The organism is Mycobacterium sp. 852002-10029_SCH5224772 (assembly GCF_001667315.1).
In the GTDB taxonomy this organism is placed as follows: Bacteria; Actinomycetota; Actinomycetes; order Mycobacteriales; family Mycobacteriaceae; genus Mycobacterium.
The window spans coordinates 57,672-172,161 of sequence record NZ_LZHT01000106.1 but is presented as its reverse complement, the minus strand read 5'-3'; the positions used below and the strand labels follow the sequence as shown (position 1 = coordinate 172,161).

The following is a 114,490-nucleotide window of genomic DNA, read 5'->3' as shown; positions in this document are numbered from 1 at the left end:
TGGCGGTGCTGCGATTCAGCGGTGACCGCAGCCCCAAGGCGGTCAGCGCCCGCACCGGCGAGCTGTTGACGATATTGCGGGACAAGGGGATTCAACCGACCAGCGATCCCGAGGCCTGGTTCTACGACCCACCGTGGACGGTGCCGATGCGACGTCGCAACGAGATCACCGTCGCCGTCGATCCGGCCTGCGTGCCCGACTAGCCGGCACGGCACGGTTACGGTTTGACGTGATGAATCCTCGCGACAACCCGCACGTGGATGCCGGGCTGCTGACCGGCGTCTCGGAAACGGCGCTTCTCACCCTTTACGGACGGGCATACCAGGCCGGGCACCCGGACCCGATCATCGACGACCCGACGGCCGTCAGTCTCGTCGAGGCCATCGACTTCGACTTCGAAAAATTCGGCCGCAAGGGCCAGGAGATGGCGCTGCGCTCGCTGGCCGTCGACCAGTGCGCGATCGACTACCTGACCACGCACCCCCGGGCGACCGTCGTCGCGCTTGCCGAAGGCTTCCAAACGTCCTTCTGGCGCCTGAACCGTGCACTGCCCGACCCGCAATTCACGTGGGTCTCGGTGGACTTGCCGCCGGTCGTCGAACTTCGACAGCGCCTGCTGCCGCATTCGGCGCGCATCACCCACCTCGCGCAATCCGCGCTCGACTACGGCTGGATCGACAAGGTCGACGCCGACCACGGCGTGTTCATCACCGCCGAGGGCCTGTTGATGTACCTGCAGCCCAGCGAGGCGCTGGGGCTGATCGCCCAGTGCGCCAAGAGCTTCCCCGGCGGCCAGATGTTCTTCGACCTACCGCCGACGATCGTCAAGCGCATCGCGCGGAACGGGCTGCGTTCGTCCAAGCGCTACCGGGTGCCGCCGATGCCGTTCAGCCTCTCGGGGCGTCAACTGGCGAAATGGGCGCAGACCACGCCCGGCATCCGCGCCGTGCACGACGTGCCGATGCCCAAGGGGCGGGGCGTGTTCTTCGAAACCCTGTACCCCGCGTTGTGGCAGTTCCCGCCGATGAAGCCCTACCGCGGGATCTACGCCCTCCTCGAATTCGGTTGAGCCTCAGCCGACCTTGACCACCAGCTTGCGAGCAGGGCTTCATCGTGCTGGATCACTTCGGGGGGTCGTTGATCCACATCCGGTTCGTGGGGTCGAGCGAAATCCAGTCGACGCGCACGAGCGCCTGGCCATCGCCGAGCTCGGGGATCGCCTCCTCGCTCAGTTCGAAAGTCTTCGGGCCGCTGCGTCCGGTGGGTCGTTCGCGAAGCAGGAAGCGACGGTTTCGTCCTGGCATTAGCGCGCACCGCACCCTCAGCGCACGCGGGCGTTCTACCCTGCACAAGAAGGCCGCTCGACAGGAGGTGCGCTCGATGAAAATGATGGCGCGAGTTGTCCTGGTATCGATCGCCGCGATCGCGGTGGCCGCTTCCGTCCAGCCCGGGCCCGCGGACGCCGATCCGCCGCCCACCCAGGTGATCGCGGTGATGGCCGTCGGGCCCGGCGGCGAAGCGATCAACGGCTATCACGTGTTGTCCGGACCGGACAACGTCGGGCAAGCCAGCGACTGCTCGGAGCCGTCACCGTCGGCGGCGGCCGACAACGTCTACTACTGTTCGCCGAGTGCGGCCGGGGCCGGCACCTGCTGGCCGTCCACGCCGGGATCGCTGCTGTGCGTGGACAATCCGTGGGACAGGCAGCTCCACCGAGTGAGGTTCGACGGTCAGCTTCCGCCCGTGCACGCGACCGTCAATCCGGACCCGTTCGCGCTCACCCTCGACGACGGCACCCGATGCCTGCTGCGCAACGGCGGCGCGTGGGGTGGGCGGCCCGATGGCTATGTCGGCGTCTACGGATGCGGCGGCCCCGGCAGCGACCTCGCCGTGCTGTGGCTGCCCAGCCAGGGCGCTGGATCCTGCATCGACCGCTCCTCGGCGGCGTGGACCGTCAAGGTCGGTCGCCTCGGCGCACCGGACGCCGTCCTTCCGCCGCCTGCGACCCGCGCCGTGACCGAAGCCTGGCTTGCCGGGGGCAGGGCTAGTCAGTAGGGCGGCGCCGGGGCTGCTATAACGCAACGTATGGCAGGCGACGCACACACCATCACCCATGTTTCCGACACCGCCCGGTGGACGGCTTTGCACCGGGCGACGGAATCCGCCCGCCCCGATGCGCTGTTCCGCGACCCACTCGCGGAACGCCTCGCCGGTGCACACGGTCGCGCGATCGTCGACAACGTTCGCTGGACGGATCGCAGCGGTTTTTGGCTGGTCGCGCGGACCAAGCTCATCGACGACGCCATCGCCGACGCGCTCGCGAACGGCTGCGACCGGGTGCTGAACCTGGCCGCCGGCCTGGACACCCGGCCCTACCGCTTAGACCTCCCACCCGATCTCACCTGGGTCGAGGCCGATCTACCCAAGCTGCTCACGGAGAAGACGCGAGCACTTGCCGACCAGAGCCCGCGCTGCCGGCTGACTCGCACAGCGGTCGACCTCGCCGACCCGCGCGCCCGAGACGCTTTCTTCAACGACGCGCTCGACGGCGCGACGAAGGCCTTCGTGCTGACCGAGGGGCTGTCGATGTACTTGGAGGCCTCCGATATCGCGGCTCTTTCGGGTGCGATCAAGCGACCCGAGGTCGCCTGGTGGATGCTCGATTTCGCCTTCCCCGGCCTGGAGAAGCGGATCAACAAGAACGTCGCCGGGATCTCGGAAAACGCACCGTTTAAGTTCGCACCCGAGAACGGGTTGGCCTTCTTCGAAGACCTCGGCTGGCGGACCGTCGAAGCGGAGTCGGTGCTCGTGGCCGCTCACCGGCTGCATCGTTTACCGATATGGATGCGCCCTCTTGCCTGGCTGCCCAAACCGGATCTACGACGTCCGGGCGGCAAATCGTCGAGTGCGGTCGCCCTGCTTACCCACTGAGCCGCATCCCTCTACCAGACGCGGATCCAGTCGATGAGCATGTCGGCGGGGTAAGTGCCCGAGCCGGGGTCGCCCCCGCCGGAGCCGGCCACCGCTAGGTTGAACACCGGATAAGCGGTGTAGCCCGCGCCGTTGAACGGCCAATCCGGCAGGGAACTGGCCGGAACGTCGAAGTAGGGTTGCGCGCCGTCGGCATAGTCTTTCCAGAACCGGATGCCGGCCTCATCCCACTGGCATCGCCACGTGTGCCATCCGTTGTCCACCGCGATGTTGTGGGTCTTCCATTCGCCGCCGTTGGCCTTGGCGTGGACGGTGGTGGCCGAGGGCCAGTTCCCGTTGCCGTACCACTCCATGACGTCGATTTCGCCCTGGTCGTCATTGCCTAGCCAGTAGGCGGGCCAGGCGCCGGCGGTCAGGCAGTTCAGCTTGATCCGGGCTTCCCAGATGTGGCCGACCCCGCCACGCCAAAGGCTCTGAACCTTGCCGCTGTAGTAAGTGGGGCCGTCCTTGGCAGCGCGCAGGACCAGATTGGACTTGCCGTCGAGAAACACGTTCCGGCGATCATCGCGGTACTGGCCGATGTTCTCGGGCCGCTCCCAAAAGGTCGGATCCTTGATCGTCTCGCGCGCCTTCGCCACCGCCCATTTCGAGCCGTCGGGCGCCGAGCCGGCCGGACCATCGAATTCGTCGGCGAAGACGTAGGTGCCGGACTGGCCGCTCGGCGCGGCAGGCGCCGGTATCCGCCCGGCGGGTTCATCCCGTCCGGCCGGGTAGGCCCAGGTTTTCGGGGCGGGCAGCGCGGCCGCCAGCACGCCGATCCCGGTCGTCAAAATCATGCGGCGGCGATCGATCTGCGGCATAAGCAAGGGACCCTAGCAGCCAACCGTGCACGATGTTAAAACGGGAATTGTCGGAGGCCGCGGCTATGGTTCGAAACGCGGCCGGGCCACCACCGGCGGCAGCGCGGCAGTGGCACCCGAACGACGTTTTAGGAATTCACGGCCAATTCTCATCTTGACGGATGGTTTGGTCTCAGGATTCGGCGGGCATTCTGGAATCACGATCCGATAACCACTGTTCTAGCTTTTCCGGGTGGTCTGAGAGGAGTGACGATCGTGGCGCATACCCAAGAAGGCACGGTTATCTTCCTTCAGTCCCATCCGGTATGGGCCGCCGCCCAGCGTCGTGAACGCGAACGTAGTGAAGCGATGCGTCGCCACCCCTCGTTTCGCGCCCGTCAGCGCGCCGCGGCCTCGGGAAGCGCGGTCATTCCGCTGATCCGCAACTTCAAGGCTTACTCGAGCAGTAACACCCCGGCCTGATCCTTTTTTTGATACTCCGGGGCATTCGCACCACTCACTGATCCTCCTAGCCGGCGGCCGGCGGCCTCGCCATCACCACCGGCTTGAATCCGTATGCCGGAAGACTGCGCCCGCCCAGGCCGCCACCCCCTGGCCCAAACGGTGTCATCGGCAGTGCGTGTACGCCGCTGGCGGCGGCAGGCGCCGCGCCGCCGACGCCGTTCAGGGCCGCTACCGCGGGGCTGGTCACCGCCGTCACCGGGACCCAGCTCGGCGGCACCGATAACGCGCCCAACGGAAGCGCGCGTCCCAGTCCGGCCACCGCGGCCGCGGCATTTCCGCCGGCGCCCGCGGCGGCGGATCCCAGCGCATTAGCTCCCCCCTCGACCGCTTTGGCAGCCGAGGCGGCGGCGGGCGCCAGGCCTTTCATGAATGTCGTCACGGAAACAATGGCGTTGGTGGCCTGCGCGGTTGCCGTCGCCGTCGGCATGAATGGACCGAGATACTTGCTGTACATTGCGACCATATCGTCGATCATCGTGTATTCCGAAATATAGTCGTCGACCGATTTGAGCGTCGTGGGCGCCGCCAGTGTCTGCAAAGTGTCAGGAGTCCCGGAGTTGACGCTCGCCAACGCGTTTTGCGCGGTGCCCTGTGCCGAATTTTCCTCGGCGGCGGCGACTGCGGCAGCCTGTTGAGCCGTCCCCAACTGGTTGGCCACGTCCGCCGGTTCCTCGAATTCGGCCAACTGCGCCGCTGTCGCCGAGGAACCCGCATACGCGTACATCGCCGCCGCGTCCTGAGCCCACATCTCGAAGTAGTCCGCCTCGGTGGCCGCAATCAGCGCCGTGTTCTGCCCCAGGATGTTCGTCGCCGTCAACGACGCGAGCAGCGCACGGTTGGCGGCGATCGTCGGGGGAGGGACCGTCATCGCGAAAACGGCCTCGTAGGCGGCGGCAGCGAATGTCGCCTGGCCGGCCGCCGACTCGGCATGCACAGCGCTGCTGTTCAGCCACGCCACATACGGGGCCGCGGCCGCAACCAGCGACGTCGATGCGGGGCCCAGCCATGCACCGCTGGTCAGCCCGGAAATCACGGACTGGTGACCCGCCGCGGCGTGGTGCAGCGCCGCGGCCAGCGACGCCCACGCCGTCCCGGCACCAAGCAGCGGGCCCGACCCTGGGCCGGCATAGATGCGCGCCGAATTGACTTCGGGCGGCAGCAATCCATAGTCCACTTTCCTAGTCCCCCAGTACCCGTGAGCGCTCAGCCCGCCGACGCCGCGTTGGCCGCCTCGGTCGCCGCATACGAGCCGGCGCTGGCGGACAACATCAGCGCCAACAGGTCCCCAATCGCGGCTGCGCGTGCACTCAGTTCCTGGAACCGCTGGGCATGGGCGGCGAACCGCGCCGCCGTCAGGACTGACACCTCATCCGCCGCCGCCGGAACGACCGCGACCGTCGGGCCTGCCGCGGCCGTGTTCTCAGTGTTCAGCGCGGTGCCGATCGACTGGAGATGTGCGGCCGCGGCCGACAGCTTGTCTGGAGTAGCAAATACGAATGACATCCGATTTTCCCTTCGTGACCCTGGACTGGATCGAATACGTCGACGTGTCCGGCTGTCCCGAGACGCTATTCATCGGGCAGTGGCGAACTCAACGCGTCCGGTGCCGCTAAAAGGGCCCTGAACTTTACTTTTCGTGCACGCTCTCATTGATTTTAATTGCCCTACCGTGGTTCGATAAACCGTTTCCGTCCAATTTGTGAATTTGCTATAGAAATATATGTGAGAAGCGAGAAAGCATATGTTGCTGCTGAACATATGTGTTCTATTTCAGTTTGGGCTCGAATATTGACGGCGTGACTTTCGGCGCTTCACAGCGAACGGCGCATCCCGATGCCCCCGTCCTGGGTGCGGGATTGACAACTCATCCCCGTACGGTGACCAGGCCGTCGGCGGCCAAGGCCCGCAACGCTTCTCGCACCGGGGTGCGGGACAGGTCGAACATCTCGCCGATGCGCTGTTCGACCAACCGCGAGCCGGGCTCGAACTCACCTTCAGCGACGGCGCGCCTGATCAGCCGGTACGCGAGCTCCGAGCGGCCGTCCATTTCACTCACGTCAGTCACGCCCGGACGTCGCGGCGCCGATGTCGAGCACTCCGCCCCCTTCGGGATCGGCGACCTCGACGGTCGGGTCGTCGACGTCGTCGAATTCCAGCCGCAATGCCCGGGACATGATCGCGTGCATCACGTACATGGTTGTGGTGTAAGTGAATTCGAGGATCTCGGCGTCGGTAAAGACCTCCCGCAACTGATCCATCAACCGTTCGGGCACCCGGCCGTGGTGTCCCGCAAGGCAATCCGTGTAGGCCAGCAACAGCCGCTCGGTCCGGTCGAAACAGTCGACGGTCTGCCAGGACGGTATGGCCGCGATCTTCTCCTCGGACAATCCCGCCGAGCGGCACGCCTTGCAATGTTGCGAGAAGACGAACTGGCTGCCGACCACCCAGCCCGCCCGGATCTGGCCCAGCTCACGATGATCGGCGCGGATGGACACCTCTTCGCGGTACAGGCGGAATCCGCGCACGGCGTGACGCAGGGCGGCGGGGGACTGAGCCATCACCGTCCACCAGTTGCCGGGGGTACCGCCGACGGCACCGGGCTCGGCCACCGGATCGCGGTCGCCGAACATGAAGTCGTACATCTTGAGCGTGAATTCGTCGCTGACTTCGCTCCGCGGGATCGGCTTCAGACGCGGCATTGCGTCTCCTCTCAGCTGGCGACACACCTCGGGCAGCACGGCGGTCTGCGTTGGATCGTGCTCAATCTTAGGTTCCGCCGCTGCGTCAATACAGCGCAGCAAGCGGGATGGCCGAGAGTCCGTGCAGCCTCGGATCAGGGCGCGGACCGGCAGATCCGAGCGGAAAGGCCTGCGTCGTCGCAGCGATCAGAGCTTGCCCGCGACGAAGTCGGCGGCCTGGTTGGCCATCCCTGCGTCGATGTAGGCGCCGGCGAGGTGCTGCGGCCAGTTCTGCTTCCAGGTGTTCGGGTCGGCCGGGTTGCAGATCGGGTCGGCGCCGTGGCACAACTCGATGGTGCGGTCGTTGTAGGTCGGGTTGAAGTTGGTGATCGGTCCCGCCCATTGGCTGCCGTTGCCGAACAATGCGACCGCCGCGATGTGCTGATCGACGCCGGGCGGCAGCGGGCTGTCGAAACCGAACGCGCCGATGGGCGCGGCGAGCACGACGTCGGTCACCGCCGCGCCAAGCGAGTAGCCGCCCAGCACCAGCCGGGTATCCGGGCAATTGTTGACCATGTCCTGGACGTGGTGGCTCATGTCGTTGGCGCCCTGAGCGACCTCGGTGTCGGCGGGGTATCGCACGGCATAGGCATCGACGGTCCTCGACACCTTGGACCGCAGTGCACTGATGAACGCATTGCCCAGCACGCCCGGTCCGGGTGATTCATTGCGGCCGCGGGCGAACACGACCTGCACGGGCGGACAGCTCGCTGCGGCCGCCGATGGCGGCGCGGCCGGCGTCCCGGGCGGCAGTACCGCGGCAGCCAACATCAGGGCCGTCGCGGTTGTGACCGCGGCGAGGCCGACAGCACCGAATTTACGGATAAGCAAGGCGCGCACGCCCATGATGGTAAAGCGATCTCGCTGTGCCCGCTGGGCAGCCGGCGAACGAACTCGTGTGATCGCTCAGCGCGAACATCGACCGCGGTGACGGCCGCGTCGATCCAGACGATAGGTTCAGCTGATGGATCACGTCGACGCGAATGCGCCCGAGCGCTTATTCGCACTGGCCGAGCAGGTGCAAGGTTTCATGCCGGCCGACGAAGGGCGCGCGCTGTACGACGCGGCGCTGCGGTATCTCGATGGCGGTACCGGCGTCGAGATCGGCACGTACTGTGGCAAATCCACCCTGTTGCTGGGTGCGGCGGCGCAACAGACCGCGAGCGTGCTGTACACGATCGACCACCACCACGGGTCCGAGGAGCATCAGGTCGGCTGGGAGTACCACGACGCCTCGCTGGTGGATGAGGTCACGGGCTTGTTCGACACCCTGCCCACGTTCCGCCGCACCCTCGATACCGCCCAGTTGGACGAACACGTCGTCACCATTGTCGGCAGGTCGCCGCTGGTGGCGCGGGCGTGGCGGGCGCCGCTGCAGTTCCTGTTCATCGACGGCGGGCACAGCGAGGACGCCGCCAACCGGGACTTCGACGGATGGGCCAAGTGGGTTGCCCCCGGTGGCGCGCTGGTCATCCACGACGTGTACCCCGACCCCAAGGACGGTGGGCGGCCGCCGTATCACATCTACTGCCGCGCAATCGATTCCGGCCAGTTCCGGGAGGTATCGGCCACCGGTTCGCTGCGGGTGCTCGAACGCGTTGGCGGCCAGCCGGGGGAGCAGGTTTCGCGGTAAGGCTCCGGTTAGCGGCCCGGCCCGGTCGCGACGCATTCGCAGTCGAAGTCGGTCTGCAGGCCCACCGGGAGCACGTCGCCCCGGAAGATCCCCGCGCCGGCGGTCGCGTTCGACAGGGCGTCCGCCGCCAGGATCATCGCGGCGCCGGTCCACGTGGTGCGTTCCTCGGGCCACCGCTTCCCGTCCGCGAAAACCAGGCCGGTCCAATAGGATCCGTCGTCCTCGCGAAGGTGCTGCATGGCGGCGAACTGGCGGTGAGCGTCGGACCGCTGGCCGAGGGCGTCCAGCGCCATCACCAGCTCGCAGGTTTCGGCGCCGGTCACCCAGGGGCGATCGCCGACGCACCGGATGCCCAGGCCGTCGACCACGAAGTCATCCCAGCGCTGCTTGATGCGCGCGGCCGCCGCCGGACCTCGCAAGGCACTGCCGAGGATGGGGTAGTACCAGTCCATCGAGTAGCGGTCTTTTTCGGTGAACGCCTCCGGGTGGTCGGTGAGGGCATGGCCCAGGCGGCCCAGCGCCAATTCCCACTCCGGCTGGGGGTCCCCGACGAAAGCCGCCAGCGCGAGCGCGCAGCGGATGCTGTGATACACGCTCGAGCACCCGGTCAGCAGCGCTTCCGGCAACAGACCTGCTTCGCTTCGGGCCCAACCGATCTCGCCATTGCCGACCTGCATGTCGATGACGAAATCGATCGCCTTGTGCACCACCGGCCACATCTGGGCCGCGAACGACTCGTCACCCGTGACCAGTATGTGGTGCCACACGCCCGCGGCGATGTAGGCGCAGAAGTTGCTGTCGCTGTTGGCGTCTTCGATCACGCCCGCCCGGAACTGGATGGGCCAGGAGCCGTCCGGCCGCTGGGTGCGGCGGCTCCAGTCGAAAGCCGCCCGCGCCGACTCGAGCAGCCCGGCGGTGGTGAGTGCCATCGCGCACTCCACGTGATCCCAGGGGTCGGTGTGTCCGCCTTCGAACCAGGGGATGGCTCCCGAGGTTTCCTGTGCGGCGACAATGGACAGCGCGGTCTGTCGGCATTGCTCGGGAGTGAGTACCCCCGCGACCGCGGGCAGGTTAGACCGATGCAACTGAATATCCTGCAGTCGCTTGGCTTTCCGCCTCCTGCTGCTTGACGAAGTACATCGCCACGCTCTTGCCCACCAGCGGGTTGAGCACCGACTCCGCGAGCTGGGTGATCTTGGGTCGCTGCATCAGATCCCAGACCAGAAGTTTGTGGTAGGCGGTCACCGCACGATGGTCGGTATTGGAAACGCCCACAGCGCATTTCAGCCACCAGAACGGGGAGTGCAGTGCATGCGCATGGTGGGCGTGAGTCAATTTCATTCGGCCATCGAGGATCTTGCCGCGCAATTCGCTGGCCCGGTAGACGCGCACATGGCCGCCCTCGTTGGCGTGATATTCGTCGGACAGCAACCAGCACACCCGTTCGGGCAGCCAGCGGGGCACGCTGACCGCCAGCGTGCCACCGACTTTGAGCACCCTGATCAGTTCGGCGATGGCGACGTCGTCTTGCGGTATGTGCTCCAGGATCTCCGAGGCGATGACGCAGTCGAAGGTCTGATCGGCGTAGGGCAATGTGAGCGCATCGCCGGCCACCACCTTCGCCGATGCTCCGGCCGGCGCCTCGCCGTTCTCGGCCATCGCGCGCAAAATGGTGTCAACCGACCGTAATTCGGCCTCATCGCGGTCAAAGGCCACAATGTCGGCACCACGCCGATACGCTTCGAACGCGTGCCGGCCGGCACCGCAACCCACATCGATGACCTTGCTCGACGGGCCGATCCCCAGCCGGTCGAAATCGACGGTCAGCATGGCGCCGCGCCTCGCGCGTTGCGGGCGATCGCCCGCTCGTAGACCCGGACGGTTTGGGCGGCCACAGCTTCCCAGCTGAACACGTCGACCGCGCGTGTACGCCCCGCCTTGCCGAGGTTGCGGCGCTTTTCCGGAGAATCCAGGAGCTCACCGAGCGCGCGGGTCAGGGCGTCGACGTCGCCGGGCGGCACCAGCTCGGCGCAAGCGCCGTCCGTCCCAAGGACTTCCGGCAGTGCGCCCACCCGGCTGGCGACGATCGGGGTGCCGCTGGCCATGGCTTCCACGGCCGGCAGCGAAAACCCCTCGTAGAGCGACGGGATGCAGGCCACCTCCGCGGACGCGAACAGCGCCGCGAGCTCGGCATCGGAAAGCCCACTGGTGATGTGCACGATGTCGGAGATGCCGAGTTCGGCGATGAGCTTGTGGGTCGGGCCGTTGGGTTCGACCTTGGCGACGAGCCGCAACTCGAGATCCCGTACGGCGCGCAGCCTGGCGACCGCTTGCAGCAGGTTACGGACGCCCTTCAGCGGGGTGTCGGCGCTGGCGATCGCGATGATTCGGCCCGGCTCCCGCGGGCCGGATCCCGGTTTGAACAGCTCGGTGTTCACCCCCAGCGGCACCACGTGCAGCTGGTCCGGCGCGACACCGAAGTCGCTGATGATGTCGGCGGCCGACGACGACGAGACCGTCAACAGGTCGGGGATGTGGCGGGCGACCTCCTGCTGCATGTCCAAGAACCCATACCAACGGCGCACCAACGGCTTTCGCCACCATCGCGCCGCGGCCAGATCCAGTACCCGATCGCGGGTGATCGGGTGGTGCACGGTGGCCACCACCGGCAGTCCCGCGCCGGCGATGCTGAGCAGCCCGGTGCCCAGGCTCTGGTTGTCGTGGACGACGTCGAAATCGGCTGTCCGCGCGGCCAATAACCGGGCGGCTCGCATGGTGAACGTCCGCGGTTCGGGAAAGCCCGCGGTCCACGTGGTGAGCAATTCCAAAAGGTCGATGGAGCCGCGGATTTCGCTCGGCCGCGGCACCCGGAACGGGTCGGGCTCCCGATAGAGATCCAGGCTCGGCACTTCGGTGAGCCGGACTCGGGGGTCGAGCAGGTCGGGATAGGGCTGCCCGGAAAACACCTCGACCCCGTGACCGAGTTCCACCAGACCGTGGCTGAGATGGCGCACATAGACGCCCTGTCCGCCGCAATGGGTCTTACTACGGTAGGACAGCAGGGCAATTCGCATACTCAACTCTTCTTTGCTGGAAAATGACCGCGGAAAGGCGCCGAATCCATCGCGGTCAACGGGCTCCCGAACTCCGTGACAGCAAACTGGACATGTGTCCAGACTATAGTTCGATCACCTAAGCGAGCGCAACGAGCCCGAAACCCGCCGCCCCGCGCGGAGACGGCCCCCGGGATGTGCGACACGCAAGGATCATGCCACTGGACGGCGGCCACCAGCTTTCCGACCGGTGGGTTCCGGGCGTTGACCGGCGAGAATGAGCGGCTTGAGGGCTTTGTTACCATCACGCGGTGCGGGATTCGGCTGCACCGGCGGGACAGGCGACGCGATCTGTATCCAGACGCGATGCCCTGAAATACGCGTTCGTCCCCGCGCTGCTGAGCCTGGGTGCGACGGCCGCGATTGCCGAGGGACCGACATCGGCGGCCACCGGTCTGACGCTGATCGATTTCGCCGAGAAGAGGATCGCGCCCGACGAGATCAAAGCCGCCGGATACGACGGGGTGATCAACTACGTGTCGGAGCCGAGGCCGGGCGCGAACTTCGAGGCGAAGCCCATCACCCGCCAATACGCGGACTCGCTGCGCGCGGCGGGCCTTCAGATCGTCAGCAACTTCCAATATGGCAAGCCTGGTTGGCCCGACCCATCCGACTGCACCCGCGGGCACGACGGCGGCGTGGCCGACGCCCAGACGGCCATGCGGCTGCACGCCGCGGCCGGGGGACCGGATTCGGCGCCGATCTTCTTCAGCATCGACGACGATATCGACGACAGCATCTGGAATAGCGTTGGCGTCGACTGGTTTCGGGGGATCAACTCGGTGCTGGGCGTCGGCCGTACCGGCATCTACGGGCATGCCAGGGCGTGCGGGTGGGCGATCCGGGACGGCGTCATCGGGAATTCCGGCACGCCGGGCCGCCGGTGGGCGTGGCAGACGCGATCGTGGTCGCACGGGGAGCGCGAACCCGCTGCGGTGCTCTACCAGGCGGTGGTCAACAGCCCGTCGAACCCGGGCCCGCTGCTCGGCGGGATCAACGTGGACGTCGACGACGTCCTCGCGCCCGACTACGGGCAATGGGATTTGGCTCGCTGATCTGACGCCGATCCAGTGCACAGGCACCACGCTCGATGCAGGCTCCGCCGACGGCACACGTGTGAAAGAACGACACCCCGCGGGCCGTCGGCTCACGGGGTGTCGTTCGCTATCCGGGATTTACTTGAGGTCGAACCGGTCGTTGTTCATGACCTTCACCCACGCCGCGACGAAGTCCTCCACGAACTTTCCGTGGGCGTCGTCCTGGGCGTAGATCTCGACCAGTCCGCGCAGCACCGAGTTGGAGCCGAAGACAAGGTCATTCGCGGTCGCGGTCCACTTCAGCGCGCCGGAGGCCCGGTCATGCCCTTCGTAGACGTTCTCCGCGGTCTCCGACGCCTTCCATTCGGTGCCCATGTCGAGCAGGTTGACGAAGAAGTCGTTGGTCAACGCGCCCGGCTTGTCGGTGAACACGCCGTGCTTGCTGCCGCCGTGGTTGGCGCCGAGGACACGCAGGCCCCCGACAAGCACGGTCAGCTCCGGACCGGTCACGCCGAGCAAGCGCGCCCGTTCCAGCAGCAACTGCTCGAGCGGCGCCTTCTCGCCGGGGCGCATGTAGTTGCGGAACCCGTCGGCCCGCGGTTCGAGCACCGCGAACGACTCCACGTCGGTGTTCTCCTGCGTGGCGTCAGTACGCCCGGGCGCGAAGTGCACCGAGATCTCGTAGCCGCCGTCCTTGGCCGCCTTCTCGACGGCCGCCGAACCCGCCAGCACGATCAGGTCGGCCAGCGAGATCTTCTTGCCGCCGGAGGCCGAGGCGTTGAAATCCCGCTGGATCTTTTCGAGAACCGGCAACACCTTGTCCAGCTCCGAGGGCTCGTTGGCCTCCCAATTGCGCTGCGGCTCGAGCCGTAGCCGTCCGCCGTTCGCTCCGCCGCGCTTGTCGGTGTTGCGATAGCTGGCCGCCGCCGACCAGGCCGTCTTGATCAATTGCTGAACCGACAGGCCCGAGCCGAGCACCTTGGTCTTCAGCTCCGCGACGTCCTGGTCGTCGACCAGCTCGTGGTCGACGGCGGGGACGGGGTCCTGCCAAAGCTGCGGTTCGGCGATCCACGGCCCCAGGTAGCGGGTGATCGGGCCCATGTCGCGGTGCAGCAGCTTGTACCACGCCTTGGCGAACGCGTCGGCGAGCTCCTCGGGGTGGTCCAGCCAACGGCGGGTGATGTCCGCATAGATCGGGCTCTCCCGCAACGCGATGTCGGTGACCAGCATGGTCGGGGCGCGGCCCGGACCATCGAATGGATCGGGGATGGTGCCGGCACCCGCCCCGTCCTTGGCGGTGAACTGCCACGCCCCGGCGGGGCTCTTGGTCAGCTCCCATTCGTAGCCGTACAGCGTTTCCAGGAAGCTGTTGTCCCACTTCGTCGGGGTGGGCGTCCACACGACCTCCAGGCCGCTGGTGATGGCGTCCTTGCCCGAACCGCTGCCGTAGGAGCTCTTCCAGCCGAGCCCCTGCTGCTCGATCGGGGCGGCCTCCGGCTCCGGGCCGACCAGGTCGGCGTCGCCGGCGCCGTGGGTCTTGCCGAAACTGTGACCACCGACGATGAGCGCGGCCGTCTCCTCGTCGTTCATCGCCATCCGGCCGAAGGTCTCGCGGATGTCGATCGCCGCGGCGATCGGGTCCGGCTTGCCCTCCGGGCCTTCCGGGTTGACGTAGATCAGACCCATGGTGGTCGCGCCGTAGGGCTCCGCGAGATCGCGCTTACCCGAGTAGCGCTTGTCGGTGCCCAACCACTCGTCCTCTTCACCGAAGAGGATCTCTTCGGGCTCCCACACGTCCTCGCGGCCGAAGGCGAAGCCGAAGGTCTTGAACCCCATCGATTCCAGGGCCACGTTGCCGGCCAAGACGATCAGGTCCGCCCAGGAGAGCTTGTTGCCGTACTTCTTTTTGATCGGCCACAGCAACCGGCGGGCCTTGTCCAGGCTCGCATTGTCCGGCCAACTGTTCAGTGGGGCGAACCGCTGCATGCCCTGTCCGCCGCCGCCACGGCCGTCGTGGATGCGGTAGGTGCCCGCGGCATGCCAGCTCATCCGGATGAACAGGCCGCCGTAGTGGCCGTAGTCCGCCGGCCACCAGTCCTGCGACGTGGTCATCAACGAGATCATGTCGGCCTTGAGCGCGTCGACGTCGAGTTTGGCGAATTCCGCGGCGTAGTCGAAGCCCTCGCCGAGCGGGTTGGATTGGGGCGAGTGCGGGTGCAGTGTCGAGACGTCGACCTGGTTGGGCCACCAGTCCTGGTTGGTCCGTGGCGCATTCGACTTCGGCTGCGGGGAAGGGATTGCTGGGTTTTCGCTTTCGCTGTTGCTAGCCGTCCCGCTGTCTGGTTGGGGTGGGCGGCTGCCGGATGTATCAGATGACACAGCATTCCTTTCGAGGGTGGATGAATCGGGCTGCGATCACGGGCTGTGATCTAGAAGCCTGCAGTCGAGCAATCGGCGCACAGGCCCCAGTAGATGACTTCGGCCTCGTCGAGAACGAAGCCATCAAGAACGTTGTCGTCGTCCGACGGCGTCAGGCAGGGTGCGTCGCCGACGGCGCAGTCGATGTCGCCGATGATCCCGCAGGACCGGCAGACGACGTGGTGGTGGTTGTCGCCGACCCGCGACTCGTAGCGGGCGACCATTCCCAACGGCTGGATGCGCCGGACCAGACCGACCGTGGTCAACGCGTTGAGGACGTCGTAGACGGCTTGGCGGGAGACATCGGGCAGGCCCATCCGGACCGCCGAGAAGATTGTCTCGGTGTCGGCGTGCGGATTGGCGTCCACGACTTCCAGCACGGCAAGCCTGGGGCGGGTCACCCGCAGATCGGCCATCCGCAACCTCTCCGCGTAATCGGCCGTCGATGACACCGCACCAATATGACGCACTTATCTGGAACGAGTCAAGAGTTTCTTGTGAAATGGGGCACAATTCTGGGTGACGAATGGGCTGGGTCACTTCGCGGCCGCGTGACGCGGCCTTCACGCGGGCTTGAGTGCGCTGCCTTTGCGCCACTGGTCCCAGCTGAGCGTCCAATCGCCGTTCTGGTCCAGCGCCAGCGGTGGCCCGCCGCTGTTGCGGACCTCGACGACGTCACCGGGCACCGAGAAGTCGTAGAACCATTTCGCGTTGTCGGCGTTGAGGTTCAAGCACCCGTGAGACGTGTCGCGATGGCCCTGCGCCCACACCGTGGCTTCGAGCTCATGCAGGTAGATGCCGTCAGAGCTGATCTTGGTCGCGTAGTTGATGGTTTCGCGATACCCGAGCCTGGAATTCTTGGGCAACCCGAACGTTGAGGAGTCCATGACAACCGGGTTGCCCTTGTCGAGCACCGTGTAGACCCCGGGCGGGGTCCACAGCGAGATCTTGCGCCCGCCGACGTCCTCGGTGCCGCCCATTCCCATGCTGGTGGGCATCGTGCGCACCAACGTTCCGTTGTCGAAGACGCTGATTTGCTTGGTGGCGTCGTCGGCGATGGAGACATGCGCGTCACCGATCCGGAACGAGACCCGGCTGTCGTCTTGCCCGAATAGCCCGTCACCCAACGCGATTCCGTAGATTTGCGCCTCGGCGGAGATCTCCGTACCCGGGGCGTAGTAATGCTCCGGCCGCCAGTGTGCGTTTTGGCCGTCGACCCAGAACCATGACCCCTCGACCTTCGGAGTGGTGGTCACGGCCAGGTGCCGCTCGGCGGCGGCCCGGTCGGCGATCTGCTCGTCGAAGTGCGCGACGATGACCGTTCCGACGCCGTAGGTGCCGCCGTCACGTAGTGCGGACTCCGCCGTGGTGGTGAACGACACCTTGGTCTGGTTGGACGGCTGCAACGTGGTGAATGTCGAGACTTGTTTGGCCGCAACGCCATTGGTTCCGCGGCTGGTGACCGTCAGCGTGTAGGTGCGCCCGTATCCCAACGGGACGGTGGGCTTCCAGACCAGGTTGTCCGGGGTCATGACGCCCTGGACCGAATTACCGGCCTCGTTGACCATGTCGACGCCGGCCAGGGTGCCCGCCTCGGCTTTGACCATCACCGGGGCGACGGGGTCGACGTCACGAGCATTGGGGCCGGGGGTGAACGTCACTTGCGCCGGCCCGGGCGCCGTCGCGGCGGTTCCGGCGTGGCGATCCGGCGATGCGAGCTGGATCGCGCCGACCACCCCGACGACAACGAACACGGCCAGCAGGAGCCGGCGAGACCAACTGATTGTCATGTTGTGCACCTGATAACCCGCGGCGCGCTCCCCGTAAACGTGACGTGCCCTGCGTCGAACGTGCATTCTGGGCAAAGAAATCGTCAAATCCTCGCCGTGAGTACACGCTCGGCGCAAAGGTTCAGACCGTCGCCCGGCCCGCGAGAGATCATGGCTTCATGGCTGACGAGGAACTCGACATTCTCTATTGCGTGCCGCCCAAGGAGTTCACCGCGGAACGCGCCAGGTTGGCCGCCGCGGCCAACAAGCGCGGTGACGAGGCCGCCGCCAAACGGATTTCGGCGGCCAACAAACCGACAACGGCGGCGTGGATCGTCAACCGACTGACCCTGCGGCGCAAGGACACCCGCAAGCGCCTGGCGGACCTCGGTGAGCGGTTGCGAGGCGCACATGCCGACATGGACGGAGCACGCATCCGCGACCTCTCGGCCGAGCAACACAAACTGATCGACGAACTCACCTCCGAGGCGCTGCAAGCCGCCGACGCGAAACAGGCGTCGGCGAGCGTGCGCGAAGGGCTGACCAGCACACTGCAAGCCGCCATCGCCGACCCGCAGGTGAGGGCACGGCTGGGCCGGTTGACCCGCCCGGAGCAATGGTCGGGTTTCGGCGCCTTCGGTGAGGCGGCGCCGGACTCGGCGCGCAAGAAAGCGCCGAGCGGGCGCAGCGAGAAGCTGCGCGCGGCCGTCGCCGCCGCCGAACAGGCCAAAGCCGAAGCCGATGACCTGTTGTCCGAGCGGGAAGGCCAACGCGATGAGGCGCGGCAGCGCCGCGACGAGGCAGCAACGGCGCTGCGGGCCGCCGAGCGGGAACTCGGCAGCGCCGAACACCACTACAACAGGGCCAAGGAAGCCAGCCGAGCCGCCACGGATTCACTTAAGGAGGCAAAAGCCCGGTTGAAGCCGGGGTGAACCCCGCGCGGCGTTTCCTCGTGCCGGGTTGGGGTATCAGCACAGCCGTGACTTCTTTGTGGATGACTGACCGAACCGAACGGCCTTGGGCTGCAAGCCCGCTTGACCAGGGCCCCGCATCCGCCGACGTGATCGTCGTGGGCGCCGGCATCACCGGCCTGATGACGGCGGTGCTGTTGGCCCGCGCCGGCAAGGACGTGCTGGTGCTCGAGGCGCGCACGGTGGGCGCCTGCGCGACCGGGAACACGACCGCCAAAATCAGCCTGCTGCAAGGAAGCCAGCTCTCGAAGGTGCTGCCGCGGCACGGCAAGGATGTGGCGCGCGCCTATGTCGATGGCAATCGCGAGGGCCAGGAATGGGTGCTGGGCCACTGCGAGACGCACGGGGTGGCGGTGCAGCGCGAGGACGCCTACACCTACGCCCAGTCGGTTCGCGGTGTCCCGTCGGCGCGCGCCGAACTCAAGGCATGTCAGGCGGCCGGCCTGCCGGCGCTGTGGGAAGACGATGCCGACGTGCCGTTCGAGTATCACGGCGGTGTGCGCTTGGCCGACCAGGCGCAGTTCGACCCGATGTCGTTCCTCGACTCGTTGGCCGTCGAACTGCTCAACCGCGGCGGGCGGCTGGTCGAGCACACCCGGGTGCGGCGGGTCTCCTCGCGCGGCAAGGGGGTACACGTGCATGTCAACGACGCCGCCCAGCGGGACATCGAACTTCAGGCCGGCCAACTGGTGCTTGCCACCGGCATCCCGATCCTGGATCGCGGCGGGTACTTCGCGCGGGTCAAACCCAGCCGGTCCTACTGCCTGGCCTTCAAGGTTCCCGGCAACATCACCCGGCCGATGATGATCTCCACCGACTCGCCGACACGTTCGGTGCGCTACGCGCCGGTCGCGGACGGGGAGAGGCTGATCGTGGGCGGGGCCGGCCACACCGTGGGTCGCGAAAAGAGCCCGTCGGCTGCGCTGGACGAGCTGTCGACCTGGACGCGCAAGCACTATCCGGGTGCTGTGCAGACCCATTTTTGGTCCGCACAGGACTACACACCCATCGACCATCTGCCGTATGTGGGCCCCATCCTGCCGAACAACGAAAACATTTTCGTCGCAACGGGTTTCAACAAATGGGGCATGACCAACGGCGCCGCGGCGGCGTTGGCCTTGTCGAGCCGGATACTGGGCGGGCGCATGGATTGGGCCCGCGCGTTCGCCAGCTGGAGTCCGCACGAGCTGACCGGGTTGGCGACGGCCCTGCAAGCCAACCTCGAGGTCGGCTTCAACTTGACCAAGGGCTGGATCACCCCGGTAGCGCGCATCGGCCGTCGCAGCCCCGTCGACGGGGAAGGTGGCGTGGTGAGCGGTCCGCCGTGGCATCTGGAAGCCCGCTGCCGCGTCGACGGCGTCGAGCACCGCGTCTCACCGGTGTGCCCGCACCTCGGGGGAATCGTGAACTGGAACGACGCCGACAAGGCGTGGGAATGTCCGCTGCATGGGTCGCGCTTCGCGCCCGACGGCACCTTGTTGGAAGGGCCGGCTACTCGCGACCTGACCGCATAGGCCCGCTCGGCGCCAGACGAGCTCAGGCCGTCTTCTGAAAGACGAGCCAGCGCAGCTCGATCGGGGAGTCGTCACGCTCGACGTCGAACACATCGATGCCGTTGGCCCACCCCTCGAACCAGGCCGTGGGCGGCCACGCGTCGGCGGGCAGCCGCGCCTTCTCGTATTCGTAGGCGGAGTCGTCGGCAACGGGCGAGAGAGGCAGACCGGCCGCCGCGCCGCTCACCTCTTCTCGGGTGAAGATCATGCTGTTGCACTGTTGACTGAGTTGCACCGCGGCGTCGTCGGGCACGTAGCCGTCGTGGGCCAGGAAGGTATTGAAGACCAAGCGCCCCCCGGGGGCCAGACACTGCGCGGCGAGTTCGAACATGCCGCGCAACTCGTGCGGAGTCCGGAAGTCGGGCACCACCTCCGAGAGCACCATCAGGTGGTACTCCGCGTGTGCACCCTCCAGCGCCGTGAACACATCGCTTTGGATGACGTTCACGGGCAGCGATTCGCTGTCGGCTTCGGCGCGCATGGCTTCGGCGAACTTCGGGGTCATCTCCACCGCATCGACCCGATGGCCGCGCCGGGCCAGGGCCAGGGCGTTGCGCCCGGTTCCCGCACCGACGTCGAGCACCCGATGGGTGGTGGGGTCGGGCGCCTCCGCCGCCAGATCCAGCACACGCGCGTCCGGCTCAGTACCGAACAGCGGCGGCGGGCGCACGCCAACCCACTGCTCGTAGTCGGCCTCGATCGTCCGCCAGTCGGCGTGCACTCGGAAGTTCACACCGCCCGACCCGAACGGGGCGTGGTAGGAGATGACCACATCCGACCGGGGGGAGGCCTTGAAGGACTTCGCCAACTCGACTTCCAGCGCGGCCCGCAGCTGTGCGGACTGTTCGGGGGTGTACCAGACGCCCAGCGTGGCGCAGATGTTGCCGCACAACTGGACGTACTCGTCGATCAGATCCGGCACGGCCGGCACCCTGATGTGGCCCTCGGCCGACGATCGGCGATACACCCGCCTGATGAGCGCCTCGCGCAGCATCGACGGATCGAACGATCCACTCGGCGGTTCGTCCACCAGAACCTTTTACATGACCGACCGGCTTTGCACCACCGCCCGGCCCGGCTTGCGCCGACCCGCCCGGCTGCGCCGTGCGGGCGGCGTCCTCGAGGAGGTCGGCGGCGAAGACAACGCTCCGGGGTGGATTGGTCGTGCGGGGGCGGCCTCGCGGGCTCGGCCGAGGTAGCGCGGATCAAGCTCGCGGTGCGGGTTCTCGCGACCCAGTGAGTCCAGGAATAGGGGCCGAGAACGCGCCGAACCCTTGTGAGTTTCCTGTGTCATGTGCCGGTAACCTATCGTTAACCCATCGCAACAATTTCGCTGTATTCGTTAACGTTGGGCCATACCTGCAAACGTGTGAGACCGGTCCCTCAGCAGTCGGGACGGTCTCATTAGGTCGCCTTCCTTCGTGGTACCGGCACTGCCCGAAGGATTGCGATTTGTTTGCTGTTCGGCTGGCTACCCCCATACGACGCGCACCGGAGCCGTCACTGCCCTCGCGGCCATGAGAGCGATCGGAGGAGAACGTGGACTTCGCAGTACTACCGCCGGAGATTAACTCCGCGCGGATGTACGCCGGTCCGGGCTCGGGACCGATGCTGGCCGCCGCCATGGCATGGGACGAATTGGCCGCCGCGCTGCAGTCGACGGCGGACTCGTACCAGGCGGAGATCACCGCCCTGACCTCCGGTCCGTGGGTCGGCCCGTCGGCGGCGGCCATGACCGCGGCGATCGCCCCCTATCTCGAGTGGATGCGGACCACCGGAGCCCAGGCCGAAGAAGCCGCCACCAAGGCCCGTGCGGCGGCCTTCGCCTACGAGACGGCCTTCGCGGAGACGGTGCCGCCCCCGGTGATCACGGCCAACCGCACCCTGCTGGCATCCCTCGTCGCGACCAACTTCCTCGGGCAGAACACGCCGGCGATCGCCACGACCGAGACCGACTATGCCGAGATGTGGGCACGTGACACCGCGGCGATGTTCGGCTACGCGGGTTCCACGGCCTCGGCGACCACGCTGACACCGTTCGCCCAGCCGGAACAGACCACCAGCTCCGATGCCGGTCAGTCCCAAGCCGTGGCCCAAGCCACCGGCACCGCCGCCGGGAGCACGCGCAATGCCGTTACGCAGCAATCACTCTCGGCGGTGCCCAACATGCTGACCAGGGCTTCGATGGCACCGAATGCGTTGGGCGCCCCCGACCCGTCCGCGCTGAACGCGCTGGACCTGGAGGCCGACCTCATCACGATTTTCCTGGACGCGCCGGGCAGCCTGGTCGGGATGGGCGTCGACGCACCCACGGCGACGATTGCCCTTCCCTTCGACATCGCCGGTGCGCTGACCGGTTTCCACACCGATGACATCGTCAGCGGTTGGGCCGGGGTGCAGTCCTGGCCGGGAAAGGGCGCGGTGCCGCCGTCGCCGTTCCCGGTCATCACGAACCCGGCGGGTGGATTCGGATCGTTGGCGTCAGCCGGGCTGGGTGAGGCCAACGCCGTTGGCAGCCTGTCGGTGCCGCCCGGGTGGACGACCGCCGCTCCGGCGATACGCCCGACCGCCTTGGCATTGCCGGCCACCAGCGTCGGCGCCGCCGCGGAGGCCGCGGCCGCGGCCGCGCCCAGTGGCGCCGGGAGCCTGTTCGGCGAGATGGCGGTGGCGAGCATGGCCGGGCGCGCGATGGCCGGCACCGGCGGCGCCCTGGGTAGAGAGCGCAGCAGGGCCGAGACGGCCAAGACGACGCGCGACCCGAAGAAGGAGAAGACGGACGAGTCGTCAACCGCCCCTCAGGTTTTGCCGGGTGGACCGATCACGAGCATCGCCGCCGAGCTGCGCGAGCTGGCATCGCTGCGCGACGCCGGAATATTGACCCAGCAGGAATTCGAAGAGCAGAAAAGGCGCCTGCTTCCCGGCTGACCCTCAGGCAGTCTCGTTACCGCGACGCCCGTCCGATCAGTGGTGACACGCTGCGGTTTCGGGCACAGTGGTCAGTGACGCTCGAATGAAGGTGCCTATGGACGAGTCGACGGCCGGCAACGGCCCCGGTGCCGTGCGGATGCGGGTGAAGGCGTTGCTCCGTTACCCGGTGAAGTCGATGCTCGGCGAAACATTGGATGCCCTGTCGGTCGACGAGGGCGGCGCCGAGGGCGACCGGCGGCTGGCACTCGTGGACGGCGAAACCGGACATGTGGCCAGCGCGAAGAATCCACGGCTTTGGCGTGATCTGTTGACGTGCACGGCCCACGCGGACGCCGACGGCGTGAGCATCAGGTTGCCTGATGGGACGAAGGTGGCCTTCGATGACCCCGGTGTCGACGAGCTGATCTCCCGGCTCACCGGACGACAGGTCCAACTCGTGGCGCAGCGCCCCGACGGGGCAACGCTGGTTCGGCCCGATCCGGAGAAGTTGCTCGAACTCGGTCTCGATGCCGAGGTCGACGGCCGCATTCTGCGGATCGCGCAGGCCACCCCGGGCGACTCGTTCACCGACGAAGCTCCACTGCATGCGATCACGACGGCAACCCTCGAGCACATCGGTGTGGAGGCGCTGCGCTACCGGCCGAATCTGGTGATCGCGACGCCGCCGGGCTTCCCGCCGTACGCCGAAAACGACTGGGTGGGAAGCGAGATCACCGTCGGGGAGGCGCGGTTGCGCGTGCTGACGGCCACGTCGCGGTGTGTGGTTCCCACCCTGGAGCACGGCCCGCTGCCGCGGGCTCCTCAAGCGCTACGCATACCCGCGGTCGAAAACCGTCTGAAGACAGGCGGTCACGCAGCTCAGCCGTGCGCGGGGGCCTACCTCGCGGTGGTGACCAAAGGCGTTATCCGCGTGGGGGATCCGGTCAGTATCGCGACCTAGTCGAGGTCGCCGGCGTCCTCAATTGTCCGAGTGCGGGGTGGGGCTTTGCGCCGACTCCCACTTCGCCTCGAGAGACCTCTGCACCGCGGTGCCGGCGGCCAGGTCGAGTTGGAAGGTCTCCCCGCCGTCGCTTTCCAGCGTGACGAGATATCCCGCGTCGGTGGGGTCTTTGAACACGACTTTGTAGGGCCGTGCACCGGAGCCGCGGTCAACGGCGATGATGTCGCCAGGGGTGACGTCGTCGATGAGGTCGTTACCGGACGCTTTGGACATACCGTCGACCGTAGCCGATGTACGACCGCGGCCGCCGAGGCCCGGTCAGGGCCGCAGGAAGGCCTTGATGGCGCGCCGCTCATCCATGGCCCGGTAGGCCTCGGCGACGTGTTCGAGGGGCAGGTGCAGGTCGAACACCTTGCCCGGTTTGATCCGTCCGTCGAGCACCGACTCGATCAGTGCGGGCAGGAAGTGCCGAACCGGGGCGGGACCACCGCGGAGCCCGACCTGGGTTCTGAAGAGTTGCTCGCCGGTGATGCTGACATCGTGGGGGACACCCACGAACCCGACGAAGGCGCCGGGGCGGGCGGATTGGATGGCTTGTTGCATGGATTGCCCGGTGCCCACGCACTCCAGCACGGCGGCGGCGCCGACGCCGTCGGTGATGTCCTTGATGACGGCGACGCCGTCGTCGCCGCGTTCGGTGACGATGTCGGTGGCGCCGAACTCGCGCGCCAGCTTTTGCCGGGGCTCGTGGCGGCTCATCGCGATGATCCGTTCGGCGCCCTTTTCGCGAGCGGCCAGCACCGCGCACAGTCCCACCGCACCGTCACCCACGACGGCCACCGTCATGCCGGGAGCGACATTGGCCGCTTCGGCGGCGAACCACCCGGTGCCCATCACGTCCGACAGGGTCAGTAGGTCCGGAATCGATTCCTGGTCGGGTTGGTCGGGCAGTGCGACCAGGCTGCCGTCTGCCATCGGGATGCGCACCAACTCCGCTTGGCAGCCGCTCATCAGCACCCCGTTCACGCACGAGGTCTGAATTCCGTTGCGGCAGTTGGGACAGATGCCGTCGGATGCGAAAAAGGATCCGATGACGAACTGGCCGGGCTTGACCGAGGTGACCTCGCTGCCAACGGCTTCGACGACACCGCAGTATTCGTGACCGAACGGCTTGGGCTTGGGAACGGGATTGATGCCGCGGTAATCCCACAGGTCCGAACCGCATACGCACGTGGCGGTGGTGCGGATGATCGCGTCGGTGGGGGCGACGATCTCGGGATCCGGAATGTCCTCGAATCGGACATCGCCGGCGCCGTAAATGACCGCTCCTCGCATGATGCCGTCCCTCTCCAGGTGGTGGCAGACCACCTACCCCAAATCGATGGGTTTGAACCGCGCCCGACGTGCGCGCGGGATCAACAGATCAGGGATGGCCGGCGGCGGGCCGGTCAGGGTTCAGGCGCGTGGCGCAGCTTGGTTGATCTTGTCGGCCGCGAACGTCGCGGCCTGGGCGGTCATCCCGGCGTCAATGTAGGAGACGTGCGCCATGATGTTGCCGCCGCCCGAGCAGATCGGGTCGTCGGGGGCGCAGAGGCTGATGGTCTTGGCGCCGTAGGCCGCGTTGATCGTCGGGAGCGGTTGGCCGCCCCACAGCATGGTGGAGAAGCCGCTGGATGGCTCGCCGAACAGGGCGACGGCGGAGACATGGTCGGCCGCCGAGGCGGGCAACGAGTTGGTGGCCAGATCGATCACCGTCGAGCCCTGCGAGTACCCACCGAGCACGATCCGCGAGTTCGGGCAGCTGGCTACGGTGTCCTGGATGTGGGCGGCCGCGTCATTGGCGCCGGCGTTCGCGCTGTTGTGGTAGTCGTCGTTGGCCGGATAGTTGACGGCATAGACGTCGACGGATCGTCCGCCGAGCTGCGACGTGAGTGAGTCGACGAAAGCCTGGCCGATGTTGCCGAGGCCGGGCTCCTGGTGGGTGCCGCGTGCGAAGACCACCGAGACGTCCGAGCATGGATCGGCGGCGGCGGTAGGAGCACCGATGGGTGCACTGAGCAGTGCCCACGCCGTCACGACCGAGATACCAACGAAGCGAGCAAGTCTGCGTGCATTCATCCCCGAATCCTGACACATGCTCGGCCACGACGGTGGCGGTGGCCGGTTCTGCGTCGTGCGTGACACGTCAGCGGCCACGCCACTGCGGCTTACGCTTCTCGCCCCACGCCCGGATACCCTCGGCCACGTCTTCGGTCGCGCCCGCCACCTTGCGCATGGTCTCGCCGAAGCGCACCGACTCGATCCAGCCCATGTCCGCGGTCCGCCAGGCCACCTCCTTTGTCGCCCGCTGAGCCAACGGAGCGGCCTCGGTGAGCGTACGGGCCCAGGCCTGCGCTTCGGCCTGCAGTTGGTCGGGCTCGACGAGCTTCCAGACCAGGCCGACCTCTTTGGCCCGCTCGGCGCTCATCGGCTTGCCCGTCAACAGCAATTCCATGGCGTTGGCCCAGCCCACCCGCTGCGGCAGCCGGATCGCCCCGACGATGGTGGGCACCCCGATAGAGACTTCGGGGAAACAGAATGTGGCCTCGGTGCTGGCGATGACGAAGTCACAGAACAACACCCCGGTCACGCCGTATCCGATGCAGGGGCCGTGCACGGCGGCGATGGTCGGCTTGAACAGTTCCATCCCTGACTCGAAAGAGTTGATCGTCGGTTTCTCCCAGAAGGTGCCGCCGAAGGTACCGACCGAGCCTTCGCCGTCCTTGAGATCGCCGCCGGCGCAGAACACACTGCCATTGGCGGTCAGGATCCCGACCCAGGCGTCCAGGTCGTCGCGGAAACGATCCCAGGCCGCGTTGAGGTCCTGGCGAAGCGCGCCGTTGATGGCGTTGCGCGCCTCGGGGCGATTCAGAGTGATGGTGGCAACGTGATCGTGCAGCTCATAGGTGACCAGACTCATGGGTGCAGACTATTGCGCCGCACACAACGGTTTGGCCATAAGCCGGAGGTAAACCGTCCTCATGGTGTGCGGGAGGGGCGTGAGTCGTCGAGACCTTCAAGACGCCCAACGGCTTTCGTGGGCAACCGCCTGACGTCATCGAAGCGCACGCTGACACGTTCGAAGGCCTTGACGCGTTCGGCCTTGACCTTCTTGGTGTAGGTCTTGCGGTCGGCCGGCGTGAGGTCCGCGTCGTCGCTGAACGCGCTGAGCAATGCGCGCGGGTACAGCTTTTCCACCAAGACCACGTTGACCTCGGCGCACATCACCAGGGCCACCGACGCGAGGAACAGAAAGGCCAACACCCCCAACACCAGTGCGAACACGCTGTTGGTGGCGCTGGCCCGCTTCACGGTGTGCGCGACATAGCCGGCGCCGAACCACTGCAGCATTTGCCAAATGAAGGCCGCGGCAACCGCCCCGGGCAACACCTGCCGATACGTCAGCGCTCGCGCCGTCGTCACGCGAAAAGCCACCAGGCAGATCAACGCATTGATCGCCATAGCGGCAAGCGCGAGGCCGATCGTGCCAAAAATGCCGAGACCCCCGGTAGCGTGACCGGCCGCCGCCAATACGGTGGCCGCGAGGGCCGCCGAGCCGAGCACCAACAGCAACAGCAAGCTGCGCAGACGAGACCGAATCGGGTTGGGGCGCTTGTGCTTCGGCACCGCCCACACCGAATCCATCGCGTTCTGCAATGCCTGCCCCACACCGAGGCCGCCGTAGAGGGCTCCCAGCAGGCCCACGATCACGCCCACCGTCCCTCCGCTGAGTCCCTCCGGGTGATGCAGTTGGTCGCCGAGCACCGGGAACTGGCTCAGCGTGCTGCGCAGCACCTGCGCCTGCAGATCGGGCCGGCCGGCCAGCACCACTCCCAGTCCCGTGGTCAACAGCAACAGCAGCGGAAACAGCGACACCAGTGCGTAGTAGGTAATCAGGGCAGCGAGGTAACCGCCTTGATCGTCGTTGTATTTGTAGACGACGGCGACGATCACGCCGACGGTTCGATTCCGTCGCTGCAGCTCGTCTAGCCAACCGACCATCGCCGATCACGTCCCCCGCACAAGCGCACATCCCATTCGATGCGTTCGCCGGGTCATACCCGGATTCGGCTGTCGTCAATCGTGCTGGTCGCCTCGGTGCGTGAGGCGCTGCCCGCGGGGGTGCCTATTCTGTGCGGGGTGGCCGAACCGTCTGCAGCGCAGTTGCGCAACCAGCTCGACGGCCTGACCTTGCGCGACGCCGCCCGCATCGGCAGACGCCTGAAGAACCTCCGCGCCGCCACGCCCGAAAAGCTGCGACGGCTCGCCGACGAGGTCGCGGCGGCGCAGCCGATCGTCGCGGCCCGGCGGGCCGCCGTCCCGGCGATCACCTATCCGGACCTGCCGGTCAGCGAACGGCGGCAGGAAATCGCCGACGCGATCCGCGCGAATCAGGTGGTGGTGATCGCCGGGGAGACCGGGTCGGGCAAAACCACCCAGCTGCCCAAAATCTGTCTGGAGGCGGGCCGTGGCATCCGCGGCACCATCGGGCACACCCAACCCCGCCGGCTGGCCGCGCGCACTGTCGCGCAGCGCATCGCCGACGAGCTGGGCGGCCCGCTCGGCGAGACCGTGGGCTATACGGTGCGGTTCACCGACCGGGTCAGCGACCGCACCCTGATCAAGCTGATGACCGACGGCATCCTGCTCGCCGAGATCCAGCGCGACCGACGCCTGTTGCGCTACGACACCCTGATCCTCGACGAGGCCCATGAGCGCAGTCTGAACATCGATTTCCTGCTCGGCTATCTGCGCGAGTTGCTGCCGCGCCGGCCCGACCTGAAGGTGATCATCACGTCGGCGACCATCGAGCCGCAGCGCTTCGCCGCGCACTTCGAGAGCGCGCCGATCATCGAGGTGTCCGGGCGGACCTATCCGGTCGAGGTCCGCTACCGACCGCTGGAAGTCGCCGTGCAGCCGAGGTCCCAACAGGATTCCGGCGATCCCGACGACCCGGACCACGAAATCGTGCGCACCGAGACCCGCGACGAGATCGAGGCGATCATCGACGCCGTCGCCGAACTCGAGGCCGAGCCGCCCGGGGACGTCCTCGTCTTCCTCTCGGGTGAGCGCGAGATCCGCGACACCGCAGAAGCTTTGACCGGTCTCGAACACACCGAGGTGCTTCCGCTGTATGCCCGGCTACCCACCGCCGAGCAACAAAAGGTGTTCGCGCCGCACACCGGGCGCCGGGTCGTGCTGGCGACCAACGTCGCCGAGACGTCGTTGACCGTGCCGGGGATCCGTTACGTCATCGACCCGGGCAACGCCCGGATTTCACGCTACAGCCGCCGTTTGAAGGTGCAGCGTTTGCCGATCGAGCCCATCTCACAGGCCTCGGCCGCGCAGCGGGCCGGCCGATGCGGCCGCGTCGCGCCCGGCGTGTGCATCCGGCTGTACTCCGAGGAGGACTTCACGGCCCGGCCGCGCTACACCGAGCCCGAGATCCTGCGGACCAGCCTCGCTGCCGTGCTGCTGCAGATGGCGGCGCTGCGGCTCGGCGACATCGATGAGTTCCCCTTTCTCGATCCGCCGGACCGGCGCAGCATCCGTGACGGCGTGCAGCTGCTGCAGGAGCTCGGCGCGTTCGACGCGCAGGGCGCGATCACCGAACTCGGCCGCCGCCTGGCCCGGCTGCCCGTCGACCCGAGGCTGGGCCGGATGATCCTGCAGTCCGAGACCGAAGGGTGCGTGCGGGAGACGCTGGTGCTGGCCGCGGCGCTCACCATCCCGGACCCGCGGGAACGGCCGCGCGACCGCGAGGAGGCCGCCCGCGAAAAGCATGCCCGTTTCACCGACGAGCACTCCGACTTCATGTCGTACCTCAACCTGTGGCGCTATCTCCGCGAGCAGCGGAAGTCCTTATCCGGCAGCGCGTTTCGACGGATATGCCGCTCTGAATTCCTGCACTATCTGCGCATCCGCGAGTGGCAGGACCTGGTCGGGCAGCTGCGCAGCATCTCCCGCGACCTGGGCATCGCTGAACACACCGAATCCGACGAGCCGGCCGATCCGGCCCGCGTACACGCTGCGCTGCTCGCCGGGTTGCTGTCGCATGTGGGCATGCGACGCGAGGACACGCGCGAGTACCTGGGCGCGCGTAACGCGAACTTCGTGTTGGCGCCCGGCTCGGCGCTCGCCAAACGGCCGCCGCGCTGGGTCGTCGTGGCGGAGCTGGTCGAGACCAGCCGGCTGTACGGGCGGACGGGCGCGCGGATCCAGCCGGAGGCCGTCGAACGGGTGGCCGGCGACCTGGTGCAGCGCACCTACAGCGAGCCGCATTGGGACGCCCTGCGCGGCGAGGTGATGGCCTACGAGCGGGTGACGCTGTATGGCCTGCCGCTGGTGGCGCGCCGCCGCGTCGGGTACGCCCGCATCGAGCCGGTGGTGGCCCGGGAACTGTTCATCCGGCACGCGCTGGTCGAAGGGGAGTGGCAGACCCGTCATCACTTCTTCCGCGACAACGCCCGGCTGCGGGCCGAACTCGAAGAGCTCGAGGAACGTGCCCGCCGCCGCGATCTGTTGGTCGGCGACGACGACGTCTACCTGCTCTACGACGCCCGCATCCCCGCCGACGTGGTCTCGGCGCGGCATTTCGATGCGTGGTGGAAACGGCAGCGCCACAAGACCCCCGACCTGCTGACCTTCAATCGGGCGGACCTGCTGCGCGCCATCGAGACTTCTGCCGACGCCGATCGGCCCACCACCTGGCGGACGGGCGATGCCGCGCTGCCCCTGACCTACCGGTTCGAGCCGGGTGCCGCCGACGACGGGGTTACGGTGCACGTACCGATCGATGTGCTCGCGCGTCTGGGGGGTGACGAGTTCGCGTGGCAGGTGCCGGCGCTGCGCGAGGAGCTGGTCACCGCGCTCATCCGCGCACTGCCGAAAGACCTGCGCCGCAACTTCGTTCCCGTCCCCGACGCGGCCCGCGCGGTGTTGGCCGCGATCGACCCGGCCGGCGAGCCGTTGCTGCCGGCGTTGCAGCGCGAACTGCGCCGTCGCACCGGCGTTTTGGTGCCCGTCGACGCGTTCGATCTGGCCAAGTTGCCGGCGCACCTGCGGGTGACGTTCGCGGTGGAGTCCGCCGACGGTGACGAGGTTGCCCGCGGCAAGGATCTGCGGGTACTGCAGGAACGACTCACGACGCCGGCCCGCCAAGCGGTCGCCCACGCGGTCGCGGGCGAGCTGGAACGCGCGGGATTGCGCGGCTGGCCCGACGACCTCGACCAACTGCCGCGCGTCATCGAACGCGCGGTCGAGGGACGAACCGTGCGGGGCTTTCCCGCCTTCGTCGACACCGGCGGCGCCGTCGACCTACGCGTGTTCGCAACCTCGGACGAACAAAACCGCGCGATGGGACGTGGGATCCGGCGACTGGTGCGCCTCGGTGTCGCGTCGCCGGTGAAAGCTATTGGGCGTCAACTTGATCCACGCACCCGCCTGACACTGGGCGCCAACCCGGACGGTGACCTGTCCGCGCTGCTGGAGGACTGCGCCGACGCCGCGGCCGACGCGCTGATACCAGCGCCGGTGTGGACACGAGGCGAGTTCGTGGCGCTGCAGGAGCGGCTGGGAAAAGCCTTGGCGCCCACCACCATCGACATCGTGGGCCGGGTCGAAAATGTGCTGGCCGCCGCCCAGGAGGTGCAGCTGCTGTTGCCTGCCACGCCGTCGCCGGCGCAGGCCGACGCGATCGCCGATGTGCGCGCCCAGCTGGACCGGCTCATGCCACCCGGCTTCGTCACCGCCACTGGGCGCGCGCACCTCGCCGATCTCACCCGCTACCTGCTCGCGATCCGTCGCCGCCTGGACGGGCTGGCGCACGGCGCTCAGGCCGACCGGGAGCGGATGGATCGCGTGCACGCCGTGCAGGACGCCTACGACGAACTGCTCGGGGGGCTGCCACCCGCGGTGAAGACGGTCGCCGACGTCCACGATATCGCCCGGCAGATCGAGGAACTCAGGGTGAGCCTGTGGGCCCAACAGCTCGGCACGCCACGCCCGGTCAGCGAGCAGCGGATCTACCGCGCCATCGAGGCCGTGCGCGCCCGTTCCTGAATGTTTTTCCCCGCCACTTTCAACCTATAGCGCAGAGGGGGGCTTGCCGCAAGGCCAGGGTGGTGACGCAAAATCGCTGTCCGAAACCGAAATTCGGAGAGCTCGGGGGTGGCGGAGTGGATGTTTCGCGGTGGTCAGAGGAGTCGTGCGGTGAGGTCGAGCACGAGGTGCTCATCGCGGGCGGCGGCCCGACGGGGCTAATGCTGGCCGGCGAATTGGGTTTGGCGGGAGTCGACGTCGCCATCATCGAGCGGCGCGCCAACCAGGACCTGATCGGTTCGCGCGCCGGCGGTCTGCACGCCCGCACCATCGAAGTTCTCGATCAGCGCGGCATCGCCGACCGGTTCTTGTCCCAGGGGCAGGTGGCGCAGGTCGCGGGGTTCGCCCAGATTCGGCTGGACATCAGCGACTTTCCCACCCGCCACCCGTACGGACTGGCGCTGTGGCAGAACCAGATCGAACGCATTCTGGGCGAGTGGATCCGCGAGCTCGGCGTGCGAATCTATCGCGGCCGAGAGGTGGTCGCGCTCACCCAAGACGGCAGTGGCGTCGACGTCCGTCTGTCCGATGGCCGGGTGATGCGTGCGGGGTATCTCGTCGGGTGCGACGGCGGACGCAGCACGGTGCGCAAAGCGGCCGGCATCGAATTTCCGGGGTGGGACGCCACGACAAGCTATCTGCTCGCCGAGGCAGACATGGACTACGAAGATGACCAACCGCCGCCATGGGGTATCCGCCGGGACGCGCTTGGCGTCCACGCCTTGTCCGCCACCGAGGGCGGGCCGGCGCGGATCATGGTCACCGAACAGCGCCTTCGGACCGCAGGAAAACCCACGTTGCGGGATTTGAGCCGCGCGCTCGTCTCGGTCTACGGGACGGATTACGGAATCCACAGTCCCCGTTGGGTTTCCCGGTTCACCGATGCCGCTCGGCAGGCCGCGTCCTATCGCGACAGGCGGGTGCTGGTGGCGGGTGACGCCGCGCATGTCCATCATCCGGTGGGCGGGCAGGGGCTCAACACCGGTGTCCAGCATGCGGTGAATCTGGGGTGGAAGCTGGCCCAAGTGGTCGACAAGACGTCGCCCGACAGCCTCCTCGACACCTACCACACCGAACGGCACCCGATTGCCCAGCGGGTGCTGCGCAACTCGATCGCCCAGCTGGCTCTTCTCCGCTCCGACGACGGCAGCGAGGCCGCGCGCGACATCATGTGCGAGCTGCTGGGCATGGATGAGCCCCGGAAACGGTTCGCCGCGACGATGTCCGGCTTGGGCATCCGGTACGACCTCGGGGACGGGCACCCGCTGCTGGGGCGCCGGATGCCCGATCTGGACCTGATCACCGTTGACGGCTCGGTGCGGGTGTTCACCCTGCTGCGCGGCGGCCGGCCCGTGCTGCTCAATTTCGGCGAGGCTGGGGGCATCGACATCGCCTCCTGGGCGGAACGGGTGCGGGTCGTCGACGCGAAACACGACGCGAAACACGATGGAGATTGGGAACTTCCGGTACTGGGTGCGGTGAGCGCGCCGGACGCGGTGTTGGTTCGGCCGGACGGGTATGTCGCTTGGGCCGGCGGGGGAGCAGACCCGGCGCTGCGCAACGCCCTGAGCACCTGGTTCGGGCCGCCGGCTGGTGGAAAAAGAGCCGAAAAGTAGGTGACTTGTATTGCCCGGCGCACGGTGTATCCTGCGTGTTCCCTGATCATGAGCAGGAAGCACGCACCGTGGACATGGCAAGCGACCAATCGTCGACACCGCCGCTGAACTGGGCCGAAGCCCAACCCCTGCTGAGGCCGGTGCTGCGGCCGCAAAGCTACGCCAATCACCTCGTCAACACCGGGGCGCAGCCCTGGGTCCGGCCGGTGTTCCCCCACATCAACGAGATGGTCGTCGTCGACCTGCCCACGGTGCGGGCCATGGTGACGCCGGCGGAAACCGGCGCGTGGGGCATCACCGGCGATCAGGCGTTCGCGGTGGCCCGGGAGAATCTGTCCGCGCGTCAGCAGACGTTCACCCCGGGCGAGAAGTACCTGTTGAAGGACGCCGACGGCGCCAGCTACGTCGACTCGATGGTCGTGGCCGCCGGGTGGCTGGGTTCGCTGGCAGTGCCGGGCGGTGCGCGGCCCCTGGTGTTCTTCCCCGGGGACGGGGCGTTGGTCCTGGGCACCGACGCGCTCGACCAGGTGGCAGAACTCTTCGAGGCCGCCGAACAGCTGTACCTCGAGGCCGAACAGCCGGTCTCGCCGCAGGGCTACACAATTGAGGGCGCCGTGATCGTGCCGTTCGATCAGGCCGGCCCGCATCCCCTGCGCAGCTTTGGCCTGGCTGCTCGAAGCCTTTTGGCCGCAAGGGAATACCAACATCAGACCGAATATCTGCGGGAACATTACGAGCGCGAACGATTCCCGCAATACGTCGGTGAGGCACAGGTGATCGACACTCCGTGGGGGCGGCGCACCACAACCGTGTGGGGCGAAGGCCCGGCCTGGGAACTGCCCCACACCGATTACGTGACGTTTCTGGCCGGCGACCCCTCACATGTGTCGGACAGGTTCACCGTGCCGTTCGCCACGGCCGTCGACGTGGTCGGCATCCTTCCCGTCTCGGGGATCACTCCGGTTCGATACCGCGCCAACGCATGGCCGGCACCGGAAACACTGGCGACGCTGAAAGCTCACGCCATCGACCTACCGAGTGGATGACTCGCTAGTCCGGCGGCTCGTTGCCGGAGCCTCGGACGGCGGCATGCTCCCGGTCGCTGGGCTTGCCGGGGACGTCTTCGGCTTCGCGGTCCTCGGCGACCTTCTGCTCGAGCTGATCGACGATGTTCTCCAGCTCCTGAGCGCGGCTCAGTGGGTCTTTGTCGGGTTGTGTCATGTCGCTTCCATCGGCTTGCTGGGGCCGCGAACCCCGCTGCTGGGAGCCCGCCGCTATCCCATACCCGATCGTGCGATCCCTAACCGGGCCTGGAGCCGGGAACAGGGGCGACAGAGCGCCGTGGCGGTGGAAGTATCGCAGGAGTGGCCACAGCGAAACCTCAGACCATCTCGTACCCCGCGCCCGACGCACGCCTGCGTCGTCAGCATGCCGATCGGCTCGACCCGCACGTCATCGTCCTGTTCGGGGCGACGGGGGATCTGGCCAAGCGGAAGCTGATCCCCGGCTTGGCGTACCTGGACCAATCCGAGTTGGCGCCCGACATTCAAATCGTCGCCACGTCGCTGGAAGATTTGACCGACGACGAATTTCGCGACCTCGCCAAGACTGCGATCGATTCCTTCGGAACGCACAAGCTCACGCCCGACCAATGGGCGAACTTCGCGAAGCTCATCACCTACGTCCCGCAGGGCGTCGGACCCGAAGCGCTGGCCGCCGCGGTGGCCGAGGCCGAAGCCAACTTGGGCCCCAACGTTCGGCGGCTGCACTACCTGTCGGTGCCGCCCAAGGCGGCGCGCGCGGTGATCACCATGCTGCGCGACGCGAAACTCGTCGAACGCTCGCGCGTGGTGATGGAGAAACCGTTCGGCACCGATCTGGCCAGTGCGGTGGCGCTCAACGACTTCGTGCACGAAACCTTCGAGGAATCCCAGATTTTCCGGATCGACCACTTCCTGGGCAAGGAGGCCGCCCAGAACATCTTGGCGTTCCGCTTCGCCAACGGTCTGTTCGAACCGATCTGGAACCGCAACTTCATCGACCACATCCAAATCGATATTCCCGAAGCGCTGGGCCTGGATCAGCGGGCGAGTTTCTATGAGGAAACCGGCGCGTACAAGGACATGGTGGTCACCCACCTGTTCCAGGTGATGGCGTTCGTGGTGATGGAGCCGCCGACGGCGCTCGAACCGTTTGCCATCAGCGAAGAGAAAAACAAGGTGTTCCGGTCGATGTTGCCGGTCAAGCCCTCGAATGTGGTTCGCGGTCAGTACCAGGGCTACCGCGACGAAGCCGGGGTGGCAAGGGATTCCGACACCGAGACGTTCATCGCCCTCAAGGTCGGCATCGACAACTGGAGGTGGGCCGGGGTGCCCATCTACCTGCGGACCGGCAAGAAGATGGCCGAGGGCATTCGCATCATCTCGATCGCGTTCAAGGAGGCCCCGCGCACGATGTTCCCGCCCGGATCCGGGGTGGGAACCCAGGGTCCCGATCACCTCACGTTCGACCTCGCCGACAACTCGAAGGTGTCCCTGTCGTTCTATGGCAAGCGGCCCGGCCCCGGCATGAAGCTGGACAAGCTGTCCATGCAATTTTCCTCGCAGGAGATCGAGACGGTCGTGGATGTGCTGGAGGCCTACGAACGACTCATCCTCGACGCGATGCGCGGCGACCACACCCTGTTCAATACCGCGGAAGGCATCGAATCGCTATGGGAGCGCTCGGAAGAGCTCCTCACCAACCCGCCCGCGGCCAAGATGTATCAGCCAGGGACCTGGGGCCCCAACGCTATTCACCAGTTGATCGCGCCCAATGCCTGGCGGTTGCCGTTCGAGCGGGGGTGGCGCGACGCCAGGCCGTGATGCTGGGCCGGCTCAACTCAGTTCGGCGCTGAGGTAACCGATGGCGTGGCGGAATGTCTTGAGGATTTCGTTGTCGGGCACCACGAAACCGTAGTCGGCATATACCTGCTCGGTGGGGTGGTGGGTGACGTTCCAGCCCGTGGCGGCCAGGTACTCGGCGGCCGGACGGCGCTCCCCGGGCCAGACGAGTTCGGCGACGTCGATGTCGAGTCCGTGTTGACGCCAGTTGTTGCGCATCGCCCGGGCCCGTTCGTCGGTGAACACGCTCATGTCGGTGATGTTCTCGGTGGCCAGGCGGCTGCCCGGCGCGCTGAGCGCGGTGACGTTGTCCAGCAGCCTGTCCCGGGCCTCCGGCGGCAGGTAGGGCTGTAGGCCCTCGGCGATCCAGGCGGTGGGCGAGTTGGTGTCAAAACCGCCGTCGCGCAGGGCGGTTGGCCAATCATCGCGCAGATCGATAGCGACGGTGCGGCGCTCGGCGGTCGGTTCCGCGCCGATCTGGGCGAGCGTGTCGGTTTTGAAGGAGATGACCTCGGGCTGGTCGACCTCGAAAACCACGGTGCCCGCAGGCCACGACAACCGGTAGGCCCGGGCATCGAGCCCGGCGGCCAGGATGACGGCCTGGCGCGCGCCGGCGGCCGTCGCGGCGCGGAAGAAATCGTCGAAGAACCTGGTCCGCACCGTCATCTGCTCGCGCCGCTGCTGCAGGGTCATCGGCGAGTCATCGTTGTCCAGCGGGATTTGGCCGTCCAGCATTCGGACGAAGAAGGGGTGTCCGACCGCGCGCACCAACGGTTCGGCGAACCGGTCGTCAAGCAGCGGGTCCGGTTCGCGAGACGCCAAGGCCCGCGAGGCCGCCACCATCGTGGCGGTCGCCCCCACGCTGGAGGCCAGGTCCCAGCTATCGCCCTCGGTCCGTGCCGAATCAAACGATGACATCCCTTTTTCCCTTCCGGGATCCGGCTGCCGCACCGGCCGATCCGGCCTGGCCCGGCCGCCACCCGCGACTACACCACCGGTACCGAAGAGTACTTTCTGCCTATGCCACGGTCACCCGCGCCCAGCGCATGCCCTTGACCGCATTCCCGCAAACGCTCGACGACAGGAAGTGAATCACGTTATGGCACCGACCCTGCGCCCGCGCCGGTCCGCCCTATACCTGCCCGGCAACAAGCCCCGAGCGCTCGAGAAGGGCAAATCGCTGCCGGCGGACGTGCTGATATTCGACCTCGAAGATGCCGTAGGGCCAGATGCGAAAGCCGAATCGCGGGCGACGGTGTGCGAGGCGGTCTCGTCGAAGAGCTACCGGCCGCGGGAGATCGTGGTGCGCATCAACGGGTTGGACACCGACTGGCACGACGACGATCTGGCCGCGGTGGCGCAATCGGCCGCCGACGGGGTGCTGGTGCCGAAAGTCGAGACGGGCCAACAGGTTCAGGCGCTGACTGACGCGCTCGACACGCTGGGCGCACCGAAGTCGTTGCAGCTGTGGGTGATGATCGAAACCCCCCGGGCGTTTCTGCGGGCCGAGGAGGTCGCGTCGGGCAGCGAGCGGTTGGCCGGGCTGGTCGTCGGCACCAATGATCTCGTCAACGAACTGCACGGCCTACACGTCCCCGGGCGCACGCCCGTCGTACCCGCACTGGGCATGGCCCTGTTGGGAGCGAGGGCGGCCGGGAAAATCATCTTGGATGGCGTGTTCAACGACATCACCGATGAGGGCGGATTCCGGGCCGAGGCGCAGCACGGCCGCGAAATGGGATTCGACGGGAAGACCCTCATCCACCCGTCACAGATCGCCCCGGCCAACGAGCTGTTCGGTCCTTCGCAGAAGGAGCTGGACGACGCCCGCAAGGTCGTGTCCGCCTACAAGGAGGCGCGGGCGGCGGGCACCAGCGTCATCACGGTCGATGGCCGCATGATCGAGAACTTGCACGTGCGCGACGCCCAGCGACTTCTTGCCCTGGCCGATTTGATCTCGGAGATGGAAACCGCGTCCTAGCGCGGATTAGCCCGGGCCGGGCGGTCGGGGGGCGTCACACGGTAGGTTGTACGCGATTCCCCGACGACTCGAGAGGAAACAAGGTGGGCGAGACCGCGGCCATGGCCGAGGCTGACCGCGCGTGGATGATCGACACGTTGCTCGCGCTGCTGCAAACCCCGAGTCCGTCGGGGCGCACCGACGCGGTGATGCAGGTGATCGGCGACATCCTCGACGACTTCGGCGTGCCGTTTACGCTGACGCGGCGCGGGGCGCTGACCGCGGAACTCCCGGGGGAGTCGGCGACGATCGACCGGGCGCTGGTTGTCCACTCGGACACCATCGGCTGCATGGTCCGCAACCTCAAGGACAATGGCCGCCTCGAACTCGTTCCCGTCGGCACCTTCTCGGCCCGGTTCGCCGCGGGTGCCCGCGTGCGCATCTTCATCGACGACCCCGACGAGTTCATCACCGGCACCGTCATGCCGCTCAAGTCCAGTGGCCACGCGTTCGGCGACGAGATCGACACCCAACCCACCGATTGGGACCACGTCGAGGTTCGCATCGACCGCAAAGTGTCGTCGCGCGAGGACCTGCTTCGTCTCGGCCTGCAGATCGGTGATTTCGTGGCCTTGATCACCAGCCCCGAGCTCACCGCCGACGGCTTCATCGTCTCCCGTCACCTGGACGGAAAAGCGGGCGTCGCGATCGCACTCGCCCTGGCCAAGAACTTCTCCGAGAACAGGGTGGTGCTGCCGCACCGCACCACAATCCTGGTCACCATCACCGAGGAGGTCGGCCACGGGGCGAGCCACGGGCTGCCCGGCGATGTCGCCGAGTTGGTGTCGGTGGACAACGCGGTGTGCGCGCCGGGCCAGCACTCGCTCGAGGACGGCGTGACGATCCCGATGGCCGATATGCACGGCCCGTTCGACTACCACCTGACCCGCAAACTCTGCCGGCTCGCTTGGGAGCAGGGAATCCCGTTCGCCCGCGACATCTTTCGCTATTACCGATCCGACGCCGCCGCGGCGATCGAGGCGGGGGCGAACACTCGCGCCGCTCTCGTCGGCTTCGGGCTCGATGGCAGCCATGGCTGGGAGCGCACCCACATCGATTCGCTGGAGGCCGCCTACAACCTGCTGCACGCATGGCTGCAGACACCGTTGACGTTCGCCAAGTGGGACGCCAAGCCGACCGGCAGTCTGCGCGACTTCCCGTCGTCGAAGCAGCCCGCACCCAGCGAGCGGTGGGTGCCGCTGTCTCGGGGCGATTACGAGAGCCCCGGCGAAGCATCGCCCGGGACGCCTTGGCCGCCGTCGGAGGGGCCCCAGGCCTGAGGGGGCCGGCCGTCCGGTCGGCGCGCCGAAGTCCGTTACCGTCCGCAACGATTGATTTGGTTGGGCTTCACCAGAGCGCACTGTGATTGACGAGCGCGTCGGCGATGAGTCCGACTCCGAATACGAGAAACAAGAGCCGCACCGATATTGGGCCGTAGCGGGTGAGCGCGCGGACAATCCTGCGCTGAATCCGCTTGGCACGCATGGTTCGTCGCATCGACAAAGCGAGGATCGCCAACGGCGGTGACAGAGCGATCGCCCAATAGGCGATGATGACCAGCGGCCAGAGCGGTGGGCGTGGATGCACGGCGGCCAGCATCGCCAAGCCCGTGAGATACGGCACCGCGGTCGGCGCTTGTCCGCTTCCCACCGCCAGCCCGAGGAATCCGAGCAGCCACGGGCGTTGCCGCATCGCCGCCAAGGCCCAGCCGGGAGCCGACGATTGCGCGGTCAACGGGAAGTAGGCCAGGCAGACCAGCCCGATTCCCAACAGCAGTTCGCCCCGAAATCGAATCGCCGGGGTGACGTGAAAATCCAGTGACTGCGTGAGGAAGCTGATGCCCAGCACCGTGCACACGCCGAAGGTGGTCGTGACGGCAAACACGCCCGCGACGAAGCTCAAGGCGCCCGGGAAGGGGGAGCGCCGGCTGAGCCGACTATCGAAGATGACCGCCGAGACCACACCCACGTTGAGGACGTTGAGCGAGTCGAGAAACGCCAGTCCCGCAAGGGCAAGTATCAGAGTTGTCACGCGCCTGTACCGGGCCTAGCGTGCGGACCCGCGGGCCGCCCGCAAGCGGCTGGGCGCTGACCACGGCGACCAGATCAAAGCGGCGATCATGCTGCAGACAATACGAGTCTGACCGCAGCGGGGTCGGTGGAGGCTGCCGTTGTGCGCGGCTACCGATGATCACTCGGGGGGCGATGGTGTCAGCACGGGCGATGCGCGGCATTATCGAGGCGTCGGCGACGCGGCTGACGCATCCACGTAGCGACAGCAGATCGAATCCCGAGGGGCCCACCGATGACCACGCTTACACCGCAGGACCTTCGCGAATACCTCATCGGGGCTTGGACGTTGGAGTCCTATCAAAGCTCGGATCTGGACGGCTCGAATATGCGCTACCCGTTGGGCGCCGACGCCCGCGGCATCATCATGTACACCGCCGACGGATACATGTCCGCCCAGATCATGCGCGCGGACCGCGCACCGATTGCCCGTGGTGACCTTCAGGTAGCCGACACCGCCGAATTGGCCGCGGCGGCCAAGGGATACCTGGCGTACACCGGCCCTTACAGCGTTCTCGACACCGGGGTGATCGCCCACCACGTCGACGTCAGCCTGCTACCGAACTGGGTCGGCGGGACGCAATACCGCGCCGCCCGGACCGGCGACGGCCGCCTGGAGCTGAGCCCCGCCGAGCCGGTCGTCATCAAGGGGAAACCACGCCACGGCGTCCTGCTGTGGCGGCGGGCAAAACCGGCCAAATAACATACTTTGCAAAGGAACTCGTCAGGAGAACTCGATGGGGTTGCTCGACCGCAAGACCGCTGTCATCACCGGTGCCAATTCCGGGATCGGGTTGGCGACCGCGGCGCGTTTCCTTGCCGAGGGCGCCGAACGGGTCTTCATCACGGGTCGGCGCCAGTCCGAACTCGACACCGCGGCAAGCAAATTGGGGTCGCGGGCAACCGCCGTACCCGGCGACGTCGGGATACCGCATGACCTGGACCGGCTCTACGCCGAGGTCGCGTCCGCCGGCAAGGGGCTTGACATCGTGATGGCCAACGCCGGGGCGACCAGGGTGGCGCCACTGGGGGAGATCACCGACGATGACCTCGACGCGCTGCTGACCACCAACGTCAAGGGAGTCGTGCACACCGTGCAGAAGGCGCTGCCGCTGCTCAACAACGGTGCCTCCATCATCCTGACGGGTTCCACTACCGCCGACCGCGGCCGCACCGGACTGAGCATCTACGCCGCCACCAAGGCCGCCGTGCGGTCGCTGGCCCGCGCCTGGGCCAACGAGCTCGCCGACCGCAACATCCGGGTCAACGTCATCGTCGCCGGATCCACCGCCACCCCGGGCAGCAACGCGCTGGCCGTTCAAACCGACCCCGATGCGTCCATCGAAGAGTTCCGCGCCGATCGCATCGCCACCATCCCGTTGGGGCGCTTCGCCGAACCGATCGAGATCGCCAATGCTGCCGTGTTTTTGGCGAGTGATCTATCCAGCTTCACCACCGGATCCACGGTGACCGCCGACGGCGGATTCAATCAAGTCTGACCGCGATCGGGGAGCAAGTACCGGTCTTGCACATTGTCGGCGAGTTCATCGAGCATGGCGTGGTTCAAACCGAAGGCGAGTTTCACCTCGCCGACTATGCGATCGATTTCGCCGGCGCCTGGGCGCAGTGCGTCAAGGCGAGCCCGATAAGCGTCCTTATACGGTTTAGGTCGCATCGGGAATTCATAGAATGCAAGCCCAGCGCCGCCAAGACCAAACGTGCGATTCAGAATTTTGCCGATACCCCGGCCTCCGGAGAGGTCTCCGAGATAGCGGGTGTAGTGGTGGGCCACCAGCGCACCCCCCCAAGTGAGGGAGGCGAGACGCTCAGCGTAGGCCGCCGTCGCGGGGGAGTTGACCTCGCGGGTGCCGCCGGGCAGCCAATGTTGGAGATCGACATCGATAGCCGTCAGACGCTCCAACGCTGGGTCGTACACGGCGGCAACCATGGGGTCGTCACGGCGGGCGCGCATGGCGTCCTCTAGCGCGGTGTACACCACGCGTAACCGAAGCAAACAATCGGAATAGCCCTTCGCGGTAACCCGACCGGAGAGCAGTTCGGACATGAATGGGCTCTGCTCGGCAGCGTCGTGTTCGGCCGCCGAGCCCTGTTTCATCGCAACCGACAGCCGGCGGACTGTTGAGAGGGCGATCGAGCACATGACCTGCTCAGATTACATCGGTGCTTGCGACGGCGACGGTTACTGCAACAGTCGACAGCCCTTAGGCTCGACGCATAGTTCCCGACACCAGCAGAGCTGAAAGCCGAGTACTGCTATCGGAGAGGGAAATATGTTGGGCGCGTTGAGAAATCAGTGTCGGGCCGGTCGGCCAGGAAATGCATACTGGTGCTGAATTGACAAGAATTTTGGAAGTCTGGCTGCTACTGCTCACCGACCCGATTAGGCTGCCCGCGTGACCAGCGACGAGCGGCGCATCCCACCGTCGATACCTGTGCATCAGCCGATCGACGATCTCGTCCCGGTCGGCACGCCCATAGACCTCGACAACTGTGCGCGTGAGCCGATCCACATCCCGGGCAGCATCCAGCCGCGCGGTGTGCTCGCGGTGGTGCGCGACCACACCTTCGAGGTGCGTCAGGTCAGCGCCAACGTGGCCGACCTGCTCGGCCGCCCCGTCGACGCCATTTTGGGCCGGCACCTGTCGGCGCTGATCGGTCCCGAACAGGCCGCCCGGGTCGAGCAGGCGACGTCGACCTTCGGCAGCCTGCGCCAAAACAACCCCCTTGAGTTCGTGATCGACGTCGCCGGCGAGCCACGAGCTTTCGACGCCATCCTGCACCGTGAGCCGGGTGGTGTGATCTTGGTGGAGCTCGAGATCGCCTACGGCCAGCGACCGTTCTCCTTTCCGAACACTTATCAGGCGGTCCGCGGCGCGGTCGAGCTGTTGAACCGGGCCGCCACGCTGACCGAGTTGTACGCCACCGCCGCGCGTGCCGTCCGCGATCTGACCGGGTTCGACCGGGTGATGGTGTACCGCTACGACGAGGAGTACAACGGCGAGGTCGTCGCCGAGTCCAAACGCGAGGACCTCAACTCCTTCCTCGGCTTGCACTACCCGTCCAGCGACATCCCGGCGCAGGCGCGTGCACTGTACGAAAAGAACTGGATCCGACTCATTTCCGACGTCGGCTACACGCCCGCACCACTGGTGTCGAGCATCGACCCCGGACGCGATACGCCACTGGACCTCACTTATGCCACATTGCGCAGCGTCTCGCCCATCCATATCGAGTATCTGCAAAACATGGGTGTGCACGCATCGATGTCGATCTCACTTCTGCGGCAGGGCCGGCTATGGGGGCTGATCGCCTGCCACCACTACGCCGGTCCGCATCTGCCCCCGTTCGGCACCCGCGCGGCGGCCGAGTTCCTCGGCTCCACGCTGTCGCTGCGGCTTGTCGACCGGTTCGAGGACGAACAACTGCACAAGCGGCTGGCTGCGCAGTCGGTGCTGGCCAAGCTCACCGGCGCCACGCTTGACGACGGCGAGCCGCTGTCGGCGGCGTTGCTCGGGGCGCCAGACCTGCTCGATCTCGTGATTGCCGACGGCGTCGTCGTCAACATCCAGGGCGACCTTCGGGTGCGTGGGTCGGTTCCGCCGCCGGAGGTCGTGTCTGCCGTCGCCGCCTGGGCGCGTGAGGCGAACGACGAGATCGCAAGCAGCGAGTGCCTGTCTCGCGCGCTACCCGAACTCGACCTCGATCCGCAGTTGGCCGCCGGCACGCTCGCTCTCAACCTGCCTGACGGGCAGTACGCCATCTGGTTCCGGCGCGAAGTGCTGCGCTCGGTGGACTGGGGCGGCGACCCGTACAACAAGGCGATCGCGGACAGCGAGGGCGACCAGACGCGGCTTAGCCCACGCAAATCGTTCGATCGGTGGCGCGAGATCGTCCACCGTCGCAGCGAACCGTGGACGGTGAGCGAGACCGAATCCGCCGAGGCGTTGCGACGCCACCTGGTCGAATCGCTGTACCGCCGCACGAGGGGAGCGCTGCGCGTGGCCGAGACGCTACAGCGCAGCCTGCTGCCCGAGTCGATCCCGACCCTCGAAAACTGGCAGTTGTCAGCGCATTACGAGCCCGCGGCGGGGGATAACGTCGGCGGCGACTGGTACGACGCGTTCGAACTCCGAGACGGCCGGCTGATCGTGCTGATCGGCGACGTCGCCGGGCATGGTATTGCCGCGGCCGGCACCATGGCCGCGTTACGCAACGCCCTGCGCGCGCAGTTGTTCGCCGGCGCCGCACCGGCCGAGGCGCTGGAACAACTCAACGACTTCTGTTTGCACATGCTGCCCGGCGCGTTCGCCACCGTCCTCGCCGCGCGCGTCGATCTCGGCTCGGGGGAGGTGGAGGCCGCGTCCGCGGGCCACTTGATGCCGTACCTGACGAACTCGGCGGTACCGGCCGTCCCGGCACCGATCATGCTTTCACCGCCGATTGGCATCAAAGGCGTGACCTATATGCCCAGCACGTTCACCGTCGAGCCCGGACACGGGCTGGTCTTGTATTCCGACGGCCTCGTGGAACGTCGCGGCGAGGCGATCGACGACGGACTGGATCGCTTGGCCGAGACCCTCGCTCGCGCGGGGAACATACCCGCATCCCAGATCTGGGCGGCGATGCCGTCGGCCCGCACCGACGACGATGTCACCATCATCACGCTGCGCCGTCTCTGAGCTGTCGCGAGGCACTTGGCATTCAGTGGAATGGCGCCAAATTCAATGGCGGCCATCTACAGTTCGACAAATAGCGAACCCCACATTGACACCCGAGGGAAGACGAGATGGCGAAAAGTGTTGCGACCAAGAACGAAAACGAGAAGATCGTGGTCGATTTTATACATGCCGCTTACGGCGAAAGCATGAACATCGACGCGATGACCGCGCTCATGGCCGACGACTTCGAGTGGCAACTCCACGTTCCGCTGTCTCCGGTGGTTCGGGGACGCGAGGCGGCGCGCGCAGAACTCGAGAAGCACAACACGCTGTCAACCGGCATGATCGAGGGGAGCGAACTCCGCACGATCGTGTCGGACAGCGGCACCGTCATCGTCGAACGCGTCGACGTGAACTCGATGAATGGCGTGGCCGTCACATTTCACGTCACAGCGATTTTCGAGGTCCGCGACGGTGCGATCACTCATTGGCGAGAGTATTGGGACACCGCGCACGTCGCTCAGCAACTCGGCATCGATCCCGCGCTGATGTTCGCGCCGTTGACCGCTTAATCGACGGCACAGGGGATTTGGCGGCGCGGCCTAGCCCGAGGCGTTGAGGATCTTGATCGCGAAAACCAGCGTGTCGCCCGGCCGGATTCCGGCGCTGGGCTGACCCTCGGGATAGCCGTCCGCGGGGACCATCGCGACGGCGACCGTCGACCCGACCTTTTGTCCCGCAATGGCCTTCTGGAAACCTGGCACGACTCCGGTAAGCGGAAAGTCGACGGGGGCGCCGCGTTCGTAGCTGCTGTCGAACACCGACCCGTCACGCCCGTTGACGCCCATGTAGCAGACGGTGACCTTGGCGGTGCTCGAGACCACCGGCCCATCTCCGGCGCGCAGCGTATGCACCTGGGTCTGAGTCACGCTGAACGGTGCCGTCACGGTCACGCGCGGGGCCGCCGTATCCGTGGACCCGGTGACCGCGACGCTGCCCGTGGTCCCGGCCAGGGTCCAGTCAGGCGCTCCACCGTTTTGCGGTGCTGCGGTTGGGCATGAGCCGGCCGCGTTTGCCGCACCCGAACCAGCGAGCAGCAGAACGGTCGCCGCGACAGTGGCCGCGAGCGCGACAGAGGAATACACCCGGAAGGAGTTCACCGCCGACACGCTACAGCGACGTCGCTTCTTGATCGTCGTGGCCCCGCGTGTGCCGGTCGGAGGCATCGCGCGGGGACATCTGCCGCCGGAAACGAACAAAATGTCTATTTCGCACAAAACAGGCAAAACAGCTAAAGTGGGGGATGCAGACCAAGGAGGGGACCGCCATGTCCACAGTTTCGTTCCGCAACCGCGACGGCAAGCTTGTCGATGTCCCCTCGGTGACCGCCAGCCGCCTCAAAAACGAGTTTGGCACCGTGTTCGACGAGGCCGCGGTCAGCGGGGCGGTGGTGATCACCAAGCACAACACGCCCCGGGCCGTGCTGTTGTCGTACGCCGAATTCGAGGCGTTGGCCGCAACCGCGGCACCCGCGCTCGACGATCTCAGTGAGCGCTTCGACGAGCTGTTGTCCACCATGCAGACGCCGAAGGCCAAAGCCGGGGTCGCCGCGGCGTTCGACGCCGCGCCGGAGGAACTGGGCGCCGCCGCGGTGAAGGCGGCACGCACCGCGCCGCTGCGCTGATCCGCGCGGCCCATGGCTCGCACGAGAACGCCACCGGCGCAGATACACGTGTTGGCGGGCGTCAACGGCGCCGGCAAAAGCAGCGTCGTCGGGGCGACGATCCGCGATAAAGGCGGTGAGTACTACAACCCCGACGAGGCCGCGCGGGAAATCATCGCGGCCAACCCCGGATTGGGCCAGGCCGAGGCCAATGCGGCGGCATGGGAACAGGGTCGAAAACTGCTGCAGCGGGCGATTGACCAAGGCCTCGATTTCACCTTTGAGACCACACTCGGCGGTAACACGATGCCGGGACTGCTGGCCGAGGCCGCCAAGCGTGGGCTCGAGGTCCACGTTTTCTATGTAGGGCTCGACAGCGCTGATACCTGTATCGAGCGGGTGCGACAACGGGTCCGCGCCGGCGGGCACGATATTTCCGAAGCCGACGTCCGCCGGCGCTACCGACACAGCCTGATCAATCTGGTCAGACTCCTACCGGTGTTGACCGAGCTGCGGGTATATGACAACTCTGCGACCGCCGACCCGGAAATCGGGCAGGTACCGAAGCCGGTCTTGGTGCTGCACATGGACCACGGCCGCATCATCGGGCCGTCCGATTTGACCTCAACACCGGCTTGGGCCAAGCCCGTCGTCGCGGTCGCACTGGAGCTCGCGCCGAGACCACAACCGGACACTCGCTTTGGAGCCCACCGCATTCGTGACTCGGCGACCGAAACTCGTTGACGAGCTGACTGCCCGCGATTGCCGCGAATGGTCTTGACCTCCGTCGCCGGGCTCGGTTCGATGATGCACATACCACGAGGGGAGGCCCGCAATGAGGACGTTCGTTCGCCGTCTTGTTCCCGCCATCATGGTGGCGTTCGCATCAATGGCAGCCGTGACGATCGTGACACCGGCGGTCAGCAAGGCCGACTGCGCCGACGGCGAGTGGTGGGACCCCACCGGGAAGGTCTGCCGACCGGTCGGGGTCGGGCCACAACCCCTGGCGTGCGACCCCGGTCAGTGGTGGGACCCGACGGCCAATGTCTGCCGGCCGCTTGGCGTCGGACCCCAACCGCTCGCGTGTGACAACGGCTGGTGGTGGGATCCAGGCGCCAACGAGTGCCGTCCGCCGGCCGGCCAATAGCAACATGTGACTTGCGGCTCGTCGCTTAGTAGACGATAGCGACCCTTGGCGACGCATAGTATGCTCACAGCTAATAGTGGACGCGTTCGTCTACAATCTGCAGCGAAGAAGGCGCCATGTATACAGCACCATCACCCTTTGACGAGCCCACTGCGCCGATCGATGCTGAGACCTTGCGGACGTGGTGGACGCGCCACCGTCGTGAAGCGCAGGTGACCGAGCAAAACAAGCCCCGGCGCGCCGGGTTCATCCGTCAGAGATAGGGGGCGCGGCCCGCGGTTCGGCAGGGGGCTTTGGTGACTGTCTGCCGCACGGACGCGACGGGTACCGTCGCGCCGCCGTCACATATCGGCGCCCAATTCCGTCTAGCGATCAAGGACGAGAAGAAGGTTTTGTCGGAAGGGCAGCATGATGAATCACTTGAGTACGCCGGCGCGGATCTACCTAGTCGCCGTGACAGCGGGTGTAGGGATCGTTACCGCTGGGATTGGGATCTGGTGCTTGGCGGATCCGACTTCATTCGCCGATTCCGTCGGATTTGAGGCGCATCGGCACTTCTTGCATGACGTCGGAGCGTTCCAGCTCGGTCTGGGCGTCACACTGCTTCTTGCACTGATCTGGGCCGACGCGTTGGCTACCGCGCTCGCCGGATTCATCGTGGCGAACACCGTGCACACCGTGAACCATTTTATCGATCTCGACGTGGGTGGTTCACCCGCGCAAGCATGGATCCTCGGTGCCATGTCAGTGGCACTGCTTCTGGCCTTCGCGCTGCGGCTTCGTCAACTCGGCTATGTGTTGGGCGCCGTTGGCGCCGCAACCAATTCGACGTTAGTGCCGTTCGTGCGGCAAAAGACGATCTCGCTCACCACCTTTCGTAAGGACGGCACCCCAGGCTCCAGCCCGGTCAGCATCGTGGTGGACGGAGATCGCGCCTACTTTCGGAGTTTCGAGCGGGCGATCAAAGTGCGCCGGATCCGGCGTAATCCGAACGTCGAATTTGGGGCGGCAACGGCGTCGGGCAAACCCACGGGACCAACGCTGTCTGGCACGGTGCGGCTACTTGATGGGCCTGAATATTCCAAGGCGAGATGTCTGCTGCGGCAGAAGTATCCGTTCCTGCACGGCGTGTTGGTGCCGTTGGCCCACCGGGTCATGCGGTCCAAGTACGGCCGCACCATCCACGCCGAGTTGACCCCGTTGTCTGAATCTCTGCGCTAAAAAGTCTGGTTGATTCGACGGAAGAAAACCCGCCGCCCCCATCTTCGATCCAGCCGTATCGGCGACGTGAAACCCCCGTGGCGCAGAGGCTACAGGTGACTCGCAGCAAAATCCGCGCCCTGATCGGTCATGCCGTTCGCCGCATACATGGTGTGAGCGATGCCGGGCGGCCCCGTAGGAGCGCCATTGCAAATCGTGTCATCGGCGGCGCACAGCTGGATGGTCTTGGCCGCGTACAGCGGGCCGATCGTGATGGGCGGCGCGCCGGCGCCGCGCAAGAACTCGTTGGAGGGAGTTCCGAAAAGGACCACCGCGGCCACATGATTAGCCACCGCCGGGGGCAACGGCTGAGGTACGTAGGACACGAACTCCTGTGGCACTTCCTTGGGCACGGCAGCCGACGTGACAAAGCCGGCCACGGCGGCACCTTGGGAATACCCACCGAGCACCACTCTGGTGTTCGGACAATTCGATGCCGTTGACTCGAGGTGAGCGCCGGCGTCCCTGATCCCGTCCACGAAGGTTCTCGCGAAATCGATACCTCCGTTGAAGTCGCCACTCGCCTCATAGTTGACCGGATAGACGCCCACCGACTTGCCGCCGACCCGTGATCCCAGCGCATCGACGAACGCCTGCCCGACCCCGCCGACCCCGGGTGGCTCGCCGGTACCGCGGGCAAACACCACCTCCACGTCCGGACATGGCTCGGCGGATGCCGCCGGGGCGGGCAGGCCCACCATCGACGCCCCGGCTGCCACCGCGGCAGCAGCGAGATAATGGGCAAATCTTCGCAAGCTCATCGCCTGCGGATTCCCAGACCTCAGCCAATCGAAACAGCCCACTTGCCCCGATCGCAGAGGTCGCCGACGTGCATGTCGCGATACGGCACGGAGTGGTCCCAGTGCACGGTCCGGGGGCGGGCCACCGGACAATGCCGTATCGACTGTTGATGTGCTGTCCGACGCCAGGGTTACCGGCCTGACCAACGACTCAGGATGCCGGTGGCTCACTCGATCCGCCGGCCGCCGGCGAGGTGCATTCTCGGAGGCACTCGACCGCTTCCTTGGCGATGACGCGGCCCAGCTCGGTGTAGGCGGCGAATTGCCCCTCGTTGAACCATTGGTCGGATGTCGGATCGTGGGGGAAGATTTCACTGGACGCCGCATACGAGAGAAGCCAGTACGGGCAATGTTGCGACACCACCGCTTTCACGAAGATCAGAGTGCCGGTGCAGACCATGAGCCCTGCCGCCGCCGGGTACGTGATTTCGCCTTTGACTACCGCGCCCCGGGTGATCCGTGGGTTCAGGCCCGCCAGCGCATTGTCTTTGGCGAACTGGGTGCCGGACCCTGGCGCGATGTTTTCCAGGGAGTATGCCCCCTTGCGCTTGAGCGCGATGTTAACGCCGAGTTCGTATTTCGCCAGCCGGAGCGCGTCGGTGAGGCCGGTCGGTAGCGGCGGCGGATCGCCGCCCCCGTCGATGACGATGATCAGTCGGCACCGACGGCGGAGAGCCTCTACGAGACCCGAGTTGTCGTAATGACCGCCGTCCGTGATTTGCACCAATCGGGCATCTTTGTTGTTGATACCGAGGATTTCTCGATACAGGTATCCCGCCCCCCGAATGGTGGGCAGTGACTTGGGGGGCAATACCCGGGGCGGATCGTCGGAGCGGTCGGGGCCGGCGTCGTGACAAAGTTGGCGCACGAAATTCGGGTTGGGTAGCCAGGTGCCCAGGCGCGCGCCGGAGATGGCGAGCAGCTTCTCGATGCCCTTGTCTTGCCGTCCCATCGCGGAGGCGAAGGCCGCGCCGCTCACCGCGACCGCCGCCTCGACGGTGAGGTCCCGGCGGATACGTGGCGGCGAGGCGCTCAACAGCTTTCCGGTGTCTAACCAGCCGAGTTCGGGCCCCCCGACGAGATCCGCGCTCAGCACGTAGGACACGGCGTTGAGACCGGGGGCGGGCTTGTCCGGGCCGATGATGGTGGCCGAGCACGCAAACACGAATTTCGGTCCCTTGCTCACCCGCCCGTAGTCGTCCAGCCAGGTGGGTTCGTTGTCCGGATAGCGCACGGCCGCGTTGTTCTCACCCACGGGCGGTAGCCGGCGCACCGCGAAGGTGCGGGCCAGGCGGCGCCGATAGAAGGGGTGCAGGCTCATAGACGTGACGTCCGCGAAGCCGATGAACGACGCGGCGACCACCAAACCGATCACCCACCAGGCGCCGTGTGGCACCTCGTTGAGCCGGTCTCCGAATACGTTTTTGGTGTTGTAGTGGAAGACACCGGCCGCGAAGCTACCCAGCAAAGCCAACCACACCAGCAGGAGCACGGCCAATGTGCCGACGACCAACAGCAGCGAGATGACTCCCGGCGGCAGAAGGCGTTTCAGTAGTGTGGGGGACGGTTGGGCGCCGGCACTCTTGGCAAGCTTGTTCTTGTCACGCCAAACCATGGCGATCAGGGCTGCGACGTAATTGAGTCCCACAACGCCCGACAGCGCGGTGAACGCACTACCGGGGTTGGCGGGAAGGTGGGCGCTAGCCCACCAGCAGAGCCGCATCAATCCCGGGACCGCGATCGTCAGGGTAAACACCACAAGCGCCAATCCGGTGATCGCGCGCGCCAGGCCTGACACGCATGTGCGCACGCGTTCGCCACGTCGGCTGGCCGAGACCCACTCGATGACCAACGCGGTCATGGTCACCAGTACGGCTGCAGCCGCAAGGGATCCCAGCGCCCAATAGGCGGCGGGCTGGCCGACGAGTGACGCGAAATACTCGCCGTGCTCTTTTAACTCGATCTCGGTGTATTGCGCCCCATGGGCGTTTGGTTCGGCGGCTGGGTGCTCGGCCGGCACCGGCGGGAACGCGGCGATGGGGATGCGGGCGAGCAGCCAGCCCAGCACCCAGCCCGCGATGACTGGCACGATGAAGATGGTCGCCAGGGAGGCCAGCAGGTTCTTGAGGACTTCGCCAAGGGCCCGCACCAATTCCAATGGCGAGTCGGCGATGTAGCTCGATCCGCGCCGAACATGGTCAAACTCCTGCGACCCATCTTCGAACCGCTGGGAGACCGGCACTACGCTCTCCGGTGGTTTCGGACCTTGTTGTGCCCCTTCAGTTTCCTGATCGCTGGGCTCGGGTTGTACCGCCAGTAGTCGTGCGCCGGCCGCATACCCGCCCCCCGACACCGAGATCACATAGTCCAGGTCGTCCAGCAGCGGTGCCGCGCTGCTGTGTTCGGAGGTCATGGATCCCACGGCGGCGGTGTCATTCGACGGCCTGGAAAAGACTTGCATGGCACCCATCGCCACGCAGGCGGAACGGACACCTCCGCCGGATAAGCACAGCGCCTGAAGCGGTTTGATGCGGCCTTTCAGCGCGGCGGTGACCCCGGGCACGTTATAGGCGCGCAGCCAGCTCTGCTGTCTCTCGAGCAAAGCGTCGACCGTCTCACCGGATTTCCTGACCGCCTCGTTGGTAGCCAGGACTTCCGGCAGCTCTTGTGGTGCCAGCACCACCTCCCACCACGGCTTCTTCCGCGGTTCATCGCGACTACCGGCGCCCGAGCGCTGGAAGAACTTGGAAGGCAATAACATTCGCGGCAGGGACACACCACGCATTCGATGCCATGCCCACAACCGCAACGTGCCCATCGCGCCCCGGGCGATGATTCCCAGGGAGGCGACCACCCCGATCGCCGCCACGAGGCTCGCGCAAACCATGATGGTCGCCGCGGCTGCGGCCGCGGTACCCATCGCGGTGTTCGGCAACCTGATCGGCACAAGAAAATGTGCGGTCAGGCCCGCTGCCACAGCGACAACTGTCGCGGCGACAACAAAACCGGCGATTCGACAACCAAATCGCGAACTCGCACGGACGCGGTAGAACGCGGCGCACCCCAACAACACCATCCCAGCGGCGATGATCGCCCACGGGTGCTTGGTCAATCCTGCGGGAAACTGCGCACTCAGATCACCGACGATCGGTCCGCGGTCAATCAGTGTGCAACAGAACGCCACACCCGTGACGATCATCCCTACCGCGATAGATGATGCCCATGCGGACCAACGTCTGGACACATTCGCCTCCCAGACTCGACAGATAGTCGCTGTCAAACGCGGCTACCGGATAGCTTGACATATTGTGCGCCGCTTCACTCCTCGCCGTGGGGTTCTTGGTTGCAGCGCTCCAACCAGGCGGAAAGACGGTTCATGACGACGCTGACCACTATCAGCGCGATGCTGAAAACCATGAGGAGTTCATTCACGGTCGTTCCATCTCCGGGGGTCAACGGCACGCGCCACGGCCTACCCGTCAGGCCATGCCGCATGAATACGGTCTGGGACGTTGTCAGCTCTCCGCTTCAGGCGGGTAGGCGAGTCGATTCGCCGATCACGCGGCCCCGCCGTGCGGGAGTCAATCCTCGCGGTGGCGTTCGTAGTCCCAACGTTCCAGCCATGTGGAAAGACGGTGGATTCCGAGGCCGGCCATTATCAGCACCGCGCCTTCGATGATCATGAGAAGTTCGTTCATAGTCGTTCCATCTCACGGGCCATGGCCGCGCGCTCAATGTAGGCGGGTCGCAGTGGCGGGTAGTGGCGACGCGGCTCGCGCCGAGCACCGGTGCGCAGTGACAACCGTTGCCTGAGCAGAACTATCCAGGAATGGCGCCTGTCGGCGGGCCGTGGCTGCACACCGGCGGCAGTTGCGAACGCGACCTCGCCCGCGGAGATGAGGACGGGTGCCGGGGAAGCCGGGGTAATTCCCAGGGCTGCCCCGGCACCCTTTGCCGCACCGACCCCGCCTCCCACAACAGGGGCGTGCGGCGGCACCTGGGTGCCCGGTGTGCGGCCGGAGCGGACCGAGGCATCGGCGTGACGGTCTGCCGTCACTGTGTTTGGGGTGGATAACATTTCAGCTCCAAGGGGGGTTAGGTTCCGCTGTATTTCGTTGTTGAACCAAATCTATGAACTCAGCGGTGCCGCGGGCATGCGTAACGGCCTACCTGTTCTGCAATCTCACGCCGGCGGCACCGATGTTGATTCCTGGCAAACTGCCGCGCGCTTCGCACCGGGATCCCTCGTGGCTTGACCGCGAGTTCATCGGATGAACCATCTTCAAAAGCTGCGTAATTCATGGTCCACGACACGAACCGGCGCCGCGCGGCGCCGAATCAGGCATGCTCCAGCTAATCTGGAAGAAACGACAGCTGCGGCCGGGATCGTGGAGTACCTGCTGTAGTGGGTGGAGATGACCGCCAACGTAGGTAGTCGCGCCGCACGCCGGGATCTAGGCGGTGTGGTTGCGTGCGACGATCGCCGCTAGTTCCTCACGGTCGGAGATGTCGAGTTTGATGCAGGCGCGATAAATGTGACCTTCGACGGTGCGCACGGACACCGTGAGCTTGTCGGCAATCTCGCGGTTGGACAGTCCCTCCGCAATCAGGGCCGCGATCTCGTGTTCTCGAGAGCTGATCGGCAGGGGCTGGGCCGCGGCCTGGATCGCCGGCGTGATCGCTGCGCCGCACGCCGCGGCTAGTCTGGTCGCCCGCGCGGCGGCTTCGGTGGCGTACCGGCCGTGTCCACCGCGCTCGTAGAGCACGGCGGCTTGAGCGGCGGCGTCTGCCGCCGAAAGCAACAGCCCCGCGTTCTCGAAGTCGGTGCTCACCGCGTCGAGGGCGCGCGGATCCGAGCCGGCCACCGCCGCGGCATGGCGGGCGTACCACCCGGCCACCGCGCCATCGACGCGTTTGGCCAAGGTCGCCAGCCGGGGGGCGACGGTACGGTCCCCGAAACGGGCGGCGTGGTGCAGCGCTTCGGCTTCGACGGCGTACTGGCCGGCCCGGTGGGCGGTGTCGGCGGCGGCACGGGCGAGATCGATGCCGGTGCGTTCGCCGCCGCGGGCCGCGGCCAGCCAGGCCCGGGCGATCAGCGCCATTGGCTCATGCAAGGCCAGGTGAGGACCCGTGTGTTCGCTCGCGTCGGCCAGCACCCGCTCGGCGTCGGCGGTCCGGCCCAGCCCGGCGTACGCCCGCGCCAACAACAGCCTGCCCGGCAACCGCCACGGCAATGAATTCTCGGCGTTGAGCGCGGCCAACGCCTGCTCGAATGACGCCACGGCCTGCGGGAACATCCCGCGATAGGTGGCGACCACTCCGGTCATGATCTTCGCGATGGCCCAGCCGACGAACTGTCCCTGGGAGGAGAAGCGGCTGTAGTCGGCTACCCGCTGGTCGGCCAGATCCAGTCTGCCGGTATGGGTCAGCGCCAAGATGTCGCCGTAGCGGATCATCCACCGGATCATCCCGTCGGTGGGCTTCTGCTCCGCTCGACACCGTGCCGCGATCGGTTCGAAGTCGGCGCCGCGGCCCGCCACCGGCATGGCCAGGCCTGCCGCGAATGCGGCGAAGTCGACAGCCTGTTTGGGTGCGGCAGGATCGGCGAGGACCGACTCGGCGGCCGCGATGCCGTCGTCAAGCTTGTTCTGGTGCACCGCCATCGCCGCCCCGGTGGCCTCGACGATGAGACGCAGGGCGCGGTGCGTGACTCGCTGGCGCATCAGGGTAAAGATCTCGGCGGCCTGATCGACATCGCCCATCGACCAGAAAAGAGTGGACACTCGCGGGATGCCCCACAGTACGAGTTGCAGCTCGTCGAGGTCGTCGGCCCTGAACTGCGCCAGAATCGCGTCGGCCTCGCCGGGGCGTCCCTGCCACAGCACCGCTCGGGAGAGTAACTCGGCGGCGCGCAGTCCGTCGCCTCGTTCGAATGCGCTGCGCGCCAACCGTTCTCCGAGCGGCAGGTTGGCCAGGAAGATGGCGTCCTTCGCGGCAGCCACCAGCAGCCCGTTATCGGCGACCTGGTCGCTGTCGATGGACAGTTGGGCCAGGCGGATGCGGTCCGCCGCGGAGTTCGTGTCCCGGCCGGCCAACACCGACACGACCCGCCCGCGCAGCTTTCGCGCCGAGGCGGTGCCGGTGCGGCGGCGCACCACGTCCCCGTACAGCGGATGGCTGATGCGCGCGTTGAGCAAGGGACCGTCGCGCACGATGCGGATCAACCCTTGCAGCTCGGCGGCATCGACGGCGTCTTCTCCGGCCAGCTCGACGAGCGCGTCCAGGTCCAGAGGCTCGCAAAACGCCAGAAACTTCAGCGCGCCCAGCGCTTCGCTACCCGCGTGATCAAGCCGGCTCTCCAGTAGTTCGGCCAGGCCGGAGGAGACGGCGGTGGGTCCGCGCAGCTGCCAAACGCCGTCGACCTCGGTCAGGCTCTGGGCTTCGATCGCGCCTTGAATCATGTGCCGCAGGAATAGGGGGTTGCCGCCGGAGGCCGACCACATGACATCGGCTGACAGGCCTTCCAGGGTGCCGCCCAGCACCGATTCAACCAGCGCGATGCTCTGTCCTTTCGACAGCGGCTCGAGATCGAACCGCTGCAGATAGCCGTCCTTCCACAGCGAGGTAACCGCGTCGGGCGCAGGTTCGCCGCTGCGGACGGTGGCCACAATGCGGCCGGCGCGCTCGACCGCGATGTGGTGCAGCAGCGTGGCCGAAAGCTGGTCGAGCAGATGCGCGTCGTCGACACCGACCACTGGTTCGGCACCGGCGAGGATGTTTTCGCGCGCCGACGCGAGCAGCGCGATCGGGTCGCGCGCACTCGACGCACCGACCCACTGCATGAACGCACCGAGCGGGATCGCTTGGGATGATTCGGTGCACGCCGCCCAGTGCACGTTGGACGGCAACGCGTCGGTCACGGTGCGAGCCAGCGTCGTCTTGCCGACTCCGGCGGGGCCGATCAGCACCACACCGCGCTGCTTGTCGCCGGTCAGCGCTGCGCGGATCGTCTCTTGCTCCGCCGGGCGTTCGAGCAACTGCCATGGGCTGCTCATATTCGGGGATTTTAGGACTACCAGCGAGTCGGCGCCCAATGGGATGGCCGCTGTGCGCAGATTTCGGCTCCGTCCGCCCGTCACCGCGTCCGTCGCACGGGCGCGAGTCGAGTTGTTCAGCGGGCCCAAGCGCTCACTCGGGGAGGTCGGCGACGGTCGGCTCGAGGGGACGGACATTGTTCTTGTCATGCCGGAAGTTGCTGGAGGCTTCGTAGACCTTCAGTTTGAGACGATTGATCGGACCCAACGGACGGTGCGCCTCCAGGCCGCGCCAGGAGTTGTAGGACAGCACGTCGTCGCCGAAGTATCGCCGGTCGGGGGAGTCCGGGTTCTGTTGGCTGTAACGGAGTTTCGCAACGCCGATGTGGGGACTGAGTTCTTCGGGCCACGGCACGGTTGCGTCCTCGATGGGCATCCGGGTCAGGTCGGTGCAGAGCTGGGCGCGCAATTCGTATTCCGCGGTGTTGGCGGCGAAGAAATCGAACACCTGGCTGCGGTAGGCGTCGTAACCCGTGTCAGCTGCCAGCAGCTGGCCAGTCAACGCCTTTACCGACTCCGACAGCGGAGCGACCTCGAACTTGGCGACATGATCACCCCACCGGATGGGTGCGGCCGAATAGAAGGTCTGACCCAGGATGTGGGTGTTGGACTCGATGAAGATCTCCACGGCGTTGGGCAGTGCCACGCCCACTTTCGCCAGAACGGGTTTAACCCCGGTGAGCAAGGCTCCGACCGCACTCAACGCCGGATCAGACAGCCGAGCCAACAGCCACGCCAATGGCATGCCGCGCCGCAGATATGCCCGCACATCGGCGAAGGGGAATTCCCGGTGGGTCACCAGCAGGAAATCCTGGGTGGCGGCCTCATCGTCGCTCAGGATGCGGTCACCGGCGACGTCGAGAACCTTGATCGCCAAGCCGTGCACGCCGCGTATCTGGTCGCTTCTGATCACCCCGGAAGTCGTGGACAGCCGGGTGATCACCTGGTAGCTACCGGGCTGCGCGAACAGGCCCTGAGCCAGCTCCGGCGGCAAGTCGGGATAGACGGTGAGCTCGCCACGGAGGACGGCCAGCGTCTTGGCATGGGCGTCTCGCAGGCCATGATGGAATTTCTTGTAGGCCCATTCGTTGTTGCCGCGCAACGCCCGCACGGTTGCCTCGATTTCGCGGTCTTCCTCGGCGCCCGGTTGTTCGAGCGCGTCACTGTAGGGCACATAGGTGGGCCGCGGTCCCGGCGCCGGCGGATACCGGCGGGCCGCGGTGGCCGGCGCGGACATTCGGGTCGGTGGCCGGGCGGGTGTTCTGGGCCATGGCGCGAACGGGTTGGTGACCGAACGCAGGGTGGGCTCCAGAGCGGGGAAGTGCCGCAGCAGCACCGTACGCATCGAGTTGGTTTTTACCCAGTTCATGCCAGCGTCGGTGTACGTCGCCGGGGTGAAGTCGGTGGTGAAGAAGCGGTCGCTTCGCAGCCGGCGGGAGGCCATCAGGATGAAAATCCGGAAGGCGGTGTCGCTGAACCCGAATCCCGGTGGCTTTGGCTCCGCATAGAGGCCGACCATGAGGTCGACGCGTTCGACGTCACCGTAGATCTGACGTAGCTCCTCGGCCCAAACCGGGTTGTCGGTGAGGTCCTCGAAGGTCGCAGCGGGCTTGAGACGAATCATCCGCCGAAAGGCGTTGTAGCGCGGCACGCCACGCTCCCGGGTCCGGACGATGTCCGCCGCTGCCAGGTCAATTGGGATGTCGTTGACCCGGCGGAAATCTTGCAGGTGAACCGGAAAATTGTGCAACGTGATCTGACCCGGACTGGCAACACCCATCGAGTAGAGCAGGTCGTCGGCCTCCCACTGCGCGAGTCGTTCTCGGACGTGGGGCACCAGCAAATCGGGCAGTTGGTATCGGGCAAGCTCCTCATCGTTGCGAAGGGAGCGCAGGGTGTAGTCGTCAGGGATCAGCGGATGCATGCGGTAGACGGCGACGAATTCCTCGGTCAGCGAATAGGGAACACCGTCATGGTTGGTCATTGATCCTGGGATGCCCTGCAGCACCTCGCTGGAGGTGATGCGTCCGAATCGGTCGTCGAAGCGCTGCCCGAGCAACCCGGACCAGTTGGCGTGCATTGCCGTCTCGGTGGTGGGGTGGGCGATGATCGCCGGGGTCCACTCCACGGTGTGGATCTTCGCCATGAGCGCTGAGTTGACCAGGCGCGCTTTGTCATACAGCTGCTGGTCGCTCATTTCCGGATAGTGCCGGTGCAGTTCGCGGCAGATCGCGTTGTGTTCGCGCATGAACAGCGAGTGCAGCAGCGCCAACCCGACCCAGAAATTGGCCCGGATCGCTCCATGCGGGTCGAGCTCGGTCTCGAGCTCCTCCGGGTGCAACCCGACGTTGTCGATCCTGACCTGCCCTAGTTCTCCGGTGCGGAGGCCGTCGGCGAATCCCTTTGTGTTGCCGTAGATCTGAGATCCGTCCCACCAGTGTGTGTCCTTGGTGACGAACGTCGGCGGCCCGGACGCGTCCGGGCTGGGGTCCGGTGCTGTCCGTTTGATGGTCAGTGTCGGGGCGGGCCACGGGTCGGAGGCTGCGACTGGGATCTCCCAGGGGTTGTCGTCGGTCGTGTCGTGACTGAACCAATCGTGGACCTCGAATTGGATCCACGCGGCCGCCAGCAGGTTCAGCGTGCTCGCCGGTTTGAAGCTGTCGCGGGCGAGGATGCGCTGACTGATCAGGCGGGGGTTGGGTTCTAGGATGCGTTGCTGGTCTTCGGGATAGGTCAAGGTGGTGGCGACGTTGCGGCCGAACCGGCTGCCCATCGATCCCATCATCGGGTACTGCAGGTCGTTGTTCGTGCCGTCGAGGGTGCGGGCGTCCCGGCAGGCAGCAACATCCGCCGTGGGGGAGCGGTCCTTTGGTCCGCGGCCGGTGTCGTAAAGGTTGTGGGCCCGCAGTTGCTCACGCAGTCCGACGAGGACGGCGAGGCCCAACGGTTTGGGGAGTCGGGACCATCCGACCCATCGGTCCGTCGTCTGCGCTAATCGCGCCAGTCGATCGACAAGCCTCATAATCGCCCTCCGTTCAACGGATTTCGTTTCACCGGCCGGGCACGAGTACCAATGCGGTGTCGCGGCGCGCCCTGAAGACGGTTTCCCCCGGTCATGGTATGCCGTTGGTGATGAAGCCGGTCGGACACTAACAATTCTGCGGGCCTGAAGCCGGCGGGCAGAGCCGGGGTCCGCGCTGGTTTGACCGCAGGTCCTAGGGAGCCGGCCGGTGGGTGGTAACCCGGCCTGAAGGCGCGCACGCCGAGCAAGGATCTGCATCCGTAAAGCGGCCCACATGTCATCGTCGGCAATGGACCATTTCTTCGCCGCACCACCAGACGCGGCCGTCGGGCGGTCGCGCGCACCCTTGGTGCCGTCGCTGTCGTCGGTCATCTTTCGCTCCTCAAGGGCTGGTGTGGGCGGCTTCGCTCGCCCAGGCGCGGGCGTCGCCCCAACGGCCGCTGTATCGACGCGGCTCACGCGCAACGGCCTGCGAAATTCGGCGCGTGGCTATCATTGGGCGCCGCGTAACATCGCGACGCCCAATGATCGTCGGACGCGCAGAAGGGTCAGCAGTGTGCCTGGTTGATCCGGGCGCCGGCGGCGGATTCGAACCACGCGGCAGGGAACGGGAAATCCTGGTTCCAGGTGACCCACACGCCTTCGAAGTTCATCTGTGGACCGACCAGCTTGGGGCTGGTCCACAACACGGCGCCGTGCACGTCAAGCAAGGAGATGCCGCCGTAAAACACCCACTGGTCGTCGTCGTCACTGGACTTTACGTGGGCGAAGAAGTTGGCGGTGCCGTCGGCTTTGATCGTCAGCAACTCGTCTTGCAAACTGCAGTCACCGACGTTTGTGGTGCCCGACCACACCCACCACTTTCTTGCCACGTCGTGAGTGTGCGACGAGGGGTGTTCGCGCATCTCGCTGCGAAGATCCACCCGTGGCAGGCTCTTGCACTCCGGTTCCGGCGTCTCGTCCATAGTCGGCTCGGCTTTGGTGGCGTCGTATTCAATGGTCATTTCATGCTCCTCAGGGCGGTTGGGATCGGCGGCACCGGTGGGGGCAGCCACTGCTACATTCGGTGTTTTCACCCTGGGACGCACGAGTAGTGCACTACGCGAACTGCCAGAAGCGGTTACGGCAAGCATGAGTAGTTCGCCCACCTCAGTCGATCTGTGACCTCACTGCGTCGGCCGGAGTCGGTGGCGGCCACCCGCCGCTCGGGCCACCGTGGACAGCGGCTCGCTAATTAGTCAATTGCGGGTCCCGAGGTTGATGGGGAGAGCGCGCCGCCCGCATTGCGGCCCGGTAGCCAGCCACTGATTGGGGACCAGAGAGTGGGTGCCGTCCGCGCCGATAATCGCATCGGCCCTACGCACGGTGGCGTCCGAGAGGCTCAGCTGCACTTTGTCGCCGGTATGGGGCCAGCCCGGTGGCAGCCAGCCCGTATTCGACGGTGCCTGTCGTCAGCCCGCCGGTGAGGATGTCGCGTAGCACCGAGCGTTGAATCACTGCGAGTGGTTCGCCGAGTGCCCTGACGATCCGCTCAGCCGCTGGGCGGCGCAGCCATGAGCCGTCGCGCCAGCGCAGCGCGCCGGCTGTGACCCTCGCACTGGCATCACGTACCGCGTCGCCCAGACCGAGTTCGTCGAGCGCAGCTAAGGCGTTGGGCCAGATGCTGATTCCGGCGCCTGGAGAGGTGTCGGTGCGCTTCTCCACGACCGTGACGTCATGGCCCCGACGCTGTAGTCCGACGGCGGCCGCGAGCCCTGCCATACCAGCGCCCACCACCACGATCCGTGGCGTCATGTGTCGAACCTATCGCGAACTCTTGGTCGCTCCGATTCGGCATCGGCCGCATTGTCGAGTTCTCGGCTCGGCGCCTAGCGCGCAGGTTGGTGAGCGCGGATGTCCACGACACTGGCTGACCTAGCTGGTAACCCGCATATTCGATTCCACTGTGTTCCTGCTCATGCGGTCGCCCTGGAACCCATGAGCAGCGCTGAGGGGGAGTGTGAGGTCGATGTTGCGGTACTGGCCGGCCGCGCCGTAGCGATGGTTCAGGTGGATCGTGGCAAACGTTTCATGACGGTTTCGGTTGAGCAAAGGTACGGCAGCTTACCCGCGATGCGACGGCGGATATCGCCTGTACGGCTTTAATGTGGCTGCTATGTCCGAACTGAACACCTACGCGAAGCGCTGGCGCACAGCGCTTCACGTAACCGTGTCGGCATTGATAGTTGCCATCGTCGGACTCGCCATCAGCCCTGTAGCTCATGCGGCTGCGGCCGCAGCGACGTTGTCGGTCGCACATACGTGGCAGACGGGGTTCATCGCCAACTTCACCGTCACCAACTCGAGCATGGCACCGCTCTCTGATTGGAAGCTTGAATTCGACATGCCGGCGGGGCAATCCGTCTCGCACACGTGGAACAGCACCATTACGCAATCCGGCACGCACTATGTGCTCACCCCCGCGAATTGGAATCGCGTCATTGCACCCGGCGGTTCGGCCACAGGTGGTCTAAGGGGTGTGCTGAGCGGTACCTACTCGCCACCGGTGAATTGTGTGCTCAACGGGCAATATCCCTGCACCTAGCGGCGACTACGCACTGCCGTTGGATTACGCAGTGACACGTCGACATTGAGCTAATTCAGCCGTTGCACTTGCGATGGTGAGGGGCAAGTAGGCGCCGCTAACGCTGCTTTGTTATGCAGGGGACGCGAGCTTGTGTACACGGCACCGTCGTTCGACGCCGCCCTAATCGAGCTTGTTGGCGGAGCGCTGGCCACCGCTGTGAGTCACGTGATCAAGGCCCTCGCGCCCGACGTCGAGGTGATCTGCGTCCAGCCTCTGGGAGCGCCCGCGATGACGCACTCTTGGCGCCAACGACGCGTAATCACCACCAACTCAACCAATACCATCGCTGATGGCATCACCGGTCGCTGTCCCATCCCGGCCGTCCTCAACGACCTTCTGGTGGTCGTTGACGACGCTGTGCTGGTCCGGGAGGCGTCGATCATCGCTGCGATGCGAATGCTGCTCGACCACGCCGGCCTGATTATTGAACCATCGGCCGCGCTCGGCGTCGCGGCGACGCTCGAAGACCGCGAACGCTTCGCCGGGCGACATGTCGCCACCATTGTCTGCGGAAGCAACGTCGACATCGACGCCTACCACGGCTGGGTCGGCGGCGCCCGCGCCCCACACGAGACCTGATAATTGCTCGGTGCAGGACGGCTATAACACACCACCAAAGCGGCGAGTGCTCCCCAGGCCGCAGTCGTCGAGTTAGTTGTCGCTTCTGAGACCTTGAAGGACCCGGTGTATGGCCAGCTGGAGATCGCGCCGGATCCGTTTGCGACGGCGCGAGGGGGCTTCGGCGAGTGCGATTCCGGCGTGAGTGACCATGCCCGCCAAAATGTCGGTCATCGCGGCGGTGGGGGCGTCGGCGGCAAAAATGCCGGCTTGGATCCCTTGTAACAACAGGTGGCGCACGTTTTGGTGAGTGTATTGCCGTTCGGATTCTCGCCAGCGTTTCCAGCCCAGGCCGGTTGGCCCTTCCAGGTAGATCAGCCGGCCTGCGATGGGGTCGGCGCACACGTCCAGTGCTGCCTCCAGAGCCGCGGTCGCGGCACCCCAGACATCATCGACGTGACCCGCGATCGCTTGGTAGACCTTCTGTTGTGCGACCTCGTTGTAGTGGTTGATCACCGCTTCGAAAAGGCTCTGCTTGTCGGAAAAGTGGTGATAGACAGCCCCTTTGGTGACGCGCGCCACCTCGGCGATTCGCGTGATCGACGTCGCGGTGTACCCCTGCTCGGCGAACGCGGCAGCCGCGGCAGCGAGTATCGCCGCCCGCGTCTGCTCGGCGTACTCGGCACGGCGGCTCTTGACACCTTCCACACCCAAGAGAATAGTCGCACTTACCGGACTGACATACCCGAAGTATGTGACATGGTGGCAGTATCCGAAATTAAAGGCACCGGGCATGAACATTTGCACGCTAGAAGACCACCGCCGTTACGCCAGCACCCCTTCCGGTCCCATCAGCTACCTCGACGTCGGCTCCGGTCGTCCCGCGGTCTTCATTCATGGCATCCTCGCCAACAGCTTGCTGTGGCGGAACGTCATTGCCGCAGTGGCTGGTGACCGGCGGCGCTGCATCGCGGTGGACCTTCCCGGTCATGGGCACACGCCACCAGCGCCGGCCAACGCCGACGTGACCTTGACGGGGCTGGCGCGGCGCGTCATCGAGCTTTGCGAGCACTTGGGCTTGGATCGGTTTGACTTGGTGGGCAACGATACTGGCGGTGCAGTGGCACAAATCGTCGCCGCCCACCTGGGCCGGCGATTATGGACATTCACGCTGACCAATTGCGACACCGAGGGGAACACCCCGCCGAGGTTGTTCAAACCCGTTGCCCTCGCTGCCCGCCTGGGGCTGCTTGCCCGGATCGGACCCCGTGTTGCCGCAAGTCGCCGGCTCAAGCTGAGCGGGCTGACCGCAGGCTGTCCGCACCCGGGCCGGCTCCCCGCGGAAGTCGTCGATGCCTACTACGAGCCCGTCTTCGGGACACCAGAATCCTCGCGCGCTTTCGCACGTCTGGTCGCGGGCATATCCTCGACCGATCTGGCCGCGGTACGGTCCGACCTCGCTGCGCTGATGGTGCCAACCCTGATCGTGTGGGGGACCGGTGACGTGTTCTTTCCGCTGAAATGGGCTCGACGCCTTGCCGATTTAATCCCCGGCGCCGTTGGAATCACCAGCGTCTACCGCGCGCGGATGCATTTCCCGGACTATCGCGCCGATGAATTCATCCCAGTACTGCAACAACATTGGGCGCAGCACAGCTCTTGACCCGAAGGGTTACAGGCGTACACGCAGCGAGGAAGCAAGAAGTGCTGCTACAGTTCTACCGCGTCTTTGATCGCGCGCAGCGTCCGCTTCATGTCCTCCTCCAACCGTGGGCGACGCCACCAGCCGAGCGCCCGCCAGCAGAGCCGCATCGCCGGGATGTTTCTCAACTCAAACGACTCGGTTACCGAGGTGCCTCCGTCGCTGGTCGGGCTCAGACTAAAGCGCCACGTGACCTGTACCGTGTTGCTCGGCGCGATGGGAAGCCCCAACGGTCGTGACCGCACGGCGAACGCGAATACCTGTCCCGGATCACACTCAGTCACGGTGCAGGCAGTCCAGTAGATCGGGCCCTTCTCGTTGCGCTTCACGTGCCCGCGGAATTTCGCACCCACTGCTGGACCGACAGCGCCGTCAAGCCACTGGGCCTCGAACGTCTCTGGACTAAACCGCCCAATCTGTGTCACGTCACTGATCAACGACCACACGGCCTGCGGTGAAGCGTTCATATCAATCGTCGCAAAGCCGTGCATGGCTAGACAATACCGCAGCTCTCTATACCACGACATATGCTGGGCGCGTTGATATTACAGGCCAGGCCGGACATCAGTGATACCCAGTTTTGTCATATTCCCGAGCAAGGCCGATCGAGCCGCCCCGCGGCGGGCGCTCGATCACCGTTTGGCCCAGTCGAAGCCGCTTCGTGGCACGCTTCGCTACCCGAGTCCGACTGCAACGGTGCAGAGGAAGCCCGCGACCGAGTCTCCTGTTACTCGATGCGGCGACCGCTGCTTTGTTATGCACAGCACACTCGCGCATGACATGCCCCTTGGCCGCGACGACCAAAGCGCGTACATCTCAGCGATAGAGTCTTTCTCATGCGAGTGGACCACGAGCGTGTCTTCGGCGCTATCGCGAACGAACGGCGCCACATCGCAACGCTAATCGAAAGCCTGGACGAAACTCAGATGGCAACACAAAGCCTGTGTTCCGGCTGGGATATCAAGACCGTGGCTGCACATCTCGCCTGCTCTGTCACCGATGGTTTCTCGGTGGCCATTAGGTTTGCGTTGCGCCGCGGCAGCCTGGCTCGCGGGATCGACGAACTCGCTCGCCGTCGTGCGCTGCTGCCGACCGCCGACATCGCGACCGCCCTGCGTCAGTGCGCCGACTACCGCTTTAGCCCGCCAGTGTTCGGACCGGTCGCGCCCTTGACCGATATCTTGATCCATGGCGGCGACATCAGGATTCCCCTGAACCTTTCGTTTGACCCCGATCCCGAACAGGTGGGACTTGCGCTGGACTTCCTAACCGGACCATGGCCGATTGGCTTCGTGCCCTTCGGCCGGCTGCGAGGCATTTCATTGCGAGGCACAGACGTTGGTCGATCTTGGGGCAAGGGAGCTGAAATTCGCGGGCGCGTGTCAGCCTTGATGATGGCAGTCGGTGGCCGTGCCGCACTGCTGGACAACCTCGACGGACCCGGACTGCCTCTGCTCCGCCAACGGTTGCTATCCGCCTGAACACCACGGCGCCACCAGCGGAACCGAATTGTGAAGATGCGATACCCAGCGGGGAAGTAATGTCACTGCGCTTGGTACTTGCAATCCTGAGCCTAGCCAAACTGCGTGTTCATCCAACCGACAGATGCCTGATCCGTTCATCGTCGATCCTAATCCGGTTGCACGCTTGAACAATACCTAGTGGCGATCAATGCCAGTATTGATTAACGAAATACCGTGCCGCGCAACATAATCCCGATATCGTCCACCCTACCTATAACCTACCGTACGTGATTCGCCCACCTGGGCGCCACTATCCGGTGGATGCCTCCTGGCGCGATCGGCGACGGACGTACTGCTCAGGCGTGATCCGGTTTCGCTAATCGCGACGTGCGATAGCAGAGTCCTTTCGGATTACTCGTAACTCTGCAGATTCAACTCGTGCATAGTGCGCCGTGCCGCACATCGATGGCATGTCATGAAACTCGCCCGCTGAGTCCATGGTGGATTCATCGAGCACCGGTGCCCCTTACTCAGGTGCCCTGGCGCGCCGTCTATGACCACGGCGTAAGTTCGTTCGGAGCTACGAAGTCGGCGATCGCCTACGCCACTCGAGTGGTTGGGTTACGGTCCCGGCCCGGCGAAGGGTCAGCCGCATCTTGACCCACACCACAGGACGACGGGAGAGGAAGCCCATGAGAACGATCGCATACCGCCATACGGCAATCGTCGGCCTCGCCGCAGTTGCGCTGATCACTGCGGGCTGCAGCAATGGCAACAGCGTCGACGCGTCGGCACCGCCTCACGTCAGCGTGGAGGCCACCTCCACACCTAACATCCCCGCGCAGCCCACCGAGGTGAAGCTCAGAGGGGAGCGCGACGTCGAGGTGACCCTGACCGGCCCGATCGCTGCCAAGTACTCGTCAGCAACCCAGAGTCAGAGGGACGCTCTCGGCAAGCCACTGACGGGTGACCGCAACGCGGGAAAACGGGAGAGCGGCCTGGTATTCCAGCAGTTTCAGGGCGGCGTGATTACCGCCAAGAACGACGCGGCGGGCACGCCCGCATATATCACCCTGGGCAAGATCCGGGATGCCTGGAATATCCCACGCGACCCGGACGGCACGCCTGCGATCACCGGCAATAACGGTTCGGCAGGTCCGCTGGGCTTTCCCACTAGCGACGTGAACGCCGTCGGCGATCTGCAGGTGTCGACCTTCGAGCACGGCAAGATCGAGTACAACCCGAGGACCGGCCAGGTCGAGGTGACGGTGAACGGCAAGGCCGTACCGTCCGGGCTGTAGCCGCCGGTGACGATCTACTGGTCACAAGTAGTTCATCGCTTGTGTGCTGACCGGTTTCTGGAAGGGGAATGACGGACCGATGTGGTTCGGCACCGGGCCGATTTCCGTCAACAACCATGAGGTCGGATTGCGTTGTGCTGCAATAAGGTACGACGACTTCGATCTCTGTCATTGAGCTTTACCGGCTGTGTGCCGGCGAATTCGAGTGGTGTCACAGTCTGGATCGGGTGAAATCCTCACGGCTAATGAACGTTACGAAGGCTCGTCTTCGGCGGGGGAGTCGTGGTTTGTGGCCAGGTGCTGCAGGACTCGTTCGTTGAGGGTGGCGAGCATGTCGAGCTCAGCCGGCGTGAACAGGTCGACGAAGTTCCGGCGGACATCCTCCACGTGTCCGGGTGCGGCCTTCTCGATGGCGGCGCGGCCGGCCGGCAGCAGGCAGACCATGGTGCTGCGGGCGTCGTCGGGGTTGGGCTCGCGGCTGATCAGCCCGTCCTTCTGCATGCGCCGCACCTGATGGGAGAGACGACTCTTCTCCCAGCCCAGTGCTTGGCTCAGGTGGCGGGCGGACATGCGGTCTCCGTCGAGAGCCGAGAGCGCCGCCAGGACCGAGTAGTCGGCCCCGGACAGGCCCGATTCCTGAAGCCGTCGGCTCAGGTGGACTTCGATCTGTTGATGCGCGTCTATGAAGGCTCGCCAGGCGCGGGCTTCACGGGGGTCGAGCCAGTTCGATTCCATTGACCGCCATGCTACCCCAATTGGTTGACTCATCACCCAAACCGACCTAAGGTTGAGATGTCAACCTTTTTGATTCGTCAACCAAGACGGGATATGCAATGAGCAACATCAGCATCATCGGCACCGGAAACATGGCCAGCGCGATGGCCGAGCGGGCACTCGCAGGCGGTAACGCAGTCGAGATCATCGGCCGAGACCCGGTCAAAGCCAAGGAATTGGCCGCCGAAATCGTCGGCGCCACAGTCGGGACGGCCGACACCGCCCCGGCGGGGGACATCGTCATCCTCGCTGTGCCGTACGCCGGCGCGGTGGCGGTGGTCAGCGAGTACGGGGATGCTTTGCGCGACAAGGTCGTCATCGATATCACCAACCCGGTCAGCCCCGATTTGACGGGTTTTGTCACCCCCGAGGGCAGTTCCGGCGCGCAGGAGATTGCCAAGGCTGCCCCCGCCGGCGCGCATGTCGTCAAGGCATTCAACACCTTGTTCGCCAATGTTCTGGCCGACGGCCGCCCGGTCGATGTGTTCATCGCCGGCGACGACGCGCCGGCCAAGGCACGCGTGTCGGTGTTCATCGAGAGCCTGGGACTGCGTCCGCTGGACGCCGGGCCGCTGCTGTTGGCGCGGGCATTGGAGAACGTCGGCCTGCTGGAGATAAGCCTTCTCAACCACTCCATCAAGCACACCGACTTCTGCCTCGGCGTCAACGTTCTCAGCTGAGCTCGCCCTACCCTGAAAAGGACAGTCACATGCGCGTTTTCGTCACTGGCGGGACCGGCCATTCCGGTTCGTACATCATCCCTGAGCTCATCGCCGCCGGGCACGAAGTCACCGGGCTGGCCCGGTCGGACACGGCCGCGGCGGCCGTCTCCGCGCTCGGCGCGAAGGTGCGTCGCGGCAGTCTCGAGGATCTCGACGGGCTCAAGGAGGCGGCCGCGGACTCCGACGGCGTCATCCACGTCGCGCACCGGCAAGACCTGCTTCCCTCCGGCGGGATCGACGCCGTGACCGCCGCGGAGGTCCCGGTCATACACGCCTACGGTGAGGCACTCGCGGGAACCGGAAAGCCGCTGGTCGCGGCGGGCAGTATGGCCTCGCCCGGGAATCTGGGCCGACCGGCCGCCGAGGAGGACGCGGCCCTTCCCAGCGGCGATGAGTACAAGGGCACCCTGCGGTTCCGTAACGCCGTGGAACGCGCCGTAATCGGCCTCGCCGAGCGGGGAGTGCGGTCTTCGATCGTGCGGTTGCCCACCATCGCGCACAGCACCATCGATCGTGCCGGCTTCCTCCCGGGGCTGATCGCGCTCGCGAAGGAGAAGGGCTTCGCCGGCTACCCCGGAGACGGCGCGAACCTGTGGGGCGCCGTGCACATCCGCGATGTCGCCACCTTGTTCCGGTTGGCGCTGGAGAAGGGTCCGGCAGGCCGATATTGGCACGCAATCGAGGACGGGGGCATCCCGTTCCGCGATATCGCCGAAGCCATTGGCAGCCGTCTGGGCCTGCCCGTCGTGAGCATTCCCGCGGACGTACTGATGCTGCCGGGATACTTCGGCCTTTACGCGAACCTGGTCGGGATGTCGCTGCCGGCCTCGAACCTCATCACGCGCCAGACGCTCGGTTGGGAACCCACTCAACCCAGCCTGCTCGCGGATTTGGACAACGGCCATTACTTCTCCGACCGGCTGACGGCCTAGGCACACCAACAGAATTCACACGCGCGAAGTCTGACGAGCCACGAGGAGTGACCATGACCACGTTCGCCCCGCACCGTGACACCGTGGAGTCCTTCGTCGACTGCATCAACGGCGGCGCAGACACAGACACCCTCGCCCGTCTGCTCGCCGAGGACGTGGTGCTGTACGGCCCGTTCGGCGATGAGCCGATCACCGGCCGCGAGGTCGCCGTGGAAACCATAAAAACCGTCAACGGACTCTCGTCCGACGACACCTATATGGAGGTCCTCAGCGGCGAGACCCACCACGCCGCGCACTTCCGGCTGCAGGTCGGGGATGCCGCGGTCAACGGCATCTTCTTCGTCCTGCTCGACGCGGACGGCAAGATCGCCGAGGTGAGCATCTTTTACCGCACGCTGCCGGCCGGCGTTGCGCTGCAACGAAACCTTGCCGATGCAATCGGCATGCAGCCCTGGGAGTTACGCACGAGTGGAAAGTGACTGGCATCGAGGCCATTTCACCGACCTGCGAGTGGTTTTACTGCTAATCCTCGGTATTCGATCCAGTCCGGGCGCCGCTTGTGTCAGGCGGTTCCGCTGCTGCGGGGATGGCGTTGTCGATCAGGACGGCGGCGATGGCGGCTGCGGTCGCGAAGCCCTCGGAGTTGAGGACTCGGTTGCGCGCCGAGGCACCGTCGAGCAGCAGTGCCAGTTGTTCGCCGAGCTGTTCGGGGTCGGTGGCGCCGGCCTCGCGGGCGGTCGCGCTGAGCCGCGCGGCAAAGGCTTTCTTGTAGTCGCGGGCGCGTAGGCGGGCCGGGTGGTCCGGGTCGTTGATCTCGACGGCCGCGGCGATGAACGGGCACAGCGGCCCGTGTATATCGAAGGCGGCAAGGAGCCGTTCGCGGGGCGTGAGGTCGGTGCGGTCGAACACCTCGGGCAGCACGTCGGGATCGAATCGGCGTAGGTGCTCGGCGATCAGATCGTCCTTGCCGGTGAAGTGTTGGTAAAACGTGCGCTTGGATACCTGGGCCACCGCGCAGAGCTGGTCCATGCCGGTGCTGTTGATGCCTTGATCGCGGAACAGCTGTCGTGAAGCGCTGAGGATGCGTTCTTGCGCACCCCTGCCGCGCCGCAGGCCTCGCGGCCCCTTCTCCAACTCCGTCATACGCCCAGCTTAGCCCAATTGGGTACCGATCGGTGTGCATAGCTTGTCATCGACACCCTCTTCCGATACGGTAAGTACACAGAACGGTATACATAATCTGGAATGAATGGAGTCATCATGGGAAAGCTCGATGGCAAGGTCGCGGTGATCACCGGTGCGACAAGTGGGATGGCGCTGGCCGGCGCCAAGTTGTTCGTTGACGAGGGAGCTCACGTCTTCATCACGGGCCGACGAAAGGACGCACTGGACGAGGCGGTCGAACTGATCGGCCGGAATGTGACCGGCGTGCAGGGAGATTCGGCCGACCTCGACGATCTGGACCGTTTGTTCGACACGGTCAAGCAAGAAAAGGGCGCGATCGACGTGTTGTGGGCAAGTGCCGGGACAGGGGAGCAGGCCAGGCTCGGCGAGATCACCGAGGAGCACTTCCATGCCGCCTTCTGGCTGAACGCGCGCGGCACGCTGTTCACGGTCCAGAAAGCGCTGCCGCTGTTCAACGATGGCGGCTCGATCTTCATGACCGGGTCGAACGCCTCGCTCAAGGGCTACCCGGAGTGGAGTGTGTACGCAGCGAGCAAGGCCGTGCTGCCCGCCTACGCACGGGTGTGGCTGTCCGAGTTGAAGGACAGGAAGATCAGGGTGAACGTGCTGACCCCCGGCCAGGTCGCCACTCCGAAGCAGGAGGAGTTGTTCGACGAGGAGATGAAGGCGCAGTTCGAATCCTTGATCCCGCGCGGAAAGATGGGCCGCCCTGAGGAACTCGCGTCGGCCGCGTTGTTCCTCGCCTCGGACGACTCGAGCTATGTCAATGGCATGGAGCTGGTCGTCGACGGCGGCACCTCAGCGATCTGACCCAGAGGCACAAGGAGTAGCCATGACCACATTCGCCCCGCACCGCGACACCGTCGACCAATTCGTCAACTGCATGCACGGCGGCGCAGACAAAGACGCCCTTTCGGGGATCCTCGCCGAGGACGTGGTGCTGTACGGCCCGCTCGGCGATGAGCCACTCACCGGCCGCGAGGCAGTTCTGGAAGCCATTCGGACCGTCAGCGAAGTGGCAACCGACCTCACCTATAAGGAGGTCCTCAGCGGGGAGACGCACCACGCCGCGTACTTCCGGCTGCAGTTCGAAGACACCGTGGTCGACGGAATGGACTACATCCTGCTCGACGCGGACGGCAAGATCGCCGAGGTGACCATATGGTGGCGCCCGCTGCCGTCCGGCGTCGAGATGCAGGGGCACTTTGCGGGTCTCCTCGGCATGCAGCCCTGGAAACTTCTCACCGATGTCGAGCAACGCTGAAGCCCGATCCCGAGGTGGATGAGGCGGATGCGGCGGTGCCTAATCCCATCCGGCCATTCCTCCCTTGCGATGGTGCGATCAGGCGAGTGAGAGCAGGGGAGCGGTGCGACACGCTTTCGCGGTCAGCTGTTCGGTGTGCGCCGCAGATGCCCTGACGGTAAATGGCTCGCTCACATGGATTGCCGCGAACTGGCGGTCGTGTGGTGTCACGTGGATGCGCACGTGGTCGTAGCCCAAAACTTCTGTGATACAAAAGATTCCATCATTCCTCCGCCGGGATCGCGATATCGCGCTTGAGGATTTTGCCTGTCGGCCCCTTGGGCAGTTCGTCGACGAACCAGACCCGCCGCGGGTACTTGTAGCCGGCCACGCGGTCCTTGACGAAGTCCCGGATTGCGGCGGCGTCCGCCTCGGCTCCGGACATCAGCGCGACCGCGGCGCCCACCTCCTCGCCGAGCATGTCGTCGGGGATGCCGACAACGGCCGCCTCCCGGACTGCCGGATGCTCGTAGAGAACCTCCTCGACTTCGCGCGGATAGACGTTGTAGCCGCCACGGATAATCATGTCCTTGGAACGGTCGACGATGAAGTAGTAGCCGTCGTCATCGACGCGCGCCAGGTCGCCGGTGTGGAACCAGCCGTCGCCGTCGATCGCCGCGGCAGTCGCGTCTGGCCGGTTCCAGTAGCCCTTCATGACGTTGTGGCCACGGATGGCGATCTCGCCGACACCGTCCTCGCTTACATTGACCAATTTCATTTCGACCCCGGTGACCGGCGTGCCGATCGATCCCGGCTTGCGCTCCCCGTCGGGATGGTTGAACGACGCGAGCGGCGAGGTTTCGCTGAGGCCGTAGGCCTCGAGCACCATGCAGCCGAAGGCCTCCTCGAAGCCACGCATCAGCTCGACCGACATCGCGGCCCCACCCGATATGCACAACCGCAGCGACGCCGTGTCCGACCGCTTGTCGCTGTGCAGCATCGCGGCGAACATCGTCGGGACGCCTTCGAACACGGTGACGTGGTCGCGCTCGATTATCTCAAGTGCCTTGGCCGGATCGAAACGAGGGATCAGTGTCAGGCAGCTGCCAGCCGCAACCGCGGCGTTCAGCGCCCCAGTCTGCCCGAATACGTGGAACAACGGCAGGGCACCCAGGATCACGTCGTCGGCCGCGAGGTCCACCGTCTCGACCGCCATCGCAGCGTTGCGACGCAGGTTGGCGTGGGTGAGCTCGGCGCCCTTCGGCGTGCCCGTCGTACCCGATGTGTAGAGGATCACCGCGGTGTCGTCATCCTCGCGCGGGAAAGGTTCGGCGACCGGTTCGGCCGCGCCGATCAGCTCCTCGAATTGTCCCGGGGTCACCACGATGCACTCAGCGCCAGTAGCTGTGGCCGCGGCCCTCGCAGCCGGTGCGAACTCATGCCAGGCGATAATCGACTTCGCCTGCGAGTCCGACAGGTAGAAGCTGGTCTCGCGAGCCTTCAGCAGAACATTAATGGGCACGACAACACCGCCCGCCCGCAGCACGCCGTAGTAGGCGACGGCGAAGTAGGGAACGTTCGGCAGCATGACGCCGACCCGATCACCGGGAAGCAATCCATGCGTTGCCAGCAGACCGGCCAAGCAGGCGCTGGCCGAATCGAGCCCGCTGTAGGGAATTTCGACTTCGTCGAGGCGCATGGCAATGCCCTCCGCGTGGCGTCGGGTGGCCTCGATTAGGTTGAGTGCCAAACTGCTCATAGTGGTGCCTCCTTGCGGATCGGGTTGAGGAATTCGGTACGGATCTTCGCCGGCAACGGCAGTGGATGAGCCTCGGCGAGGCGGCGTTGGTGAGACGCATTTCGCGGGGATGAAATGAAAGTTCACGCAGCCGCAGATCGCGAGAAATGTCCGACAAGAGTTGTGGATAGAAGCGTTTCGAGCCGAAGTGGGCGGCGGTCGAGAACGGACATGCCGGGCTAGGGGCGACGCGGGATGGTCGGTCTCGCGTGACATGTCGCGCTTGCGATGTCGTGAGAGCACCGAATCGAGTTTGTGTCCCGCGACGGTTCCGGATGCCGTGACGACGGGATAAAAAGAAGCCAGCCGACGATGAGCCAGGTCACTGCGAGCAAAAGCGTCATCGCGAGTTGACCAAGCAAATACGGTATGCCATGGGGCTTCGGCGCCTGGCTCGCGTAAGAATTAGCCAAATATTTGCCGGTGAGCGATCCAATCACGTTACTCAGACCTTCCTTTCTCCGTTGCTCGATAGGGTCTCGGGCGCTCCGAGGATGTATCCCACCCGGCCAGGTCAACGGCCGCAATCGAGAATCGCCCAGAACCGCCCCAATGAGGCCGCCTTGAGTCAGGGTTTGAGGCGAAGAATGTATGGAATGCACTGTAACAGTTGTAAGTTCAAATACACAACTGATGACTCGGCCTGTGGCTGTCACTGGTGGAGTCACTCGTGGATTTCCGGAGCCAAGCCAGCGATGTAGACACCAAGATATAGCCTGTGTAGAGCCATGTTTCGGCGCACAGGAGATTAGGGCGTGTGCCACAACGTGATATTGCCGACCCCGCTTCTGTCAGGACCACATCCAGGAATTGCCATTCAACTGGTAGGTTTCATCATCAGACGGTATACTGCGTGCTGTGAAACAGACATCGTTTGCGAACTGGCCGTGTTCGATCGCCCGCACGGTCGACCTGGTGCGGGACGGATGGGCGATGCTGGTGTTGCGTGACGCGATCTACGGGATCACGAAGTTCGACGAGTTCCAGCGCGAACTGGGGATCCCGCGCAATACCTTGACCGAGCGGCTGAATCGGCTTGTGGACCAAGGACTGTTGCACAAACGGCCCTACCAACACGAGCCCGTCCGCTACGACTACGTGCTCACCGAGAAGGGGCGAGACTTCTTCGGCGTTCTCGCCGCCATGTCACGGTGGGGAGACCAATGGCTGGCGGGGACTGACGGCGCGCCCGTGGTGTTTCACCACGAAAGCTGCGGACACGACAGTCACGCCGAAGTTGTATGCGCCACCTGTCGAGCGCCGCTGCGAACAGAAGATACGACGATGAAGATGGGTCCCGGATACCCCAAGAAACTGCGAAGCCGGCCCGACGTGCAACGACGGTTCGCGCGCAACTGACCCGCAACTCACTCTTAACCGAGGGGCGGCATGGACGCGGTGCAAGTACGAGCAGAAACCAAAGCAAGAGCTAGGCGAGAATGATTCATCGGATGAACATGCCTAGTTTACTGGTAACCCGCCATATTCGATTCCGCCGTATTGCGGCGGTAGTTGGCATCGAAACGGTCCGCGCTGTCAGGGGAGGGGACCTAGCGGCGGAGCCAGATGGGCCCTGGTAGTACCGCTTCGAGAGCGTTCAGCCGGAGGCGATCTTCACGGCGCGCGGCGGGGAGGGTTCTCAAAGGAGCGCTGCGAGCGCCACGAACTCCACGGCCGGAGAGGACAAAGACGGCTGACAGGCTGGGCGAACGGTTGGATTCGCGCCGGTCGGTTCAGTCGCCGGAGTGGTCCGGCAGGAGTTGGGCCGCGAGCGATCGTGCCGTGGCGGAGAGTGTGGCCGTGTCCAACCCGGTCCGGCTCATGAACACGATCCCTTGTTGCGCAGCCAGGAGGGCCCGCGCCAGTGCGATCGGATCCGCTCCGGCCGGCAGGTCGCCCTCGCGTTGCGCGCGGGCGACGCAGTCGCCGATCAGCGCGGTGGACGTCTCGTAGGCGCGGTGGGCGTGGGCGAGAACTTCTGGATCGGCGTTGCCGAGTTCGCAGGTGCTGTTGGCCATCAGGCAGCCGCGCCGCGTGCCGGCGTCGTCCGGGTCGTCGATCGGTGCTTCGAGGAGCATGCGTAGTGCGTCCACAGCCCGTGGGGCCTCGGCCAGGGCTTGCCGAAGATGGCCGTGGTTGTCGTCGGTGTAGCTGTGCAGTGCCTGGAGGAACAGCTGACGCTTGTCGCCGAACGCTGCATAGAGGCTGCCTTTGCCCAGCCCGGTGACCCGCATCAGGTCTTCCAGCGAGGTCGCGGCGTAACCGGCGTCCCAGAATTGCTCCCGGACGGCGTTCAGCACCTGCTTCTCGTCGAACGCTCGCGGACGTGCCATGCGAACCAGGATACGGATTGTTGACCGTGCGGTCCACTATGGTTATGGTGGACCGCGCGGTCAAGAACTCCGCGAAAAGTCAGACCTACCAGGAAGCAGGAAGCACATGGGAAAGCTGGACAACAAGGTCGCGATCGTGACCGGCGGATCGCGGGGGATAGGGGCGGCGTCGGCGCTGGCGCTGGCTGACGAAGGAGCCGACGTCGCGATCAGCTACTCGTCTTCGGCGGATCAGGCCAAGGCTGTGGTCGCCGACGTGGAGGCAAAGGGAGTACGCGCGGCGGCCTTTCGGGCCGACCAGGCAGATGCGAAGCAGGCGACGGGCCTGATCCACACCGTGGTCCAGCAGTTCGGAAAGCTGGACATTCTGGTCAACAACGCGGCCGTGGGTGGCGGCGGCACCGTGGACAGCGAGTCCGTCGACGAGACTGCCCTCGATCGGCTGCTCGCCACCAACTACACCAGCGTGGTGGCCGCGGTCCGGGCAGCGATCCCGCTGCTGCCTGATAGCGGGCGGATAGTCAGCATCAGCTCGGGTGTGGCTACGCGGGCGGGTTTCGCTGGGATGGCGTATTACACGGGAACGAAGTCGGCCCTCGAGGGCTTCAGTCGGGGTGCAGCCCGCGATCTGGCGCACCGGGGCATCACGGTCAACGTCATCCAGCCAGGGTTCGTCGACACCGAAGGAAACCCCGCCGACGGCCCGGCCGCATCCATGTTCCTGCCGACAGCGGCGATGGGACGGTACGGCAGACCGGAGGAGATCGCCGCAGGCGTCGTCTTCCTCGCCAGCCCGCAGGCCTCTTACGTCACCGGCGCAGTACTGAGGATCGACGGCGGATACGCCGCATAGCCCGACCGGAGGCGGGCAACTCGTGCTTTAGATCGAGCCAATCATCTGATGAAGCCGGCGTACCCTACTGGTAGCTCGCCGTCTTCAGTTCGGTCGTATTCCTTCGCTCCAGGATGCAGACGCGTGATCGCAAGCCACCGATTGATCAGAATCGATGGTGTGTGAATATCGAAGGTCCATCGCGAACGAGTGTTCGTCGGCGCGTGTCGCGGCGGCCGGACCAGACGGAGGCCCTATGCGCTTGGCGAATCTGTCGTAAAGCATTGGTGTCGAAGCGATTTAGCCAAATCGACTCCAAACGTCGGGCGAGGGTCACTCGGAACGTCCGTGATTCATCAGATGAAAACGGCGTACTTTATTTGACATAATGTTGCTTATCGGCAAACGCTTCACCGAGGTGCAGTAGATGAAAGCGCTCGCACCCCTTGACGATTGGGTGCTTCACAGCGCTGCCGTCGGCGCCTATGCGAGCAGCCACTGGCCTCCACAGAACGCACAGAACAGATCGCGGCGGTTGAGGGCCGGCGCGTCGACCGGACCAACGTTCAGCGCCAAGCCGATCCCAACTGCACTTGATCCATAGACCCGCCAATCGACCACCCGTCCCCGCTCCTGCCGCACCACCGGTAAAACGTCACTGTGACGAATTGCCCTGGCCCGCAAGGGCTATCGGAACATCACTTCCACCGCGGCGTGGATGTCCGTTGACATCCGACGTTGGGTATTGCCGCCGCATCTGGGGTATCGGCGTGTCTTTGTCAATCTATTTGAGGCACGGCCGGTACCGTTGTTTGGTGCGCACGTCGCCGGCAGCGCTGTGGCCCCGGGTCAACGGTGGTGTTGAGCTTGAACTCAACTCCACCGGAGGTTACTCGCGCTTGCCGCTAGCCGAGTGCGCCGCGGTGGCCTTTGATTTGGACTGCTCACCTATCCGCGGATTCCCGTCGTTTCGTGGACAGAGCAATTATCCAGGGCTGTGGTGGTTTTCGAAGACTCGTGAGCACATCGGCTATGAGTCATGGGTGGAGCGCGACCATTTGATGGCGCTGGATGCCGATCCCGCGGTCATTGGCGTTGCTTCGCAGCCGTTCCGACTGCATTGGGGTGATGGCAGGCACCACGTGCCAGACTACTTCGTACGTTTGTCCGACGGATCCGCGAGGGTTCTCGACGTGCGCAGCGATAACCGAATATCGGAAGCTGATGCTGAGTTATTCGATCGATCGGATCAGGCGTGCCGTTCGCTCGGATGGACCTATCGGCGTGTCGGCGAGGCAGATCCGGTGGTGACGGCGAACCTGAGGTGGCTGTCCGGGTATCGACATCCACGGGTTTACCGCCCGGCGGTCGCCGCGGCGTTGCAAGCGGCCTTCGACTCGGCGCGGCCACTGATGGCCGGTGTGAGATCGGTCGGCGAAGCGATCATGGTGCTGCCGGTGCTGTTCCACCTGTTGTGGCATGGACAGCTGGGCGTGGACCTTTGCGGGGCCGTCTTGGCCGAGGATTCGATCGTCGGCCCCGCTTTGTCGCGATGACGGGTATGCGTTCAGGCGTCATCCGTGAAGGCGATGAAATCCGTTTATCCGATGGAGTGTTCACGATTGCCACACTTTCCGGTGGCGCGGCCAGGCTGACTGATGCGGTCGGCGGGCAGTCGGTGGTACCCCTGTCTCGGCTGCTGGGTGACCCGACGTTGGAGTTGGTGTCGGGGTCGCGGCCCGCGCTGTGCTCTGAGGAAGCCTTGGCCGGTGTGCCGGAGGCTGCAGCTGAGCGTGCCCGCTGGTGGGAGCGGCACTTGATCGAGGTGTTGACGGGTCGACGGGTTGACGCCGAGGCAGGGAGGCGGCCGCGACCCGAGTTCGATCCGACGTCGTGTTCGCTGCGGCAGCGCGAGCTGGCGAAGCTCGCCGAGCTGCAGTCGGCCGGCCACGAGATCAGCTTGAACACGTTGCAGCGGCAACGCTATGCCTACGAACGAGACGGCCTGTTGGGCGTTGTCGATCGTCGTCACATTCCCCGCCGGCCGGTGTTTGGCCGGGTTGACGAGCGGCTGGTGGCCGCGCTGCGGCAAGCCATCGATGAGGAGACCGACCTGTCGACCGGGACGGTGAGTCGCTTGCAGCGGCGAGTGACAAAATCGTTGGTGGCTCAATACGGCGCGCAGGACGCTCCGGCGCTGCCCTCGCAGCGCACTTTCTATCGCCTGGTGAAGAGGTTGTCGGCGGGCCGGCACACGTTCGGCTCGGCACGCACCCGCCGTTCGCTGGCCAAACAGCCAGATGGCCCGTTCGGTGTGCTGACGGTGGCACGGCCCGGTGAGATGGTCGAGATTGATTCGACTCCACTGGATGTGCGGGTGGTCCTCGATGACGGCACGGTGGACCGGGTCGAGCTGACCGGCATGGTTGACGACGCGACCCGCTCGATTCCGGCCGCGGTGTTGCGGCCCACGACCAAAGGGGTCGACGCGGCGCTGCTGCTGGCCCGGGCGTTGACGCCGGAGTCGATGCGGCCGGGGTGGTCGGATGCGCTGCGAATGTCGCGATCGGTGCTGCCGCATCGCTGTTTGACCGGCGTGGATCAGCGGTTGGCTGATGCGGCCGCCCGGCCGGTGATCGCCCCGGAGACCGTCGTGTGCGACCACGGGAAGGCATATCTGTCGCAAACGTTTCGGCAAGCGTGTTGCACGCTGGGGATCAACCTGCAGCCCGCCCATCCGGATACGCCGACCGACAAACCCAAGATCGAGCGGACGCTGCAGTCGGTGGCCACCTTGTTCGCCCAGCATGTCGCCGGATATGTCGGCTCCAGCGTCGAGCGGCGCGGCAAGAACGCCGAACAGGATGCGGTGTGGTCGATCGTGGAGCTGCAGGCACTGCTGGACGAGTGGATCGTCGCGGTGTGGCAGAACCGGCCCCACGACGGGCTGCGTGACCCCGTCACGCCGGGCAAGGCGCTGACGCCGAACGAGAAGTACGCCGCATTGGTTGAAGTCACCGGCTATGTTCCGGTCCCGCTGTCGGCCGACGATTACATCGAGTTGCTGCCGTCGTGCTGGCGGCGCATCAATTCCTACGGGATTCGGGTCAACAACCGCACCTACGACGCCAAGGCACTCAACCCCTACCGCCGCCAGCACTCGGGGGTGGAATCCAAGAAGGGCCGGTGGGAAGTGCGCTACGACCCCTACGACGTGTCGCGGATCTGGGTGCGCAACCATCACGACGAGGGCTGGCTGGCCGTGACCTGGACGCATTTGCGCACCCGCCCGGCGCCGTTCGGCGAATCGGTATGGCAGCACGCGCGCACCGTGCTGGCCCAACGCGGGCAGGATCAGGCGACCGAATCCGAGATCGCCCGCGCGGCCGATGAACTGCTTGACCGGGCCGCGCAAGGCCCCGCATCCTCCGCACAGGAATCGAAGGATCGCCGGGTGGCGGGTCGAACGCGAGCGACCGCGGCGCCGGCGTGGCCCCGCCCGGACGCCGCCGAACCCTTCGCCGAGGCGGACCCGCCGCCAGGCGGTGATGAGGACGCCGAGGACACCGAGATCGCGCAGGTCATTCCACTTCCGGTGTTCGATGCACGCAAGGAGGCTGAGTCGTGGCGGTTGTGAACACGTTTGCCCCGGTGAGTCAACTCGAGGACCGGCGCCAACCCACTACCACGCTGGAGGGTTGGCGCCGTTTCGTTGATGCGGATCCGCCCGAGTTCACTCTGTTGCCCGATGCGCAGTGGAGCGCCCTGTCGGAGATCGAGCGGACCAATTACAACGAAGCCCGGGTAGCGCATCACAGTGAGCTGGTCGTGGTCACCACATCGGCGATCCAGCGCATCACCAACGAGGGTCGGCTGCTGACCCTGCTCAACCAACGCGAGATCGGCGCCCGGCGCGGGCTGATCATTTCCGGGGCAGCCGCAACCGGGAAGACTACCGCGGTCAAACAACTCGGCCGGTTTCACGAACTGCGTATCCGGACACGATTCGCCGACAAGTCCCGGATCCCGGTGGTGTATGTGACCGCACCGCCGAAAGGCTCGCCACGCAAACTCGCGATGGAGTTCGCACGATTTCTGGGCCTTCCGCCGATGCAACCGCGGGTGAATGTCACTGACATCGCCGACGCCGTCTGTCAGGTCCTCATCGACACCCGCACCGACATCGTGATCGTCGACGAGATCCACAACCTCAACCTCGATACCCGCGCCGGCGAGGAACTTTCCGATCACCTGAAGTACTTCACCGAACACCTGCCAGCCACCTTCATCTACGCCGGCATCGACGTCGAACGCTCCGGTGTCTTCACCGGCACCCGCGGACGACAGCTCGCCGGCCGATGCGGTGTGATCAACACCAGCCCGTTTCCTTTCGCCGGTGAATGGAAGTCGCTGGTGGCCGCGATGGAAGGCACCCTACGCCTGCACGGTCACACCGCGGGAACGCTTGTCGCCGAGGCCAAGTACCTGCACCAACGCACCGGCGGCATGATCGGAAGCCTGGCGCACCTGATCCGTTCGGCGGCTATCCGTAGCATGCTCGATGAAACCGAGAGTGTTACCAAAGATCTGATGGACACGGTGCTAATCGACTACGCGGCCCAAACATCGGCACAGCGTCATGCCAGCTGAGATAGCTACCCGACCGACATGGCCTCGGGGCCCTGCCATGCGATTGCCCCGAACTGTCACACCGTTTCACGCCGAGACGGTCCAGTCCTACCTTGATCGCCTCGCGCACGCCAACCACCTAGACCCCAGACAGCTGCGCCGCTACCTGGCCGACGGTCCAGCGATTTGTTGTCCCCGGCCGGACTGGCTGGCAAACGCCAGCAGCCACCCATTGGTCACTCTGCAGACCCGGCTAATAGGGTTGGTCGGCCGCGACCGCGACACCACCCGACAACGCCGCCACGCCCGACCCGCGTGCCGGCTGTGCATGGCACGCCGCGGTGTCTACGAGCCCGTCTACTGCTGGTTCCCCGACCACGCCACCGTCTGCCACCGGCACCGTCGCTGGATCGGTCCGGGCACCCACACCCTCGACGATCAACGCGATCTGCGCTGCGCGCCTGCCGTGATCGCCGCCGCTCAGCGCCATGCGCGACTGCATCACCGTCACAACGACATGCTGGACTTCGCGGTTAGGGACGCCACTCGGATCCACCGCCGGTGGTCGGGCTGGACAAGCCGGTTCACACTGTCGTCCGCGAACGCCGACATCGACGCCTACATCGCTACGTACCCCGATTTGATCGCGTTGGCCGGAATCTTGGCGGATGCTCGTCGCCAGATTTGGAACACCGCGGTAGCAACACCGGCCCGAGCCCACGCCGTCGATGCGGTCTACGCCAGCGTTGGCCGCCAATTTCCCCAACACCGTGACCAGAACCAGCCCATCGAACACTGGATCGACGATCAGCAACTCAGTGCCACACGCATTAGCAGGCCCGGTTCCCAAGGCAGGGAACGAGCCCGCAGCGTTGAGTAACCCGTCCGGGCCGGTGAGTGCCACCCCGGCATCTCGGGCCTGGCGCACCAGTTCGCGGGCGACTTCCAGCTCGTCGACCTCACGATTTTGGGGGGCTTCGATCGCCGCGGTAGCGGCCTGTTCTTCACTGTTCTGCGATGGCTCCACAGCCACGACAGTCTCGGTCATTCTAGCGACCTTTCCGCCCCCGACACACCGGGGGCCGTCAGGCCCACTTACACCGTTACCGCGACAGTCCCCGCGCGTCAGCCACGGCCAGCGCGGGTGTCCGTTCTCGTTTGACCTGAGGCACTATTTGCTGCCTGACCTGCGGTGAAAATATCGCCGGCCTGTGTGGTTGCGGGTTCGCTGTCGTTGTGACGGTGGGCGGCGAGGAAGTCGTCGACGATGCGTGTGCAGTCGTGGGCAGCCATGGTGCGCAGGCCGGTCATTCGCGCGAAGGCGAATGGCCCGATGAGTTGGCACAGTACGAGTTCGACGTCGAAGTCGCCGAGTTCGGCGCGGGCTTCGGTGCTTTGCAGGATGGCGTCGAAGGGTTGTCGGTATTGGTCAATGACTCGTGCGCGTAGCGCCCTGGGGGCGTGCTCACCGCTGGTGTGATCGGTGGTTGCGGTGGGGCCCAGGGCGAGCCAGGCCAGCGCGGTGACGTGCAGCGGAGCGTCGGCGAATAAGGCGGCCTGGCGGGTGAGCAGTTCGATGAGCCGTTCGCGCAGCGTTCCACTGGCCGGTGCGGGCGGGGTGACTTGAGGTAGCAGCCGCTCGAAGGTCGCTGCGAGCAACTGCGACGAGTTGTTGAAATGGCGGTAGAGGGTGGTGCGAGCCACCTTGGAGGCTTTGGTGACCGCATCGATGGTGACGGCCTCAATGCCGCCGCTGGTGAGCAGTGCGGCCGCTGCGTCCAGTAGGCGATTGCGGGATCGGATCCGGCGGGGGTCGATGTTGTCATCGTCGTTGCCGTCGTCGTGGCCGAACTCCAGCCGGCTGCTCACCCTGGCTCACCTCGCTGCTTCTGCGTTTTTGGCCGGCGTTGCGCGCTTAGGCCGACGGTTATGGCACTAACGGTAGCGCAGCGAAACGGTTCGTAGTGGGAGCGCCGTAGTGTCCGTTCGGCCTCCGTGGCTCGCAGTTACCGCTACTACTAGTAGCGGAGCGCTACTAGTAGTACTATTTGTGCATCACCCGAGGATGTGCCGACGGAGGCGCCATGTACCCCCAATGGATTCAAGCGTGCGTTGTGCAACGCGTGTCGCTGCGTGATGGGCTGGTGTTGGACTTCGATGACTGCAATGAGGTGGTCATTTACCGCCCGCTGCGGCTTACGCTGCCCGCCGTCGGTGACTTTCCGGTCGAGGCAGTGTTCATCGATCCCGGCCGGGTCGCGACTCATGAGCGCCCACTGCTGGATCTCGCCGGCGCGGTGTGTACGCAGGCATGGTGCGGCGATGGTGGTGGGCTGCACCTTGGATTTTCCAGCGGACACCGCATCGATGTTGACGCCCACCCGCAGGTCACCGCCTGGGAGTTGTACGGCAGGCACCACGGCTACATGGCGTGCCTGCCGCATGGGCGGGTCCGGGTGGTCCGCTATGACATCCCCGAGGCCGACGACGCCGAGGTAGATCTCGCCGCACGTCGTTAATGGTCTATTCCGCGCTGCGTCGCGCGTGCGCCGCTGAATAGCGCATGTATCGACCGATGTGGTACTGCGAGTAGCGTAGCGATATCGATAGTTTCGTTTGATGGAGGTGTGGTGGCCGACGGCGATCGGGACTTCTCGGGTACCACGGCGACACTGCTGAAGCGCAATGGTCGTTCGACCCCTACGGCCGATTCCAGCGAGTACAGCGCGCGGTTGGCGGCGCTGGCTGGGTTCACGGTGCGGCACAAGGCGCTGGTGATGGGGGCATGGGTCGGCGTTGCGGTGGTGCTGGCGCTGTTGTTTCCCCAGTTGGAGACGGTGGTGCGGCAGCAGTCGGTGAACCTGCTCCCGCGCGATGTGCCGTCGTTTCAAACGGTGGACCGCATGAGCGCGGCGTTCGGCGAACAGGGTTCCAAAACGATGGTGTTCGTCGCGATGGAAGACCCCGCCGGGTTGACCCCCGCGGCGCGGCAGCACTACGACCAGCTGGTGGCGCGGCTGCGCGCCGACACCGATCACGTCTTGCTGGTTGAAGACCTGCTGGCCGACCCGGTCACCGCGGCCCACGCGGTCAGCCACGACCACCAGGCTTGGTATCTGCCGGTGGGCGTGGCCGGCACGCTGGGTGATCCCACCGCGGCCGCCTCCGTGCAGGCGGTGCGCGACATCGCCGCTGGGGTGTTCGCCGGCACGTCGACCACGGCGTATGTGACGGGGCCGCCGGCGACGTTCAGTGACATGATCGCTTCTGCCGAGCACGACCTGCTGCTGATTTCGATCGCGACTGCAGGTCTGATCGCGCTGATCCTGCTGATCGTGTACCGGTCGGTGTTCACCGCGCTGCTGCCGCTGCTGGTGATCGGGGTGAGCCTGGCCGTCGGGCGCGGTGCGCTGTCCGCACTGGGCGAGATGGGTATGCCTGTGTCGCAGTTCACCGTGGCGTTTATGACCGCGATCCTGCTGGGCGCGGGCACCGATTACACGGTGTTTTTGATCAGCCGCTATCACGAGCAGCGCCGCGCGCAGGTGCCCGCCGATCAGGCCGTTATCCACGCTACAGCCAGCATCGGCCGGGTGATCCTGGCCTCGGCGGCCACCGTCGCGTTCGCGTTTTTGGCGATGGTCTTCGCCCGCCTGAGTGTGTTCGCCGCGCTCGGCCCGGCGTGCGCGGTCGCGGTGCTCGTCGGATTCGCAGCCACGGTCACGCTGCTGCCGCCGGTGCTGGCGCTGGCCGCCAAACGCGGTATCGGCGAACCAAAATCCGATCGCACCCGCCGGTACTGGAACAGCGTCGCCGTCGCGGTGGTCCGGCGCCCCGGCCGGTTGCTGATCACCAGCCTGGTCATCCTGCTGGCTCTGGCAGGAGTCGCGGCGACGATGAAAATCAGCTACGACGACCGCAAAGGCCAGCCCACCAGCACCGCCAGCAACCAGGGCTACCAGCTGCTGGACCGCCACTTCGGCAAAGATATCGTCATCCCCGAATTCCTGGTCGTGGAAAGCCCCACCGACATGCGCACCGGTAAGGGGCTGGCCGACCTCGACGAAATGGCCTCCCGCATCTCCCAGATTCCCGGCGTCAAAAAAGTTTCCGGGGTCACCCGGCCCACCGGAGAGCGCCTCGAGCAGGCCCAACTCTCGTGGCAGAACGGCCAGATCGGCGACAAGTTGGCTGGCGCCGTCGCCGACGGCAACGAACGCAAGGACGATCTCGCCAGGCTCACCGACGGCGCCGACCAACTCGCCGGCGGGCTCGCTCAGCTTGACACCACCCTGCGCAGCGCTTTGACACCACTGACCGGGATACTGGCTCAAGCTCAGTCCGCCGGCACTCAGGTTCAGCGGTTCCAGCCTTTGCTGCAACAGCTTTCAGCCACCGCCCCGGCCGTCGACCAAGCCATCCAATCCGGCCCCGGGCTGCGGCCCCTGGCCGAACAAGCCCAAAACGCCATCGCCATCCTCGACCCCCTCGTCGGCGCCCTCAACACCTCCCCGTGGTGCGCCACCACACCGCAGTGCGCCCAAATCCGCGATCAAGTTCAGATTCTGGTGAGCTTGCGCGACAGCGGATTCTTCACCGAGGTCGCCGACCTCGGCGACCACTACAACCCCGACACTAATGCCACCGTGGCCGGCACCCTCGCCAATGTCCAAACCGCGGTCACCGCCTTGGACAAGGCCTTCGGAGCCCTCGGTGATCCCGCCGACCTGGCCGGCAACATCAGTCGACTCCAAGACGGCATCAGCCAACTCGCCGCGGGCGCCCAAGCACTGGCGACCGGCGTGCACACGCTGGTCGACAGCAACATCGAACTGCTGTCCGGGATGAACCAGATCGCCACCCAACTGCAGAACTCCGCTCGCGCCAGCGCCTCCTCGGACTCCGCCAGCGGCTTCTACCTGCCCGCCAATGTCTTTGAGAACCGCCGATTCGCCGATGTAGCGAAACAATTCCTGTCAGCCGACGGCAAAACCGCACGCTTTGCCATCGAATCGACCCCCGACCCCTACAGTGGCGCAGCAATCCGCCTGGCACACGAGATCGTCGACGTTGCCAACGCGGCGCGCCCCAACACCTCACTGGCCGACGCCACCGTCTCGGTTGCCGGGTTCCCCGCCGTCAACTCCGACATCCAGCGATTGCTGCGGGCGGACTTCGCCCAACTGGCCATCGCCACCCTGCTCATTGTCGGGCTCATCCTGGTGATGTTGCTGCGCGCCATAGTGGCCCCGTTGTACCTGCTGGGCACCGTCGTGTTGAACTACTTGGCCTCACTAGGCATCGGCGTTCTGATATTCCAATGGGGCCTCGGATACGAAATCGCCTGGCCGGTACCGCTGTTGGCGTTCATCATCCTGGTAGCAGTCGGCGCCGACTACAACATGCTGCTCGTCTCACGGCTGCGCGAAGAATCCGGACGCAATATCCGCGTCGGCGTACTACGCACCGTCGCCAACACCGGCTCCGTCATCACCTCAGCCGGCCTGATCTTCGCCGCCAGCATGTTCGGCCTCACCACCGGCTCGATAGCCATCATGATCCAGGCCGGGCTCATCATCGGCTGCGGACTACTCCTCGACACCTTCCTGGTGCGCACCCTTACCGTCCCCGCCATCGCCACACTGCTGCGCGAAGCCAGCTGGTGGCCCAACGTGCGGCACCGCCATCGCGGCCGGCGGGCCGCACTGAGTTGCTGATCGTAGATCCACTGGTGGATTGACCATGCATGGTCAGGGCGTTTCGGGAACCGGTGAGCGAGGCTGACGTGGACTGTGTCGACGGCGCGAGCGCGGGCCGGGGTTTCTGGCGGCCGCTTCAGGCCCCAGCCGGAACCAAGCAGTGTCCGCTGATGGCTGACAAACCCCGGCCGCGCGCTGGACAGGCGCGTCCGAATCCTCCCGCACCTGCCCCACAGGCGACCCCTCTCCAGAGACAACTGATACCCCACCAAGCTCCCTTGCTGCCACGAAAGTCGACTTACCCCAGATTAAATGGCAAACCATCCGTTGCCGGTTGTCACTTGATCTGAGGCACCGCAGGTCAAGCGGCCATGGGTGCCTCAGATCAAATGACAACGGACAGTGGATCGGTCAATGGGCCTGGAGTCGCTCGCATTCGGCTCCGTGCCGGTTTAGCCGCTGACCGATGTTGCGGGTTTGGTGGCGCGGATGATCGCGCCGTGCATGCCGTCGGCAACCTCGTGCGTGAAGGCCACGGAGGCATCGACGAATCCGGCTGCGGTCAGGCCGTCGAGGTATTCCTGGTTGGACAGGGCTCCGGCGATGCAGCCGACGTGAGACCCGCGTTCGGCCCGTTGCACGGCGGTAAGGTGATCCTCGGCGACGACGTCGGAAATCCCGATCCGCCCGCCGGGCACCAGAACCCGAAACATCTCGGCGAGCACGGCCGACTTGTCGGCCGACAGGTTGATCACGCAGTTGGAGATCACCACGTCGACAACTGCGTCGGGCAGCGGGATGTCCTCGATGGTGCCCTTGCGGAATTCGACGTTGGTGACACCGGCTTTGGCCTTGTTCGCCTCGGCCAGGGCAAGCATCTCATCGGTCATGTCAACGCCGTAAGCGAATCCGGTCGGACCGACCCGGCGGGCCGAGAGCAGCACGTCGATGCCCCCGCCGGAGCCCAGGTCCAGGACGCGTTCGCCGAGGTGCAGGTCGGCGACCGCGGTCGGGTTGCCGCACCCCAGGCTGGCCGCAACGGCTTCGGCGGGCAGCTCAGAGTGCTCGTCGTCACCGTAGAGACCGGCGCCGAAGATGGTGCCGACGTCGACCGAATCGCTCGACCCGCAGCAGCTCGCCGCGGTGAGCACATCGCTGTTGGTCGCGCCGCTGCTGATCGCGGTGGCAGCCGCCCCGTAGCTGGCACGAACCTGATCCCGCAGCTGGCCATCCGTAGTCTCGGCCATTCCGATACTCCTCTCATCGACAGATGTCTATGGGACATAGCATGCACGATCCATCGATGACTGTCAATGTGTGCCATACTGGGTTCATGCCTACGACGATCCCGACCTCAGCGCAATCCGATGGATCGCTACTTGTGGCCGATCTCGAGGCGTGCTGTCGCCCCATCGCCGATACGGTGCTGGATTCAGCGGCCGCCGAGCGGCTGGCCGCCATACTCAAGGCGCTGGGTGAGCCGACCCGACTGCGGCTGGTGTCGTTGATAGCCGGCCATGACGGCGCCGAAGCATGCGTCTGCGACCTGACCAGCCCGGTCGGTTTGTCCCAACCGACCGTGTCACACCACCTCAAGATCCTGGTCGAGGCCGGCCTACTAGAACGAACCCAACGCGGCAAATGGGCCTACTACCGGCTAGTGCCGGCCACCCTGGATGCACTCGCCGGCGTATTTGCTCGCGCCGGCCGATAACGGACGGCTCGTGGCTGGCCACCAGGGTGTTACATGCCCGCGCCGTCCCCGGACACCCCGACTCCCTCCCCCCACCTATCGCCGACAATACGTCACTGTGACGAATATTGTTGCAGCGCAAGGATATTAGAATACGGTGTGGGTCGGTGTCAGTTCTGTTTGTGTCCCCACCGCGTGGGGCGCGTGCGGCGATGCGTGTCGGTCGACCAGAGATGGCCGCAATCCGAGCACTGCAGGTGAACCAGCGTGCCCTTGTTGCTCAGCAGATACTGCCAGTGCGTATCGCAGTTGCGACTGCTTCGGCAATCGCCACATATGGCCCGGTGATCGCAGCGCGGGCACGGTAGCCATGCGCGGCGACCGCGGTCGGCGGTCGGATCAATCGGCAGCACGAGCACCGGTCCGTTCGGGCAGAACGCCGGCGCGCACCAACGCGTCATAGACCCGCTGCTGCTCGTCATCGAGATTCGAGTACAGCAGGTCGTAGGCCTTCTGCTCCTCGCTCAGGACGGCGACGGGGTCCCAGTCGTCACCGATCGCTTCAAGCACAGCGCTACGTCTGCGCGCCTCATCGAGGGTCAGGTCATAGGCAAAGTCAAGGTCGGCCATCGCGCTCCCAGCCATTAGATATGCAAAACGAACGGTCAGGATGACCCGATTGCCGTTGGTCGGGCCATGACCTAGGTCACTGTTCCCGGTTGACGTTCGTCACACTTGGCGCCGGCACCCACAGCACTGACACTCCGACGAGCGCGGGATGACAGACAGGGCGACGACGCGCGTCGCCGGTCTGCCGTATGCCTGAACCGGTCCGTGGAACCCCCGATCCCCCTCCCCGCCCATCGCCGGTAATACGTCACTGTGACGAATAACCTTGCGGCGCACGGTTATTGATAACACAGCGACGCGTCGATGATTGCCCGTCTAGCCCATGCGCCCCTGAGGCGGCTGCGGTTTCAGGATGTGTGTGGCGGAAAGTACATCTCTTGTTTCACCGTGCACACCAGTTCGCCGTTGCGGTTGAACATCGCCCCGCTCGCCAGCGCCAGCGACCCAGCGCTACTCGGCGACGACCGGTCGTAGAGAAGCCAATCCGACAACGCTGCCGGAGCATGGAACCACACCGAATGATCACGCTGTGCCGACGTCCCAACACCGCCGCGTGCCGCATACGCCGGCTCGGTCAACGTCACCGCCGACAGGTAGGCGACCAGGCTGGCGGTCAGCACTGGGTCATCGGGAACCTGTCCATCGGGGCGCCACCACATCCGCGACCGTGCGGGCGGAGGGGCCTCGGTGTCGATGATCCGGCGCTCGAACCAGCGCAGGCTCGCCCACCGCCCTTGGGCGCTCTCGTCGGACTCCGCCAGGTGCGGCGCAACCCAGGGCAGGGACTCTGGGCTGGGAGCCTGTTGCATAGGTGGCTGGTAGATCACCTGAGCGGGTGCGGAATCGGCGACTTTGAACGACGACATCGCTTCCATCAGAATCTTGCCGTCTTGGCGTGCGGTGACCCGTCGCGCCGAAAATGTCCGGCCTTCTTGGAGGTCGACAACTTCGAAGTCCACCGGCCGACGCGAGTCGCCAGGCCGCAGGAAGTACGTGTGAACGCTGTGCGGTGCTCGACCCGGCGCCGTGTGGCTTGCCGCCAATAAAGCCTGAGCCGAGATATGCCCGCCGAGAATGTGATTGGCGGGCGCCGGCAGCTGCTGCCCGACGAAGAGGCACTGGCCGACCCTCTCGAGCTCCAAGGTGGCGAGCACATCGCCGAGCGAAGATGACATCACGACGTATCTTGCCGGATCATGCTCACGCGCTGAGCCGACGGTACCGCTGAAGCCGCCGTGATGCCTGTGCCGACGCCGGCCCCGACGCGGGCAGCAGCGCGTTGTCGAGTCGCGCGCGTACGGCGGGAACATCGAGATGCATGCCGATTGCCACGAGAGAATTGGCCAGCGCCCCCGGTGGCGCCTTCGCGATGTGGATCGCGCTACCCACCAGGTTGACGACATATTCGTGGACGGTCGTGCGGTTCCGCACAGCCACGATGCCTTTCAACCTGAACACGTGCGGCGGCGGCTGTTCGAGGAGGTCGAACAGCGCATCGGGGTCGACACAACCCGCGCTGCTCACGGTGACGGCATCGGCGTGGACGTGTTCATGGTCGTGCTCGGGGGCCAGGTCCAGAAACGAAAGCTGCCCAGCCTGTTGGGAGTTGGCGGACGGATCGAAGAGTAGCTCTGGATCTATCCGGCCGCCGGTTGTGCCGACGACATGTATGCGCGGGTTGCATTGGGCGGCTCGCTGTGTGACCCGTTGCACCACGGCCGGGCGTTCCGTCTCGGCCACCTGATCAAGCTTGTTGACCACGATCAGCGACGCCGCGCCGTAGCGCACCGGCGGTAGTGTGCCGCGGTCGACGGTGTCGAAGTGGTTCACCGCATCGACGACATCGACCAGCCCACCCAACCGGACCCCGCGTATCTCACTGAAGCCGATGATCCGCGCGATCGCCGCCGGGTCGGCCAGGCCGCTGGCCTCGACGACGATCGCATCGAGGCGCCTCGCCGGGTCGGCGAGTCTGATGAGTGCGTCATCGAGCCCACCGCCGTCGGGCAGGCAGCAGATGCAACCTCCGGCGATCGAGGCCGGCTCGTCGACTTGGCCGGCCACCAGGCCAGCGTCGATGTTGATGTCGCCGAAGTCGTTGACCACCACACCGATTCGTGTGCCGGGATGGCGTAACAGGTGGTTGAGCAGCGTCGTCTTGCCGGCGCCGAGATGACCGGTGAGCGCGATGACAGGGATCGCAGCCAAAGCCTTACCCTTCCGCATCGACGTCCGGACAACCGATGCTAACCGGCGCAGCACCACGGTCTGACCCTGGCCCGCGGCCCGCCTTAATCGATAAGCGGCCATCAGGAAAGGCACGATTAATAGAGCAGATGCTCTGTTATAGTGATCGCGTGCCACGCCCGCGCATGCATGATCCCGACGCCGTGCTCGACGCCGTCGAGGACCTGGTGGCGCGGTCGGGCGCAAGCGCGGTGACCATCCGGGCGATCGGCGCGGCGGTAGGTGTCTCCAACGGCGCTGTGTACCACACGTTCACATCGCGGGGTGGCCTGATGGGCCAGGCGTGGTTGCGGGCGGGCCGGCGTTTTCTGGCGGTACAGACTGCGCTGGTCGACAACGCCGCGGCCGGTAGCGACCCAGGCGGCCCCATCGAAGCTGTGGTGGCCGCTGCCGACGCGCCGGTCGTGTTCACTGAGCAATATCCCGGCTCATCAACGCTCCTCTTGCGTGTGCGCCGCGAGGAAGTCCTCGCCGACGACATTCCTGACGATGTTGCCGATGAACTGCGCCGCCTCGACAAACTCCTTGTCGCACTGATGGTCCGACTTGCTATCGCGGTGTGGGACCGCAAAGACGCAGCCGCGGTGGACGCAATAACCAGCTGTGTCGTCGACCTGCCCACCGCACTGCTGCTCCGCCGAGATCGCCTCGGAAGCACCACGGCACGCGCGCACCTGCACGCGGCCGTGCGCGCCGTGCTCGGTGTCGGGCCTCCCCCTCTGCGGCAACGACGCGGCTGACCAATCTTAGGAAATACGAGTGGAATTCAGAGGAAAGACATGACTGTGAAATTGGACTACGACGACAAAATCGCCATCATCCGCCTGGGGGAAGATGAGAACCGTTTCTCCCCCGCCTTTCTGGATGACCTTGAGGATGCGCTTGACCAAGCCATCTCAGACGGCGCCCAGGGGATGGTCACCACCGCCGGCGGAAAGTTCTACTCCAACGGACTGGATTTGGAATGGCTGAGCGCCCACACCGATCAGGCTCAGTGGTACATCAACCGCGTACACCGACTGCTGGCGCACATGCTGACGCTGCCGATCCCCACGGCCGCCGCCGTGGTCGGTCACGCGTTCGGTGCCGGGGCGATGCTGGCCGTCGCGCATGACTTCCGCGTGATGCGCGCCGATCGCGGATACTTCTGCTTTCCCGAGGTCGACATCCGCATCCCGTTCAACCCCGGCATGGCCGCGCTCATCCAATCCAAACTCACTCCTCGCGCGGCAGTCGCCTCGATGACTACCGGCCGACGCTTCAGCGGTCCTGATGCAGAACAATTCGGCATCGTCGACGTCGCCTGCCCGGCGGACGCCGTCACCGACACCGCCGTCGCCGAACTTCGCCCGTTGCAGGGCAAAGATCCGGGCACGCTCGGCGCGATAAAAACGACCATGTTCGGTCACGTCGTGCGCGCACTAACCGACCACGAAGCCGGTACGCCCTGAAACGGACTGTGCCGCTTGCCCAATGCGCTGACCAACGCGCACACCGTTCAAATTCTACTCATCGACACTACGTCCGTCCTGTATGGTCGGCATGTCTGCCGGCGCAAGGGAACAGAGGGCATTCGATGGCGAAAAGGCTCCCCGACAACGCCTTCACGTCGCCCCACGTCTTGGATCCCGGTCTTCGCAAGGTGGCCCGATTCGTGCCTCGCGGCTACGCCTTGCATCGCGGCCTGAAGCTGCAACGCGCCCTTATGAACCTGATGGGCAACGCCGGCCGCATCCGCACCGTGCCAGTCGCCGCGGTCAACGAGCACGTCAGCGTCCGTCTGCATCGTCCCGCCGGGCTTCCCGACCACGCCCCCGCACTGCTGTGGATCCACGGCGGCGGCACCATCATGGGCCACGCCGCACAGGACGATAAGTACCTGCGCCAGCTGTCTCAGCGCACCGGGGTAGCGATTGCGGCGGTGGAACACAGGTTGGCGCCCGAACACCCCTACCCGATACCGGTCGAGGATTGTTATGCGGCCCTGCTCTGGTTGGCGCGCCAGCCGTGGGTCGACCCAGATCGAGTCGCCGTCGGCGGGGCCAGCGCCGGTGGGCATTTCGCGGCCGCGGTGACGCAGCGGGCGCACGACCGCGGCGACGTCACGATCGCTTTCCAAATGCTGGTGTATCCGATGCTTGACGATCGCACCGGCGCCAGGCGCGACGGTCCCAGACGGATCATGTGGACCGAGTCCGACAACCAATTGGCGTGGCAGTGGTACCTCAACGGTGCCGATCCGGAACAGGCGGCGCCGGCTCGACGAAAGGATTTGTCGGGCTTGCCGCCCGCCTGGATCGGCGTCGGAACGCTAGACCTCTTTTACGCGGAGAGTCTGGAGTACGCGCGGCGCCTGCGGGAGTCGGGCGTTCCCGTGCAGGAGGAGATTGTCCCAGGGGCATTTCACGCGTTCGACCAGATTGCGGACAAAGCGGCGATATCGGCGAAGTTCTTCGACAGTCAATGCGACTATCTGCGGGGCGCGCTCACGCCCAGCGGCTGACTCGCCCGAGCCCGGCGCTTCCCCGTCCGTAGCTGATCGAATGATATTGTGCGACAACGGTTATGGTACGACCTGCCGAAGCTTTAGAGCACCACCCCATCGTCCTCCCCATCGCCAACCTGACACCTTTGACTGCAAACTGTGCACAACGTGCAACTATATGGGTATGGCCAATCCCCTAGGGCTACGCGAGCGCCGTCGGCGCCAGACGAGCGCGGACATCCGCGACGCCGCCGTGCGCCTCACGCTGGAACGGGGATTCGACAAGGTCACGGTCGACGAGATCTGCGCCGAAGCCGGGGTCTCGACCCGCACGTTCTTCAACTACTTCCCCAACAAGGAGTCCGCGCTCGCCTACGGCCCCTCAGACATACCCGCCGAGCTGGCAGAGGATTTTGTCGCCGCCGGCCCCGCCCCCTACTCGGTCGTCCTGGCGGAGCTGATCACCCTGGCGGCACACCACCTGCGCGATGTGCCCCCTCGGCGCGAACACGCAGCTCACATGCTCGAACTCGCCAAAACGTCCCCTGCCGTCTTGGCGGCGTTCCTCGCCGATCTGGAGCGATTCCAGAATCAGTTGACCGACATCATCGTCCGCCGCCAGGCGATGCAGCCCGGTGACGAGATGGCCGCGCTGATTTCCGCTCTGGCGCTGACGGCGGTGCGGTCCGGCCTGGAACGCTGGGCAAGGGGCGACGCGAGTGAAACCGCCGACACGCCGATGCCCTATGTTGAGCGAGCCGCCGCGCTGGTGAACAGCATTTTCACGAAGTGAGCTGAAACACCAACAGCAAATGTTGCATACACTGCAAGATATGCACATCATGTACTATGCGCTGGTGGCGATACCCGGGGAGGCTTGAGCAACAAGGTAAGCCGGGTGTCGGTGCCGGGGACGTCAGCAGTGGGGATGGGCAACTTTCACCGCGTTTGACGGTCTTGTGCGCGCGAAATAGGAATCGACGTAATTCGTTGTTGATCGGTGCGACTTGTGGGCACTCACCTGTCCGCGACCCAGTCGCGCAAACGCTGATCCGCGTCACGTCCGCGTGATGAGGAAGGGATCACCTAGGTGCAAATATCGAGACTTGTGCGCAACGCCTGGCTGCCTCTGTTGATCGTGGCGGTTGTCCTGGTCGGCGGGTTTGCCGTTGTCCGGGTCAAGTCGTTCTTCGGCGCGCATGACACGGGCGTCATGACGAGCCCGCGGCTCGATGATTCCAAGCCGTTCAAGCCCAAGGTCGTCAAATACGAAGTCTTCGGCTCGGCCACCCAAGCCAACGTGAACTACTTGGATTTGTCCGCCGACCCAAGGCGGGTCGACGGCGCGCCACTGCCGTGGACGCTGGTGCTGTCCACCACCGCGCCTTCGGTCTTCCCGAATCTCTCGGCGCAAAGCGACGGCAACGCCCTCGGTTGCCGCATCACCATCGATGACGAAGTCAAGGACGAAAACTTCACCCACGGCGTACACGCCCTGACCTTCTGCATGGTGAAATCCGCATGAGCACAACGTTCAACGACGCCCGTACTGACACCATCCCCGTCGTCGACGAACCCGTGCGGGACAAGATCCCCCGGCTCATCCGGACGTTCGCCATCCCGATCATCCTGGGCTGGATCGCGATCATCGCGGTGCTCAACGTCGCCGTCCCCCAGCTGGACGAGGTCGGCAAGATGCGCTCGGTGTCGATGGCGCCCGACGATGCGCAATCCGTGGTTGCGACCAAACGCATGGGTGCGGTGTTCAACGAGTACAAGTCCAACAGCTCGGTGATGATCGTCCTCGAAGGACAGAATCCGCTGGGCGCCGATGCACACACCTACTACGACAAGATCGTCAACAAGCTCAACGCCGACACCAAACACGTTGAACACGTTCAGGATATGTGGAGTGATCCACTGACCGGTGCGGGTGCGCAGAGCAACGACGGCAAGGCCACCTACGTCCAGGTCTACCTGGCCGGCAACCAGGGTGAGGCCCTGGCCAACGAGTCGGTGGAATCCGTCCAGAACATCGTCAAAAGTGTGCCCACGCCCAAGGGGGTGAAGGCCTACGTCACCGGTCCCGCGGCGTTGTCAGCGGATCAGCACATGGCCGGCGACCGCAGCATGCAGCTCATCACGGCGGCCACCTTCACGGTGATCATCGCGATGCTGCTATTGGTCTATCGGTCGATCGTCACCGTGTTGCTCACGCTGGTGATGGTGGTGCTCGAGCTGTCGGCCGCGCGCGGGATAGTCGCGTTCCTGGGCTATTTCAACATCATCGGGCTCTCGACGTTCGCCACGAGCTTGTTGGTCACGTTGGCGATCGCGGCAGCCACCGACTACGCGATCTTTTTGATAGGCCGATATCAGGAAGCCCGTTCTATTGGCGAATCGCGAGAAGATGCGTACTACACCATGTACAAGGGCACCGCGCACGTGGTGCTCGGGTCGGGCTTGACCATCGCCGGCGCGACATTCTGCCTGCACTTCACCAACTTGCCCTATTTCCAAACGCTGGGTATCCCGTTGGCCATCGGCATGGTGGTCGTGGTCGCGGCGGCCCTGACCCTGGGTCCCGCCGTCATCTCGGTGGCGGTGCGTTTCCGTAAGACGCTCGAACCCAGGCGGACGCAACGAATTCGCGGGTGGCGCAAGGTTGGTGCGCTCGTCGTCCGGTGGCCCGGCCCGGTACTGGTCGTCACCATCGGAGTGGCACTCGTGGGCTTGCTGACCCTGCCCGGGTACCGCACCAACTACAACGACCGCAACTACCTACCGGCGGACCTGCCCGCCAACGAGGGTTATGCGGCCGCGGATCGGCACTTCTCGCAGGCGCGGATGAATCCCGAGGTGCTGATGATCGAAAGCGACCACGATCTGCGCAACTCGGCGGACTTTTTGGTGATCGACAAAATCGCCAAGACGGTCTTCCGGGTTCCGGGGATCGGGCGCGTGCAGGCCATCACCCGGCCGCAGGGCACGCCGATCGAGCACACCTCGATCCCCTTCCAGATCAGCATGCAGGGCGTCAGCCAGCAGATGAACCAGAAGTATCAGGAAGATCAGATGGCCGACATGCTGCATCAGGCCGACATGATGCAGACGACCATCGAGAGCATGGAAAAGATGTCCAGCATCACCGTGCAGATGTCCAACGACATGCATCAGATGGTCAAAAAGATGCATGACATGACCATCGACATCAACGAATTGCGCGACCACATGGCCGATTTCGAGGACTTCTTCCGGCCGGTCCGCAGCTACCTCTACTGGGAAAAGCACTGCTATGACATCCCGGTGTGCTGGTCGCTTCGGTCGGTCTTCGACGGCCTCGACGGCATCGACACAATGACCGATGACATCGAGAGCCTGCTACCGATCATGGATCATCTCGACACGCTGATGCCCCAGATGGTGGCGTTGATGCCTTCCATGATCGAAAACATGAAGGCCATGAAAACCACGATGCTGACCATGTATTCGACCCAGAAGGGTCTGCAGGACCAGCAGAAAGAGGCGCAGAAGAACTCCAGCGCGATGGGTAAGGCGTTCGACGCCTCCAAGAACGACGACTCCTTCTACCTGCCCCCGGAGACCTTCAACAACAAAGAGTTCAAGAAGGGCATGAAGAATTTCATCTCCCCCGATGGCCACGCCGTGCGCTTCATCATCAGCCATGACGGCGATCCGATGTCGCAGGAAGGCATTTCGCACATCGGCGCCATCAAGAAGGCCGCCTACGAGGCGTTGAAGGGTACGCCGCTGGAGGGCTCGAAGATCTACCTCGCCGGCACCGCGTCGATCTACAAGGACCTCGGCGACGGCAACACCTACGACCTGTTGATCGCCGGAATCGCTTCGCTGTGCCTGATTTTCATCATCATGCTGATCATCACGCGCGGTGTGGTGGCGTCGGCGGTCATCGTCGGCACCGTCTTGCTCTCACTCGGCGCGTCCTTCGGGCTTTCGGTGCTGATCTGGCAGCACCTCATCGGTATCGAGCTGCACTGGATGGTGCTGGCGATGTCGGTGATCATCCTGTTGGCCGTGGGCGCCGACTACAACCTGCTGCTCGTGGCGCGGTTCAAGGAGGAGATTCACGCCGGCTTGAACACCGGCATCATCCGGTCGATGGGCGGCACCGGCTCGGTGGTGACATCAGCCGGGTTGGTCTTCGCCTTCACGATGATGACGATGGCGGTCAGCGAGTTGACGGTCATCGGCCAGGTGGGTACCACCATCGGTCTGGGTCTGCTGTTCGACACCCTGATCGTGCGGTCGCTGATGACGCCATCCATTGCCGCGCTGCTGGGCAAGTGGTTCTGGTGGCCGCAACGCGTGCGTCAACGCCCGGTCCCCTCACCGTGGCCCCAACCCGCCAAAGAGCGCGAAGTACTGGCGGACGCCTGAACCGCGAACGTGCAACTGCCGACGGTCCCACTCGGGAACTGCGTCGGCAGTTGCACTTTCGCGGCAAGGACTAGGTGACCCAATCCGGCTGCGCGTCGGTCTCGACGTTGGAGAAGTCCTTGTGCCCCAGGCCGGCGGTGGTGCCGCGGTCGACGACGAACTCCGAGCCGGTGGAGTAGCTGGACTCGTCGCTGGCCAGATAGACCACGAGGTTGGAGACTTCCACGGGCTGGGCGGCCCGGCCCAGCGCCGACTGGAAGATGTCGTCGGGGACCCAGTCGGTCATCGGCGTCTTGATCAGCCCGGGGTGAATGGAGTTCACCCGAATTCCGCTCGGCCCCAGTTCCAATGCGGCCGACTTCGTGAGCCCTCGCACCGCGAATTTAGTTGCGGTGTAGCCGTGGCAAGCGATGGTGCCGGCCATCCCCTCGATCGAGGAGATGTTGATGATCGATCCCCGTCCCGCTTCCTTCATGGGTTTGACCACGGCACGGATGCCGAGGAACACCCCGGTCAGATTGATGTCGAGGATGCGCTGCCACTCCGAGAGCGCGTAGTCCTCCAGGGTGCCGATGTTGATGATGCCCGCGTTGTTGACCAGCACGTCGATGCGGCCGAACTCGCTTAGGGCAGTCGCCACCGCCGCATCCCAGTCCTCGGGCTTGGTCACGTCGAGGTGCAGGTAACGGACCGCGTCACCGACGTCGGCCGCGACCGCCTTGCCCTCGTCGTCGAGGATGTCACCGAACACCACGTTGGCTCCCTCGGCCACCAGCGACCGTACGTGCGATGCGCCCATCCCCCGGGCGCCACCGCTGATGAGGGCGACCTTCCCCGCCAACCGTTCTGCCACTGCGATTCTCCTGTCGTCTGAGTTCGTCTATGCACCATACGTACCGGAGGCTATGTATGGCCATAGCCAAATGGGCACGAACACACCAGGAATAGGCCGGGTGATTCCGCCGGATCAGGAGCCGTAAGTCCGCAGCAGCGCCCGCGTGCGCGCCCGGCCCTCCGGGGACGGATCGAATGCCGCGGCGACGTACTCGTCGACACCGGCGGCGCGCAGTTCGTCGAGACGTCCGCGGACGGTGTCCTCGTCGCCGATGATGGCGGCATCTTGCGGCCCCGCGTAGCCCTCGCGGTCGAGCATCGCGCGGTAGGACGGCAGCTGGCCGTAGATGGCAAACTGTTCGGCCGCCTGCTTGCGGGCGGCGTCGACGTCGTCCGTGACGCTGACGGGTAGCGACGCGGCAACACGCACCCCGTCCTCGCGGCCGGCGTCAGCGGCAGCCTGCCGCAGCGTCGGGCCGACGTGCTCGGCCAGCGTCTTGGGTCCGGTCATCCAGGTGCAGGTGCCCGACGTGCGCCGCCCGGCGATCTTGAGCAGCTGCGGACCCAGGGCTGCGATGTACACGTCGGGCCGCGGCGCCCCGGAGATCATCAGCGCACCGCGGGTGGTCACCGTCTCCCCCGCCGTGGCCGCGGGCTCACCCGCCAGCAGAGGCAACAACCCGTCGAGGTACTCGTTCAGCCTGCGCACCGGCTTGTCCCACGGGATGCCCCACATCCCCTCGGTGACCGCCTGATGGGTCATGCCGAGCCCCAGCGTGAACCGTCCCCCCGAGGCCAGGCTCAACGTGAGGGCGCGCTGCGCCATGAGCATCGGATGCAGATTCTGGATCGGCACGACACCACTGGCCACCTCGATTGTGTCGACCTCGTGCAACGCGATGGCCAGGACCGTGAGAAGGTCTGGCTCATAAGGCAATTGGCTCATCCACACCCGCGTGAAGCCCTCGTCGCGCAGCATCTCGAGGTTGGCGATCGTCGCGTCGATCGGCGATTGACTGCCCGATCCGGTGAGCTGCCCGAACATAGATACCTGCATGACCATCACGCTACTTCAGGTCGCCCCCGGGAAGGTCATCGCCATCCGCCCGGGCGTTCCCAACCAACTCTCGAGCGGAGGGCGCCGAACCCGGCTCAGCCGACGATGTCGAACACCGCCGCGGCGGACGTGACGGCCTTGTCGGTGTTGCCCTCGTCGTGCAGCAGCATGCGCACGCCGACGCGCCCGGGTCCGCCAGGATGCGCGGTGCCCTCGACCCGGAAGGGACCCACCTTGCCGCGGGACATGAACATCACATGCCAGCTCACGACCTGCAACTTTCTGGTTCCCGCGACCGCGGCGGCCAAATCGATTGCGGCGGTCTCGAGAACGACGTGCTGGGGTCCGATGTGCAGCGCGGCATCCGGTGACGCGAGCTCGGTGCTGAGCTCGGGCAGCATCCAGTGGCCGTCGCCGCGACGGCTGGCGCCGAAGGCTTGCCACAGCGGCGGCAGATCCGGAGAGTCCTCGATCACCAGCTCCGTGCCCGAAACATCCATCCTGTCCAGGCCTTCGGGCGGGATGCCGATGATCGCGCCCTGTCCTTCGTTGAACGCGATCACCCGTGTCGGGTTGTCGGCGTCGACGATCGTGCACCGCCCGTAGCCCATGGTGCGGCCCTGGTGCACGATGCCCGACCCGACGATCTCGACCCTTTTGACGTCGTAGCCGGGGTCGACGATCTGCACCGACGCAATAACCGGATTGGGCACCGCGACCATGTCGGTCTGACAACCCTCCGGCGAGGAAATGGCCAACGGCGCCACCATGATTCCACCCGCTTCGTTGCGCATGTCGCGGCGGATGGTGAGGGTGTCGTCGGCCTCGCCGAGATCCATCGACGAGTGCTTGCGGCCGATGTAGCGATAGCTCAGCAAGCCCGTCCAGCGCCGGTACAGTTCGTCGCGATAGGCGTCGGAGTCCCCCGCCAACTCTCGGATGTCACGAGGTTGATGGCTCAATTCCGTTCGCCTCCTTAGCTTTTGCCGCGTCGAACCTGTTTGAACGGCACACCGCGGTCGTCGGCGCGCTCGCGCGGAAAGTTCAGCACCCGCTCGCCGATCACGTTGCGCGCCATCTCGGTGGTGCCGCCGCCGATGTTGGCGGTCTGACGGCCCAGATAGCGCACCCCGATGTCAAGCAGCGCACCGTCGTCCTCGACCACGGCCGACGTCCCCGACACCGCAAGGGCGGTGTCGGTTTCGACATCGTGCACCGCGGCCATGGACAGCCGGATGATGGATCCCGCGGTCGGCGGCAGGGCGCCGCTCGCGACGGCATGAAAAACGTGCTCGCTGAGCTGACCGTGGACCATGCGGTGAACCAACCCGCGCCCGATCATCTCCCGGACCCGTTCGCTGTCGTGCTGGTTGGTCTTGTCGACCAAAGTCAGCAGGTCGACCGAAACATCCTCGGCCTCAGCGATTCCCGGCCCGCTGGTGTACTCCGAACCGTCGCCCATACAGCGACGCTCGTGGTAGAGCTGGCGCGACGCGACCTCCCAGCCTTTGCCCGGCTCGCCGACAACGGCGTCATCTCCCACGTCGACGTCGTCGAAGAACTCTTCGCAGAACTCGATCGACCCGTTGACCTGTTCGACGCGGTTGATCGTGATACCGGGATGCCGCAGCGGCACCAGGAACATCGTGAGCCCGTCGTGTTTGGGCACGTCCCAGTTGGTGCGGGCCAAACACAGGCCGTAGTCGGCGGCGAATGCCCAGGTGCTCCAGGTCTTGGCGCCGTTGATGATCCATCGCCCGTCCCGTCGTTCGGCGCGGGTGATGACGCCGGCCAGGTCCGATCCCCCGCTGGGCTCCGAGAGCAGCTGCACCAGTACCTCGTCGCCTTGTAACGCGGCCGGGATGTGGGTGCGCTTTTGCTCTTCGCTGCCCGTGTCGAGAATCGTTGCGCAGCAGATGCCGAAGGACGGGACGTTGAGCAGCAGCGGCGTCTCGTAGGCCTGGGACTCGGCATCGAAGGCCTTTTTGTATTCGTAGCTCAGCCCGAGCCCGCCGTACTCGCGCGGGAAACAGATACCGGCAAAGCCGCCCTCCCACAGGAGCTTCTGCAATCCGCGGGCCCGGTGCCACGCCGGTGGCTGATCTCGCTCCAGCAGCGCAGCCTTGGCCGGATCGAGCGGTGGCATGTTCGCGGCCAGCCAGGCCCGGGCCCGGCGCCGGAACTCCTCGACCGACTCGGAAGTCAACGGATGGCCTCTCATTTGAGCGTCGACCTTGTGCTGGGCGACTGTACAGCAATCGCCGCGCGGCTGTATAGGTTGGCGCCCTACGACCTGTTCAGGTCCACCGCCGCACGAATGAGCGCGATCAACGCCTTGTGATCGATCTTGTCGCCCTCGTGGAAATCGATTGCGCGTCTGGTGTTGCCGTCGAGGCTGGAGTTGAACAGGCCCGCCGGATCCTGCAGCGACGCCCCCTTGGCGAAGGTCATCTTCACAACGTTCTTGTACGTCTCGCCAGTGCAGATCATCCCGTCGTAATACCAGACCGGAACGCCACGCCACTTCCACTCTTCGACCACCCCGGGGGCGGCCTTCTTGATCAGTTGCCTGATACGGGCGAGCGTCTCGCCGCGCCAATCCCCCAATTCCTTGATCCTGGCGTCGATCAACTCGGCGGGAGATTTGGCTGCGGAGTGATCCTTGGGATTGGCCATCGTTCCTCGCTTTCGGTGATGTTGTCGCTCGCGGACCGTACATCAAAGGATGGTGTGCACCCCGGCCCCACGCCAAGACCCCGCGGCGAGCAGCGAGGTGGCCCGCAAGTAATCTGCGGTCGACTCATGCCCGGGGCGTGTTCGGCTGGGCCTCACAGCGCTCCACGCTCTGGCGATCAAGGAATCAACATGACCGACTCCCATCCGTTCGACGAGGCCCTCCGCCTCGACACGATCGGCACCGACGTCAGGCGCGGTCGCACGCACCCGGAGTGGACCAACATGGTCGGGCCATTCGGCGGGATCACGACGGCCGCCATGCTGGCCGCCGTCGAACACCACCCCGACCGCATCGGGGAACCGCTCGCCATGACCGTCAACTTCGCCGCACCGATCGCCGACGGCGCCTTCGACATCACGCTCCGGGCCGCGCGCACCAACCGCACGAACCAGCATTGGAATGTCGAACTCAGCCAGGACGGGGAGGTCAATACCACGGCGACCGCGATCTTTGCGATCCGGCGCGAGAGCTGGGCCGACACGGAAGCGCACCCCCCGAGCGTCCCGCCGCCCGAGCAGGTCACCGGCAGTGGACTAAGCTTCGTCGCCTGGACCGGACTCTATGACATGCGGTACGTCGAAGGTCGCTTCTCCGGAGATGGCGGGCACCCGAGCCCTTCGTCAACCACGACCCTCTGGGTACGCGACGGCGCACGCCGGCCGGTCGACTACCCGGCGCTCGCGGCGCTGTGTGACACCTTCTACCCCCGGGTGTTTCTGCGCCGCGGCGCCTTCGTCCCGTCCGGGACCATCTCGTTGACGACGTACTTCCATGCCGATCAGCGGCAACTCGACGCCGTTCAGGGCGACTTCGTGCTCGCCACCGCCCATGCCAATCGCTTTTCCGGCGGCTATTTCGACCAGAGCGCGCAGGTATGGAGCCGGGCGGGCGCGCTGCTGGCCACCACTCACCAGATCGTCTACTTCAAAGGCTGACAGGTTTACACTTCGCCAGTGAAACGTCACGCCAGGATGCTTCCCGAGAGAATCGAGCCGCAATGACCGAGCGCGCGGAAAGCCTGGTCGCCGACACACTGCCGGCGATCGAATCCATCAAGCAGCTCAAGGCGCGCTACTGCCGCTACCTGGACACCAAGGACTGGGCGGCCTGGCGAACGATCTTCGCGGACGACTTCGTCAGTGACACGTCCGAAGCCGGCGGCAAGGTGATCGCCGGCGCCGACGACTTCGTGGCGTTCACCCGCCAGGCCCTTGGGCGCCCCACACAGCCCACCGCGCACCAGGTGCACACCCCCGAAATCGAACTCACGTCGACAACGACGGCGCGCGGGATATGGGCGCTACAGGACGTTGTGCGTTTCGGGCCCGGGGTAACCTTGGTCGGCTACGGCCACTACCACGAAACCTATGAAAACGTCGCCGGTCGGTGGCTTATCAAGAGCTCCAAGCTAACTCGGCTCCGTGAGGACATCGTGACTCCGCTGATCTCGATCTATGTGTCCCCCCGAATCCGCACGACGATCGGCAAAATCGCCGGCCGGCTGATGGATCAGTGACGCGGCCATGACCGTCAGCACCGTTTTGGTCACCGGCGCATTCGGACAAGTCGGTCGGCGCTGCACGCAGCTCCTGCTCGACCGGGGGCGCATCGTCGTCGCGATGGATCTGCGCAACGACAACACCGTCGCCATCGAGAAAGAACTGACCGCCGGCGGGCACCCGGGGACGCTGATCCCCGCCTACACCGATCTACTGGACGCCGACGCGGTGCGGGATCTGGTCGCCGCCCACCAGCCCAGCGCGATCGTTCACCTGGCCGCCGTCGTCTCCCCGCCGTCGTATCGCAACCCCGGATTGGCCCGGCGTGTCAACGTCGGCGGTACCGAGAATCTCTTGGCGGCCTGCGCCGCACTCCCCCGCCCACCGCTTTTCCTCATGGCGTCCAGCGCCGCGGTCTATGGATCGCGGAACCCCTTCCGCCAGCCCGAGCGGATCACCCCGGACACCCCGGTGAACCCCGTCGATCAATACGGTCAGGACAAGGTGCTTGCCGAGGCGGCGATCCGCGCCAGCGGCCTGCCCTACGCGCTATACCGGCTCGCGGGTGTCATCTCGCCGGACACCCAGGCCAGCATCAACGGCGACTACCTCACGCTGATGCGGTCGATGCCGAGCGATAACCGCATTCACGCGGTGGATGCGCGTGACGTGGCACTGGCGTTCGCCAACGGTGTCGACCGCGAAACGGCCATCTCCGGCAAGGCGTTGCTCGTCGGCGGCAACGAAACGTATGTGCTCTTGCAGCATGGCCTGCAAGACGACCTCATGACGGCGGCGGGCCTGGGGCCGCTCGGTCCCTCGGTCGGCCTGCCCGGCGACCCGGCCGACGACCGTGGCTGGAGTTTCACCGGTTGGTACGACACCAGCGAAGCGCAGGCACTGCTCGAGTTTCAGGAGCACGACTGGCAGCAGACCGTGGCCTGGGTCGCCGAGTCGCAGGGCCCCATGCGCAACGTGCTGCGGCTGCTTGGCCCGCTGTTGCGGCCGATTGTGCGTACCGTCTTCATGGTGCAGCGCCGGCTGGAGGGTCGCGGCCCCTATGCGGATCCGTGGGGATTGATCGAAAAGAAGTACGGCACAGCCGCATTGGCCAGCGTCGACTAGCGCGAGGCAAACCAGACGGCGGCTCTGCGGATCGAATCCTCGACGGGTTGCGGCGTCCATCCCAGTTCGCGGGTGGCCTTGGAGTGGTCCAGCGGCGACATCAATTCGGCCATCCGGATTCCCGCATAGGCGAACAGCAAGTCGCGGCCCAGCAGCCTTGCCGCCGCGTCGTTGATCCGCGCCCCGGCTCGCAGCGCCGACATCGGGATGCCGATGCGCGGCGATCGCCTGCCGACGGCGGTGGCGGCGATCTCGTGCAACTCCCGGATGCTCATGTATCTGTCGGAGACGATGTAGCGTTCGCCGTCGCGTCCGTGCTCGGCGGCGAGAAGCATTGCGCTGGCGGCGTCTTCGATGCCCACCACTTCGGACGAGTAATCGAAATAGAACGGGAAACGGCCCTTCGCGACCAGGGCGAGCAGCGAACCGTGCGGGGTTGGCGCCCAGTCCCCCGGTCCGTAGGTGGTGGAGATACACATCGCGACTCCGGGCAGGCCCTTGTCCCGTGCGTACGCGAGCAGCAGATTTTCGCCGGCGACCCGCGCTTCGATGTAGGCGCCGCCCTGATCCCAGTTGTGCGGATCCTCCTCGGTGACCGGCTTGTCGTCGCTGATCGCCAAAGCGCCTGCGGTGCTGGTATATACGAACTTCTTCAGGTCGGCGTCCAAAGCCGCGTCCAGAACGTGGCGCAAGCCCTCGACGTTGGTGCGGAACAGCGGCGCCGGATCGCGCAGCCACATCCTGGCGTCGACGACGCAGTAGTAGACGACATCGCAGCCCGCCATGGCGGCGCGCAGCGCGGCGTCGTCGAACACGTCGCCGTAGCAGCGCTCGACCTCGAGATCGTCGATGCCCGCGGTGGAACTGGTGCGGCGCAACATCACTCGCACGTCTTCGCCCGCCGCCACCAGCTGCCGGGTGACGTGTGATCCCAGAAACCCGCTGGCGCCGATCACCAGCTTCTTATCGGCCATCAGCGGTCGATCCATGCCATTTGCGCTTCCGCGTGATGCCCTCCCACCGGCGGGGTGAGACGATCGAGCCGGGCCAGTTGGTCGGGGGTGAGCTCCATCGCGTCGGCCCCGACGTTTTCTTCCAGGCGGGTGACGCGTTTGGTGCCGGGGATCGGCACGATGTCGGCACCTTTCGCCAACAGCCAGGCCAACGCGACCTGGGCCGCCGTGGCGCCGGCGTCCGCGCTGATGTCACGCAATTCGTCCGCGCAGCGCAGGTTGTGCTGGAAGTTCTCGTCGAAGAACCGCGGGTTCGTCTTGCGGTAGTCGGTGTCGGGGAGTTCCTGGGTGGAGCGGACGGTGCCGGTGAGGAAGCCGCGGCCGAGCGGTGAGTAGGCGACAAACCCGATCCCCAGCTCGCTCAGCAAAGGCAATATCGCCTCTTCTTGGTCGCGCGTCCATAACGAATACTCCGATTGGACGGCCGTGATGGGATGCACCGCGTGCGCGCGGCGGATGGTGTCCACGCCGACTTCGGAAAGGCCGACGTAGCGGATCTTCCCGGCGTCGACCAGCTCGGCCAGCGCCGACATCGTGTCTTCGATCGGCGTCCGGCGGTCGAGGCGATGCTGGTAGTACAGATCGATGTGATCGGTCCCTAGCCGCCGCAGCGAACCGTCCACGGCGACACGGATATTGGCGGGGCTGCTGTCGAGCCCGTCGCGACCGGTATGGGAGATGAGACCGAACTTGGTCGCCAGCACAACCTGATCACGGCGGCCCCTCAGGGCGCGGGCCAGCAGTTCCTCGTTGACGTACGGGCCGTAAACCTCGGCGGTGTCGATCAGGGTGACACCCAGGTCAAGGGCCCGATGAACGGTGCGGATCGATTCGGCGTCGTCGCCGCCGGCGCCGGCATAGGCCACCGACATTCCCATCGCCCCCAGCCCGAGGCGTCCGACCTGCAGCTCGCAGAGTTGAGCCTGTTTCATGGCTCTTCTCCTGTTCTTGACGTGGTTCAGCGAGGCCTCGCTCAGCGCTGGACGGTACCGTGGCGCTGTGTCCCGCGTCGAGCTTTCCCCGATCTGATGGGCCGCGCAAACAACTCGCCGACCCGCGATCTGGCGGTCGACTATTACCGCGTATCGGGCGTGGTGCTGATCGTGTTGGGCCACTGGCTGGCCGGGTCGGTGACCTACCACGATGGGCAGTTCGGCCGGCAGAACCCGCTCGTCGACATGCCCTGGACCCAGTGGCTCACCTGGCCCTTCCAAGCGGTGCCGACGTTCTTCCTGGTGGCGGGTTTCGCCGGTGCGGTGTCGTGGACGCATCGGCGCGACACCGAAGGGGTCTCGCGCCAGACCTGGTTGCAGCGCCGGCTGGCCCGGGTCCTCGGGCCGACCGCGGCGTACGCGGTGCTGGTGTCGGTGGTCGTGGTGGTGCTGGGCGCCTGCGGGGTTGCCGGTTCGGTGCTCGAGTACGCCGGGTGGGCGGTGGCGATGCACCTGTGGTTCCTGGCGGTGTATCTGGTGGTCGTGTCGTTGACGCCGATTGCGATTGCCGCACACCGCCGTTGGGGACTCTGGGTGCCGGGCGCCCTCGCGTTGGCGGTCGCGGTCGTCGATGCGGCCCGGCTCGGCACTCATGTGCGCTATCTCGACTGGGTGAACTATCTGTTGGGTTGGGGTGCCCTGTATCAGCTCGGGATCGCCTGGCGCGGTGGGTTATTGGCGGGCCGCAGACCCTGGGTGCTGGCCGGCGTCTCGGCGGTGGCGCTGGCGCTGCTGGTCGGGCTGCGGGTCTATCCGGTCAGCATGATCGGGGTCCCCGGCCAGACCATCGACAACACGACACCACCCACCGCGGCGCTGCTGGCCTTCGGGGGCGCGCAAACCGGCATCGTGATGGCGCTCGCGCCCACCCTCAACCGCGCGCTGCGCGCCGCCCGCATCGAGCGGGTGCTGTCCATCGCCAACAACAACATCATGGCTCTCTATCTCTGGCACATGATTCCCGTCGTCATCGTGGCGATCATCGGGTACCCGGCCGGGCTCTTGCCGCAACCTCCCGAAGGAAGCGCGGCCTGGTGGCTGGCCCGGCTGGAATGGGTGGCCATCCTCAGCATCGTGACGACGGCCGAGATCGCGCTGTTGTGGTGGGCGCGCAGGATTTTCGCGGCTCCCCTGCCACTGCTCGGTGTCCCGTTCACCGAGCGCTTGGCTGAGCCGGTGATGCTGGCGGGCGCCGCGATGGCGGCCTACGCCCTGGCCGTGGTCGCCGCCGAGGGCTTCGCGCCCGACGGGCGGTTTCCGTGGGTGATCGCGCTGGTTTTCGCCGCCGGGGCGCTCTTGGCGGCGGTGCGCCCCACGCCCCGCTCCATGAACGCTCTAGGGCGAAGCCACGGGCCGGGCGACGATCACCGGCACGCGGACTGAATGCAGCACCGCGTTGCTGACCGAGCCCAACAGCAATCTGGTCAGCCCACCTCGCCCGTGACTGCCGACAACCACGAGCTGTGCAGTTTCTGATTTGTCGATGAGGTGCCGCGCCGCCCGATCGCGGGCGATGAACCGATGAACGGTGACGTCGGGATAGCGTTCTTGCCAGCCCGCCAGGCTCTCGGCGAGGCTGCGTTGCGCCTCCCCTTCCACGACCGGCCAGTCGATTTCGAAAACTTCGTCGATCGCTGCGTCGCTCCATGCGTGGATGGCGACCAGATCGACACCGCGACGCGACGCCTCGTCGAATGCGATTTCCGTTGCGAGTTCGGAAGCCGGCGAGCCGTCGGTCCCCAGAACGACGGGAGCGTTCGGCGAATCCGGTAACGCGCCGTCGCGGATGACCGCGACCGGACAGTTCGCGTGGCGGACGACGGTCGAGCTGACCGACCCGAGCAGACCGCGGGCCAGCAATCCGTGCCCGGCACTGCCGATGACGATCATCTCCGCGGTATCGGACATTGTGAGCAGTGCCGATGCGGGTGCCGAGTACACCAGCTTTCTGTTGATGGGCACCTTGCGGTCCACCGGCATCGCCTCTTCGGCAACTTTCATCGCGTGCATGATCGCTTTTTTGCCCTCGTCCTCCAGATTGGTGACGAGCGACTCGGGATACGGGAGCGGCGGGAAGGTTGCGACGGGGGTGGACACCGCGTGCACGACGGTCAGCGGGATGCATCTCATCGCCGCTTCCCGGGCCCCCCAGCGCGCGGCGGCCGTTGATGCCGGCGAGCCGTCGACCGCCACGACAATGCCGAGCTGTTTGACGGGTCCGGGCATTTCGTTCTCCCTCTGTCATCAACGACGCTACCCGAGGGACGATCCGCCGGTCATGAGGCTTAGGTCCTCAGTTGCCGGGTGGCAGGACCACGACCAGCGGTCAGATCTGGCGGCGCTGCAGCCGCGCGATGATTCAGAACGGCAGCGCCACGAAGACCGTGCCGCCGATCACAAATGTACGAACACCAGTGCGCCGACGATGTCATGCTAGGAAAGCCTGTCTCGCACACCGTCTTGGCTGTGGGTGTCTTCTCCGTTTCTCGCTGATTCTGCGGTTTCACGGGATTAGTGCTGGGCGGGCACTGATGCGTGACGGCGGGTGGGATTGATTTAGCGGCCCGACACGAAACATCACCCGGACGAAACGCGGCGCCGCGGGGCGGCGAAGCTTGCTCAGCTGAACAGACTTTGCCCGATGTAGTGGCCTTCAGCCGGTGCGGGAGGCACCGCGAAGATTGCTGACCCAATGTGACGGATGTATTCGTTGAGCAGATCGTGGGCGCCCAAGCGGTTCTGCAGGCGGATAAAACCTTGCGGATCGTTTTGATACGAGATGAACAGCAAACCGGCGTTGAGTTGGCCGTTGGCATCCAGACCGTCGGTGTAGTTGTAGGGCCGCCGGCGGATCATGATGCCGTCGTTGTTTTCGCGGGCAGCCAGGCCGACGTGGGACATCGGATCGATGAGCGGGTTGCCGTCGGCGCCCTTGGCGGCGAAGTTGGGTGTATCGAATTCGGCCTTGCCGCTCAGCGGTGCGCCTTCGTCCTTGGTGCGGCCGAAGATCTTCTGCTGGTTGCCGATCCGGTCGACGTCCCATGTTTCCAGCAGCATGCGGATCTTGCGGACGACCTGGTAGGTTCCGCCGTTCATCCAGGGCTGGTCGCTGTTGTCGACCCAGACGAATTTGTGGTACTCCGCGTCGGTGGCGACATTGCGGGTTCCGTCTTTGAATCCCAACAGGTTTCGCGGTGTGTGCTGGCCCGGTCCGGCCGATGCGCGGCCGAATCCCAGCACCGCCCAGAACGGGGAAACGATGTTGCGACCGAGCCGGGCCACGTTGCGCACCGCGTGGTAGCAGACCTGCGGGTCGTCGGCGCACGCCTGCACGGACAGGTCGCCGCCGCGCAGGCGGGGATCGAGGTTGTCGCCGTTGAGCGGCGGCAAGTCCGTGAACACGGCGGGCCGGCGCGCGGCCAGGCCGAACCGGTCACCGAACAGCGTCGGCCCCAACCCGACGGTGACGGTGAGGCTCGCGGGGCTCAACCCGTAGGCCTCCCCCGTGTCGGCGGGCGGCTGCACCTCGACCTGGGGCTGCACGGTACCGACCGGCTTTCCCTGCTGCAGGATCGCAGCCGCGGCCGACCATCGCGCCAAGAGAGTCTGCAGCTCGGTGCGGCCGGCGCCGGAAGCCAGGGAGAAGGACATGAACATGGCGTAACGCTGCGGCGGCGTGTCGATTCCACCCTGGTGCACCTGGCCGTAGAAGGGGTAACTGCGGCGCAAGTCGACGGTGTCGTCGTCATCGCCGCGCTGTCCAGCCGCCAACGCGTGCCCGGCGAAGCCGCCCCCGACGGCACCGATCGCGGCACCGCTGAGCCCGGCCAACACGGCGCCGCCGAGCGCGCGGCGGCGCGACACCGCGGCCGGGTCGGACTGCGCACCAACGCTATCCGGGCCGCCGTCGGTGGAATCGCTCCTGTCGTCGGTCACGATCAGCCGCCCGCGACAACTTTTTGGGCGACGGTGGACAGGCTCTGGTGGAGCGGCTGGATGACCGCGGTCAGCTTTGGCGCGTCGCTGGTCTTCAAGGCGGGAGTGTAGGTCCGGTAACCGCCCAACGCGGTGGGATCGCGATAGCCGCCCAGCGCGGCGAGCACGCTCTGAAACTGCTGATCGATCTCCTTGACCAGGCTGGCGTCGATCCTTTCCAGGCCAGGCCGTAACGATGCGTACGCCTGCTGGGCGCCTTCGACATTGCCCGAAAAGTCAACCAGGTCAATGTGACTGAAGGCCTCTTCCTCACCGGTGATCTTGGTGTTTTGAATCTCTTCGATCAGGTCGCTGGCACCGTTGGCCAGGTCCTCCGGCTTATACGCCAGAGTGGCGACGATGCCGTTCAATTTGCCGACGTTGCCCACCAATTCGGTGCTGAACGCCTTCGTTGCGGGGGTGATCGCGCCGCCCTGCCACAGATCACGCTCGAGGGCGTGGAAGCCCTTCCAGCCGACCTTGGCGTCGACCGGCGTGGACTCACGCATGTCGATCAGATAGTCGAGGTTGCCGGCGTTGTCACCGACCACGAAGCCCGGCAGCACGAATCCCTCGACGGTGGACTCCGTACGCTCCCAGAACAACCGGGCTTTGGCATAGGCCACCTTCGCGGCGTCGACGTTGCCCGCTTGCACGGCGGCATCGAGTGCCTTCACGCCGTCGTTGAGCTGTCCGATCTGGTTGACGATGTAGGCCGCGTAGTCCTTGGTGCCCTGGCTGAGGATGCTCGCCACGGTGCCCGTCGGTGTCGCCGGCGCGGTGCCCGTCACGGTCAGGGTCTGGTATTCGGTGCTCGCGCCGGGACAGTAGAGCTGGTAAGCACCGCCGTCCAGCGTGACGGTGAACGATACCGGGTTCAGGCCGGGTGCGAGGTTCTCCTTTTCGCCGACGATTCGCTGGTCCCTGAGCAATTCGACTTCGTTGATCCCGGGTGCGTTCGTGTTGGCCACCGTGAAGGTCACCGGCCCGGCGGGCACGTTGGTGGTGTCCAGCGCGCAGCCGTCCTTGCCCTCGGTGTTGGTCATGGTGACCTTCACGGCGTTGGTGCCGCCGGGCTTCGGCGGTGTTGCGGGGCCCGAGTCAGTGCTCGAGTGGCCGCAACCGGCCGCAGCCAACGCCATGGCCGCGCTCAAAGCCGTTGCGGCCGGCCACATCTTGAGGGGCCGGCGCCTCGGCCGCACGGTACGATTGACCGTCAATGGTTTTCCTCTCTCGTGTGGCCGGCGGGTCGTTGCCGCATCGAGGCTATAGCGCCGAGACCGCACATCAGGGCGAAACCGCCCAGCACCAACGGAAGCCAGACGTTCCACAGTTGCCGTTCCGCGTGGTCGCGATGTCGGGCGGCGAGCTGCGCCGCGACCTGCCGGTCTTCGGCACCGGACGTGGACCAATCCGTCACCAACCCGCCAAGACTGACGGTCTTGGCCCCGGTCAGCCCACCGCCGGTCAAGATCGCCGTGCGGTTGCTCGTCGCCTGTGCACTTACCACGTAATCACCTTGCGCCAGCACGGTATACACCGTGGTCGTTGACCATTGACCCTGAAACGGCCCCGGGGTGCGGCCGGCCGCGATGCCGACCGGCAGCCGGCCCCCCTTCATGCTCAGCAACTGATCCAGCGTGACTTCCGGCGCGCCATCGGCCCCGGCAGCCTCGGAAGCCTGCCACACCTGGACCGGCAAGCCGTCCACCGTTCGGTCGTCTGCCGGGACCAGCAGGATGTTGCGGACGGTCGAGGTGCCCTGGGGGGCGACGGTCAGCTCGCGGCCGTGCGGCCCGGTCGCCATCGACACCGCGGCGGTATTGCCGGAGCGATCGGTGACGGTGCGCACCCGCACGCTCGGCGACGAGCTACCGGCGGGCGTCACCGTCAGCGAAGCCGCGACGATGAGCAGCAACGCGCAGGCGGCCGCCAGCAGCCGGCCGCGGACCCGCGGCGCGGCGGCCAGCCTGGCCGGCCACAGAAACACGATGAGCACCGGCACGGCATACAGCAGCCAGCCCAGCACCTCGATGAGGCGCGGGTCGGCGGGGATGCCGAACACGCCCGCGGTCACCGCGCCCAGGACGGAATTGGCCGGTATCCAGCCGGACAGGTCGAGCACCTGTTGCTGGCCGACGTTCACCCAGCCCGCCTCGTGCGCGGTGCGCAGCGCGCCCACCACCAGCCCAGCGGCGATC

General features: G+C 65.6%; 104 protein-coding genes and 4 pseudogenes (2 of these 108 only partly in view). 54 read left to right on the top strand and 54 right to left on the bottom strand.

Annotated features, from left to right (window positions below):
• Positions 1-203: the 3' portion of a heme-binding protein gene (locus A5775_RS19135; RefSeq protein ID WP_067255812.1), read on the top strand. It extends 445 nt beyond the left edge of the window; the window shows 203 of its 648 coding nt (coding positions 446-648); its start codon lies off the left edge, out of view; its stop codon occupies positions 201-203.
• 29 nt (positions 204-232) lie between these two features.
• Positions 233-1,069, top strand: coding sequence for a class I SAM-dependent methyltransferase (locus A5775_RS19130; protein WP_067255810.1), 837 nt, complete (start codon positions 233-235; stop codon positions 1,067-1,069).
• 52 nt (positions 1,070-1,121) lie between these two features.
• On the opposite strand, the gene A5775_RS19125 is transcribed toward A5775_RS19130, so the two are convergent.
• Positions 1,122-1,304, bottom strand: a complete 183-nt coding sequence (locus tag A5775_RS19125; RefSeq protein WP_067255808.1) for a hypothetical protein — start codon at positions 1,302-1,304, stop codon at positions 1,122-1,124.
• 85 nt (positions 1,305-1,389) lie between these two features.
• Between A5775_RS19125 and A5775_RS19120 the strand changes: the two genes are divergently transcribed.
• Both A5775_RS19120 and A5775_RS19115 read left to right on the top strand, forming a co-directional pair.
• Entirely contained in the window at positions 1,390-2,055 is a 666-nt protein-coding gene (locus tag A5775_RS19120; protein WP_067255916.1) for a hypothetical protein, read from the top strand.
• Positions 2,056-2,085: 30 nt separating this feature from the next.
• A complete protein-coding gene (locus A5775_RS19115; protein WP_067255805.1) occupies positions 2,086-2,931 on the top strand; it encodes an SAM-dependent methyltransferase in 846 nt (281 codons plus the stop codon).
• A gap of 11 nt (positions 2,932-2,942) precedes the next feature.
• Here A5775_RS19115 and A5775_RS19110 read toward each other — a convergent pair whose 3' ends face one another.
• Positions 2,943-3,791 (bottom strand): family 16 glycosylhydrolase, encoded by an 849-nt coding sequence (locus A5775_RS19110; protein ID WP_067255803.1) that lies wholly within the window; start codon positions 3,789-3,791, stop codon positions 2,943-2,945.
• A 246-nt stretch (positions 3,792-4,037) separates the two neighbouring features.
• On the opposite strand from A5775_RS19110, the gene A5775_RS25535 reads away from it, so the two are divergent.
• Positions 4,038-4,253, top strand: coding sequence for a hypothetical protein (locus A5775_RS25535; RefSeq protein ID WP_156660773.1), 216 nt, complete (start codon positions 4,038-4,040; stop codon positions 4,251-4,253).
• 46 nt (positions 4,254-4,299) lie between these two features.
• On the opposite strand, the gene A5775_RS19105 is transcribed toward A5775_RS25535, so the two are convergent.
• The 5 genes from A5775_RS19105 to A5775_RS19085 form a co-directional block, all read right to left on the bottom strand.
• Positions 4,300-5,469 (bottom strand): PPE family protein, encoded by a 1,170-nt coding sequence (locus A5775_RS19105; protein ID WP_067255800.1) that lies wholly within the window; start codon positions 5,467-5,469, stop codon positions 4,300-4,302.
• A gap of 29 nt (positions 5,470-5,498) precedes the next feature.
• A complete protein-coding gene (locus A5775_RS19100; RefSeq protein ID WP_067255798.1) occupies positions 5,499-5,798 on the bottom strand; it encodes a PE family protein in 300 nt (99 codons plus the stop codon).
• Positions 5,799-6,159: 361 nt separating this feature from the next.
• Complete coding sequence (locus A5775_RS19095; RefSeq protein ID WP_231995216.1) at positions 6,160-6,360, bottom strand: GntR family transcriptional regulator; 201 nt, start codon at positions 6,358-6,360, stop codon at positions 6,160-6,162.
• Entirely contained in the window at positions 6,353-6,994 is a 642-nt protein-coding gene (locus tag A5775_RS19090; protein WP_067255793.1) for a carboxymuconolactone decarboxylase family protein, read from the bottom strand. The genes A5775_RS19095 and A5775_RS19090 overlap by 8 nt, the downstream gene beginning before the upstream one ends.
• A 186-nt stretch (positions 6,995-7,180) precedes the next feature.
• The gene (locus A5775_RS19085; RefSeq protein WP_067255915.1) at positions 7,181-7,873 is read right to left on the bottom strand and encodes a cutinase family protein; all 693 of its coding nucleotides are present in this window, start codon (positions 7,871-7,873) and stop codon (positions 7,181-7,183) included.
• A 124-nt stretch (positions 7,874-7,997) separates the two neighbouring features.
• Here A5775_RS19085 and A5775_RS19080 point away from each other — a divergent pair, with 124 nt between their 5' ends.
• Complete coding sequence (locus A5775_RS19080; protein ID WP_067255791.1) at positions 7,998-8,666, top strand: class I SAM-dependent methyltransferase; 669 nt, start codon at positions 7,998-8,000, stop codon at positions 8,664-8,666.
• Positions 8,667-8,674: 8 nt separating this feature from the next.
• On the opposite strand, the gene A5775_RS19075 is transcribed toward A5775_RS19080, so the two are convergent.
• From A5775_RS19075 to A5775_RS19065, 3 genes are read right to left on the bottom strand one after another with little or no spacing between them, the layout of a single operon-like run.
• Entirely contained in the window at positions 8,675-9,751 is a 1,077-nt protein-coding gene (locus A5775_RS19075) for a prenyltransferase (protein ID WP_067255789.1), read from the bottom strand.
• Positions 9,738-10,496: a class I SAM-dependent methyltransferase gene (locus A5775_RS19070; protein WP_067255787.1), complete on the bottom strand. Its 759-nt coding sequence runs from the start codon at positions 10,494-10,496 to the stop codon at positions 9,738-9,740. The genes A5775_RS19075 and A5775_RS19070 overlap by 14 nt, the downstream gene beginning before the upstream one ends.
• Positions 10,490-11,740, bottom strand: coding sequence for a glycosyltransferase family 4 protein (locus A5775_RS19065; RefSeq protein ID WP_067255785.1), 1,251 nt, complete (start codon positions 11,738-11,740; stop codon positions 10,490-10,492). Before A5775_RS19065 ends, A5775_RS19070 begins: the two co-directional genes overlap by 7 nt.
• 290 nt (positions 11,741-12,030) lie before the next feature.
• On the opposite strand from A5775_RS19065, the gene A5775_RS19060 reads away from it, so the two are divergent.
• Complete coding sequence (locus A5775_RS19060; protein WP_067255783.1) at positions 12,031-12,834, top strand: DUF1906 domain-containing protein; 804 nt, start codon at positions 12,031-12,033, stop codon at positions 12,832-12,834.
• Positions 12,835-12,954: 120 nt separating this feature from the next.
• Here A5775_RS19060 and katG read toward each other — a convergent pair whose 3' ends face one another.
• The 3 genes and pseudogenes from katG to A5775_RS19045 all read right to left on the bottom strand — a co-directional run bounded on the left by katG (position 12,955) and on the right by A5775_RS19045 (position 17,024).
• Positions 12,955-15,195 (bottom strand): catalase/peroxidase HPI, encoded by a 2,241-nt coding sequence (gene katG / locus A5775_RS19055; protein ID WP_067255781.1) that lies wholly within the window; start codon positions 15,193-15,195, stop codon positions 12,955-12,957.
• Positions 15,185-15,686: pseudogene (locus A5775_RS19050) on the bottom strand (Fur family transcriptional regulator). The gene katG and the pseudogene A5775_RS19050 overlap by 11 nt, the downstream one beginning before the upstream one ends.
• A 111-nt stretch (positions 15,687-15,797) precedes the next feature.
• On the bottom strand, positions 15,798-17,024 hold the full coding sequence (locus tag A5775_RS19045) for an Ig-like domain-containing protein (protein WP_067255913.1): 1,227 nt from the start codon (positions 17,022-17,024) through the stop codon (positions 15,798-15,800).
• A gap of 158 nt (positions 17,025-17,182) precedes the next feature.
• On the opposite strand from A5775_RS19045, the gene A5775_RS19040 reads away from it, so the two are divergent.
• Positions 17,183-17,935 (top strand): hypothetical protein, encoded by a 753-nt coding sequence (locus tag A5775_RS19040; protein ID WP_067255777.1) that lies wholly within the window; start codon positions 17,183-17,185, stop codon positions 17,933-17,935.
• A 62-nt stretch (positions 17,936-17,997) separates the two neighbouring features.
• The gene (locus A5775_RS19035; protein WP_067255775.1) at positions 17,998-19,488 is read left to right on the top strand and encodes an FAD-dependent oxidoreductase; all 1,491 of its coding nucleotides are present in this window, start codon (positions 17,998-18,000) and stop codon (positions 19,486-19,488) included.
• A gap of 22 nt (positions 19,489-19,510) precedes the next feature.
• On the opposite strand, the gene A5775_RS19030 is transcribed toward A5775_RS19035, so the two are convergent.
• A complete protein-coding gene (locus A5775_RS19030; protein WP_369827891.1) occupies positions 19,511-20,521 on the bottom strand; it encodes a class I SAM-dependent methyltransferase in 1,011 nt (336 codons plus the stop codon).
• 545 nt (positions 20,522-21,066) lie between these two features.
• Between A5775_RS19030 and A5775_RS19025 the strand changes: the two genes are divergently transcribed.
• Positions 21,067-22,452 (top strand): PPE domain-containing protein, encoded by a 1,386-nt coding sequence (locus A5775_RS19025; protein WP_067255768.1) that lies wholly within the window; start codon positions 21,067-21,069, stop codon positions 22,450-22,452.
• A gap of 97 nt (positions 22,453-22,549) precedes the next feature.
• Positions 22,550-23,395 carry an MOSC domain-containing protein gene (locus A5775_RS19020; protein ID WP_067255766.1) on the top strand — a complete coding sequence of 282 codons (846 nt, stop codon included), beginning with the start codon at positions 22,550-22,552 and terminating at the stop codon, positions 23,393-23,395.
• Between the two features lie 18 nt (positions 23,396-23,413).
• Here A5775_RS19020 and A5775_RS19015 read toward each other — a convergent pair whose 3' ends face one another.
• From A5775_RS19015 to A5775_RS18995, 5 genes are all read right to left on the bottom strand, one after another.
• Complete coding sequence (locus A5775_RS19015) at positions 23,414-23,668, bottom strand: hypothetical protein (protein ID WP_067255763.1); 255 nt, start codon at positions 23,666-23,668, stop codon at positions 23,414-23,416.
• 45 nt (positions 23,669-23,713) lie between these two features.
• The gene (locus tag A5775_RS19010) at positions 23,714-24,730 is read right to left on the bottom strand and encodes a zinc-dependent alcohol dehydrogenase family protein (protein ID WP_067255911.1); all 1,017 of its coding nucleotides are present in this window, start codon (positions 24,728-24,730) and stop codon (positions 23,714-23,716) included.
• Positions 24,731-24,850: 120 nt separating this feature from the next.
• Complete coding sequence (locus tag A5775_RS19005) at positions 24,851-25,513, bottom strand: cutinase family protein (protein WP_197512731.1); 663 nt, start codon at positions 25,511-25,513, stop codon at positions 24,851-24,853.
• A gap of 67 nt (positions 25,514-25,580) precedes the next feature.
• Positions 25,581-26,354 carry an enoyl-CoA hydratase/isomerase family protein gene (locus A5775_RS19000; protein ID WP_067255757.1) on the bottom strand — a complete coding sequence of 258 codons (774 nt, stop codon included), beginning with the start codon at positions 26,352-26,354 and terminating at the stop codon, positions 25,581-25,583.
• Between the two features lie 59 nt (positions 26,355-26,413).
• Positions 26,414-27,436, bottom strand: a complete 1,023-nt coding sequence (locus tag A5775_RS18995) for a YihY/virulence factor BrkB family protein (protein ID WP_067255755.1) — start codon at positions 27,434-27,436, stop codon at positions 26,414-26,416.
• A 138-nt stretch (positions 27,437-27,574) separates the two neighbouring features.
• Here A5775_RS18995 and hrpA point away from each other — a divergent pair, with 138 nt between their 5' ends.
• From hrpA to A5775_RS18980, 3 genes are all read left to right on the top strand, one after another.
• Positions 27,575-31,495 carry an ATP-dependent RNA helicase HrpA gene (gene hrpA, locus A5775_RS18990; protein WP_067255908.1) on the top strand — a complete coding sequence of 1,307 codons (3,921 nt, stop codon included), beginning with the start codon at positions 27,575-27,577 and terminating at the stop codon, positions 31,493-31,495.
• Between the two features lie 116 nt (positions 31,496-31,611).
• Positions 31,612-33,150, top strand: coding sequence for an FAD-dependent monooxygenase (locus A5775_RS18985; protein WP_304441528.1), 1,539 nt, complete (start codon positions 31,612-31,614; stop codon positions 33,148-33,150).
• 68 nt (positions 33,151-33,218) lie between these two features.
• Positions 33,219-34,196, top strand: coding sequence for a hypothetical protein (locus A5775_RS18980; protein WP_067255903.1), 978 nt, complete (start codon positions 33,219-33,221; stop codon positions 34,194-34,196).
• Positions 34,197-34,200: 4 nt separating this feature from the next.
• Here A5775_RS18980 and A5775_RS25705 read toward each other — a convergent pair whose 3' ends face one another.
• The gene (locus tag A5775_RS25705) at positions 34,201-34,371 is read right to left on the bottom strand and encodes a hypothetical protein (protein ID WP_197512729.1); all 171 of its coding nucleotides are present in this window, start codon (positions 34,369-34,371) and stop codon (positions 34,201-34,203) included.
• A 143-nt stretch (positions 34,372-34,514) separates the two neighbouring features.
• On the opposite strand from A5775_RS25705, the gene zwf reads away from it, so the two are divergent.
• The gene (gene zwf / locus A5775_RS18975; RefSeq protein ID WP_067255752.1) at positions 34,515-36,014 is read left to right on the top strand and encodes a glucose-6-phosphate dehydrogenase; all 1,500 of its coding nucleotides are present in this window, start codon (positions 34,515-34,517) and stop codon (positions 36,012-36,014) included.
• Positions 36,015-36,026: 12 nt separating this feature from the next.
• Here the strand turns inward: zwf and A5775_RS18970 are convergent, their stop codons facing one another.
• Positions 36,027-36,950: a class I SAM-dependent methyltransferase gene (locus tag A5775_RS18970; protein WP_067255750.1), complete on the bottom strand. Its 924-nt coding sequence runs from the start codon at positions 36,948-36,950 to the stop codon at positions 36,027-36,029.
• Between the two features lie 181 nt (positions 36,951-37,131).
• On the opposite strand from A5775_RS18970, the gene A5775_RS18965 reads away from it, so the two are divergent.
• Positions 37,132-38,013, top strand: coding sequence for a CoA ester lyase (locus tag A5775_RS18965; protein ID WP_067255747.1), 882 nt, complete (start codon positions 37,132-37,134; stop codon positions 38,011-38,013).
• An 83-nt stretch (positions 38,014-38,096) separates the two neighbouring features.
• The gene (locus tag A5775_RS18960) at positions 38,097-39,332 is read left to right on the top strand and encodes an osmoprotectant NAGGN system M42 family peptidase (protein ID WP_067255745.1); all 1,236 of its coding nucleotides are present in this window, start codon (positions 38,097-38,099) and stop codon (positions 39,330-39,332) included.
• A gap of 67 nt (positions 39,333-39,399) precedes the next feature.
• Here A5775_RS18960 and A5775_RS18955 read toward each other — a convergent pair whose 3' ends face one another.
• On the bottom strand, positions 39,400-40,083 hold the full coding sequence (locus A5775_RS18955; protein ID WP_067255742.1) for a GAP family protein: 684 nt from the start codon (positions 40,081-40,083) through the stop codon (positions 39,400-39,402).
• 273 nt (positions 40,084-40,356) lie between these two features.
• Here A5775_RS18955 and A5775_RS18950 point away from each other — a divergent pair, with 273 nt between their 5' ends.
• Together A5775_RS18950 and A5775_RS18945 are read left to right on the top strand one after the other, a co-directional pair.
• A complete protein-coding gene (locus A5775_RS18950) occupies positions 40,357-40,824 on the top strand; it encodes a lipocalin-like domain-containing protein (protein ID WP_067255740.1) in 468 nt (155 codons plus the stop codon).
• Positions 40,825-40,858: 34 nt separating this feature from the next.
• Positions 40,859-41,620, top strand: coding sequence for an SDR family NAD(P)-dependent oxidoreductase (locus tag A5775_RS18945; RefSeq protein ID WP_067255737.1), 762 nt, complete (start codon positions 40,859-40,861; stop codon positions 41,618-41,620).
• Here A5775_RS18945 and A5775_RS18940 read toward each other — a convergent pair.
• Positions 41,611-42,282 carry a heme oxygenase (biliverdin-producing) gene (locus tag A5775_RS18940; protein ID WP_067255734.1) on the bottom strand — a complete coding sequence of 224 codons (672 nt, stop codon included), beginning with the start codon at positions 42,280-42,282 and terminating at the stop codon, positions 41,611-41,613. The two genes, A5775_RS18945 and A5775_RS18940, sit on opposite strands and share 10 nt — an antisense overlap.
• Positions 42,283-42,535: 253 nt before the next feature.
• Between A5775_RS18940 and A5775_RS18935 the strand changes: the two genes are divergently transcribed.
• Entirely contained in the window at positions 42,536-44,821 is a 2,286-nt protein-coding gene (locus A5775_RS18935) for a SpoIIE family protein phosphatase (RefSeq protein ID WP_197512727.1), read from the top strand.
• A gap of 107 nt (positions 44,822-44,928) precedes the next feature.
• Complete coding sequence (locus A5775_RS18930) at positions 44,929-45,372, top strand: limonene-1,2-epoxide hydrolase family protein (RefSeq protein ID WP_067255732.1); 444 nt, start codon at positions 44,929-44,931, stop codon at positions 45,370-45,372.
• A gap of 30 nt (positions 45,373-45,402) precedes the next feature.
• On the opposite strand, the gene A5775_RS18925 is transcribed toward A5775_RS18930, so the two are convergent.
• Entirely contained in the window at positions 45,403-45,960 is a 558-nt protein-coding gene (locus A5775_RS18925; RefSeq protein ID WP_231995215.1) for an FKBP-type peptidyl-prolyl cis-trans isomerase, read from the bottom strand.
• A gap of 167 nt (positions 45,961-46,127) precedes the next feature.
• Here A5775_RS18925 and A5775_RS18920 point away from each other — a divergent pair, with 167 nt between their 5' ends.
• The 4 genes from A5775_RS18920 to A5775_RS18905 all read left to right on the top strand — a co-directional run bounded on the left by A5775_RS18920 (position 46,128) and on the right by A5775_RS18905 (position 48,831).
• Positions 46,128-46,484, top strand: coding sequence for a type II toxin-antitoxin system prevent-host-death family antitoxin (locus tag A5775_RS18920; RefSeq protein WP_067255895.1), 357 nt, complete (start codon positions 46,128-46,130; stop codon positions 46,482-46,484).
• Between the two features lie 12 nt (positions 46,485-46,496).
• Entirely contained in the window at positions 46,497-47,207 is a 711-nt protein-coding gene (locus tag A5775_RS18915; protein WP_231995214.1) for a zeta toxin family protein, read from the top strand.
• A 91-nt stretch (positions 47,208-47,298) separates the two neighbouring features.
• On the top strand, positions 47,299-47,610 hold the full coding sequence (locus A5775_RS18910) for a hypothetical protein (protein WP_067255730.1): 312 nt from the start codon (positions 47,299-47,301) through the stop codon (positions 47,608-47,610).
• A gap of 408 nt (positions 47,611-48,018) precedes the next feature.
• Positions 48,019-48,831 (top strand): PPOX class F420-dependent oxidoreductase, encoded by an 813-nt coding sequence (locus tag A5775_RS18905; RefSeq protein ID WP_067255727.1) that lies wholly within the window; start codon positions 48,019-48,021, stop codon positions 48,829-48,831.
• 89 nt (positions 48,832-48,920) lie between these two features.
• Here the strand turns inward: A5775_RS18905 and A5775_RS18900 are convergent, their stop codons facing one another.
• From A5775_RS18900 to A5775_RS18875, 7 genes and pseudogenes are all read right to left on the bottom strand, one after another.
• Positions 48,921-49,631 carry a cutinase family protein gene (locus A5775_RS18900; protein WP_067255725.1) on the bottom strand — a complete coding sequence of 237 codons (711 nt, stop codon included), beginning with the start codon at positions 49,629-49,631 and terminating at the stop codon, positions 48,921-48,923.
• Positions 49,632-49,821: 190 nt separating this feature from the next.
• A complete protein-coding gene (locus tag A5775_RS18895; protein WP_156660772.1) occupies positions 49,822-52,647 on the bottom strand; it encodes a hypothetical protein in 2,826 nt (941 codons plus the stop codon).
• A 1,477-nt stretch (positions 52,648-54,124) separates the two neighbouring features.
• Positions 54,125-56,725 (bottom strand): LuxR family transcriptional regulator, encoded by a 2,601-nt coding sequence (locus A5775_RS18890; protein WP_067255721.1) that lies wholly within the window; start codon positions 56,723-56,725, stop codon positions 54,125-54,127.
• 133 nt (positions 56,726-56,858) lie between these two features.
• Positions 56,859-58,001: a catalase family protein gene (locus A5775_RS25700; RefSeq protein WP_197512738.1), complete on the bottom strand. Its 1,143-nt coding sequence runs from the start codon at positions 57,999-58,001 to the stop codon at positions 56,859-56,861.
• A gap of 21 nt (positions 58,002-58,022) precedes the next feature.
• Positions 58,023-59,786 (bottom strand): annotated as a pseudogene (locus tag A5775_RS25695) (peroxidase family protein); the annotation flags it as partial.
• A gap of 548 nt (positions 59,787-60,334) precedes the next feature.
• The gene (locus A5775_RS18880; RefSeq protein ID WP_067255717.1) at positions 60,335-60,790 is read right to left on the bottom strand and encodes a DUF6294 family protein; all 456 of its coding nucleotides are present in this window, start codon (positions 60,788-60,790) and stop codon (positions 60,335-60,337) included.
• 309 nt (positions 60,791-61,099) lie between these two features.
• Positions 61,100-61,580 (bottom strand): annotated as a pseudogene (locus tag A5775_RS18875) (FAD-dependent oxidoreductase); the annotation flags it as partial.
• Positions 61,581-61,941: 361 nt separating this feature from the next.
• Between A5775_RS18875 and A5775_RS25060 the strand changes: the two are divergent.
• Positions 61,942-62,370, top strand: a complete 429-nt coding sequence (locus A5775_RS25060; RefSeq protein WP_082953076.1) for a cellulose-binding domain-containing protein — start codon at positions 61,942-61,944, stop codon at positions 62,368-62,370.
• Between the two features lie 132 nt (positions 62,371-62,502).
• Positions 62,503-62,991 (top strand): pyridoxal-phosphate dependent enzyme, encoded by a 489-nt coding sequence (locus A5775_RS18865; protein WP_231995212.1) that lies wholly within the window; start codon positions 62,503-62,505, stop codon positions 62,989-62,991.
• 72 nt (positions 62,992-63,063) lie between these two features.
• Here the strand turns inward: A5775_RS18865 and A5775_RS18860 are convergent, their stop codons facing one another.
• A complete protein-coding gene (locus tag A5775_RS18860) occupies positions 63,064-63,771 on the bottom strand; it encodes a TetR/AcrR family transcriptional regulator (RefSeq protein ID WP_082953075.1) in 708 nt (235 codons plus the stop codon).
• On the opposite strand from A5775_RS18860, the gene A5775_RS18855 reads away from it, so the two are divergent.
• Positions 63,764-64,633: an alpha/beta fold hydrolase gene (locus A5775_RS18855; RefSeq protein ID WP_067255707.1), complete on the top strand. Its 870-nt coding sequence runs from the start codon at positions 63,764-63,766 to the stop codon at positions 64,631-64,633. The genes A5775_RS18860 and A5775_RS18855 overlap by 8 nt on opposite strands.
• 47 nt (positions 64,634-64,680) lie before the next feature.
• Here the strand turns inward: A5775_RS18855 and A5775_RS18850 are convergent, their stop codons facing one another.
• Positions 64,681-65,163, bottom strand: coding sequence for an SRPBCC family protein (locus A5775_RS18850; RefSeq protein WP_067255705.1), 483 nt, complete (start codon positions 65,161-65,163; stop codon positions 64,681-64,683).
• A 351-nt stretch (positions 65,164-65,514) separates the two neighbouring features.
• Between A5775_RS18850 and A5775_RS18845 the strand changes: the two genes are divergently transcribed.
• Positions 65,515-66,153, top strand: a complete 639-nt coding sequence (locus tag A5775_RS18845) for a maleylpyruvate isomerase family mycothiol-dependent enzyme (RefSeq protein WP_067255703.1) — start codon at positions 65,515-65,517, stop codon at positions 66,151-66,153.
• Between the two features lie 674 nt (positions 66,154-66,827).
• Positions 66,828-67,436: an LGFP repeat-containing protein gene (locus A5775_RS18840; RefSeq protein WP_067255701.1), complete on the top strand. Its 609-nt coding sequence runs from the start codon at positions 66,828-66,830 to the stop codon at positions 67,434-67,436.
• 252 nt (positions 67,437-67,688) lie between these two features.
• Here the strand turns inward: A5775_RS18840 and A5775_RS18835 are convergent, their stop codons facing one another.
• Positions 67,689-68,171, bottom strand: coding sequence for a MarR family winged helix-turn-helix transcriptional regulator (locus tag A5775_RS18835; protein WP_067255698.1), 483 nt, complete (start codon positions 68,169-68,171; stop codon positions 67,689-67,691).
• A gap of 98 nt (positions 68,172-68,269) precedes the next feature.
• On the opposite strand from A5775_RS18835, the gene A5775_RS18830 reads away from it, so the two are divergent.
• Genes A5775_RS18830 through A5775_RS18820 form a run of 3 tightly spaced genes read left to right on the top strand, consistent with a single transcriptional unit; the run spans position 68,270 to position 70,343 of the window.
• Positions 68,270-68,890: an NADPH-dependent F420 reductase gene (locus A5775_RS18830; RefSeq protein ID WP_067255696.1), complete on the top strand. Its 621-nt coding sequence runs from the start codon at positions 68,270-68,272 to the stop codon at positions 68,888-68,890.
• Between the two features lie 29 nt (positions 68,891-68,919).
• A complete protein-coding gene (locus A5775_RS18825) occupies positions 68,920-69,864 on the top strand; it encodes an SDR family oxidoreductase (RefSeq protein ID WP_067255694.1) in 945 nt (314 codons plus the stop codon).
• A gap of 53 nt (positions 69,865-69,917) precedes the next feature.
• Positions 69,918-70,343 (top strand): nuclear transport factor 2 family protein, encoded by a 426-nt coding sequence (locus tag A5775_RS18820; RefSeq protein WP_067255691.1) that lies wholly within the window; start codon positions 69,918-69,920, stop codon positions 70,341-70,343.
• A 43-nt stretch (positions 70,344-70,386) separates the two neighbouring features.
• Here A5775_RS18820 and A5775_RS18815 read toward each other — a convergent pair whose 3' ends face one another.
• A complete protein-coding gene (locus A5775_RS18815; RefSeq protein WP_067255689.1) occupies positions 70,387-71,007 on the bottom strand; it encodes a TetR/AcrR family transcriptional regulator in 621 nt (206 codons plus the stop codon).
• Between the two features lie 117 nt (positions 71,008-71,124).
• Between A5775_RS18815 and A5775_RS18810 the strand changes: the two genes are divergently transcribed.
• Entirely contained in the window at positions 71,125-71,859 is a 735-nt protein-coding gene (locus A5775_RS18810) for an SDR family NAD(P)-dependent oxidoreductase (RefSeq protein ID WP_067255687.1), read from the top strand.
• 22 nt (positions 71,860-71,881) lie between these two features.
• A complete protein-coding gene (locus A5775_RS18805) occupies positions 71,882-72,313 on the top strand; it encodes a nuclear transport factor 2 family protein (protein WP_067255684.1) in 432 nt (143 codons plus the stop codon).
• 262 nt (positions 72,314-72,575) lie between these two features.
• On the opposite strand, the gene A5775_RS18800 is transcribed toward A5775_RS18805, so the two are convergent.
• Positions 72,576-74,051, bottom strand: coding sequence for a long-chain fatty acid--CoA ligase (locus tag A5775_RS18800; protein WP_067255681.1), 1,476 nt, complete (start codon positions 74,049-74,051; stop codon positions 72,576-72,578).
• 897 nt (positions 74,052-74,948) lie between these two features.
• Here A5775_RS18800 and A5775_RS18795 point away from each other — a divergent pair.
• The gene (locus A5775_RS18795) at positions 74,949-75,449 is read left to right on the top strand and encodes a helix-turn-helix domain-containing protein (RefSeq protein ID WP_067255678.1); all 501 of its coding nucleotides are present in this window, start codon (positions 74,949-74,951) and stop codon (positions 75,447-75,449) included.
• Positions 75,450-75,823: 374 nt separating this feature from the next.
• Here the strand turns inward: A5775_RS18795 and A5775_RS18790 are convergent, their stop codons facing one another.
• Positions 75,824-76,423 carry a TetR/AcrR family transcriptional regulator gene (locus tag A5775_RS18790; RefSeq protein WP_067255675.1) on the bottom strand — a complete coding sequence of 200 codons (600 nt, stop codon included), beginning with the start codon at positions 76,421-76,423 and terminating at the stop codon, positions 75,824-75,826.
• Between the two features lie 106 nt (positions 76,424-76,529).
• On the opposite strand from A5775_RS18790, the gene A5775_RS18785 reads away from it, so the two are divergent.
• The 5 genes from A5775_RS18785 (at position 76,530) to A5775_RS26315 (ending at position 82,764) form a co-directional block, all read left to right on the top strand.
• Positions 76,530-77,276: an SDR family NAD(P)-dependent oxidoreductase gene (locus tag A5775_RS18785; protein ID WP_067255673.1), complete on the top strand. Its 747-nt coding sequence runs from the start codon at positions 76,530-76,532 to the stop codon at positions 77,274-77,276.
• A gap of 794 nt (positions 77,277-78,070) precedes the next feature.
• Complete coding sequence (locus A5775_RS18780) at positions 78,071-78,811, top strand: TnsA-like heteromeric transposase endonuclease subunit (protein ID WP_067255671.1); 741 nt, start codon at positions 78,071-78,073, stop codon at positions 78,809-78,811.
• 122 nt (positions 78,812-78,933) lie between these two features.
• The gene (locus tag A5775_RS18775; RefSeq protein ID WP_067255893.1) at positions 78,934-80,892 is read left to right on the top strand and encodes a Mu transposase C-terminal domain-containing protein; all 1,959 of its coding nucleotides are present in this window, start codon (positions 78,934-78,936) and stop codon (positions 80,890-80,892) included.
• Positions 80,880-81,905: an ATP-binding protein gene (locus A5775_RS18770; RefSeq protein ID WP_067255668.1), complete on the top strand. Its 1,026-nt coding sequence runs from the start codon at positions 80,880-80,882 to the stop codon at positions 81,903-81,905. The genes A5775_RS18775 and A5775_RS18770 overlap by 13 nt, the downstream gene beginning before the upstream one ends.
• The gene (locus tag A5775_RS26315) at positions 81,895-82,764 is read left to right on the top strand and encodes a TniQ family protein (protein WP_082953083.1); all 870 of its coding nucleotides are present in this window, start codon (positions 81,895-81,897) and stop codon (positions 82,762-82,764) included. Before A5775_RS18770 ends, A5775_RS26315 begins: the two co-directional genes overlap by 11 nt.
• Here the strand turns inward: A5775_RS26315 and A5775_RS25055 are convergent.
• Both A5775_RS25055 and A5775_RS18760 read right to left on the bottom strand, forming a co-directional pair.
• Positions 82,753-82,932: pseudogene (locus tag A5775_RS25055) on the bottom strand (IS256 family transposase); the annotation flags it as partial. The gene A5775_RS26315 and the pseudogene A5775_RS25055 overlap by 12 nt on opposite strands.
• Positions 82,933-83,009: 77 nt before the next feature.
• On the bottom strand, positions 83,010-83,753 hold the full coding sequence (locus tag A5775_RS18760) for a TetR/AcrR family transcriptional regulator (RefSeq protein WP_067255664.1): 744 nt from the start codon (positions 83,751-83,753) through the stop codon (positions 83,010-83,012).
• 215 nt (positions 83,754-83,968) lie between these two features.
• Here A5775_RS18760 and A5775_RS18755 point away from each other — a divergent pair, with 215 nt between their 5' ends.
• Both A5775_RS18755 and A5775_RS18750 read left to right on the top strand, forming a co-directional pair.
• Positions 83,969-84,403, top strand: a complete 435-nt coding sequence (locus A5775_RS18755; RefSeq protein WP_041317922.1) for a DUF6188 family protein — start codon at positions 83,969-83,971, stop codon at positions 84,401-84,403.
• A gap of 111 nt (positions 84,404-84,514) precedes the next feature.
• On the top strand, positions 84,515-87,601 hold the full coding sequence (locus A5775_RS18750; protein WP_194074202.1) for an RND family transporter: 3,087 nt from the start codon (positions 84,515-84,517) through the stop codon (positions 87,599-87,601).
• 434 nt (positions 87,602-88,035) lie between these two features.
• Here the strand turns inward: A5775_RS18750 and arsM are convergent, their stop codons facing one another.
• Positions 88,036-88,830: an arsenite methyltransferase gene (gene arsM / locus A5775_RS18745; protein ID WP_067255661.1), complete on the bottom strand. Its 795-nt coding sequence runs from the start codon at positions 88,828-88,830 to the stop codon at positions 88,036-88,038.
• Positions 88,831-88,916: 86 nt separating this feature from the next.
• Between arsM and A5775_RS18740 the strand changes: the two genes are divergently transcribed.
• Positions 88,917-89,297: a helix-turn-helix transcriptional regulator gene (locus tag A5775_RS18740; RefSeq protein WP_067255658.1), complete on the top strand. Its 381-nt coding sequence runs from the start codon at positions 88,917-88,919 to the stop codon at positions 89,295-89,297.
• Positions 89,298-89,675: 378 nt separating this feature from the next.
• Here A5775_RS18740 and A5775_RS18735 read toward each other — a convergent pair whose 3' ends face one another.
• The 3 genes from A5775_RS18735 to A5775_RS18725 form a co-directional block, all read right to left on the bottom strand.
• Positions 89,676-89,906 (bottom strand): DUF6400 family protein, encoded by a 231-nt coding sequence (locus A5775_RS18735; protein WP_156660770.1) that lies wholly within the window; start codon positions 89,904-89,906, stop codon positions 89,676-89,678.
• A 347-nt stretch (positions 89,907-90,253) separates the two neighbouring features.
• Positions 90,254-91,081, bottom strand: a complete 828-nt coding sequence (locus A5775_RS18730) for an acyl-CoA thioesterase II (RefSeq protein WP_067255888.1) — start codon at positions 91,079-91,081, stop codon at positions 90,254-90,256.
• 25 nt (positions 91,082-91,106) lie between these two features.
• Positions 91,107-92,114, bottom strand: coding sequence for a GTP-binding protein (locus A5775_RS18725; RefSeq protein WP_067255653.1), 1,008 nt, complete (start codon positions 92,112-92,114; stop codon positions 91,107-91,109).
• A 149-nt stretch (positions 92,115-92,263) separates the two neighbouring features.
• Here A5775_RS18725 and A5775_RS18720 point away from each other — a divergent pair, with 149 nt between their 5' ends.
• The 6 genes from A5775_RS18720 to A5775_RS18695 all read left to right on the top strand — a co-directional run bounded on the left by A5775_RS18720 (position 92,264) and on the right by A5775_RS18695 (position 99,057).
• Positions 92,264-92,893 carry a TetR/AcrR family transcriptional regulator gene (locus tag A5775_RS18720; RefSeq protein WP_067255651.1) on the top strand — a complete coding sequence of 210 codons (630 nt, stop codon included), beginning with the start codon at positions 92,264-92,266 and terminating at the stop codon, positions 92,891-92,893.
• 39 nt (positions 92,894-92,932) lie between these two features.
• A complete protein-coding gene (locus A5775_RS18715; protein WP_067255649.1) occupies positions 92,933-93,604 on the top strand; it encodes an enoyl-CoA hydratase/isomerase family protein in 672 nt (223 codons plus the stop codon).
• A gap of 125 nt (positions 93,605-93,729) precedes the next feature.
• Positions 93,730-94,656 (top strand): alpha/beta hydrolase, encoded by a 927-nt coding sequence (locus A5775_RS18710; protein WP_067255647.1) that lies wholly within the window; start codon positions 93,730-93,732, stop codon positions 94,654-94,656.
• Positions 94,657-94,822: 166 nt separating this feature from the next.
• The gene (locus A5775_RS18705; RefSeq protein WP_067255645.1) at positions 94,823-95,431 is read left to right on the top strand and encodes a TetR family transcriptional regulator; all 609 of its coding nucleotides are present in this window, start codon (positions 94,823-94,825) and stop codon (positions 95,429-95,431) included.
• A 297-nt stretch (positions 95,432-95,728) separates the two neighbouring features.
• Complete coding sequence (locus A5775_RS18700; protein WP_197512724.1) at positions 95,729-96,163, top strand: MmpS family transport accessory protein; 435 nt, start codon at positions 95,729-95,731, stop codon at positions 96,161-96,163.
• Positions 96,160-99,057 carry an RND family transporter gene (locus A5775_RS18695; RefSeq protein WP_067255640.1) on the top strand — a complete coding sequence of 966 codons (2,898 nt, stop codon included), beginning with the start codon at positions 96,160-96,162 and terminating at the stop codon, positions 99,055-99,057. The genes A5775_RS18700 and A5775_RS18695 overlap by 4 nt, the downstream gene beginning before the upstream one ends.
• A 70-nt stretch (positions 99,058-99,127) precedes the next feature.
• Here A5775_RS18695 and A5775_RS18690 read toward each other — a convergent pair whose 3' ends face one another.
• The 5 genes from A5775_RS18690 to A5775_RS18670 all read right to left on the bottom strand — a co-directional run bounded on the left by A5775_RS18690 (position 99,128) and on the right by A5775_RS18670 (position 103,624).
• Complete coding sequence (locus A5775_RS18690) at positions 99,128-99,910, bottom strand: SDR family oxidoreductase (protein WP_067255638.1); 783 nt, start codon at positions 99,908-99,910, stop codon at positions 99,128-99,130.
• Positions 99,911-100,024: 114 nt separating this feature from the next.
• The gene (locus A5775_RS18685; protein WP_197512722.1) at positions 100,025-100,954 is read right to left on the bottom strand and encodes a TIGR03564 family F420-dependent LLM class oxidoreductase; all 930 of its coding nucleotides are present in this window, start codon (positions 100,952-100,954) and stop codon (positions 100,025-100,027) included.
• 89 nt (positions 100,955-101,043) lie between these two features.
• Positions 101,044-101,910: a hypothetical protein gene (locus A5775_RS18680; RefSeq protein WP_067255636.1), complete on the bottom strand. Its 867-nt coding sequence runs from the start codon at positions 101,908-101,910 to the stop codon at positions 101,044-101,046.
• A 14-nt stretch (positions 101,911-101,924) separates the two neighbouring features.
• Positions 101,925-103,154 carry an acyl-CoA dehydrogenase family protein gene (locus A5775_RS18675; RefSeq protein ID WP_067255634.1) on the bottom strand — a complete coding sequence of 410 codons (1,230 nt, stop codon included), beginning with the start codon at positions 103,152-103,154 and terminating at the stop codon, positions 101,925-101,927.
• A gap of 80 nt (positions 103,155-103,234) precedes the next feature.
• Complete coding sequence (locus A5775_RS18670) at positions 103,235-103,624, bottom strand: DUF1801 domain-containing protein (RefSeq protein WP_067255631.1); 390 nt, start codon at positions 103,622-103,624, stop codon at positions 103,235-103,237.
• Between the two features lie 189 nt (positions 103,625-103,813).
• Here A5775_RS18670 and A5775_RS18665 point away from each other — a divergent pair, with 189 nt between their 5' ends.
• The 3 genes from A5775_RS18665 to A5775_RS18655 all read left to right on the top strand — a co-directional run bounded on the left by A5775_RS18665 (position 103,814) and on the right by A5775_RS18655 (position 106,309).
• Positions 103,814-104,620: an acyl-CoA thioesterase II gene (locus tag A5775_RS18665; RefSeq protein WP_067255629.1), complete on the top strand. Its 807-nt coding sequence runs from the start codon at positions 103,814-103,816 to the stop codon at positions 104,618-104,620.
• A gap of 62 nt (positions 104,621-104,682) precedes the next feature.
• Positions 104,683-105,201, top strand: a complete 519-nt coding sequence (locus tag A5775_RS18660) for a nuclear transport factor 2 family protein (RefSeq protein ID WP_067255627.1) — start codon at positions 104,683-104,685, stop codon at positions 105,199-105,201.
• A gap of 7 nt (positions 105,202-105,208) precedes the next feature.
• Positions 105,209-106,309, top strand: a complete 1,101-nt coding sequence (locus tag A5775_RS18655; RefSeq protein WP_067255625.1) for an NAD(P)-dependent oxidoreductase — start codon at positions 105,209-105,211, stop codon at positions 106,307-106,309.
• Here A5775_RS18655 and A5775_RS18650 read toward each other — a convergent pair.
• Positions 106,306-107,283 carry an NAD-dependent epimerase/dehydratase family protein gene (locus A5775_RS18650; RefSeq protein WP_067255622.1) on the bottom strand — a complete coding sequence of 326 codons (978 nt, stop codon included), beginning with the start codon at positions 107,281-107,283 and terminating at the stop codon, positions 106,306-106,308. The two genes, A5775_RS18655 and A5775_RS18650, sit on opposite strands and share 4 nt — an antisense overlap.
• On the bottom strand, positions 107,283-108,254 hold the full coding sequence (locus tag A5775_RS18645) for an aldo/keto reductase (RefSeq protein ID WP_067255620.1): 972 nt from the start codon (positions 108,252-108,254) through the stop codon (positions 107,283-107,285). Before A5775_RS18645 ends, A5775_RS18650 begins: the two co-directional genes overlap by 1 nt.
• Positions 108,255-108,350: 96 nt before the next feature.
• Between A5775_RS18645 and A5775_RS18640 the strand changes: the two genes are divergently transcribed.
• On the top strand, positions 108,351-109,697 hold the full coding sequence (locus tag A5775_RS18640; RefSeq protein ID WP_067255618.1) for an acyltransferase: 1,347 nt from the start codon (positions 108,351-108,353) through the stop codon (positions 109,695-109,697).
• Here A5775_RS18640 and A5775_RS18635 read toward each other — a convergent pair.
• The 4 genes from A5775_RS18635 to efeU form a co-directional block, all read right to left on the bottom strand.
• Positions 109,650-110,540 (bottom strand): universal stress protein, encoded by an 891-nt coding sequence (locus tag A5775_RS18635; protein ID WP_067255615.1) that lies wholly within the window; start codon positions 110,538-110,540, stop codon positions 109,650-109,652. The genes A5775_RS18640 and A5775_RS18635 overlap by 48 nt on opposite strands.
• Positions 110,541-110,933: 393 nt before the next feature.
• Positions 110,934-112,250, bottom strand: a complete 1,317-nt coding sequence (efeB, locus tag A5775_RS18630) for an iron uptake transporter deferrochelatase/peroxidase subunit (RefSeq protein ID WP_067255613.1) — start codon at positions 112,248-112,250, stop codon at positions 110,934-110,936.
• Positions 112,251-112,252: 2 nt separating this feature from the next.
• Positions 112,253-113,431: an iron uptake system protein EfeO gene (gene efeO, locus A5775_RS18625; protein ID WP_369827890.1), complete on the bottom strand. Its 1,179-nt coding sequence runs from the start codon at positions 113,429-113,431 to the stop codon at positions 112,253-112,255.
• A 74-nt stretch (positions 113,432-113,505) separates the two neighbouring features.
• Positions 113,506-114,490, bottom strand: the 3' portion of a protein-coding gene (efeU, locus tag A5775_RS18620; protein ID WP_067255611.1) for an iron uptake transporter permease EfeU. It continues 584 nt past the right edge of the window; 985 of the gene's 1,569 nt are visible here — the last part of the coding sequence; its start codon lies off the right edge, out of view — the gene reads right to left on this strand; the stop codon is at positions 113,506-113,508.

Excerpts from the sequence above, each read along its gene's own strand:
- A5775_RS19130 (WP_067255810.1), top strand. The coding sequence starts at position 233 with ATGAATCCTCGCGACAACCCGCACGTGGATGCCGGGCTGCTGACCGGC.
- A5775_RS19125 (WP_067255808.1), bottom strand. The coding sequence starts at position 1,304 with ATGCCAGGACGAAACCGTCGCTTCCTGCTTCGCGAACGACCCACCGGA.
- A5775_RS19120 (WP_067255916.1), top strand. The coding sequence starts at position 1,390 with ATGGCGCGAGTTGTCCTGGTATCGATCGCCGCGATCGCGGTGGCCGCT.
- A5775_RS19115 (WP_067255805.1), top strand. The coding sequence starts at position 2,086 with ATGGCAGGCGACGCACACACCATCACCCATGTTTCCGACACCGCCCGG.
- A5775_RS19110 (WP_067255803.1), bottom strand. The coding sequence starts at position 3,791 with ATGCCGCAGATCGATCGCCGCCGCATGATTTTGACGACCGGGATCGGC.
- A5775_RS19100 (WP_067255798.1), bottom strand. The coding sequence starts at position 5,798 with ATGTCATTCGTATTTGCTACTCCAGACAAGCTGTCGGCCGCGGCCGCA.
- A5775_RS19090 (WP_067255793.1), bottom strand. The coding sequence starts at position 6,994 with ATGCCGCGTCTGAAGCCGATCCCGCGGAGCGAAGTCAGCGACGAATTC.
- A5775_RS19080 (WP_067255791.1), top strand. The coding sequence starts at position 7,998 with ATGGATCACGTCGACGCGAATGCGCCCGAGCGCTTATTCGCACTGGCC.
- A5775_RS19070 (WP_067255787.1), bottom strand. The coding sequence starts at position 10,496 with ATGCTGACCGTCGATTTCGACCGGCTGGGGATCGGCCCGTCGAGCAAG.
- A5775_RS19065 (WP_067255785.1), bottom strand. The coding sequence starts at position 11,740 with ATGCGAATTGCCCTGCTGTCCTACCGTAGTAAGACCCATTGCGGCGGA.
- A5775_RS19045 (WP_067255913.1), bottom strand. The coding sequence starts at position 17,024 with ATGACAATCAGTTGGTCTCGCCGGCTCCTGCTGGCCGTGTTCGTTGTC.
- A5775_RS19040 (WP_067255777.1), top strand. The coding sequence starts at position 17,183 with ATGGCTGACGAGGAACTCGACATTCTCTATTGCGTGCCGCCCAAGGAG.
- A5775_RS19035 (WP_067255775.1), top strand. The coding sequence starts at position 17,998 with ATGACTGACCGAACCGAACGGCCTTGGGCTGCAAGCCCGCTTGACCAG.
- A5775_RS19030 (WP_369827891.1), bottom strand. The coding sequence starts at position 20,521 with ATGCTGCGCGAGGCGCTCATCAGGCGGGTGTATCGCCGATCGTCGGCC.
- A5775_RS19020 (WP_067255766.1), top strand. The coding sequence starts at position 22,550 with ATGGACGAGTCGACGGCCGGCAACGGCCCCGGTGCCGTGCGGATGCGG.
- A5775_RS19015 (WP_067255763.1), bottom strand. The coding sequence starts at position 23,668 with ATGTCCAAAGCGTCCGGTAACGACCTCATCGACGACGTCACCCCTGGC.
- A5775_RS19010 (WP_067255911.1), bottom strand. The coding sequence starts at position 24,730 with ATGCGAGGAGCGGTCATTTACGGCGCCGGCGATGTCCGATTCGAGGAC.
- A5775_RS19005 (WP_197512731.1), bottom strand. The coding sequence starts at position 25,513 with ATGAATGCACGCAGACTTGCTCGCTTCGTTGGTATCTCGGTCGTGACG.
- A5775_RS19000 (WP_067255757.1), bottom strand. The coding sequence starts at position 26,354 with ATGAGTCTGGTCACCTATGAGCTGCACGATCACGTTGCCACCATCACT.
- A5775_RS18995 (WP_067255755.1), bottom strand. The coding sequence starts at position 27,436 with ATGGTCGGTTGGCTAGACGAGCTGCAGCGACGGAATCGAACCGTCGGC.
- A5775_RS25705 (WP_197512729.1), bottom strand. The coding sequence starts at position 34,371 with ATGACACAACCCGACAAAGACCCACTGAGCCGCGCTCAGGAGCTGGAG.
- A5775_RS18970 (WP_067255750.1), bottom strand. The coding sequence starts at position 36,950 with ATGTCATCGTTTGATTCGGCACGGACCGAGGGCGATAGCTGGGACCTG.
- A5775_RS18965 (WP_067255747.1), top strand. The coding sequence starts at position 37,132 with ATGGCACCGACCCTGCGCCCGCGCCGGTCCGCCCTATACCTGCCCGGC.
- A5775_RS18950 (WP_067255740.1), top strand. The coding sequence starts at position 40,357 with ATGACCACGCTTACACCGCAGGACCTTCGCGAATACCTCATCGGGGCT.
- A5775_RS18945 (WP_067255737.1), top strand. The coding sequence starts at position 40,859 with ATGGGGTTGCTCGACCGCAAGACCGCTGTCATCACCGGTGCCAATTCC.
- A5775_RS18940 (WP_067255734.1), bottom strand. The coding sequence starts at position 42,282 with ATGTGCTCGATCGCCCTCTCAACAGTCCGCCGGCTGTCGGTTGCGATG.
- A5775_RS18930 (WP_067255732.1), top strand. The coding sequence starts at position 44,929 with ATGGCGAAAAGTGTTGCGACCAAGAACGAAAACGAGAAGATCGTGGTC.
- A5775_RS18920 (WP_067255895.1), top strand. The coding sequence starts at position 46,128 with ATGTCCACAGTTTCGTTCCGCAACCGCGACGGCAAGCTTGTCGATGTC.
- A5775_RS18915 (WP_231995214.1), top strand. The coding sequence starts at position 46,497 with ATGGCTCGCACGAGAACGCCACCGGCGCAGATACACGTGTTGGCGGGC.
- A5775_RS18910 (WP_067255730.1), top strand. The coding sequence starts at position 47,299 with ATGAGGACGTTCGTTCGCCGTCTTGTTCCCGCCATCATGGTGGCGTTC.
- A5775_RS18905 (WP_067255727.1), top strand. The coding sequence starts at position 48,019 with ATGATGAATCACTTGAGTACGCCGGCGCGGATCTACCTAGTCGCCGTG.
- A5775_RS18900 (WP_067255725.1), bottom strand. The coding sequence starts at position 49,631 with ATGAGCTTGCGAAGATTTGCCCATTATCTCGCTGCTGCCGCGGTGGCA.
- A5775_RS18890 (WP_067255721.1), bottom strand. The coding sequence starts at position 56,725 with ATGAGCAGCCCATGGCAGTTGCTCGAACGCCCGGCGGAGCAAGAGACG.
- A5775_RS25700 (WP_197512738.1), bottom strand. The coding sequence starts at position 58,001 with ATGTCCGCGCCGGCCACCGCGGCCCGCCGGTATCCGCCGGCGCCGGGA.
- A5775_RS18880 (WP_067255717.1), bottom strand. The coding sequence starts at position 60,790 with ATGACCATTGAATACGACGCCACCAAAGCCGAGCCGACTATGGACGAG.
- A5775_RS25060 (WP_082953076.1), top strand. The coding sequence starts at position 61,942 with ATGTCCGAACTGAACACCTACGCGAAGCGCTGGCGCACAGCGCTTCAC.
- A5775_RS18855 (WP_067255707.1), top strand. The coding sequence starts at position 63,764 with ATGAACATTTGCACGCTAGAAGACCACCGCCGTTACGCCAGCACCCCT.
- A5775_RS18860 (WP_082953075.1), bottom strand. The coding sequence starts at position 63,771 with ATGTTCATGCCCGGTGCCTTTAATTTCGGATACTGCCACCATGTCACA.
- A5775_RS18850 (WP_067255705.1), bottom strand. The coding sequence starts at position 65,163 with ATGCACGGCTTTGCGACGATTGATATGAACGCTTCACCGCAGGCCGTG.
- A5775_RS18840 (WP_067255701.1), top strand. The coding sequence starts at position 66,828 with ATGAGAACGATCGCATACCGCCATACGGCAATCGTCGGCCTCGCCGCA.
- A5775_RS18835 (WP_067255698.1), bottom strand. The coding sequence starts at position 68,171 with ATGGAATCGAACTGGCTCGACCCCCGTGAAGCCCGCGCCTGGCGAGCC.
- A5775_RS18830 (WP_067255696.1), top strand. The coding sequence starts at position 68,270 with ATGAGCAACATCAGCATCATCGGCACCGGAAACATGGCCAGCGCGATG.
- A5775_RS18825 (WP_067255694.1), top strand. The coding sequence starts at position 68,920 with ATGCGCGTTTTCGTCACTGGCGGGACCGGCCATTCCGGTTCGTACATC.
- A5775_RS18820 (WP_067255691.1), top strand. The coding sequence starts at position 69,918 with ATGACCACGTTCGCCCCGCACCGTGACACCGTGGAGTCCTTCGTCGAC.
- A5775_RS18815 (WP_067255689.1), bottom strand. The coding sequence starts at position 71,007 with ATGACGGAGTTGGAGAAGGGGCCGCGAGGCCTGCGGCGCGGCAGGGGT.
- A5775_RS18810 (WP_067255687.1), top strand. The coding sequence starts at position 71,125 with ATGGGAAAGCTCGATGGCAAGGTCGCGGTGATCACCGGTGCGACAAGT.
- A5775_RS18805 (WP_067255684.1), top strand. The coding sequence starts at position 71,882 with ATGACCACATTCGCCCCGCACCGCGACACCGTCGACCAATTCGTCAAC.
- A5775_RS18800 (WP_067255681.1), bottom strand. The coding sequence starts at position 74,051 with ATGAGCAGTTTGGCACTCAACCTAATCGAGGCCACCCGACGCCACGCG.
- A5775_RS18790 (WP_067255675.1), bottom strand. The coding sequence starts at position 76,423 with ATGGCACGTCCGCGAGCGTTCGACGAGAAGCAGGTGCTGAACGCCGTC.
- A5775_RS18785 (WP_067255673.1), top strand. The coding sequence starts at position 76,530 with ATGGGAAAGCTGGACAACAAGGTCGCGATCGTGACCGGCGGATCGCGG.
- A5775_RS26315 (WP_082953083.1), top strand. The coding sequence starts at position 81,895 with ATGCCAGCTGAGATAGCTACCCGACCGACATGGCCTCGGGGCCCTGCC.
- A5775_RS18755 (WP_041317922.1), top strand. The coding sequence starts at position 83,969 with ATGTACCCCCAATGGATTCAAGCGTGCGTTGTGCAACGCGTGTCGCTG.
- arsM (WP_067255661.1), bottom strand. The coding sequence starts at position 88,830 with ATGGCCGAGACTACGGATGGCCAGCTGCGGGATCAGGTTCGTGCCAGC.
- A5775_RS18740 (WP_067255658.1), top strand. The coding sequence starts at position 88,917 with ATGCCTACGACGATCCCGACCTCAGCGCAATCCGATGGATCGCTACTT.
- A5775_RS18735 (WP_156660770.1), bottom strand. The coding sequence starts at position 89,906 with ATGGCCGACCTTGACTTTGCCTATGACCTGACCCTCGATGAGGCGCGC.
- A5775_RS18730 (WP_067255888.1), bottom strand. The coding sequence starts at position 91,081 with ATGTCATCTTCGCTCGGCGATGTGCTCGCCACCTTGGAGCTCGAGAGG.
- A5775_RS18715 (WP_067255649.1), top strand. The coding sequence starts at position 92,933 with ATGACTGTGAAATTGGACTACGACGACAAAATCGCCATCATCCGCCTG.
- A5775_RS18710 (WP_067255647.1), top strand. The coding sequence starts at position 93,730 with ATGGCGAAAAGGCTCCCCGACAACGCCTTCACGTCGCCCCACGTCTTG.
- A5775_RS18705 (WP_067255645.1), top strand. The coding sequence starts at position 94,823 with ATGGCCAATCCCCTAGGGCTACGCGAGCGCCGTCGGCGCCAGACGAGC.
- A5775_RS18695 (WP_067255640.1), top strand. The coding sequence starts at position 96,160 with ATGAGCACAACGTTCAACGACGCCCGTACTGACACCATCCCCGTCGTC.
- A5775_RS18685 (WP_197512722.1), bottom strand. The coding sequence starts at position 100,954 with ATGGTCATGCAGGTATCTATGTTCGGGCAGCTCACCGGATCGGGCAGT.
- A5775_RS18670 (WP_067255631.1), bottom strand. The coding sequence starts at position 103,624 with ATGGCCAATCCCAAGGATCACTCCGCAGCCAAATCTCCCGCCGAGTTG.
- A5775_RS18665 (WP_067255629.1), top strand. The coding sequence starts at position 103,814 with ATGACCGACTCCCATCCGTTCGACGAGGCCCTCCGCCTCGACACGATC.
- A5775_RS18660 (WP_067255627.1), top strand. The coding sequence starts at position 104,683 with ATGACCGAGCGCGCGGAAAGCCTGGTCGCCGACACACTGCCGGCGATC.
- A5775_RS18655 (WP_067255625.1), top strand. The coding sequence starts at position 105,209 with ATGACCGTCAGCACCGTTTTGGTCACCGGCGCATTCGGACAAGTCGGT.
- A5775_RS18650 (WP_067255622.1), bottom strand. The coding sequence starts at position 107,283 with ATGGCCGATAAGAAGCTGGTGATCGGCGCCAGCGGGTTTCTGGGATCA.
- A5775_RS18645 (WP_067255620.1), bottom strand. The coding sequence starts at position 108,254 with ATGAAACAGGCTCAACTCTGCGAGCTGCAGGTCGGACGCCTCGGGCTG.
- A5775_RS18640 (WP_067255618.1), top strand. The coding sequence starts at position 108,351 with ATGGGCCGCGCAAACAACTCGCCGACCCGCGATCTGGCGGTCGACTAT.
- A5775_RS18635 (WP_067255615.1), bottom strand. The coding sequence starts at position 110,540 with ATGCCCGGACCCGTCAAACAGCTCGGCATTGTCGTGGCGGTCGACGGC.
- efeO (WP_369827890.1), bottom strand. The coding sequence starts at position 113,431 with ATGGCGTTGGCTGCGGCCGGTTGCGGCCACTCGAGCACTGACTCGGGC.